Origin of the sequence: Pseudoselenomonas ruminantium (assembly GCF_900142515.1) — a bacterium.
Classification (GTDB): Bacteria; Bacillota; Negativicutes; order Selenomonadales; family Selenomonadaceae; genus Selenomonas_A; species Selenomonas_A ruminantium_D.
Window position 1 is genome coordinate 1 of the sequence record NZ_FRBC01000012.1, and the last position, 90,122, is coordinate 90,122.

The window sequence follows — 90,122 nt, forward strand, 5'->3', positions numbered from 1 at the left end:
ACGCGCCGCTGGCCTGCCCGGCGCAATCCAGCTAAACAACTCTAACCTTACAGGGAGGGTCGTTTAGCGGAAACAGAAAAAGCACTCCCCCGTGATCCCCGACAGCGTATGAACGAGATACCTTCAGCACGAACTCGTCAACAAACTGCAATAGTCAAAAGGCCGCTTTTAAGAGCGGCCTTCTGTATCAGGAAATATTCTACATCCCCAGCTCACCTATTTTCCCTTGGCTTATATTCCTGTATTTGCGGATTGCCGGCAGCTGACACATAATCCAGCTCATCTGCAGACAATGTTTTCTGCCAAAGGGATTTTTTCCCCCGACGGTATTGGGCCAGCATTTCCTGTCGCAAGGACTGTTTCAATGGGCTCAGCTCCGAGAAATCAAACTGCCTGAGCCACTCCACCAGCTTTTCCTCATCCATCTCAGGCCCCCCCTTAATCTATCTTTTATCCTTATATATGCGCGACAGCCAAAACCCTGACATCACCGCAGGATTTCCAGCAGTTTCTTCCTGGCCCGGCTGAGATTCTTCCAGACAGCATCCGGCGTCATGGACAGGGCTTCGCCGATCTGGACTGCAGACATATCCAGCCAGTAAGTCATCTGCAGGATCTGCTGTTCCTTCATCGGTAGCTGCGTCAAAGCTGCCTTCAACTCGGCCTGCTTTTCCCGGCGCAAGGCACAGTTTTCCGGTTCCTCCTCCGCCGGAGCGGGGGGCTGAAAATCTTCCGGCCAATCTTCTGCCCGCGCATAGCTTTTTCCCCGGTAGAGCATTTTCATTTCATTATCGGCAATACAGACCAGCCAGGTTGCAAAGGAGGCCTTGCCCGCATCAAATGCCCCCAGATGCTCATACATCTTCACAAAAGCACGACTCACCGCCTCTTCCGTCAGCTCGATGTTGCAGGACTTCGCCAGCAGCCGCCGATAGATTACGGGAAAGAACGCATCATAGAGCTGGGCAAAGGCCTTTTCCTGCGTTACCGCAGCCTCCGCCACCCGATTCCAATACAAAGTGTCCCTCACTGAAACGCACTCTGCCATAAGCCCCTCCTGTAATCGATCAAGCTACCTGCCGTTTTACCAAATCAGCAAAAATCCCCTGTCTGGCCAACAGTTCATCAAACGTCCCCTGCTCTGCGACCCGGCCTTCATCTATGACAATGATCCGGTCACAGCCGCGGATAGTGGACAGACGATGGGCCACGACAATACGGGTAGCCTTGAGTTTCTCCAGACTTTCCGTCACGATTGCTTGCGAACGATTATCCAAGGCACTGGTCGCCTCGTCAAAGATCACCAGCGACGGTTTAGCGACCAAGGCCCGGGCAATCAGGATCCGCTGGCGCTGGCCGCCGGAAATATTGCTGCTGCCTTCGCTGATGACGGTCTGCATGCCCATGGGCATGGCGGCAATATCTTCATCAATGCCTGCAGCAGCAGCAGCCTCCCAGGCAGCCTGCTGTGGCAACAGCCGCGTACCCACGATATTGGTATAGATATCACCGGTCATCAGCTGACCGTTCTGCAGCACGACCCCCATCTGGCTGCGCACCGAAGGCAGATTCAACCCGGCCAGGTCCTGACCGTCAAAATAGATGCCCCCACTCTTCGGCTGCTCAAAACCCAGCAGCAGACGCACCAATGTGCTCTTGCCACTGCCGGATTTCCCCACAATGGCCACATTCTCTCCCGCTGCAATGGAAAAGTTCACATCACGGAGCACCTCCGTGCCCCATTCCCCGGTCTGTGGATCAGGATAGGCAAAGGAAAGATGACTCACTTCCAGCTGGCCGGTAATACGGCCAGCTTCCTGTTTATCTCCGGTGTTTTCTGGTTCAGCCTGCAGGATCGGGCGCAAATTTTCCAACTGGGGCTGAATGCCGAAATACTGCCCCACCAGCTTGATGCAACCGCCCATTACAGCATTGAAGCTGCTGTAGGCAGCATTGAACGCAATGAACTGGGCATAGCTGAGACCCGTTTCCACCTGCCCGTTCGGTCCCAGGATTTCCATGCCATAGACAGCGACACAGTAAAGCACCATGGTGAGAATAAAGGGCTGGACACTGCCGATGATGCTGGTATAATTGTTCTGCCAGCGCAGGCGCAGGTTCCAGTTCCAACTCTCCCCGAAATCCCTGGCCCAAAGACTGTAGGCCTGTTCCTCAGCCCCTTGTACCCGGAATTTAGCCAAACCGGCAAAGATCTGCTGCACCGTACCGGCATTCTTGTTCCCGGCAGCAATGATCTTTCGCTGGAAAAACAGCACTCTCCGATAGACAAAGGCAATGAACAAGCCGTAGATCAACCAGATAGCTACCGCTGTGCTCGTCAATTCCCAGCTGTAGTAACTCATGAGAAAGATACTCCAAAAGGAAAAGAGGAAAGACAGGATACCCTCCACGAATTCCCCAGAAGCCAGATTCTTGGCAATGCCGATACCGCCCATGCGGCTGGCCAGCTCCCCGGCTGTGAACCTGCGGAAAAATCCCGCCGGCATCGATAATAGCCGCCCCCACATAGCCGCTTCGGCGCTCATTTCAATCCGATTGCTGATGCGCATGACGGCAATGGAACGCACCACCGACAGCGCCGCCGTGGTGAAACTGGTCACCATCAAAGCCTGCGTGACCGTGGCCAGCCCCTGCCGGTCCAGAATGGGAATGATATCTTCAAACACAGTTTCCGTGATGATTGGCGTAACCAGCGGAATCAATCCGGCAAACAGGCTGCAGAGCAGGATTGCCTGATAATCACTGCGCCAGCACTGCCGGAACATAAAGCGGATCAGATCCCAGAGTTTCAAGGCCCGGGCTGGGAAACCGGCATAACATTGAAACGCTTCCGTCTGAACCTGCCCAATATTGTCCGCCGTCAGCAAAATTCCCTGCGGATCCTGTCCGGTAATGACTTTATAGGACTCCGGTGTCTGCGGAACAAAGGCCGCCGGAATCCGCTCCTTGCCCCAAAAGCCCAGTATGGTGCCGGTATCCTTGGCCTGCCAGCCAGTGGTGAGCTTCACCTGCCGCATCTGCATGTTGGCTTTTTGCAAGAGCCGCCGCCAAAGGGCGATATCATCCAGCGACTCCATGGTCTCAGCATTCAGTTCCATATCCTCGGCAAACATCCCCAAAGCTTTAGCTGCCTGTTTCGCCACAAAGACATAATCCATGCGGTCTTCGCTCTTCTGACCAGGAAGGCGTGCCGCATAAAGTTTTTCCTCTCCCAGCAGACTGCGCACACCATTTTCCAGCAGCAGCTGCTTGCTGTGCTCACGGATTTTCGTGCGGCGGGCCAGCCGCTTGTCCTCCGAACCAAAGCGCACGCCCAGCAGCATGGCAAAGATGCTCTCATTCTGGCCAAAGGCCGAAAGCAGTTCCGGCCCGGCACAGCTATTCATCACCGTCCCCCGCTGCCAGCTTCCTATGGTGTCATCCCCCTGTTCAGCCAGCTGTCGCAGCCAGGGAAGCTTCGCCAGATTGCGGAACCAGAGTTTCATCAGCGGCCTCAATTTCTCGTCCCAGTCTGCCTGCAGGGACAGGGGCCGGATTACGCTGTCTTCCACCGCATAAAGCTGCACCTCGATCTGTTCAAAATCATCCAGTGCCGGGAATGCCGCCTGTCCTGGTGCCAGCGTCAGCAGATAACACTGCCGGAAGGATTTCTCTCCCTTTGTAACGGCATAGGCTTCCACCCGGCCTGTCACCACTTCATAAGCCATATCATCTGCGGCGAGCAGGAATCTGTCCCCGCCATATAGTTTTGTTTCTGCATGCTCAGGCAGGTGCATATCCAGTCCCCCCTTCCCCTTGCCGGGCAGTATTATCCCGTTCGGCAATCAGCCGTTTATAGGGGCCATCCTGCCCGATGAGCTGGCGATGGCGGCCCCGTTCCACCACTTTCCCATGGTCAAGGACGATGATCTCATCACAGTCCCGGATCGTGGACAGACGATGCGCCACCACCAGACAGGTGCAGCCCCGATGACGGATATTTTCCAGCACCTGTTTTTCCGTGATGGGGTCCAGTGCCGAAGTTGCCTCATCCAGCACCAGCAAGGCCGGATTGACCGCCAAGGCCCGGGCGATTTCCAACCGCTGCCGCTGCCCGCCAGAAAAGTTCAAACCGCCTTCGGCCACCCGTGCTTCGTAACCGCCTTCCAGCCGCAGGATATCCTCATGAATGCAGGCATCCTTAGCCGCCTGTATGATATCCCTCTTGGCCACGGTGCAGTCAAAGAGCGCAATATTTTCCGCAATGGTTCCGGATATCAGGAATATATCCTGATCCACGGCTGCCACCGAATTGATGATGACCTGCCGCGGCAGGTCGCGGCGGGGAATTCCATCGAAAGCCACCGTTCCCCGCCATTCCTCATAAAGTCCCGTAACGATTTTGGCCAGCGTGGATTTGCCGCTGCCAGAAGCTCCCACCACGGCAATCCAGGCCCCCGGCGCCGCGTGCAGGGAAAAATTTTCCAAGAGCGGCGCTTCGAGCGGACTATAGCCAAAGCAGACGTCCGTGAGCGTCAACTCTCCCGACAGGCGCGCACGGGAGAAACTCTGCCGCTCCTGCTGGGCCGGAGTTGGAAAATTCAAATCATCCACCTCATAGCAGCGCACATCGTTGAGCCGCTGCATCTGCATCTCCGTGACCTGCAAGGTAGAACCCAATCCCACCAACGCATTGACCGGCGCCTGAAAACTTCCCATCAGCTGCTGGAAAGCGATGAACATACCCGCGGTCATCGTGCCCTCCATGATGGAAAAACCACCAAACGTCATGATGAGCGCACTATTGACACCAGCCAGCAACGTGGGCAGCAAACGCACAGACAGCGACCACAGAGTCGTTTTCTGAGAGGCGACCAGCACCTTGGTCTGGTAACCTGCCCATTTGGCAAAAAAATCCCCCTCATCCCCATTGGCCTTGATGATCTCAATCATGCGCAGCCCATTCATGGCCACGCCATAAGCCTTGGCCGCATCCTGCTGCATCCGCATGTTCAGATCCGTCAGATGACGCCGCATCGCAAAAAACAGGATGATTTCCACGGAACTGAACGCAATGCCGATGAGAGTCAGCGTAACGCTGTATTGTAATAACAGCAGCAGATAGAACAGGGCAACCAAAAGATCCAGCAATGCCGTTGCCGCCGGTCCCGACAGCACCTCGGCTATGGACTGGTTGAAGCCCACGCGCCCGGCCACCTCTGCCGCATAGCGCTGCTGGAAGAACTGCATGGGCAGCCGCAGCAGATGCCAGAAATACCCGGAGGAATCCGCCAGCGTCAGCTTCCGCTGCCAGGTGGTCAGCACCACGGCCCGCAGCCAGGCCATCAGCCCCGACAGGATAAAGGCCAGCGTCATGGCCAGGCAGAACTTGAACATCCAGTCCGGATGCTTCTTCGTCAGGATATCGTCCATGAATATCTGGTTCATCACCGGCGTGGCCAGCCCCGGTACAATGGCACAAAGTTCCAGGATCAGCACGAACAGGGCAGCCCATTTATCCCGGAACAGTTTCCGGAAGATATCGGCAAAGACATTATAGCGTTTCCCTTCCGGACAGAATCCCTCCCCGGGTTCAATATAGAGAGCTATCCCCGTATAGGAGGTGCGGAATTCTTCCAGCGGCACCCGCCGGCGTCCCATGGCTGGGTCGTTCAGATACGCCATCCCCTCCTTGATGCCCTCCAGCACCACAAAATGATTGAACTCCCAATGGATGATCAAGGGAAATGGCTTTTCTGGAATCAGCTCCAAAATCTCCTGCAGCGTCCAGCGATAACCATCCGCCTCACAGTGCCGTGCCTTGGCCGCTTTCAATATGCAGCTGGCCTTTGAGCCATCGCGGTTCACCCCGCATTCAGCCCGCAGCTTTTCCAGCGGCACCCACTGTCCATAGTAGGCCAGCACCATTGCCAGGCATGCCGCGCCGCATTCCGTGGCCTCCATCTGCAGTACAGTCGGCACCTTGCAGCGGCAGCTTTCCTTTCCCTTCCATGTTATCAGCTTTTCCCATAATCCCATAGACTCACCTCGTCCGCAGCCATTGGCTCAATTTGTAGAATACCCGTTCAATGGGCGGCCGCCGCTCGATGATAATCGACCCCTTGACAAAACTGCCCGCCGTTATCGGTTTGTGCTCTCCCACCGAAGACGTCCATAAATAGCCGGAAGCATCGCTGTCATCCCGCACCAGGTCGAACTTGATTTCCATCACAGAACTCTGCTGTGCCTGCACGATCCAGCCGGCCATCTGCTCATTGCCCAGATTCTTCTGGATTTCCTGCAGGGAAACAGGATACTGGGAAACCGTACGCACGGTTCCCATCAGGCTGCCGGACTGTGACACATCCACACCATTGGGTGCAAGCTGGATGGTCTGACCGACCTCCACCCGCTTGCCCTTGTCCACAGGGATATAGAGCACACCGGTAAGCCCCTCGGTGGCATCGCTGATACGCAGCCTGCACACAGGCGTTCCACTGCCCACGATACTGCCTGGCTCTACCAATACCTCATCCACGATGCCATCCACAGCCGTCCGGACATACTCGGTGACATCCCGCTGATAACGATAGGAATCAAACTCATGCGCACGGCTGGCAGCTTCCCGCTGGCTGGCAGCCAGACCTGGCCCGTATTTGGCCATACGGGTGCTGGCCTCTTCCTTAGCCTGCACCACATGGGCAATGCGCGCACCCTTGCTGACCCATTCTCCGCTATGCACATAGACTTCATCGATAAGTCCGCTGCCCTGGCTGGCTACCTTGGTCACGCCGTTGGCATCCATGATCATCCCCATGCCATCGGCCTTCACGGTAAAAGAACCGAATACCGACCACAGAATCACGGCAAAAATCATCACCGCTACGGCAATCAGGCCCATCCAGCCCACAGGATTCGTAATCGGCAGGATGGAATCCAGCTCATCCGGCGAGCGCATCTTCAGCAGGGCTTCTTCACTGAAAATCGAGCTATGTGCCTGCTGCTTTTCCTGTCCATTCACCCTACTCATCTCCTACGCTCACATCTACCCGCATGCCATCTTTCAGCCCTTCCAGATTTCCCGTAAGGACCACTTCACCTTCCTGAAGCCCGTCCAAAATTTCGACGAAGCCTTCATCACTGATACCAGCAGCAACGCTGCGCAGATGGATGATGCCTTCGCCATCCACCACCATTACCTGGCTGAAATCCGCATCCACCATCGCCTTGCGTGGCACCGTCAGACAGTCATGGCTTTTTTCAGAACTCAGGATAAGGCCCATATAGGTCATCGGCTCCAACAGGCGGCTGCAATTATCCACTTCCCAAACTGCCCGGCGGATATCAGCGGGTTCCGACAAAGGCGGCGTGATTTCCACCAATTTTGCCCGGATCTCCTGCCGGCGCCCACGATTTCCCGCAGCATAACCTGTATCATATATCTTCTGCCAAGCCCCGTTATCCGCAAACCGAAGCAGCCCCTGACTGCCCAGCTCCATGTACCTGGCATCCACGTCCCCCAATGTCATGTTGAAGCGCAAGTGATTGAAATCGCCAATCAAAGCCACCGGTGTGCCGCTCTCCACATGAGCACCTTCACGCTGATAGATGATGAGCACATCCCCATCCACCGGCGAAGTCACCTGCAGCCAGCTGGCCTGCACGCCGTATAGTTCCTCTTCCGCCCTGGCAGACTTCACTTCTTCCTGCGCCGCCAGATACAGTGCTTTTGCCTCCTCATAACGCTCCATAGAAGTTGCATGATAGCCCAGCAGCTGCTCCTGCCGCTGGAAACTTCCCTGCGCCCTGGCCAGATTGGCCTCTGCCCGCCGTACCTTGGTAGCTGCCTGTTGCATCTTGATGGGAATCTGCTCACTGTCCATGCTCAGGATCACATCGCCCTTATGCACGGGGCTGTTCTTCTCCACATGCCATTTCGTGAGCCGTCCAGAGGCCAGCGCTACGGCATCCGTCATATTTTGGCTATAGAACTGCACCGTATCCATCTCCAGGCGCGGCCGGATTGGACGCACCTGCACTCTGGCGCCGGTGATGCTGACCACCCGGCTCTCCATGCGGCTGGCAATCTGTTTCTCATCATTATAGTTAAGATAAGCGCCATAGACTACAATCATGCCAGCAATCATCAGGATGATCATGATAGCCAGATAAAAATATCTTTTCAACTGCAATGGCCCCCTTATTTTTCTTTGATTTAAATATTCGCAAAAAATAGACAAAGTCCTGCTTTTACCAAAATCCCATCCCATATCCTAATCGATAAAAAATGCATTTTTCCTGTCAGGAATCGGTAACACCTGCATATATAGAGACAGAAAGAAAAACTTCTATGGAAAGGATGATTACCATGGCAAAATTTGACAAAGGCACGACCCTCGACACGAAGGATTTGGAAAACGTAGCAGGCGGTACTTATATCGACAGCATGCAGGTCTGCCACTTCCTCAACCAGGCAGGATATGATAATGTACTCAAAGGAGGCGTTCTGCCTAATCTGGATGGCATGCGCTCTGCTCTGAACGACATGGGAATCACCTCCAATGACCATGGTGGCTTCAGCAAAGGAAACACCTACACCATGGGCGACAAAACACTGACTCAGGATGAACTAATGAAAGTATTGCAGGATAAATTCCCCAATGCAAAAGGTTAAAATGACACAAAACGGCCCACTGGCAAAAATGCCAGTGGGCCGTTTTGTGCATAGATCATTTGAATAGTAGCCAGCATCACTCGCCGCATACAACGCGGGCAGCTGCTGCCCGTTTATATTCAATATAGGCAAGGATTGTATCTGCTGCCACTGATAATGGTATACTGCTGGTATTGATCATCAGATCATAATTTGTGGGTTCTCCCCAAATCTGACCAGTGTAGAACTCGTAATACTGTTTACGGCGGTTTTCTTCCCGGTTGAGGTCTCTGAGCGTCATTCCCTGATACTTCGTCTTGCAGCGTGCGGATCGAAAATCATCATCTGCATAGATGAAGAAAGAAAATACATCTTTACGGTTGCGCAGGATATAATCTGCGCAACGCCCCAAAAAGATCGCACTTTCCGGCCGTTCTGCCAAATTCAGGATGATCTTGGCCTGCTCAATATACATCCGGTTGTTCTCGACAATGCGTTCACGCCCCTCATATTTGTCCAGATTCCCCTGCGCCTCCTCCGGGGCATGATAGGAACGCGCAATGGCCTCTTCAATGTGGATGCCGTTATGCAGGTTCTGCGCAGCCATTTCCACCAGCTTGCTATTATAATGGTGGCAGTGAAGTTTTTTCGTCAAAATCTCAGCAATCTCCCGGCCACCACTGCCAAATTGGCGGGAAATCGTTATCAATGTCTTTTCCATCCGCGGAAATCCTCCCTTTCATTGGTTCAAGCTTATCGCTGCGCCTGCGGATCATAACAGGGAATTGCCTGAATGATTTCCGGTGTTTCTTCCTGCTGTGCCAAAATCTGCCGGCGCAGATTGAGTTCCGCCTTCATATCCGTACGGATCGCATCCAGCTTATAGAAATAAATCAGCGACGCAATCACAACGCACAAGAGCAGCGGCAGCCAAATAAAGCAGGTCTCGATTGCCGAAAGAGACGAAGCGCTCTGCACAGCATTAGGAACATAACCTCCCATATTCAGGAAAATCCCCACGACAAAACTGGTCAGCCCCATGCCACCTTTGACAAAAAAACCTTGAAAAGCTGCAATCAGGCCAGCAACGCTCTTATTCTTCTTATACTCCGAATAGTCAATGACATCTGGCTGCATGGCAAAGGTGATGCCGAAAATACCATACATCCCCAATCCTGTAATGACCAGGCCAGCCAACAGGCACACCAGGGAATCCTGCCCAAAGTAGATCAACAAGTCTCCCGCAATGTATAAAGCAGCACTAAAGAACATCAGGCTGCGCTTGGGGAAATGCTTCTCCAACGCGGGCAGTGCCAGCAACATCGGCAGCCCGGAAAGAATACCTAGAACGCCAACCAATGCCAGTAAATCCGCATGATTCAGATTATACCGAAAATAGTAGATAATCGTCGTATTGCGAACCACATAGAGGGAAAAATAAAAGAGATTCAGGAAGAACAAAATCCAAGCCTGCCCTGTAAGCCCTTGGAGACTATCTTTCAAGCTGGCATGCTCATTCGTGACTGTGGTCGGCACCACTTCCTTGGTGCTGGAAAAGGTAAAGAAAAAAATGCACATGGCCACAATGCCGTACAACGTCATCGTAACCAAATATCCTTGAGCCGGGTCATTCCCGCCAAAAAAATCAACCAACGGTGCCGTAATCGACATAACGACAGCAGTACCAATCATGGCACAGATCATACGGGTTGATACGAGAATATCACGTTCATGAACATCCGAGGTAAGGCGCGGCACAATCGTATTGAGCGGAATATTGACTACCGTGTAAGCGGTGCACAACAGGCAATAAGTCACATAAGCCCAAATCAGTTTGCCCGTTGCGTCAAAATCAGGAATATAAAAGGTCAGGAATGTAAAGATTGCAAAGGGAACAGCACCAATCAGGAAATAAGGACGCCCCTGCCCCCAACGGCTTTTCGTATGGTCTACTACGATTCCCATAACCGTATCCGTTATCGCATCGATAAACTTCGTTACCAGCATCATCGTCCCTGCAGCCACAGCAGCAATACCAAAAACATCGGTATAGAACACCATCAGATATGAAGCCATCGTACTGAACACCAGATTACAGCCCAGATCACCCATACCGTATCCAATGCGGATGCGCCATTTACTCATCATCTCTGCTCCCTCCTCTTACCAGTCCAATGCGGCAATTGCAGCCTTTTCCACACATAAACCAGCACGATAATGCTGCATGAATTTATTGAATCCATTTATCTCATCCTGCGATGCTTCCACGCTATCGCCGTCCAATTCCGCAAAGATACGGTGATTGAGATAATCCCCCAGACTTTCCCCGGGCTGCCGGTCAAGCCGATAAGCCGCCAGCAGTGCAATGCCCCAGGCACCGCCCTCACTGGCTGTATTCATAACGATTACGGGTGCTTCGCAAGCCGCAGAGAGATAACGCTGTCCTACACCCTTCGTCTTGAAAAAACCGCCATGCCCCATGATGCGGTCGACCTCTACGCCTTCTTCTTTCAGGATATCCAGCCCCATCTTCACGGCCCCCAAGGAAGTGTAAAGATTCGCCTTCATGAAATTGGCCAGATTGAACCTGCTGTCCACGGTACGCAAAAAGATGGGCCGTCCTTCGTTGATCATGGTGATATTCTCCCCGGAATAATATCCATAAGGAAGCAAACCGCCACAATCTGCATCGCCATTCAAAGAATTCGTATACAATTGGGTGAACAAATCTCCCTTGCTGACCTCATATCCCATCAATTGGGCAAATTCGCCAAATATATTGACCCAGGCATTGAGATCTGTAGTCCCATTATTCGCGTGAGACATCGCACAAGGTGCCCCCGTGGGCGTTGCCACCATGTCGATTTCCCGATGCAGGTTCGCCAGCGGGCGTTCCAGAACAATCATCGCAAAGGTACTAGTCCCAGCTGAGACATTGCCTGTACGAGGAGCGACGGCATTCGTAGCCGTCATGCCAGTTCCGGCATCGCCTTCCGGCGGACAAAACGGAATGCCCGCTTGCAGATCGCCATCTGCATCCAACAATCCCACGCCATGTTGCGTAAGCCTGCCGGCATCTTCTCCCGCTACCAAAACCCGCGGCAATACATGGCGAAGCTGCCAGGAATATCCATATGGCTGCAGAAGCTCATCAAACTGCTGCACCATGGCATCCACATAGTCATTCTTTACCGGATCTACGGGAAACATTCCTGAAGCATCCCCGATACCGATCACTCGCTCTCCTGTCAGCTGCCAGTGGATGAAGCCAGCCAACGTTGATACATAATCCAGCTCCTGCACATGTTTTTCCTGATCCAGAATGCGCTGATAGAGATGCGCCACCGTCCACCGAAGGGGAATATTGAACTGAAACAACTCAGTCAGACGGTTGGCTGCCTCCTGTGTATTCGTATTGCGCCAGGTCTGAAAAGGCGCCAGCAATTCACCGGCTGCATCAAACGCCATGTAGCCATGCATCATCGCACTGACTCCCATCGCGCCAAAACCTGTCAGCGTGATACCATATTGCCGCCTGACTTCCTGTTTCAACGACTGATAACAGCTGCGGAGGCCCGCATAGATGTCCTGCAGATGAAAGGTCCATATTCCATTCTCAAAGGAATTCTCCCAGTCATGGATACCAACGGCCAGTACCTCCCCGGAAAGATTAACCAGAACCGCCTTGATGCGTGTTGACCCGAATTCAATACCAAGTGCCGTGCGTTTATTGCAAATATCCGCTTTCGCCGTCATAACGTTTCTTCCTTTCCCCCAGCCAGCATAAAGACTGCTGGCCGGGTTATCTTGTTTTACTCAGAAACAAGTAAATGCACCATCTACGATCACATCAGTACCTGTGGTGAATGTGCTGGCATCACCGGCGAGATAAACACAGATTGCTTCCAATTCTTCCGGTTTCCCCATACGCCCCATCGGTGCCATCGCATTCCATTGCTCAATCAACGGAATCAATGTCGGCGAATTCATCGTAAGTTCCGTTGCGATATATCCAGGGCTGATGCTATTGACCCGCACTTTCTTCTTGGCCCATTCGATGGCCAAGGACTTCGTCAGCTGGATAACAGCGGCCTTCGATGCATTATAGGCACATTGCGGCTGCGGCACATTGACGATATGAGCTGACATCGATGCCGTATTGATGATAGAACCACCGCCATGAGCCAGCATATATTTCCCCGCAGCGATATCCGTCAGGAAGATTCCGTTCAAATTGATATTGATGACCTTGAGCCACTGTTCATAGCTCATTTCCTCTGCCGGAGCATTGATGCATATCCCTGCATTATTATGGCAGAAATCCAGGCCTCCGAGCTTTTCGACCACTTCCTGCACCATTGCCTCGACCTGCTCCTTGTCCGTGCAATCTGTCTGGATGGCAATGACTTTACGTCCCGTCTTTTCCGCAATTTCTGCGGCAGTGCGCTTAGCAGTCTCAATATCGAGATCTACAATCGCCACATCGGCACCAGCTTCAGCAAACGCTGTTGCCGTACATTTTCCGATACCTCTTGCAGCCCCCGTAACGAACCCCTTTTTACCCGTCAATTTCATTTTTTCGATGATCCCCATGATGACAACTCCTTTTCTGTTTACACATTTTGTAAAACTATTTTTCAAATCTGCTTACATAATAATCGCATTCAGTAGTTTTGTCAAGCGATTTTACAAAAAAACTAAACAAATCGATAAAGACTATGAAAGAAGGCGTCGAATATAACTACTTTGTATGGATTTCTTTTGTATTTTTTGTTATAATGAGTATAGTAATTCATAAAGTACTTTTACAAAATAAATGAGGAATCTATATGAAGAACAGTATCACCCCTTATGAGATTCGCCAAACCAACCGTCAACGCATCTTTCAATACATTTATCAGAAACAAAATGTCTCCCAGCAGGATATCGCCTATGACTTGCATCTAAGCCGTCCAACCATTACCACTAACCTGACAGATTTAAAAGGGGAAGGACTTGTCAATGAAGCAGGACAAATCGACAGCGAATTAGTCGGTCGCAAACCCAGTGCCTATGCTATCAACCCCCAACACCGGGTAAGTCTCGGTGTTGAATTGCTAAGCCATCAGGTCAAGATCATTGCCATTGACCTTTACGGACGCAAGATCAGTTACGACACCTTCCAGCTGGATTTCCAACATAACGATGCATATTTCCAAAATGTCTGTGCACACATCTTACAATTCAAAGACACCTGCCAATTGACCGATACGCAGATTCTTGGCATCGGTTTTGCCATGCAGGGGCTGATCGCACCAGATGGAAAAAAAGTCATCTATGGTAAGATTCAGGACTGCACTGGTCTCGAAATTTCCTCCATAACGAAACATCTGCCCTATCCCTGTCGTTTCATCCACGATGCCAGCAGCGCAGCTATCGCAGAACTTTGGGCTTCGCCCTCCCTTCAGGATGCCTTTTATCTCTCCCTAAGCCGTCATCTGGGTGCCACGATGATCCTGAACCGCAAAATTGTCTCCGGCATCCATGGACATAATGCCACGATCGAACACATCCAAATGGACCCCCAAGGGGAGCTCTGCTACTGCGGGAATCGCGGCTGTCTGGAAACCCTCTGTTCCCTGCGCGCCCTTCACCATGACCTGGAACAGATCGATTCCTTCTTCACACAGGTGCGCAATGCCGACCTGAAGGCACAGGAAATCTGGATTTCCTATCTGAAGAACCTGGCACGTGCCATCAACATACTCCATCTGATTTACGACAAGGAAATCATTCTTGGAGGCTATCTGGCACCGTATTTGCAACAGGCAGACCTCAACTATCTGTATAAAGAAATCGCTACCCAGACACCTTTTGCCGAAGAATGGGATTTCCTGCAGATCAGCAAAATGCCCGAACACAATATCACCATTGGCGCGGCTCTTCCCTATATCCAAAAATATCTGGAACATATTTAAACAACAATGACTATAAAAAAAGCTTCAGCTATCCCATTCTGGGAACAGCTGAAGCTTTTTCGCAGTCATCATTTGCCTGCGAAAATTCCATTGGCACGTCATGCCAACCAAAAATTTCCAATTCATCGCCATAAACCGACCAGCATTATGGCTGCCCTCATCACCGCACAGGTCGAGGGACTTTAGATAGTTTTCAGGAATGCGGCTGTGCGATCTTTACGGATGCTGCCGTCGAATTGCCATAAATTTTCAGCGCCGTGGCAATCAGAAGATTCAGCACAAAGCAGGCCGCGAAGAAATAGAGTGTATCCGCATAGCTATGGGTGTGCTCCCAGAACCACGAAACGATGGTCGGCCCCACGACACCAGCCACGCCCCAGGCCGTAAGCACCCGGCCATGGATGGCGCTGAGCTCTCGAGTACCAAAGATATCGGAAAGATAAGCCGGCATACAGGAAAAACCGCCGCCATAGCAGCTGATGATCAGGAACACCAACATCTGGAAGAGCATGGCATCGCGGGTGCCTGCCAACAGCCAGAAAGCCCCGACCTCCAAGGCAAAGAACGCCATATATGTAAGACCGCGCCCCAGGTAATCGGAAAGGGTGGACCAGAGAATGCGGCCGCCTCCGTTCAATAGTCCGATAATGCCCACCATGGAGGCCGCCTGTGCGGCATCCATCCCCGTAACCTGCTGGGCCATGGGCGAAGCAACCGCCAACAGGCCAATGCCGCAGGTGATATTGACGAAGAACACCCACCAGAGCGCACCGAACTGCCAGGTCTTGATGGCCTCAGCCGCCGTTGCCCCATGCTGGAGTTTTTTCACGGCCATACTGCCCTGCGGCATGACTGGCGGCTTCAAATACATAGCCGATGCACCAATCAACACCATGTAGACCGCGCCGAGAAGCAGGAAATTTTCCACCAGACCAAACTGTGCCGTCAGATACTGCATGACCGGGCCGGCAATCAGTGCCGCAAAGCCGAACCCCATGATGGCCAGCCCCGTGGCAAAGCCGCGGTGATTGGGAAAATACTTGACCAGTGTGGACACCGGCGTGATATAGCCGACACCCAGGCCGATACCGCCAATCACGCCATAGAAGAGATACAAAAGCGGCAGACTGTGCAGATGAAGCGCCAGCGCCGTGCCGAACATCCCCGTGCCGAAGAACAGCATGGACAGCAGGCCGCTTTTCTTCGGGCCATGCTTTTCCACAAACCGGCCCAAAAAGCCCGCTGACATGCCGAGGAACAAAATCGCCAAAGAAAAAGTCCAGGTCGTCTCTGCCAGGGTAAAGCCCATCTCCGCCATGATCGGCCGCGTCAGTACACTCCAGGCATAGACACTGCCAATGGAAATATGGATTCCCACTGCAGCCAAAGCAATCAGCCAACGATTCCGCATGAAAACCATCCTTTCTGCTGTTTCCCACAGCAACCGAAACGAGATTTACACCAGACGGGCAAAAAAACAAAGACCGCCTGGACAAAAACCTCTGCCCAGACGGTCGGCTATCAAAACCATGCAGTACATGTGGTCAATTCCACTAATCCGTCAGTCCCGCACAGCCTATTCAACTATCTTTAGTCTAACAGTTTCCCAATATTTTGTCAATACAGTCAGAGCATGCACAATGTTTACCGATCTCATCCGCCTATGCTCTCCTGGATGATTGTCCTGGGTGTCGTATGGAGATAACGCCGAAACACCTGACAGAAATTCTTATAGTCACCAAAACCAGTCTGTTCAGCGACTTCATAAACGCGCAGGGTTCCTGTCCGCAGCAGCTGCACAGCCTGCTGGAGCCGATATTTGGCCAAAAGTGTGCCAAACGTATCGCCAGCTTCTTCCTTAAGCTTGCGTGAAAGGTAACTGACCGATACCAGCTGTTCTTCAGCAACCTGTTCAAGACTGATATGATGCTGGTATTTCTCCGTGATGGCCTGCCAAGCAGCCCGCACATAGGGGTTCTTGCTGGCTGCTGCCCGAGAAAGTTCTGCCGCGAAAGGCAAATCCTCCTGCTGCTCTGCCCCCAGTTTGCGGATAAGCTTTGCCAAAGCTTCATCATCCACAGGCTTGAGCAGGTAATCCGCAGCCTGCAGCCGCAAAGCCTCACGTACATATTCAAAATCCGTATAACTCGTCAAAAAGACCAGTTTGGGCCGGATGTTTTCAGCCCGCAGCCTTCTGGCCAGCTCCAAACCATCCATGTTGGTCATGCGAATATCCGTAATCAACACGTCAGGCCGTAGCTCCCGTATCAGTGGCAGTGCCTCCTCACCATCAGCAGCCTCGCCTGCGATTTCTGCGCCCATGGCTGCCCAATCCACAGTCTCCACCAGCCCACGCCGGATGATATCCTCATCCTCTACCAATACAATCCTCAGCATCTATGCCAATCCCTCCTCTTCCGCCCGCCGTGGCAGGCACAATCTCACACAGTTTCTCCCTGCTCCTGACCGGATTTCTACACCAAACTGCCGGCCATAAAGCAGCTGGATACGACGATGGATATTGAACAGCCCTGTATGGGCCGTATCATTCTCTTCATTTTCCTGCAACAACACCCAAGCCTGCAAGGCCTCAGTTGAAAAGCCCTTTCCCTGATCCACGACATCCACCTGTAAGCCATCAGCCAGACACGTAATTTCCAAATATACGCTTCTCACTCCGCCTTTGCCAGCGCCGTATTTAATGGCATTCTCCAGCAATGGTTGGAACACCAGCTTGGGAATCTCACAGACCAGTGCTTTCTCATCTATCTTTTCGGTAAATTCCAACCGTCTGCCAAAACGGTATTGCTGGATTTCCATATAACGATGCACATAATCCAGATCATCGGCCAGCGTTACCTGCTGCAGGGAATTGTTGATGCTGTAGCGCAAAAGCGTCGACAAGGCAATCAGCATCCGTATTGCAGCGGCAGGATCGAGCTTGACCATGTACTTGATATTTTCCAGAGTATTGAACAGGAAATGCGGATTGAACTGGGATTCCAGCTGACGCATCTCAGCCTTTGCGGTCAGCCGTTCTACGGCTTGTGCCCGCAACTGGCTTTCCCGCTGCACACCTCTGAAGATCAACGGCATCAACAACAGGAAAAATACCAATGACAACGCACTGCCCATAAGATAACGGTCCAGCAAGCTGCGTACCGGTGTGAGTGCCACCACCTGCAGCCCTTGCGGCAACCTGCTCTGTGTCACATAATAAATCTCCCGTCCCGCTTCCGCTAAACCTCCGTCAGTCGCGCAGAGTATTGGCAGCAGTTTCCCCTGATCGTCTACAGGCACAGCCTCTGCCGCTGCCGTTATATTATCGAATGCATCCGTCACCGCCAGCAGGACTTCCGGATTTTCCCTGCCCGCAAAGATTTTCTCACCAGAAAGAATAATGACCAGGAATCCCTTTTCTCCGTTCTTCATAGACACTGCCTTTCCCAGTGCCAAATCCTGTCTGACTGTATCCTTGCGGATAAACTCCCAACACGGCAAGCTGGTTCGGCGCAAACGCCGCAGGACACCCCAATCTGTATCCTGCAGGCCTGGTGGCAAAACCGGTTGACTTCCCAAAAGCAGATTTCCCTGCTCATCCAGAAGATAAAAAGTCAACGGAACCACACTTTTATTCGCCACCGTATAAAGATCGCCATAGAGTTCTGCTTTATCGCTTTGCTGTGCCAGTGCTCCTGATTCATTCTTCAGCCGGCGCTCCATCTGGTTCAGAACAGCCGCGCCATCCTGCAACCCGCCCTCCAGCCGTTGTACCAGACAGGTCCGCACAGCCAGATTATTCCCCACTACATAATGATTCCAGCCATAGATGGTAAAGATCAAGCTGATGCCGCCAAACAACATTGCTGGCAGCAGGGCATATTTGAGCAGCGCCCGGCGAAAGATACGCTGAAAATCATACATACTAATCCTCCTGCCTGCAGAACTGCTTGAACTTCACCAAAAGTTCCGCCTGAGACACCGTATCCTGACCCAATTTTCCACTGTCCACCCCCAACAATGGCGGCAGCAGCGGTCTGCCGTCTGGTGGCGGAACATCCTGGCGCACACTGCGGCGATGCAGCTTGCGTACGATATACAGCTGCGTCTCCCTGCTCACCAGGAATTCCACGAAAGCCTGTGCCGCCTCCTGATGCGCAGTATTCTTGACAATGTATACGCCATCGGGAACACTGTGGACACCTTCTTCCATATAGATTATCTTCACGGGGCTTCCCTTGGCAACTTCAAGGATTGCAGCCTCTTCAAAGGTACAGCCGACTGCATACTTTCCCTGCGCTACACCTGCACATACGGCCTGCGAGTCAGGCAGTAATTGTCCCGCCAGATTATCCCCGAAAGACTGGATATAATTCCAACCAGCCGCTGCATCCCCCTCTCCCATCACATCAATCATATTGAGCAGATGCGCATAAGCTGATGAAGAAACCGCTGGATCCGTAAAAGCAATCCTCCCTTTGAGCCAAGGTGCCAATAGATCTTTGTAACCTGTGACTTCCCGGTTTCCCAGCAGATTCACATTCACCAGCAGGACTCCAGGAACATCGGTAAACCGCGTCATGACACCATCCATGTTCCGAAACTGTGGGCACATGTTACTATCCTGCGATGACACATACGGCGCAAACAACCTCCCCTGCTCCTCCACTTTGGATATGGCACCACCCCAAAACACATCCGCTCTTACTGGCCGTTCCTGCGCCACACGATCCACCAGATCTCCTGTGCTTCCATGCACCACCCGGACCGTGATTCCCGTTTGACGTTCAAATTCATCCACCAGCGGCTGCACAAAACGCTGCGGATGTGAACTATATACAATCAAGGCCTCGTTTTTCTGCTCCTGTGCCATAGTGCCACATCCCCCACAAGCCAGCACAGCCATCCATAGCCACACCCCCTTACAAATCATTTGCCAAAAGCTCTTCATGTATTCACCCCCAGCCTTATCCTACCATAAAGGCCGGCACAGCGATATAGCAATTCACGTATTGTTCAAAATCAACGACAATTATCCGTTTTTGACGGTTGTTTCTCTGCTTTACTGTTCCTATAATTAATAAGTGTTTGAATCCCCCGATAACTCCCCATTATCAGGCTTCCCCAAACTTGGATTCATATATGACAAAAGCCCCCGCACTGCGGGAGCTTTTTTATTTTGTGTTAGAATACCTTCCCGACCATGAACCAGATGCGGCCGCGGCTTTCGGCGTCGCGGGAGAGGTTGTCCGCAAAGCCGATACGCCGTGCGTAGTCTATTCTGGCAAACCAGTCGTTGGGCTGGGCGTAGGTCAGGCCAATACCCCAGCCTTTCAGGGTGGTGGCATTGCTGCCGGATTTCTCTGCCTTTACCCAGCCGGCATCAAAGTAGGTGGAAAGTGTCAGGCCCTTGACTGGCGTATGTGGTGTAATCATCGGCCTTAAAGGTGACCGGGGCGGCGGTGATACTGCCGGTATTGAGGCTTCCTGCTGGGGCAACGGTGTAGTTCTTGGCCTTGTCCCCGGTGAGGGCGAGGCCGCTGTAAGTGACGGTCTTGCCGGTGCCTACGTTCTTATTGTCGTAGGCAGCCGTGGCGGTACGGCTTCTTTATTCCAATCCGCAAAAGTTGCGGCCTGCTTCCACTCGGCCAGCGTTTTTCCCCCCTCGCCCATATTAGCATTTATGGAGACACGATTTTCATCCGTGATGGCATAAAAGGCATTGGTTAGCTGACCTTCTTCACTAGCTCCCTCAATGCGCCGATAGTGCAATCTGTGTCATCAGTACCACTGACAGAACCTGTGTTATAGGCATTTTCTACATGGCCATCTCCATTTCTATTATAGCCCACAATACCGCCAACATAAGATTGACAAGATAAATGGAAAAATCCCGCCAGGTAATCAGATTATTTTCTGCACCAGTGATATTCATGACTTTGCCGGTCACGGCAATAGTTGCCGTGGCACTTTCCCCGCCCACCGGCAGGGCCTGAGCCGCGGGGGCGATGCTGAATAAACGCAATTTACTGAAAAATCAAGCGAAGATTTGACGCTAATCTCCCGATTTGCATAATAGAAGCATAGATTCCAATGTCATCAGACATCCCTCCCTATGCATATTAGCATAGGAATGGTCAGCAGCCTCGTAGCCGCGTGGCTCTACGACACGATCCGTAACAGCGGCAAACACGATTGCCTGTCAGCCGGACTAACCAACCGGTGGAAAGGCGCAAAGAAGCGCTCGGTTTTCGACCTGAGCGCTTCTTTGTATACAGACAAAATAAAAAATGCAACGATCTTTTTGCTGTATAAGGCGTCTTTGTGCCCTTCTAAGCCAATCTCTACACTTTAACATAATAATCCCCCCTATCGTGAAAAAATAATTCTACCTAAATTTTATCACAATAGGGGGCATCAATTACTTGAAGGCTATCTCAGTGCGAAATCTATTCATTCTGCACCGCTGTCTGCCAGCTGCAAAATGGAGGCGACGTTATCAATTCACTTCTTGTATCCAGATATCTCTTGTTCCAGTTTCTTAAAGTCGCAACATGCCTTTACATAAAAATCATTATAATTGTTGACACGTTTTTCATAGACCTTACTGGCTTTGCCGATAATTTCCTCATGATTCTTACGGATATAACGGATTTCATTGATTTCATATGAGTCTTTCTCCACATCTATGTTAAGAGGTGTCACTACCGAATCAAACACAGGAATCATATTATTGTGTAATATGTTCGCAATTTCCGTTCCATTACTTTCCTTGACAAAAGTAGTCAATACTGCTGCACGTTTTTTCTTGCCCCTTTTCTTACGTTCATTGGTGGTCTGCGAGGTGAGTGGCAACACATATTTGACTCCATTTATCATTCAAACGGTCTATTATTGAATTTCACACTGACACGCGAATCAATACCATGCAAAAATCTCAAATAATCGGCATCAACTTTATATAACCCTAAATCCATTCTCCAAGCATTTCCGTACAATTTAAGAAGGGATTACCGCCAATACGATAATCCCTTTATTTTGAATCGTCCACTAAAGCAGGACCTCTCTTATTATTCTCATTATAGCATAAACATATTATAGTATCAACCAATATTTTCCATTCGCCCGCCTTACTTGTTCCACAAATCAGCCTGCAGTTCCTGGAGCAAACTTTCCTGATACAGCACCTTTTGTTCTTGCCGCATGGCTGCCACCAAGGGCGTCAGCTGCGGGTGATTGCTTGTGGGCAGTTTTTTCAGCCGGTTTTCCGGCAGGAGCAGATTGGCCTGGGCGTACTCGTTCACAGACATATGCCAGAGGGCGGCTCCTTCGTAGCGATTCAGGATATGGCTGGCAATGCTCAGTCCTTCCGGGTCGAAATCCCCGGCATATAGCAGGCGGATACCACTTGCGGCCAGACGATCCAGCAATGCCCAGGAAGCAGCCTTCAGCTGTCCATGGAGGGCCACCAACGGCACAGACTTCTGCCGAGCCTGCAATCCGTCCAGCAAGGTGGAGAACACGCCGGAATTCTCTACGATATAGACCGTATCGGCATTTCCCTCCACCGGCAGGATTCGCTCAGCGGCTGCAATTTCCCGCAGAGGCACATTCAAAGGAGCATAGCTATTGGCCGCCTCCCGCCAATAGGCTATTTCTCCGCCATCTTCGCCGTAGGCCTTCAGGCCGTAAACCGTGGCAAAGTTCAGGATATCGTCACGGATCAGGCGGTATTTATACAGCAGCTCTGTGCGTGCGTCAGCAGCAGATGGAACGTTCTCCCCCTGCAAAAAGGCCAGAGCCTGCAAGAAAAGCCGTCCCTCGGTACGGTCAAAATCCAATGCATGGGGATTTTGCGCCACCCGGTTGGCAAACAGGGGCAACCGCTCATATTTGGCGGGCAGCATTGCTAAAGCGCAGGCCACCGTAGCCAGAACATCTTCCTGCTGATATAATTCTTTGGCAAACAGATGAAGATTTCCCTGGGCCAAAGCCTGCAACCAGCGCCTGGCAGGTCCAGCCGGGTATTTTGCCAGCAGCCTGTCCATGATTTCCTGCCGTTTCGCCTGTTCCTGCTGCCGTTCTTCCCGCTTGGTGATGAAATTCCCGGGCATCAGGGAAAGCAGGAAATCCGGCAAGGGAATGCTCCCGAAACGGGTTTTCTCCCAGGCTGCGGAAAATTCCTTATAAGACACGGAATCTGCTTCACCAAACTTGCGGCGCAGGAAGGCCGCTAAAGACCGCTGTTCCTCCACCGTAAGCGAAGTCAGGGACACCCGCCCGCCGAAATGGCCCAGACTGCGATACTTGCGGCAAAACTCTTTCGCCAACGCCAGCAATATTGCATGACCTTTAAAATACGCCGCCGCTTCCGCTGCCAGCTTATCCTTCACGGCTATCCTCCAACATCACATCACGGCTATGGCCATTCCAATGATAGCCCAGCACCGATACATAATTGGCATTCAGAGGACGCAGCAGCTCATAGATATTGAGGCTGGGCACCACATCATAATCGCCCCAGATGGCCTGGGAGTTCATGATGTAGTTGAAGCCCATCTGCTCCACCAGCCGGAACATATCCCGCATATTCTGCTCGTCCACCCCGGCAAAAGCCTCATCCAACGTAATCAGACGGGGCGCATCCTTGCCGGCATCCAGATAGCGGGAATAAGCCGCCGAAAACAAGGGCACATACATGGCCATGGCCTTTTCGCCGCCACTGAAGCGGAAGAATGCCTTGTCCGTAAGTTCCCGCCGCTGAATCTGCTCACCCTTGTCATAATAGAGACGGAAGCGGAACCACTGCCGGTAATCCAGCTGTTCCCGCACCGAAGCCTGAAAGGCATCTGCATCCTTTTCCTGCAGCTGAGCCTCTTCCCTGGCCCGCCGTATCCGGGAGGAAAAATGTTTCTCCAGCCGCTTCATGTCTGCTTCCTTCATCAATTCCGGATCGCTGTGCAAAAGTTCCACCAGTTCGGCCGTGTCCAGCTCGTTATCATCCTCGCCCGTAAGAGGCTTCCATTCCAGCCGGAACCGCAGGGCACTGGAGGTTTCGCTTTTACCCATGAGCTTGTTCATCTTCTTAATCCAATCCTCTGCACCGTAGATCTTTTCGCTGATGGTGCGACCGATGCTGTTGAGGATGATCTCCTGATAGATCCGCTTGTCCTGCTCGGACAGCAGGCTTTCCTGTTCCAGCAGATGGTCCTTGAGCTGCTGGAGCTGCTCATAGGGGCTCAACGGCTTGCCGCCGGCCTCAGTCAAAGCCAGCTGCCGCACCGCATAATCCCGCAGGGTATCCAGACGGGGCAGGAAAATCTCCTCATCTTCCGGGGAAATTTCCGGCAAATCGCCCAGTTCGTCCACATTTTCCCGCAGGGATAAGCGGTACTCAGCAATTTCATCCCGCTGTCTGGCATACTGGCTTTCCACATCCTGGGCCAGAGAATGCAGGGTCTTGTTGTCACGGCTCTTTTGCCGGGCCTGCATAAGCTCCCGCAGATTCTTCTTGTCCAAATCCACAAAGCCCCGCTTCTGCTCAGCCTGCAGAAGTTTCTGCCATAAAACCAGCAGCTTTCCATAGACCTGCTGCCGGCGCCGGCTTTGCTCCAGCTGACTAGCCAATGTCTGCCGGCTGCTTTCATTCTGTCCCAGCAGCTGGGATACCTGCCGGATTTCCTGGGGGATATGCCTGAGGCGTTCCACCACTTCGGCAATGCGGGCTTCAATGGCCGCCGCATCCATCCGGGCCAGCTGCTCCTGCAGGGCAGAGATATTCTTCTCCAACCGGGCGATATTCATATCCTTGTCCAGAAGTTCCCCCTTGAGGGCATCCACTTCCTCTCGGACATATTCCGCCTCCTGGCTCTGCTGCCGGAACAGCTCCGCACTATGGGCATAGTTAGCCTGCATAAGGGTGAGCTTGTGCCAGACTTCGCCATAATCGTGGAGGGCGGCCAAAGCTTCCTCATAGGCAATGGCGGAAAACGCCAGCCCCGTATCGCCACGCTCAGCAATGATTCCGGCCCGTTCGTCCCGCATTTCCAGGGTCAGCTTCTTCTGCCTGTCCGCCAATTCACCCAGCCTGTGCTGCTGTCGTTCAATATCCCGTTCCCGGCTGCGCAGTTCATCATAAACCGACTGTACCTCCTGCTGATCCGGGAAATCCTCCCGAGCCTTCAGCAGGCAGTCATTTTCAGCCAGCAGGCTGCTTTCCTGCTTCTGCACATGGGCAAACTCTGCCTGCAAGCCGGCAATTTCCGCTTCCTTAGCGGCAATCTGCTGACGGCGGTAATTTTCCCGGGCCTGCTTGCCGATAAAGAGCTCTGCCGGGCGCTGGGCTGCCCGTCCTGCCAGTGTACCGAGCCGATAAGCTCCATCCACCACATTCAGGGCAATGCCATTGCCCTTGCCGTATACTTCACTGCTGATGGCAATGCTGCCCAAAACGTCAGCAATGCGTTCCCTGGCGATACCGCTCTCTCCGGGCACAGGTTCCAGATAATCCAGCAGGGATTCAGCCAGCATCACTGGCTCGCCGCTGAAGAGCACCGTGCCCCGCATGGATTCCGGCAGTTTTTGCGCCGCCTCATTGGAAGCCAGCAGCAAAGAGTTCAGTAAGCCAGCTTCCAGCAATGCCGATTCCAGCCGTTCCCGCATGTCTGAGGAAACCGTGCTTCTGTACTCCGTGGCTTCGTATAAGGGCACATAGGCGAGGCCCTGGGCTGTCAGTTCCTGACGGGCAGCTGCCCAGGCTTCCTGCAGTTCTGGTTCAGCCTCCTTTGTCTGACGCAGGCTTGCCAGTTCTGCCTGCGCTTCGGCCAGCTGACCGGTCAGTTCCTGCTTATTCAGCTCCACCTTGCCGATAGCTGCATTCAGGCTGCGTTGCTTTTCGCTGACAATGGTTCCCAGCTGATTCTGGATATCCAGCCAGGAGGTTGTGCTAAAAAGTTCCCGCAAACTGCCAGCCAGGCGGATTTCTGCGTCTTTGTCCATTGGCAGCAGGGCCTGCCAGCGGGCTTTCCATTCATAGAAGGCCTCGACCAGCTGTTCCCGTTCCTGGACCAGCATTTCTGTCAGCCGTTCTTCTTCATGGCGGTACTGATCCAGCCGGCGGTTTTCCTCGCCCAGTTCCTGCTCCCATTGCTGCAGCTTTTCCAACGACTGCTCGTACTGCAGCATCTGCTTATGAAGTTTCTGCAGGCTCTGCAGCTGATTCTGCCGTTCCCGGCGCCAGAGGTGGAAATGCTCCTCACAATCCGGCGAGGACAGCTGGAAGCCCTCCTGAAAAGCGGCGTGGCTGTCAAAGTCCGCCTGCTCCGCCAGATCCGTCAAATCCTCCAGAATATCAGCCACCTGTTTTTCCAATTGGGCCAGATCAGCCTCTTCCTGCCGCATCTGCTCCTGCAGGGACAGTTCCCGCCGGCGTTTTTCCAGCAGGCTGTCATCCTTACGCTGTTTCTCTGCCTGCTCTTTAGCCAGCTGCAATTCTGCTTCCTTTTTCCTTTCGGCAGCCTTATAGGCTTCATGCTCCTGCAGGCTGGCCTGTTCCTGCCGCAGGGCTTCTTCTTCCACCGTCAGGCTCTGCAACCGCTCACTGGCCTCTGCCGCCTGTTTTTCTGCCGCCAGCAGTTCCTCCTGCTGGGCCCCCGCCTGCTTGTTCAGACGGTTGAGGGCCTTCTGGCAATCGGCCTCAGCCAAAGCCCGCTCTGCCAGCACCGCCGTATTATAGGCGGTATACGCTCGGCAGATATTCTGAAAGGCCCCCCGCTCCCGCTTGAGCTGTTCGATTGCCAGCCTGGTCTTTTCCATATTTTCCAGCGTCTCCGCCAAAGGCCGCAAATCCTCATCCGAAAGGGTGGGCAGAGAGGCATTCAAAATCTCATAGATGACACTGGGCTTGAAATCCCGGGATAATTTCGGACTGCGAAGCTGAATGAGCAGCTTCATCAATTCCTCGTATTTGCAGATATCCTCATAGCCAAAGACATACTGATTCACCATGGCCATGTATTCCCGCTGCTCCGTGGTCACCCGGCCGTCCTGGCCGATGGCATTTTCCAATTCCCGGCGGGTCAAAGGAATCTTCTGTTCTTCTCCCGTTTCCGGGTTCTTCGTCAGATGATAGAGAGACAGATCCTCGCCGATACGGCGGCCATTCTGCAGTACAAAGCCCCAAAAGTCCACCTTGGAATTGCCCCGGCGGGCATGAAGGCCAATGCCTGTGGTGATGTACTGCTCACTGTTTGCCCGCTTGTATTCCAGATAAAGATAGCCAGTACGTTCCTCGTATTCGCTGATTTCCTTTTCCCCCAACAGATAATCATCCATGGTACGGGATTTGGAACCAAAGCTGTCCAGACGATCCGCCCGCTTCACGCCATCCAGCAGCACCGTAATCAGGCTCTGCATGGTAACGGACTTGCCAGAACCGTTGCTGCCCCGCAAAAGCAGCCTGCCATCGGCAAAGTAAAACTCCGCCTCATCATAATACCAATAATTCAAAATGCCTGCCCGATAGGCCTGCCAACGATTGTCGCTCATTCCTTGTCCTCCGTTTTGCCCCGCTCGGCACTCTTGCCTGGCTGATAATCCGTGGGATAGCTGCCATCATAGCGCAGCAGGGCCGGCAATAATGTAATCAGGCCATCCTCTGCCACTTTGGCCATCCCCCAGGCCGTCATTTCCGCCAGCACATTCTCCGCCAGCCGTTTAACGCTCATTTCCCGGTATTCCTTGGTCCAACCGTGGCCCACAGCCGCCTGTAATTTCTCCATATGCACCTGCCATTCCGTTTTGCTCAGGGAAGTCACCTGTGGCGAAACCTCTCGCCAATAATGGGCAAAATGCAACAACACATCATGAAGCCCCCGGAACCGGACCGGGAAACTGTCCTTGACCCAGGATGACTGCTCATGAGAAACCGCCATCACGGCATCCTGATAAAGTTCCACATGGAGGCCGAACCATTCCAGCATCGCCTCTTCCAGCCGGCCATGACGCTTGCGCAGATAGAGGAAATCCCCTTCCGACTCTGTATCCCGATAGTACACAGGACTTAAGAGCACTTCCCGATATAGCCTGTGCCGCCGCTGCCGCAGAGCCGTGGCCTCCTCATCAATCTCCGGCATGAAATCCGCCGCCCCCAGTTCTGCCAGGCTGTCATAGGCCCCCAATTCCTGGGGAAAATTCCGCAGGAAATACCGGGCCAATACCGTCACCTCATAGAGTGCCTCGCCGGCAATATTGCCATCGCTGCCATAGCCCTGACTCAAAAAGGCCACGCTTTCATCATCCACAATCTGCAGGATTCCCTCATCGGCCAGATATTTCAGCACCCGAATCAGGGACTTGCGCCAGTTGTAGGATTCCCAATTCAACTTAGGAGTATAAGCACCCTCCGGATAATAGGAAAGCAATGCCTCAGCCAAATCCCCCAGCAGGAACTGCCCGCCGGCCTCATATTCTTCCAAAAAGGCCATGACGCAGGCCAGCAGCACATAATCCTCCACGCTCTGCATGGCCTCTATGCCCATAAAAGGCCGGGGATTGGCGGGGATTTTCTCCAATTTGTAAAACTGCGGCGTTACCAGCAGAGGCCAGCCGCATTTGTCACGGAAAAATTGCCGCAACGCTTTTTCGTTACGGCGTACCAATAAGTATTCATCGGGCATGTCCTTGCGGGTTACCCAGCGGTTTTCCACAAGCAGCTGGGCGGCCTGCCGGAGTTCATCCTGTCCGTCTGTAATTGCCATCTGTTATCCGTTTCCTTTCTGCATCCGAAACTTCATGGGAGGCAGTGAGAAGTCACCATCCTCGCAGTGCAGGGTAATGCGCCCTTTCGCCTGCCGGTCATAGATAAGTTCCACCGTGCTACCCAGTTCCGTGCGCACAGGATTGCGCTGCAAAGCACGGGCCACCCAGCTCAGCAGCATCTGCCGCGCCTCGCGGCTGATAACAGGCAGCGAGGCAAAATCGATTACGCCATCAGCGGTCAGGCCATTCATCACCACTGCCAGCTTTTCCTGCTGGGCCAGATGCTGCTGACGGGCTTCTTCCTTAGCCGCAGCATACTGGCGGATGGGTACCTGCCGCTGGCGTTCCCGATAGGTGCTCACCCGTGGCTTCAGCATAATCCTCGTCGGCACTTCATCCTGAATATGACTGTTCATATCCTCCATTTCCCGGCTTTCCCCATAGAAATGCCGCCCGCCGGCGGGACCAAAGGCCACAGCACTGAGGCAATCCGCCTCCTCCTTGCTGGAAAGATGGGAGAACCAACGCGCCAACTGGATATACTCAGCCTTGCGGCTGCGGAAGGTCTGATGCTGTTCCGCCAACCGCTGGGCAAATTTCGTAATGCGGCGGATGGTGTCCACCGTTTCCTTGGACAGGGCCGACAACTCACTTTCCCGATAACTGTTGCCCATAAACCATTCCCGCATGACCAGAAAACTCTCCTGATAATCTTCCATGTAGGTTTCCCGGCTCTTCTCCTCCCCCAGCCGGGGAATGGACAGCTGATAATCCGTCAGCCGGGAAAATAAGGCTGCCTCCTGCTCAGGTGTGCTGCCCTGAAAGAGATTTTCCATCCGCTTGGCCGACCGCTGCAGGCCAATGACAAAAGTCTGCAGATATTTGGTAAAACGATCCTTATACGCTACAAAGGCTGTGGTCTGCATCCGTTCTTCCACCTTGGCGCTCTTCAGATGGGCCAGATAATCGGAAGAATTCTGCACCAGTGTATGGAAATAATGCTCCAGATCCACCCAGGTCTGATTCAGTTCCTTCGATGTAAGTTCCTGCCCGGACACTAAAAAATCCCGTAAGGCGCGCAGAATGCGGTCAAACTGCGTAGTTTCCAGTGAACCGCTAAACTCCGTGCCCAGGGATTGCAATTTCTCCACCATGCGCTCAATCTCCACCGTATAAGGCGTGCATTGATAGCGATAGCGTTTCTTCTTAAAGTCCGCAATGCTCTTGGAGCGTCCTGTTTCCTGATGGGGAATAAGGTTTTTCCAGCCCACCAGCGTAGCAAGATCCTGCTCCAACTGCTCGAAAGTATACGCCTGAAAATGAGGATCCTTTTTCAGCTCGTGAAAAATATCCTCAGGATAAACATAGGTCTGCATATGTTCATGGCGCTTAAAGCAAAAATGCAAAATAGAGCGATAGCGCCAGGTATTGTCCGTATTCAAATAACTGACTTCCGCAATACGACGAAAATCCTGCTCCTCCATAAACAGCCCCCTCTCTTCATAATGCCACCATAAGACAGTATAGCAAAAGCCCCCGCCCAGCACAAGATGCAAAGACAGGGGGGCTTTTCTATTTTTGATTTAGAAGATTTTCCCAACCATGAACCAGATGCGGCCGCGGCTTTCGGCGTCGCGGGAGAGGTTGTCCGCAAAGCCGATACGCCGTGCGTAGTCTATTCTGGCAAACCAGTCGTTGGGCTGGGCGTAGGTCAGGCCAAGGCCCCAGCCTTTCAGGGTGGTAGCATTGCTGCCGGATTTTTCGGCTTTTACCCGTCCGGCATCAAAATAGGTGGACAGCGTCAAGCCCTTGACGGGGGTATGGTAGCGCAGTTCCAGATTGCCCAGGATGCCCTCATCACCGGAGGCTTCGCCCTGCGGGTAAGCCCGGATCCCCTTGGCACCACCTAAGTAGATATGCTCGCTGCTGTCCAGGTTGCTGGCGGCTTTCTGGCCGGAGAGTTTCAGCATCACATCGAAGGGGCCGCCCAGTTTCTGCAGGGCCGTGGTGTCAAAAGTGCCCTTGAAGAAATGACCTTTGTAGGCACCGGCATCGGCCAGGACAGCTGCCACCTGGGAGCCGGGCACCAAGTTGCCGTTATGCAATGTCACATTGTACTGCAAGGCACTTTGGGCTGTGCGGGCACGTCCATCAAGGCCAAGGCTCACGCTATGGGAATGGCGGTCACCGAAATCCACATGGTTGAATTCGTCCGTCAACTGACGGTAGTTATAGGCATAGACAAGGTTCAGGCCATTCGTGGCTGTATTCTGCAGCGGGGTTCTGCCATAGAGGCTGATGGTGTTGGACTTACCTTTCACTCCCAGCTGACTCCAGATGCTGCCCAGTTCATAGTTGGAATGGCTGAAACCTACGCCCATGACTGTGGCGCTATGTCCCACCGGTGTTTCCAGACCGATATTATAGCCCCGCTGATGACTGTTGGAAATCAAGCCACCGGCATTGATCCTGGCCCCGGAGCCCTCCAGATTCCGCCAGTCAGCCTGCAAACCGTAGCGGTAACGGCCCGAAGCCCGACTGCCATAGTTTTCGGCATAGAGCACATAGGCGTCCACATCGCCTTTATCCACTTTGACCGTCAGATTGCTGGTACCCTGTTCTGCACCCGGCGACAGGCTAGCCCGGACATTGATGCCCGGCAGGTCCCGCAAGTTGCGCAGGGCTTTTTCCAACTTTTTGGTACGGACGATATCTCCGGTCTTCAGCCCTGCCAGATAACCCTTGGGCAGACGCTCCTGCAGGACGCCATCATTGACAATGGTGATCTTATCGAAGCGTCCCGGCTCGATATTGAGCTGCAGATTTCCCTTTTTGGCCGTCTGTTCGGGAATATAAGCAATGGCAGCCGGATAACCTGCCTTGCGGGCATAGGCGGTGATTTCCGCCACAGCCGCATTGAGTTCCTGAGCCGTTATTTCCCTGCCGACAATCTTTTGGGTGATGGCCTGCAATCTTGCCTCTTTCAGCTTCATGCCATCATGGTTTACCTTGATGCTTTGCAGCTTGAACTTCGTACCTGTGGGGACAGCCGCAGGAGTGGTATTATCATTTTCCACTACAACCTTGTTATCCGTCACCTGTGGCTTTTCCAGGCTTTCCCCAGGGCTCGGCACGGCAGGTGCCGCCCCGGCGGTAAAAGGAACCATCATGCAAGTGGCCGCTAACAGCGAAACCAGCCCCTTAGTGCTGCTCACGAAGCGTTCTTGTCTGCGTTGATTTCTGATGCGTCTTGCTCTTGTCTGTCTCAAATCCATCTACCTCGATTTCTATGCTTTATTCACTTTCCTGAGTTGCTACCTTTTCGGCATTCATGGAATCCGGCGGGTTGACACCATCGTTTTCCACGGTAAGAATGCCATCGCCATCCAAAACATTATGCACTACCTGTTTTTCGCCAACGGACTGTGCCGTTTCTTCCTGCTTGTCGCTGTCACCATGAGTGGTCGCCGTGGTGGAGGCAGTCTCTACACTCTCCTCCTGTTTGTTGTCCTCCTGGGTTGCAGCAGGTTCCGAACTTGCCGCCTGTGGTTCTGCCACAGAAGCAGGTGCAGGTGCGGGTTCCGGTGCGGCTGGCGCAACCGTTTCGACACTGGGTACAACCGCTGCCGGAGCCGGAGCAGCTACGGCCACCACCTCTTCCACCTTTTCAATGGAGGAGCCCATATCTTTCAACGTGTCCTCCATCACATCCACCACAACTGACGGTGCATTGGCCGTAATGGAACTGTTGGTGCTGGGCACATAGGTCAGGGTGTAGTTCTGGCCGGCGTTGCCATCATTGACGGTCACATCGGACAATGTCAAAGTCTTGCCCGTACCGACTTCCTTATTGTCAAAGGCAAATATTCCGCCGCTTAACGCATCTTCACCAAGCAGCTGACCGAAAGTCAGGCTATATTCTGCTCCGGGAGCCGTGACCGTACCGTCATATTCCTTGGTATAATCTTTTACCGTCAATGTCAGCGGGGCGGCGGTGATGGTGCTATTCGTGCTGTTTACTATGGTCAAATCGTAGTTCTTGCCCTCGTTGCCGTCATTGACCGTCACTCCCGTCAGGCTGACTGTCTTGCCCGTGCCGGCATTTTTATCCGCATAGTCATAAGTGCCACCACTCAGGCTGTCTGTGCCATAGAGGGTACCACGCATTGCGTACTGGCCATCGGTCACTTCCGTGGTGCCATCATACTGCTTGCTGGTATCGACAACTGCCAGTGACAGCGGTGCGGCGGTGATGGTGCTGTTCGTGCTGTTCACGATGGTCAAATCGTAGTTCCTGCCCTCGTTGCCATCATTGACCGTCACCCCCGTCAAGCTAACTGTCTTGCCCGTGCCGGCATTTTTATCCGCATAGGCATAAGTGCCACCACTCAGGCTGTCTGTGCCATAGAGGGTACCGCGCATTGCGTACTGGCCATCGGTCACTTCCGTGGTGCCATCATACTGCTTACTGGTATCGACAACTGTCAAAGTCAGTGGGGCGGCGGTGATGATTCCTGCCCCTGTTGCCGTCTTATCAATCGAATAGTTGTCTGCCTTAGTCCCCGTCAGGGAAACTTCAGTATAGCTGACCGTGCGGCTACCGGCATTCTTCGCATCATAGGCAGCGTCAGCATTGACGCTTACAGCATTCTTGTCTGCATCCAGCACTCCTGCCAGTGTACCTGCTCCTGCAGTTCCCGCAGTCGTGCCGTCATAAGTCTTGCTGATGTTCGCAAAGGTTACTGTAAGGGGTTTCGGCGTAATGGTTCCTGTGCTCTGATAGGATTTTGTCAAATCATAATTGCCTGCATCTGTGCCATGAATATCAATGGCCGTGTAGGTAACAGGCTGATTCTTCCCGGCATCAACCGCACCATTGTCAAACGTTCCCACAACCTTGGCGCCGAAATCATCTCCCTCAACAACACCCACAATGCTGGCTTCGCCAGTGGCATCATTCGTGCCATCATAGACCTTGGTGAAACTTTCCGCCGTCATGCTGAGAGCTTTCTTGGTAATGGTGTTCCCCGTGCTAGTGGTGGTTACCTGATAATTCTTCCCCAGCCCGGTAACGATCATGGCTTTATCCGTGCCTGCATTCTTATCGCTATAGGCTGCTGCCAATGAACCTACACCGCCCAGGATATTGCCCTTGGTTGCCACCACTGTACCGCCGGTGGCCGTGGTGGTACCATCATAGGTCTTGCTGTAACCACTGGCTGTCAGTTCGAGGGCGATGGGAGAAATGGTCAAAGTGGCAGTGTCGCTGGCCGCCTTGATATTGTAGCCCTGCTGATCCGAATACAGGCTGGTAATGCCGCTGTAGCTATGGGTGCCGACTTCCGTATAGGACGGCAACTCACCGCCCAAAATCTTCGTGGTATCCAGCTTGGCAACATTGCCCAGGGTATGGGCCTGTCCGTCATAGGTAACGGTGGTATTTTCTAGTATCAGCGGCGTCAGGAAGGCCGTCAACAGCGGCATGGTCTTGCCTTCGTAGATGCGCCAGGGGGCAGTGGTGTCGGTACCGTCTTTATCGATAGCGAATCCAGCAAAGGTAGCCGCCTGTTTCATTGCAGACGCATCGCTGATTGCCTTTGCATTTTCGTAGTCTGCGTGGGAATCATTATTTCTTCTGCCTATTACTTTATCTTCCCAATAAGGGATTTCAGATGTTTGGTCAGATGATACTGTACCAGAACTATATACGTTTGCTATTTTCCCTCGTAAGGGAGCACCAACTATGCCAGCAATATAATCTCTTCCACCAGTCGTTTTTATGTTACCTGTATTGTAAGCGTTCGTAATTTCCCCGCCATAGGTATGATTTATACCTTGATTAGCCGATATTTCTCCCATACAACCTACGATACCGCCAACGCTGGAACTTCCGCCGACAACATCGCCTGTATTGTAGACATTGCGAATTATAGCCATACCATCAATTGCTGCGCCATTTTCTCCAGCTATGCCTCCTACATAATATGCAGAGCCAGTTACATTACCTGTATTATAAGCATTTTGAATAATGCCCTCGTTTTGGCCTGTAATACCACCTATCGCTTTTCCCGTACTGGTAATATCCCCAGTATTATAGGTATTGCTTATGTTTTGGGTATTTTTTCCTGCAATGCCGCCAACATATTGCTGGCCTGATACAACTCCCGTGTTTACCGCATTTTTTATGTCTTTTTGGTTCAGGCCTACAATACCGCCCACCCTTGTTTTGCCAGTTATCGTTCCGCTGTTGCTGACGTTCTCAACCAAATCACTGCGGTTACTGCCGGCAATACCGCCAACACCCTCGTTTATATTCTCAGTAGTATTTGTCACATTGCCAGTATTCGTGGCATTTTTCAGAGTCTTGTCGTTTGTCCCCACGATGCCTCCCGAAGCATAGGATGCTATTGCGGTGACTGTAGCATTATTTTTTGCCCCGTCAATCAAGCCAAGGTTGTATCCGGTAATGCCGCCACTTGAGTAATTGCTACCTGTCACCTCCACATTGTCATTGACAACATTTCGCAGTGTGCCGTAGTTAATACCTGCAACACTGCCGTTATAGCCATTACCGGTTAAAGTCAAGGTTGATTTCCCTGTTCCTAATTTCAGATTTTCAACCACTCCCGATGCTCCGATGGTTGCGAACAAGCCCGCACTAACAGAACCCTCATTCGTGTTGACATTTATGTATAAATTGTCGATGGTATAGTTTAACCCATCAAATCTGCCAGTAAACTTCTCCGCATCTACATTCCAGTGTGACACTCCCGTACTCCCTATGGGGGTGAAGTTCGAACCGCTCGCCGTATTCGCAGGAGCAGTCAGCGTAATATCATTTGCCAGCATATAATTGCCGGACAGGTTATTCTTGATATTCTGTAGTTCCTCCGCTGTGCTGACCAGCTTGTAATAGGTAGGGTCTGTACTGCCGCTGGCCAGTGCCAGGGCCGTATCATCCGTGCGTCCCACATGGAAGGCATCGGTGTTTTTCGCCTTGACTGCAAAGGAATTGGGTGCCGTCACATTGGCCACATTCTTGAAGGTGACATTATCGCCGTCCACCGTGATATCTTGGGCCGCAGTCAGAATTCCCTTGTTGACCACATCCCCTTTGAAATCCACTGCACTGTTAAGGGCAATCTGGGCAGTGGTGAAATCCGTTACACTGCCGCTGATGTCAGCGGTAGATAGATGCAGACTTCCCACATTGATGGTGGCCCCATCCCCAACCAAAATGCCGTTAGGATTCACCAGATACACATTAGCCTCACTGCCGGTAATGGCACCATAGATTTCCGAACGGTTAGCGCCCAGCACCACATTCAGATAACTGTTGGCTCCGGCAAAGTTTACGGTTTCATCTTTGGCAATGGAAAAATCCTGCCAGGTCAGCAAGTTGCTGGCAACACTGCTGGCAATATCCATTTGGGAACCGCTTTGCGTAATGGTGGCTGTCCCCGATGCTCCGCCTGTGGGCAAGGCCTGCGCTGCCGGCATAATGCTGAAGGCCCCGGCCATAATTGCCGCCAATATCCCATAACGGGCTTTCCGTGAAAGATTGTCATTCCTTTTCATCCTGCCTCATTCCTTTCCCATCAACAAACGAAAAAGCCTTCCCTCAGCAGGCAGACGGGCAGAAAACACCCGCCGTCCCGCTAAAGGAAGGCTCAAATCCACCGTTATTGACTTGTTGATAACCAGCTATGATCAAACGACAGTTGTCCCCCCCCGAAAGGACAGATTTAGGCACACAAAAAACGCCACAAATTTCCCCGCCCTGTAACGCCAATGTCTTCATACCTATCCCGCCTTTCGCAACGATAACAACTTCAGCAATCATAGTTTTTAATCTTCGCCCCTTAACAGCAAAATCCTGCCAAGGACGAAATTTTTTCCATCCTGTTATGTATATCGTGCAAAATCAGCCAAAACTTAAGCCCCCATCCTGCAATCTGCAAAATGAGAGCCCCTCTACTACTACAATTTTAATCTGTCCCTTGAGAAAGTATTCCACTTAACTGTTCTTTCAATACAGGAAAATCATCCACTACCACCTGGTACACATCTTCCATACGCAAAGTCTGATATTTATGTGCTGTGATATCACGAAATCCAGCCACTTGTTTCCATGGAATATCAGGATACCCTGTCCTCAGTTCATCCGTTACATTCTTTATCAATTCGCCGATATTGATGACAGTCATGCCAATAGCTCTTTTAAGCATTTCATTTTGCAAAAAATTTTCCAAGTTGCTGTTACCAAGCATTTCTGTGCCAACATTTATCTCTGAAATAATTTTCTGCAAAATAATCTTATCTCTATGCTGCATACAGGACAACCTCCTGCCCGACTTCAATCATATCCGACGCCCTAATCGGCCCATGTATCAAATCAACCTTGTTCTTGAGCAGTTCCTCCAAGTCACATTTCATACTAGAAAGCGTCAGCAAGGACACTGGCTGGGAAAATTCCACAATTAAATCTACATCACTGTCTTCTTTCGAGGTTCCCGCAGCCTGAGAGCCAAAAAGCGTAACACGGCTGACCGGATAACGTAATACCACCTGCAAGACTGCCTCTTTTATCAATGCAATTTGCATAGGAAATCCCCCCTTTAGCATCATTTTATCATAGAGAAAAGATTTTTTCCATATTTCACTAAGATGCTGCCTTTCCACGCTGACTATGTACAAATCACCCTACCCATGAATATTGATAGCACCTTCATTCTCTGCTATACTTATTAGTTGGGACTTATAATAAAAAACTATATCCAATAAAGGGGTTTGTAATTAAATGATTCTGAATCGTAAATCCGTAGAACTGCTGGCTCCAGCTGGTACCTGGGATGCTTTGGTGGCCGGTGTGGAATCCGGCGCTGATGCCTGCTACTTAGGCGGCAAGCATTTCAACATGCGCATGCATGAAGGTGACTTCAACTTTGATGATGAGATGCTCAAAAAAGCCATCGCCTACACCCATGAACATGGCGTGAAACTCTACATCACGCTGAACAACCTGATAAGTGACGAGGAAATCCCGGCGCTGCGGGAATATCTGACCTATCTCAATGAAATCCGTCCTGATGCCATTCTGGTGCAGGATTTTGCCGTGCTGGAACTCATCCATGAAATGGGCATCAAGATTCCCGTGCACACTTCTGTTATGATGAACACCCACAACGAGCACGCCATCGAAAAGCTCAAGGAATACGGCATCACCCGCGTGGTTGTTGGCCGTGAAATGACGCTCTCCGAGCTGTCCTTGTTCCGTGAGCGCACGGGCATCGAGGTGGAATACTTCATGCATGGCGATATGTGCATGAGCGAAAGCGGCCAATGCATCCACTCCGGCGTGCTCTTCGGCCAGAGCGGCAACCGTGGCCGCTGCCTGAAGCCCTGCCGCTGGGCTTATCAGCTTATTGACGAAAAGACTGGGGAAGTTCTGGACAAGGACAGCGAAGGTGCCTACAAGCTGGCCCTCAAGGATATGTGCATGTACCGCCATATCCCCCAGCTGATTCAGGCTGGCGTTTTCTCCTTCAAGATTGAAGGCCGCATGCGTCCGGCGCCCTTTATCCGCCGCATTGTCAGCACCTACCGCAAGGCCATCGACGAATACATCGCCGACCCTGCCGGCTGGCAGCCTGACGAAGAAGGCTGGAAGAGCCTCTATGAGAACCGCGCCCGTGACTTCACGACCACCTTTGCCTTCGGAGCTACGGACAAGAAGGATATCGGCTTTGACGGCCAGCGTGAGCCCCGCTTCTTCAGTGATGCAATCAAGGAAGCCGGTTTCCAGGACGAAATCCTCAAGCAGGAACGGGATATTGACAAGTCAAATCCTGACCACCGCACACTGAGCGTCCGTGTGGGCACCGTAGCTGCCGCCAAGGCGGTCATCGACAACGGCGCTGATGTGGTTTATGTCGGCGGCGAAGCCTTCCGCCCCAATAAGCCTTGCTCTTTGAACGATTATGCGGAAGTTATCGCTTATGCCAAGGGCAAGGCAAAAGTCGTCATCAATACGCCGCGCACCACCATGCGCCGGGAATGCGGCGAACTGGAGCAGTTCTTCACGGCCTTGAAGCAGCGTCCCGAACTCAAGGCTGACGGCCTTATGGTCAGCAACCTTGGCTCCCTGAAGCTGGCGAAACGCCTGACGAACCTGCCCATTCAGGCGGATTTGTCCTTCAACCTCTTCAACCATCTGGCCGCCAAGTTCCTCAAGGAAAACGGCCTGGTCATGGGTACGGCTTCCTATGAACTCTCCTTTGAACAGCTACGCGAAATCGTGGAAAGCTCCGAACTGCCCATCGAAGTTGTGGTACACGGCTCCTACGAGTCCATGATCTGCGACCACAATATCCCGGGCATGAGCCTGCCTTTCTTCAACGAACTGAACAATCCGGAAGTCCTCGACCGCCGCTATGCCCTGCTCGACAAGGCCGGTGAAAAGCACTCCCTGCGCATTGACCAGTTCGGCCGCAACCATATCTACTTTGCCAAGGACCTCTGCCTCTATCCGTACCTCAAGAAGTTCAACGGTTTGGGCGCATACCGCATCGAGGCACAGGATTACACGCCGGAATTTGCCGGCATGGTAACCCGCATTTACCGCAGCGCATTGGATAACCTCGCCGCTGGCAAGGAAGCCTTCCACGAAGACGACCTCGCCACACTCAAAAAAGGCCCCCGGGAGCTGGGCTTAGGCACTTACCGCTTCCGTCAGAGCCGCAATTCCATTTAACATATTTTAAGGGGACTTTGTTATGGAAAGCAAAAAATTCATTGGCCCTGAGGCCATTATCGAAAAGAAAAAAAAGTACATCATGCCCTGCCTTGGGCATTTCTATAAAGAGCCGGCCCAGATGGTCAAAGGCTCCATGCAGTACCTTTGGGACAGCACGGGCAAGAAGTATCTGGATATGTATGCCGGCGTGTCCGTCATGAACTGCGGCCACTGCAATCCGGAAATCCTGGAGAAGATGAAAGCTCAGATTGATGAATTGCAGCATGTCTGCAATATCTACCTGACGGAAAACTTCGTGAACCTGGCCGAAAAATTGGCGCAGGTCACGCCCGGCGATCTGCAGAAGTCCTTCTTCTGCTCCACGGGTTCCGAAGCCACCGAAGGGGCCTTCCTGCTGGCTTCCGTCTACACGGGCAACAGCGAAATCATCGCCCTGCGCCACGGCCTCCACGGCCGCACGAAGCTGGGCATGAGCGTCACAGGCCTCACCATGTGGCGCACGGACCCCAATCCCGTTGGCGGCATCCACTTTGCCCCCAACCCCAACTGCTATCGCTGCCCCATGAACAAAAAGTTCCCGGAATGCGATTACGCCTGTGCCAATGCCATCGAAGACCTCATCAAAACGTCCACTTCCGGCAAGCCCGGCGCTTTCATCGCCGAAACCATCCAAGGCAATGCGGGCTGCGTGGTACCGCCGAAAGGCTACTTCAAGCGCGTCAAGGAAATCCTCGACCAGTACAACACCCTGCTGATCATCGATGAGGTACAGACGGGCTTTGCCCGCAGTGGCAAGATGTTTGCCATCGAGAATTATGACGTGGTGCCCGATATCATGTGCATGGCCAAGGCTCTGGGCAATGGCGCGCCGATTTCGGCCTTCATCTCCACGGCCAAGATTGCCGACACCTACACCCGTCCCGGCGCTTCCACTCTCGGCGGCAACCCGGTGTCCTCCACTACAGCTATGGCAGTCCTCGATTATATCGAAGAACACAAGCTTATGGAAAACGCCGCCGCCCGCGGTGAGCAGCTCAGAAACGGTCTGTGGGAGCTGCAGAAGAAGCATCCCGTTATTGGGGATGTGCGCGGCCTTGGTTTGATGGACGGCGCGGAATTCATCCATGCCGACGGCAGCCCTGCACCGGAAGTCCTCGATGATGTATTGGAAACCCTCAAAGACCGCGGTTTCATCATTGGCAAGAACGGCGTAGACCGCAATGTCATGGCCTTCCAGCCGCCACTCGTCATCACTGAGGAAAATGTCAATGATGTGCTGAATGCCCTGGATTTGGTACTGACCGAAAAGAAACTGTAAAATCGCAATAAAAAAGAGGCAAATGCCTCTTTTTTTATTGCGATTTCATTTACTTGAGCATGGCCAGCATAGTACCAGCAGCAACAGCCGTACCGATAACGCCTGCCACATTCGGGCCCATAGCATGCATCAGCAGGTAGTTGCCCGGTTTTGCCTTCATGCCTACAACCTGGCTGACGCGGGCAGCCATAGGCACAGCGGATACACCAGCGGAACCAATCAGCGGATTGATTTTCCAGCCGGACAGACGGCACATGATCTTGCCGAAGAGGACGCCGCCAGCCGTACCAGCGATGAAGGCCACAAGGCCCAGACCGATGATCAGCAGGGTTTCCGTGCGCAGGAAGTCATCAGCATTCATAGTCATACCGGTACCGGTAGCCAGGAAAATCGTGACGATGTTGCACAGGGAGTTCTGGGCCGTATCGGACAGACGATCCATAACGCCGGACTCACGGAAAAGGTTACCCAGCATCAAGCAGCCCAGCAGCGATGCGATAGGCGGCAGGAGCAGGCTGATGATGATAGCAGCCACTATTGGGAAGCAGACGCGTTCGAACTTCGTCACAGGACGGAGCTGTTCCATGGCGACCTCGCGCTCTTTCTGCGTGGTCAGAAGCTTCATGACTGGCGGCTGGATCAGCGGCACCAGAGACATGTAGGAATAAGCGGCTACGGCGATAGCACCTAAAAGATGCGGCGCCATCTGGATGGACAGGTAGATAGCCGTCGGGCCGTCAGCACCACCAATGATACCGATAGCGCCGGCTTCCTGCACCGTGAAGCCCAAGAGCATTGCCCCCACGAGAGCTACGAACACGCCAATCTGAGCAGCTGCACCTAAAAGCAAGGTAATCGGACGAGCCAGCAGCGGACCGAAGTCCGTCATGGCACCAATTCCCAAGAAGATAAGCGGCGGGAAAATCTCATTTTCGATACCATAGTGGATGGCCTGCATCAGACCAGGGTCTGTGAAGAATCCCGTGCGCGGGAAGTTGGCCAGCACACAGCCAAAGGCGATAGGCCCTAAGAGCAATGGCTCGAATTCCTTGACGATAGCCATATAAAGAAGTAAAAGACCGACGAGAATCATGACGCCGTTGCCCATAGTGAACGCAGAAAAACCACTGTCAGCCCAGACAGCCTGCAGGGAAACGACAAATGCATTCAATAATTCCATAATAATTCCTCCTTCCCTGCTTTAACCCCGGCTCTGCAACGCATTGCGCCCGGAATTTTTCCAATTGTTCCGTTCAAGAGGACGAATGGCCCGGACACTGCCCGCACCGTACCCCATACTGGCCACTGCGGCAGCAATCACAGCTACCACCTCTGGAGAAATCCCCTCTTCCACAGGCGCCGCCGCCACTACCGGCTCAGGATCGGCTACAGGTTCTGCCACGGCTGGCGCAGCCTCTTCCTGCGGTGCTGCTTTAGGTTTCGTGGGGTCAATATAATGAATCAGATTGATGACCACACCTAAGGCGATAAGCACCAAGAACACCACGGTCATGTTAATCAGCATGATGATCAACGGATTGGTTGTTACTGGATGTGACATATACTCACCTCATTCGATTTTTAGGCATCCCTTGCCCATTTGGATAGATTTACACTAGGTTATTATAACCCATATTTATAAAAAAAGAAATAGATTTTATGTGAATTTTATCTATAGACGCAAGTTATCAATCCCATTCCCACTCCTGCAAGCGTTTCACATAAAGATCCTGGAATACCGGATACTCGCCCATCCCTTTGAGACGGGTACGCACCGTAATGCCCGCAGCCTGCAGACGGCAAAGCCAGGATTCAGGCTCATCTCCTGCAATATCCTCACTTACATGGCTGCCACCAGAAAGGAGCAAAGGCGCTAACAGCACCTTTCGCACCCCCTTGCCTTCCAGACGGGCCAAAACATCGGCAAATGACGGGGTATCCGTCGGCTCAATCACGCCGACATGCAAAGGAAAGCCTGTCTTGTCAGCCAGATCCTGCAGATTCTCATAGGCCGGATTATGCTGATGGGGCGAACCATGCCCCACCAACACCAGTTCCTCATCATGAGACAACGAGAACATTTCCTGCACCGCCGCCAGCACATCGGCACCATCAGCATTCTTTTCCATGATGGGACGGGAAACGCCCAACTGGACAAACCTCTGCTGAAAACCTGTGGCCACCTGGATGACTTTTTTCTCATACTCCTCACCAGCCGTCAAATACCCCGGCTGTATCACCACATGAGTAAAGCCATCGGCCAGCAGGCGTTCCAGAGCCTCAGGCAGGGAATCCACATGGATGCCCTGCGCCGCCAGTTTCTTCTTGATGAATACCGACGTATAGGCCTGCCGGACTTCAACGTCCGGATAAGCGGCCTGCAGCCGCTGAGCGGCTGCATCAATGCAGCTATGGCGGGCCTGTTCATTAGCTACGCCAAAGCTCGCAAATAAAATCGCCTTCTTCATATCAACCCTGCTCTTTTTTCACAACCTCTGCAATCTCATTGCAGATACGGTCCAGCTGTGCCTGATCCGGGCCTTCTGCCATGACACGGATAAGGGGTTCCGTGCCGGAGGGACGCACGAGGATGCGGCCTTCATTGCCCAGCTCTGCTTCCCCCTGAGCGATAGCAGCAGAGATTGCCTCATTCTTCTCCCAGCCTTCTTTGGTAGCCACGCGGACATTGACCAAAAGCTGCGGATAAGTCGTCATGAGCGCCGTGAGTTCGGATGCCTTGCGGCCGCTGCGCTTCAAGGAAGACAGAACCTGCAGGGCCGTAATCGGGCCGTCACCTGTAGTGCTGTAATCCGTGAAGATGATATGGCCGGACTGCTCACCGCCAATCTTGTAGCCGCTCTTGAGCATGTTCTCCAGCACATAGCGGTCACCAACCTGCGTTACTTCCACGCGGCCGCCCGCTTCCTTTATGGCCTTGTGGAAACCAATGTTGGCCATGACCGTGGATACAACAGTCTTATGCGGCAGGGTGCCCTTCTTGATCATATCCTGCGCACACATCACGAGGATATGGTCGCCATCGATGATCTGGCCTTTTTCGTCCACGCAGAGGCAGCGGTCAGCGTCACCATCATGCGCGATACCGAAGTCAGCATTGTTTTCCACGACAGCCTTCTGCAGGGATTCCATATGCGTGGAACCGCAGTTGTCGTTGATGTTGACGCCATTGGGCAGGGCATGGATGACCTTTACCTTGGCACCGAGCTCACGCAGGACCTTGGGCATAACCTCGTAAGCAGCACCATTGGAGCAGTCCAGCACGACCTTCATGCCATCAAAGCGTTCCTGACAGGTGCTGATGACAAATTCAATATACTGGTTGAGCAAATCCGTACGGTACTCGATGTGGCCAATGTTTTCTCCCGTGGGACGGGCCAGATTGTCATCATTTTCCAGCTGATGCACGATAGCTTCGAGTTCATCTTCCACTGCATCCGGCAGTTTGTAGCCGTCACCGCCGAAGAATTTGATGCCGTTGTCATGGAACGGATTGTGGGAAGCAGAAATCACGATACCAGCCTTGGCTTTATGACGGCGGGCCAGATAAGCGATTGCCGGCGTTGGAATCACGCCAGCCAGCATGGCACGGCCGCCAGCAGAGCAGATACCAGCCGTCAGCGCTGCTTCAAACATCTCACCGGACAGACGCGTATCACGGCCGATGAGGATCAACGGCTGCTCGCCATTGTCCCCGCCGAAGTAAATCGTTGCTGCCCGGCCCAGACGATAAGCCAGTTCCGGTGTCAGATCCACATTTGCCTCACCGCGTACACCATCGGTACCAAATAATCTTGCCATAATAAAATAAGTCCCCCTGTTTTAAAAATCATGAGTGCTTTGCATATTAAACGCACAAACACTAATATCTTATCATATTTTACCTAAATAAACTACTTTTTGAGTCTTATTGTTCACCTAAAAATTGCCCTGATCAGTCGATTTGACTGGTCAAGGCAACCGCTTATTCTTTTATTTCACGCAGCATAACATTTTCCGTGGCATCTGTGGCCTCCAGCTGCACGCTGATGACTTCCTTGGAAGATGTCGGCACATTCTTGCCTACGAAATCAGCGCGGATGGGCAGTTCCCGATGGCCCCGGTCAATCAGTACGGCCAGTTGGATGGTCTTGGGACGGCCATTGTCGATGACCGCATCCATAGCGGCCCGGATGGTACGACCTGTATAGAGCACATCATCTACCAGTACCACAGTCTTGCCCGTGATATCCACAGGCAATTCCGTAGGCCGCACGATCGGCTGATATCCCAAAGTGGACAGGTCGTCACGGTAAAGAGTGATATCCAGCACCCCAACAGGAGGCTTCTTCCCTTCAATCTTTTCGATAATGCTGGCCAACCGTTCGGCAATGGGTACCCCTCTGGTACGGATGCCTACCAGCACGATATTCTCCACGCCTTTGTTCTTCTCCACAATCTCATGAGAAATACGCGTCAAAGCGCGGCGAATCCCTTCGCTATCCATCAGGACGGTCTTGTCGGTAAACTCTGGCATAATAACGCCTCCTCTTTATTGTGCGGCCTTGGCGCGCTTATTGCGCAGACCGGTCAGAATCTTCTCCATATCAGCAGGCAAAGGTGCCGTAAACGTCATTTCTTCTCTGGTGACAGGATGTGTCAATGTCAGCTGCAAAGAATGCAGGGCCTGTCCCTGAATCGCAAAGGGAGAGGATTTCTTCGGCCCGTATTTGGGATCATTGACCAAAGGATGGCCAATGCTGGTCATATGGACGCGGATCTGGTGGGTACGGCCTGTTTCCAGCTTACATTCCACCAGCGTGTACTCCCCGAAACGCTCCAGCACCTTGAAATGGGTTACAGCAGGCTTGCCATTTTCCCGGACAATGGCCATCTTCTTGCGGTCAGTGGGATGACGGCCGATATCGCCCTTGATGATGCCCGCTTCTTCCTTGATGTTGCCATAGACAATGGCCCAATAAGTGCGATGAGCAGCTTTCGTGCGAATCTGTTCGGCCAGATCCAGATGGGCCGTATCATTTTTCGCACAGACCATCACGCCGCTGGTATCCTTGTCCAGACGGTGCACGATACCGGGACGGATCTCCCCATTGATACCCGACAGATCCTGACAATGATATAACAGCGCGTTGACCAGAGTGCCGCTATACACGCCTGACGCCGGATGTACCACCATGCCCCGTGCCTTGTTGACCACAATGATATCCTTGTCCTCAAACAGGATGTCCAGAGAGATATCCTCCGGCTCTACGCTGATGGGTTCAGCTTCGGGCAAGGTTACCTGCACAGCTTCGCCGCCCCGCAGCTTGAAATTTGCTTTGCGCTGCGCACCATCCACCAGCACATGAGCCTGCTCAATGAGTTTCTGCACATGGGAACGGGATAGCTCCGGGCACTTTTCCACGACGAACACGTCCAGACGCTGCCCCTTTTCTTCTGCGGTAAATACAACGGGTTCCATATTATTCATCCATTTCCTTTTCCTTGTAGAGTATGGCATACATCATACTGATAACCCCCAGCACGATGGCGATATCCGCGATATTGAACACCGGCCAGATGCGAAAATCAAAAAAATCCACCACGAGGCCGCTACGGATGCGGTCAATCAAGTTGCCTACCGCACCTGCCAGCAGAGATACACAACCATAATGGAAAAATCCACATTGCTGTTTCAGCCGGGGATAATAAAAGCAAAACGCAGCAATCATTGCTGCGCCAGCCAGAATAAAGAACCAGCTTTGATGAGGCAGCATGCCAAAGGCTGCCCCCGGATTCAATACATAGGTGATGTGAAAGATGCCCTTGATAACCGGAACACTTTCCCCCGGTGTCATGGTGGTCATAACCAGTAACTTAACCAGCTGGTCCAAGGCCAGCAGTACAAAAAACAATCCTCCAGCCATCTATATACGCTTATCCTTCCTGCTTGTCCGCGGCATCGTCTTCCTTCGCTAATTCCTGCGCTTCATAGGGAACAGCCTGATGCCCGCTCAGAGCCTTCTGCAAGGCTTCTGCCTGCGTGCCCATGGCCTTCTTCTCCCGTTCTTCCTTCTCCGGGTCCGGCAGCTGGGACATGGTATCATCAATCACAGCCAGTTCCGACTCCAAGGTCACCTTGATTTTCCGCAGGAAATTGTTCTTCTCCCGCACCAGACGGTCATATTCCTCTACAATCACCTGTGCTTTTTTCTTGGCATCCTCGATGATCTTGTCAGCCTTCATCTCAGCTTCCTGCACCTTGTTGGCACATTCCTTGGCCGTGTTCTCCCGGGTTTCCTCCGCATTCTTGCGGGCGTTGCTGGTCACTTCCTCCGCCGTCCTCTGGGCCACCAATAAGGTGTCCTTGAGGTTCTGCTCCAACTGCTGATACTGCTCGTTGTCCTTCTGCGCACGGGCCAGATCTTCCTTCAGACGGTCATTTTCCCGGAAAAGCTTTTCATAGTCATTGACTACCTTGTCAAGGAAATCATCGATCTCATCCTCGTTATAACCGCGGAAGCTGCGTTTGAAATCCTTGTTGTGTATGTCCATTGGTGTAAGCAAAATCATTATCCCCTATCTGTATAGCAGAATCATATCCACCAGTTTTCTTTTACTACTTAGACTATACTAACATATTTTTTACAAAAATGCTACTTTGTAAAAAAAGACAGGCTGCCATAAGAAGGATATCGCTACCATTTCAGCGAAATATCCGTTAGGATTTAGTCTATAGTCAATCACGGAAGGAGATTCATATATGTTCCACGTTGCAATCTACGGCTCGGAAACATTCAGCACCATCATCAGACATACCATCGAAAATCAGTATAACAAGGCTACGATCAATGCAGGTGGTGCCCCCTTAAAAGTGCTTGCCTTCTGGAATCTAGCTGCGTCTCAGGAATCAATAAAGGAAGACTTGCCTGTTTTGGATTTTCTGCAAATGAGAGCCTTATATACGCAAGGAATTATTAACGGCATTATTATCCCCAGGGAACTCCTTTCATCCCAAACCAATTTAGTATCGCTTATCGTCCGCAATGGCATCAACGTGGAAGATATCTATCTAACCGGACGGCTTAACGAAAAAGCTCTGCTAGAAAAACAGATTCTCTCCTTCCTTAGTCCATGGCTCAATGCCAGTTATCTACCTTACTTGGAATTCCATATCGCAGATCAATGCAATTTGAATTGCAAAGCTTGCGAGCATTATTCTGGTCTAGTAAAAACTCCCCACTATCCTGATTTCAAACAATTTACCCAAGATTTTCACAAACTCCATCAATTCATCAGTGATATTGGTATCATCCGCATTCTAGGCGGAGAACCATTGCTCAATCCTAAAATTGATGATTATATCCAACTAAGCCGCCAGTTATACCCAGCCGCCAACCTCTTCGTAGTCACCAATGCCATACTCCTTATGAAAATGCCCGCACATTTCTATGATACTCTGAAAGAAACCGACACGAACATCCATATCTCCTTTTATCCCCCCTTGGAAAAGAAAATGTCAGAAATTGAAGCTTTTTTGCAAAAAAAAGGGATTTCCTACTATATTTCACCACTCATACACAAATTCGAAATGAAACAAACACTGCGCAAGACTGCTTCTCCCGATTATTTTTACCGCTGTTCCCAATCCCGCTGCCATAACCTGTATGATGGCAAAATTGCCGCCTGCTTTCTCCCTTTTACCACAAAATATTTCAACGAATATTTCCATCAACATCTGCCTGAAGATGGCGCCATAGATTTATACACGCCCGGCCTGACTACGGAAATTCTGAAAACAAAACTAATGCAGCCATTTGAACGCTGCTATTATTGTCAAGATTCCATATCCGTTGACTGGGAACAAATAAAAAATCCCAGTACACTTGCAGACTGGCTGGCAGAGGAAAATCAATCCCTATAAATCATAAAACCATAACACAAAAAACTCCTGCTCGGATCATTCCCGAGCAGGAGCTTTCTCTCACATTACAAATATCGCTTCAATACAACCACAGTGCGTCCTTTTTTCGTGGTTCCCCGGACCTCGGCTACCTCCAGCCGGCCTCTGCCACGCATGGAGAGGATGTCGCCTTCCTTGACATTCTGGGAAGCGCTCTTGACTGGCTGCCAGTTGATCTTGAGCTTGTCGGCAGCGATGTCAGAGGCCGCCTTGCTGCGGGAGGAGCCAAAGCCGGCAGCAGCGATGGAGTCTACACGCAGTGATGCCACCGTAGCGCGGATTTCCTTGCATCGCTCTTCCTTGGGTGCGATGGAACTGAGGTCAGCGCGCTGGCATTCCACGCCCACAGCGCCAATCTTATCGAGGTTCGCCAGCAGGAAATCAGCCATCTTCTCATCACAGATGATCTTCACGGAATCATTGGTTACCAACAGGTCCCCGATGGTATCCCGTTCAATGCCCTGCCCCATGAGTGCCCCGAGCACGTCACGATGGCTGAGCCGGGCAAACTGCCCATTCCATTTAGCTTCGATGCAATCAATGCCGAAGCTGGTTGGCGTACCAGCAAAGTCCTCATGGATGAAGACAGCCCTAGCCCGCTCGGCCCCCTGATAGCCGCCGGCAAAGTCCACGCGGATATTGCCATAGTTGGCCGCCACAGTTTCAGCGATTTCCTGTCCAAAGGGATCGAGAAAACCGGAAATGCGGAACTTCTGAGTGCGCAGGATATTTTCGGCCAAATCCACCAGTTTGACCACAATCTCTTCACCTTCGGTGCCTTTATAGAACCGAATCAGTTTTTCTTTCTGTTCACTTGCCATAGTTAAATCTGTCCCTTATTTCTTCAGCCAGGGCATCTCTGCCGAAACTTTCTTCTCTTCTTCCGTATAGCTCACGTTGACATTGCTCGGTGCACACAGGAAGACGTTGTGCCCCACTTTCTTGATTTCACCGTTCAATGCGTAGGTAGTGCCGCTGATGAAGTCAATGATGCGCTTGGCATCATCCGCCTCAGTCTTTTCAAAGTTGATGACCACCGGCTTCTTCTCCCGCAAATTGTTGGCTACCTGCTGGGCATCGTCGAAGGTCTTGGGCTCGATTACGATAACCTTCATCTTCATATTGGTCACCGTGTTGTTCTCCCTGGCCGAAGCTGCGGATTGGAAGTCCACTACATTCCGGGCACTCTCATTGCGTTCATGGCTCATGTCAAAACTCTCTTCCTCTTCTTCCGGTTCTTCATAATCCCGGCTTTCTTTCAATCGTTCTTCAATGGCATCCAGTTTTTCATCTGGCGGATCCATCAGTCCCATCTTTCCGCAAACTTTATCGATTATACTCATGACTATTCCCCTTCGTTAATACTGGCGCGGCCCAAAGATGGCTGTGCCTACCCGCACCATATTGGCGCCTTCTTCTACGGCTATTTCGTAATCGTGAGTCATACCCATCGATAACGTATCAATATTCGACGTCGGCAAGTCTAAATCCTGTACATCCTGAAAAATTTTATACATTTCCCGGAAAAGCGGCCGACACAGTTCCACGTCCTCGTAGTTCGGTGCCATGCACATCAGGCCACGCAGACGCAGGTTCGGCAGGGCATTTATCGCTTGCAGGCTGGCAAACAGGTCCTCTTTATAGATACCAGACTTGCTTTCTTCTTTGGCCAGGTTTACCTGCACCAGGATATCCTGAACTTTATCAATCCTGGCAGCCTCACTGTTGATTGCCTCAGCCAGATGCAGGCTGTCCACCGAGTGAATCAGGTCGGAAAACTTCACCGCCTGCCGGACCTTGTTGGTCTGCAGATGACCAATGAGATGCCAGGTCACGCAATTGCCAATCTCGACGAATTTCGTCTTGGCCTCCTGTACGCGGTTCTCACCCACATCCGCGGCTCCGGCAGCAATGGCCTCCCGCATGGCGGTGGTATCGTGATTCTTCGTCACCGCCACCAAGGTGACCGCTGCCTCCTTTGGCACGGTGGTGCGCCGCTGTTTGGCTGCTTCAATCTTTGCTACAACATTTTGATAACGCTCTGCTATTTCCTGCCCCAAAACACTCACCCCTGATACAAATCCATTAGTACTGATTCAGTGCAATTATGGCGGCCATACGCCCTGTCTGCCCGCCTTCGGCCCGATAGGAATAGAACCACTGATGCTGGCAGTCGGTACAGGTGTCAGCCATTTCGATATTTTCCTCGGAAATCCCCGTCTCCAACAGCTGCAGGCGGTTAGCCTCCCAAAGGTTGACATAAAGCTGGCCTTCCCGCGTGGTGATCAGCGTATCGGTATGCCGGGGAAACGCCTCGCGGAACTTCTCCGCCACTTCCTCACCTACCGCAAAACAACAGGGGCCAATGGATGGACCGATTCCCGCCAGGATATCTGCCGGATCGGAGCCAAATTCTTCCTGCATGCGCCAGACGGTCTCCCGTGCGATTTTTGCCACGGTCCCTTTCCAGCCTGCGTGAGCGATTCCCACAGCCTTTTTCTCCGGATCAAGGAAAATCACCGGCACACAGTCAGCGAAGCACAGCAGCAATGGCACCCCTGGCTCATTGGTGATCAGGGCATCGGTGTCCGCAATGGCATCGGCATAATCCTTTGCCCCCCGGCCAGCATCTGCCATAGTCACGCGTTGGATGTTCGCTCCGTGCACCTGCTGCGGCGTCACCAGTTTCTCAGCCTTCAGCTCCAGTGCCTGCAAGAATCTTTGACGGTTCTCCCAGACGATATCGGCTTCGTCACCCACATGCAGTGCCATATTCAAGCCCTTGTAGGGTTTGACACTTTCACCGCCCAGCCGCGCAGAAAACGCGTGCTGACAGATATTTTCCGCAAAGGAAGTGAACTTCCCCCGCCATAGATTATTGCCCAGATGTTCGATTGCAAAACTCATCTGCTCACCCCATTGCCATTATTATCCACAAACACCGCAGCGATGACAACCGTCAAAACACTGGATGGTGGGTTTCAATTCTTCGGCCTTCTTCATTTCCTGATAGATGTATTCCCGGCTGAAGCCCATATCGAGAGCCTCCCAGGGGAACAACTCATCGGCTCCCCGCTGCCGGTAAAGATAATCGTCCATGGACAGGCCGCAGTCCTTCATGGCCCGCTTGAATGCCTTGCTGCCGCCGTTTTCACAGGCCAACAGCAACGCCTCGCCCACCTGCCGGTCCCCTCGGGCCAGCACACCCTGAACGAATGCTTCTTTGGGTGATTCCACCCCCACAATAATATTCTTGCGCTTGCGCAGGCCCTGTGTCAAGGTCTTCGCCGCTTTTTCCACATATTTCTTATCCGCCATAGGCAGCCATTGGAAAGGCGTGAACGGTTTGGGAATGAAAGGATTGACGCTGAGTGTCAGCGTTCCCTTGCTGCCATGCTCCTCCATATAGTCCTTGAGACGCCCCGCCAGATCCACGATGGCCTCCACATCTTCCTCCTGCTCAAAAGGCAGGCCAATCATGATATAGAGACGGAAATGGCGGATGCCAGCCTGCAGGCCCATATCCATGGCACGGAAGAGATGTTCCTCCTCAATGCCCTTGTTGATAACAGCCCGCATGCGGCTGCTGCCCGCTTCAGGAGCCATGGTCAATGTCTTGAGGCCGCTCTCCGCTAGCGAATCCACCAGCTCCTGCGTCACGGAATCCGCCCGGAAGGAAGCCACCGACATGGACAAGCCTTCGCCCAATATATCCTTACAGAGTTCGTTGATTTCCGGATAGTCGGAAATCGCCGCCCCCATCAGGCCGATGCGTTTCTTGTATTGCAGAGCTTCTTTCACCTCCCGTGTCACCACTCCCAAAGAGCGGTTGCGGGGGCGGCGGAAGCAGTAGCCTGCCATGCAGAAACGGCAATGGCGCCCACAGCCCCGGGCGGTCTCAATCAGATAGAAATTGAATTCCGTATTATCCGTGCGCACCACAGTATGAGCCGGATAAGCATCCAAATCCTGCACCCACTGACGACTGATGGTCGCGGGTGTGTCCGCCTGCGGGACAATGGCCTGCAAGCGGCCCTCTTCGGTATAACGATGTTCATACAAAGAAGGCACATAGACACCGGGAACCTGAGCCAGACGCTGCAGCATTTCCTGACGGGAAACACCCTCACTCCGTGCCTGATAGAACACATCCATCATAGCCGGCATGATGACTTCGCCTTCACCGATGACAAAAGCGTCAATCACAGCTGACAGCGGCTCAGGATTGAAGGTCGCACAAGGGCCGCCCGCGATGACCAGCGGGTCCATATCACCCCGTTCTGCCGCACGCACTCTGACCTTGCCCAGTTCCAGCATCCTGACCACATTGAAGTAATCCATCTCAAAGGAGAGCACAAAGGCAATCATGGCAAACTGCTGCAAAGGCAGTTGATTTTCCACACTCATCAGCGGCGTACGGGTATTCTCATAGCGCTCGATGCTCTTGCGCTCGGGCAGGAACACGCGTTCACAAGCCGTATCATTGCGCTTGTTCAAGAGCTCGTAGATGATATGCAGCCCCAGATTGGACATGCCCACGAAATAGGAATTGGGATAAGCCAGTGCCACGGGCAGTCGTGTGCCCAAGGGATAGCGGTAATAGCCTTCTTCCGCTGCCAATTGTTCCTTTAACTCCTGTTTTAGCTCCCAAGCCAAATGCCTTACTCCTTTAACTCACTTCAAAACTTACTCTTTTTCCACAGCCTGCTTATGGGCCTGCAATTCCCGCAGTTCTTCCATGAAGCTGCTGATGTCTGCAAACTTCCGATAAACCGAAGCAAAGCGGATATAAGCCACTTCGTCGAAATTCTTGAGTTTGCTCATGACCAGCTTGCCGATCTCGGCTGTGCTGACTTCCTGTTCCATGCTGTTGCGGATATCCCGCTCAATCTCATTGGCGAGATTGGTAATGCTCTCTAGTGAGATATCCCGCTTGTCACAGGCCCGGATGATTCCGTTCAATATCTTGTCCCGCTTGAACACCTCCCGACGGCCATCATTCTTGATGACCATCAAAGGCTGCTTTTCTACCACTTCATAGGTGGTGAAACGGCGGCCACAGGACGTGCACTCCCGGCGGCGGCGGATGGTTGCCCCATCATCTGCTGATCTTGAATCTATTACTCGACTGTCGTTTTCTTTACAATATGGGCATTTCATCGCCGCACCTTCTTTGTTCGTTTATTTTTCGGCCCGTTTGACGGTTGACGCGTCAACTTTGACCTGTCAGCACCAGACCTGTTTGACCGGTCATGCTTTGACTTGTCCGCTTTATCACTGGCAGGCCGTACCAGACATTTCTTATCATAGCCGATCAGATCTGTCCGTCCGGCTTTCGTCAGCGCCTTGCGCACAATGGCCTGATTCTTGGGCAGCCAATACTGCATAAGCGCCCGCTGCATCAATTTGTCTTCCGGGGACTTTGCCGAATACACAGCCTCTCCCGTCAAGGGATCGATGCCCGTATACCACATGCAGGTGGAAAGGGTTCCCGGTGTAGGGATGAAATCCTGCACCTGCTGGGGATGATAGCCCTTGTCCCGGATGAAATCCGCCAGTTCAATGGCATCTTCCAGCTGGGAACCAGGATGGCTCGACATGAAATAAGGTACAAGATACTGTTTCTTGCCCAATTTCTTGTTCATCGCCGTGAACTTATCCACAAAACGCTCATAGACCTTGCGATTGCTCTTGCCCATCATGCGTGTCACCCGGTCGGTGATATGCTCCGGGGCAATCTTGAGCTGGCCGCTGATATGATGTTCGCAAAGTTCCTTCAAGAACTCATCTTTCGCCAGCAGCAGATAGTCAAACCGCACGCCGGAGCGCACAAAGACTTTCTTGACTCCCGGTATCGCCCGCAGTTCCCGCAGCAGCTTGATATAGTCGCTGTGGTCAGCCACGAGATTCTGGCACGGAATCGGTGACAAGCAGGGCTTGCCCCGGCAGGTGCCACGCGTAAGCTGTCCGTCACAGCTCGTGCGGCGGAAGTTGGCTGTTGGGCCGCCTACATCATGGATATACCCCTTGAACCCCGGCTGCTGGGTGAGGATCTTCGCCTCACGCAGCAAGGACTCATGGCTGCGCCGCTGGATGATCCGTCCCTCATGGGAGATGATAGCACAGAAATTACAGCCGCCAAAACAGCCCCGCTGGCTCAGGAGGCTGAACTGCACTTCGGCAATAGCCGGCACGCCGCCATCCTTGTCGTAGATGGGATGCCAGGTACGCATATAAGGCAGATCGTAAATCTCGTCCATCTGCTCTTCCGAAAGCGGTTTTGCCGGCGGATTCTGTACCACGCACCACTCATCATTCTGCTGGGCCAGTTTGCGCCCGCGGAAGGCATCCTGTTCCAGATATTCCACCTTGAACGATTCGGCAAACTTGCGCTTATCCGTGGATACCTCCTGATAAGAAGGCAGCGGCAGATAATCCCAGACATAATCCATATTGGGCACCTTGTAGCAGGTACCCTGCACATCCTGGATATTGCCGATTTCCACGCCCTGCTGGAGGTCAGCAGCCACCTGCAAAAGCGCCCGCTCTCCCATGCCAAAGACCAGCAGGTCAGCACCGCTGTCCACCAATATGGAGCGGCGTACCGCATTCGACCAGTAATCATAATGGGCCATGCGCCGCAGGCTGGCCTCAATGCCACCGATGATGATGGGCACATCGGGATATAGCTCCCGCAGGCGGTTGCAATAGACAATCGTGGCCCGTTCCGGACGGAAACCAGCTTTGCCACCCGGCGAGTACGCATCCTGATGGCGCATCTTCTTGGCGGCAGTGAACTTGTTGAGCAGGGAGTCCATATTCCCCGCAGAGACAAGAAACCCCAGCCGTGGTTTTCCCAGGCGGTCAAAATCCCTGGTAGAATGCCAGTCCGGCTGGGGAATGATTCCTACTTTATAGCCATGCTTCTCGAGCAAACGGCAAAGAATGGCCGGGCCGAAGCTGGGATGATCCACATAGGCATCCCCGGACACAAACACAAAATCCAGCTGCTCCCAGCCCCGCTCTTCCATATCCTTTTTGCTGATTGGCAAAAATTCCTTCATTATTACTTGCTATCCTTCTTATCGGCAGTTGCAGCGTCAGCGGGCTGTCCGGCCTTATCGGCAGTGAAAGTCTTTTCCACAACCTGTCCGGCATTGCCTGCCTTACCCATATCCTTGCCGTTAACCTTCATTTCTACAGCACCGGCGTTACCAGCGGTGATGACCACTTTCTCCTTGCCCTTCCAGGTTTCCGTCTTGCCGGATTCCATCGTGCCTTCATAAACAGTCTTGCCATCGGCTACAACCTGTGTCCAGCATTTGTCCGTGAACTTAGCCACCAATTCAACACCGTCAACCTTGGCGGGCTGAACTTCCTTGCCTGCCTCAGGTTTCGCAGTTTCAGCCTTGGTTCCAGCCGGCGCTTTTGCCGTCTGGGTCACAGCCTTAGCCGGCTGCTTCGGAGCACTGCTGTCATCCATGGCAAAGAGGTAATAGGCACCGCCTGCTACCAGCAGGACAATCAGTGCGATCAGCAGATTGTTGGAACGATTGCTGGACGATGAGACATGCTCCCGATACTCGCTGCCTGTCGCCAGTTTCTGCTTCACTTCTTCCCGATTCGCCTCCTCGGCCTCAGCCAGCTGCTGTTTGGCTTCTTCTGCCGCAGCTGCCTCTTCCGGATGGTTTTCTTCCATAAACTGACGCACCACTGCATCCGCGTCAATCTTCAGGAAGTTAGCATAGTTGCGAATAAATCCCTTGGCATACACCGTACCTGGTAATTGGTCATAATCACCATTTTCAATGGCCTCTATATAAAGAGCACGAATACTGGTGCCCTTAGCGATATCCTGAATTGTCAGATTCTGGCGTTCCCGTTCGGAACGCAACGTGTCCCCTATCATGCTGTAAATTCCTCCCTTATATCAAAGTGTCTCGAAAACACTGCCAAACATCATTATACATAAATATACAACGTAATACAAATTTTTTTTGACCGCAACCAACAGCGCTCTCTACTAACTGGCACACCATCAGCTGATGGAACACCCTATATTTTCTTTGCTGCAGGCTTTGTCCAATAAGGTCTGTAATGTAATGCCCTCCAGCACCTGACTGATGCTATCACAAACCTGTCCCCACACACCTCTGGTCACACAGCCACTGGCCTTGGCACATTTCTGGTCAGCAGCCCCAGCCTCCGCCAAAAGACAATCCACGACAGCGATAGGCCCTTCCACGGTGGTGATAATGGCACCAATGGTGATCTCTGCCGGGCATTTTGCCAACATGTACCCCCCTTGAGCCCCTCGGATGCTTTGTACTAAGCCTCCTCTCCGCAAAGGAACCATCAGTTGTTCCAGATAATTCTCTGACAACCCCTGACTTTGGGCTACACTCTTCAAAGACACCGGACCTTCACCATAGTGGCGGGCCAATTCATAAAGCGCTGTCACACTATATCTACCCTTAGTTGAGATTTTCATAAAGCACCTCTCCGTATCTATGCGTACAATGTGTTAAATATAGCAAAAAAAATAACTACTGTCAAAAAGGCCGGCAGATGAATCTGCCAGCCCCAAAATCTTATATTTTCATTTCCCTGTAAGCAATTCCATTCATTTATACTTTGAATTTCTTTACCTCTGCACTCAACGACTTCGCCATTTCTGCCAGCTGATTATTCGCCTCGGAAATATCATGCATGGTAGCAGCCTGTTGCTCCGTTGCCGCCGATACATTCTGTGCTTCATCGGTAGCAATACGGCTGGCATCCATCACATCATCCATGCTATGGGCAATATCATGCGTAACCGAATTCAAGGTTTCAATGGCTGCAATGGCATTTTCTACAGTATTGTTCAGCTTGTCAATCTGCGCCTCGATCATCTGGAAAGCATCCCCGGCAGCAGTTGCACTGGCTGCCCCTTCATTGACACTCTCATTTCCTTCATTGATGGAGGCTACCGCCCTATCGGTATCCTGCTGGATCGCTTTGACCAATTCCGTGATGTTCCGCGCAGCATTGCTGGATTGCTCGGCCAGCTTCCGGACTTCCTCTGCCACCACCGCAAAGCCACGGCCAGCATCACCAGCTCGTGCAGCTTCGATTGCCGCATTCAGTGCCAAAAGGTTCGTCTGATCCGCAATATTGGAAATGGTCTCCACGATCGTGCCGATTTCCGAGGAACGCTTCCCCAGTGTTCCTACCACTTCAGCCGAAGCATTGACCTGATGGGCAATATTCTGGATCTGGTCTACAGCCTGCCCTACGGTCTTGCGGCCATCCACAGCTTTTTCCTGACTATGCTGGGCAGCTTCGGCCATCACCCGCGCATCTGCATGCAACTCATGCATATGCTGGCGCATACGAGCACAATTATCCTGCAATTCTGTAACAATCCGTACCTGCTTATTCGTACCATCCGCCAAATGCACCGCGCTATCTGCGACCTGCTGAATGGAAAGCCGTGTCTGTTCAGCCTGTTCCTTGAGCATCTCCGCCGATTCCGTGACGCTGTCCGTGGATTCCGTGACGCCCATCAGCAAATGACGCAATTTCTCCCGCATCCGATTGGCACTAGAAGCCAACTCGCCGATTTCATCAGCCGTTTCCTTCAGCGAATCCCCTCGCATATCACCTTCAGCAATTTCCTGCATGGAAGCTACTACCTGATGCAGAGGACTCAATGTCCGGCCAATCAGCCACCAGCCAATACCGCCCATCAGTACCTCAATGATCAGCATAGCAATGATGGTGGATACAATGAATTTATTTTGAATATCATCCAGTTCATGAACCGACAGCCCCACAAAGACCATACCAATTATTTCGCCGCTGAAATTTCTCAGCGGACGGTAAGCACTTTCATAATTTTCCCCCAAAACATTAGCACTGCCCGTATAATTCTTTCCCTGCTTCAGCACCACTTCCTGAACTTGTTCCGAAGCCTGCGTACCAATCGAGCGCTTTCCTTCTTTCTGTACTGTGGTGGCCACCCGGGTATTCCCGCGGAAGAAGGTTACATGTCCTCCCATCATAGAGCCCAGAACGTCTACAACTTCTGTAGAATCTTCAATCTTCAGTCTTCCTTTATACAACGCACCATCTTTCAACTGCCAGTCCCCAGGATAACGGTCTTCCATGATTTCCTGGATGGATTTGACATTTGAATCGGCCTTCATCTGCAGAGATTTGGCAAAGCCTTCCGCTGCACTGCGATAGCCCAGGATCCCCATACACAGACAAGCAAAGATAATGAACAGATTTATTCCCAAAACCGCCTTTGTCTGCAGCTTCATAAAGCTAACCTCCTCATTTTTTCAATTTTATTATTATTCTCTGTATTTATTCGCGCATAAAAAAATAATCCCTGCCTGAAACAGGGATTATTTTCTCTATTTATTTTGCATTACTTTGCACAAATTTCAAAATATCTTCATACGCATGTGTCAGACAAGGATATTCCAGCTGTGGCCGGTCAATCAGCACAATGGGCAGCCCCAACTCAGCAGCTGCAGCAAACTTCGTATCAGTACCCCCGATGGTGCCACTGTTCTTGGTGATGATAACTTCTGCACCATATTTCCGGAACAATTCCAGATTGAGTTCCTTCGAGAACGGCCCCTGAAAAGCTACAATATGGCCGGCATCAAAGCCCAGCTGCTCACACAGACCGATAACCTCTGCGGTAGGCAATACCCGAGCGATCAGTTCACATTCCCGCAGAGCCGGACTACGAGTAAATTTGTCCAGATTGCGGCTGCCCGTGGTCAGAAAGATCCTTCTTCCCAGTCCGGCTGCCGCCTCTGCTGCCTCCTCATAGCTATGCACCACCGTAAGCTTGCCATAGTCCAGGTTTGACCAATCACGCTCATAACGGATATAGGGAATATCCAGCGCCTTGCAAGCTCTGATGGCGTTGATGCTGACATTGGCCGCATAGGGATGGCTGGCATCCACCAGCAGGGAAATTTCATGCTCCTGCATATAAGCCTGCAAAGCCGCTTCATCCAGCGGCTTATCGTTGATCAGGCATTCCTGCCCGCAATCATGCGCCAGCAGTTCCCCACCGTAGCGGCTGACCACAGAGGCCGCCACATCATACCCCTTTTCCAGCAGGAGTTTGGCGATTTCCCGGCCATCCTGCGTGCCCGCCACAACAAAAATCATAAACCCGGCTCCTTGTTGCCATAGCCGCGCGGCGTAATCATATAGCCATCTTTGATATAGGTCATGGAGTTGCCGATAATGACCAGCGAGAACATATTGATTTCTTCTTTGGTGAAATCTTCCAGATTGGAAAGGATCTTGCCCTCACCATCGCGGCTGGCCGCCGTCACAATGCCCACAGGTGTATCTGCCTTGCGGTGCTTGAGCATGATCTCCCGTACCCGCTCGATGTTCTCAACACGCTTCTTGCTCTTGGGATTGTAGAGCGCCGTGACGAAATCTCCCTGTGCCGCCATCTCGATACGCTTCTCGATGGTCTCCCAGGGCGTCAGCAGATCCGAGAGACTGATGACTGCAAAGTCATGCATCAAAGGCGCGCCGAGCACCGAGGCAGCCGCATTGACGGCCGATACCCCGGCAATCACGCCGCCGAATTCCGGGCGCTTGTCTTCCGACTGCTGCAGCACGAGTTCCAATACCAGTCCGGCCATGCCGTAGACACCAGCATCGCCGCTGGATACCACCACTGTATCATGACCGTCAGCTGCTTCTGCCACCGCCATCCGGCAGCGGTCAATCTCCTGCATCATCGCCGTGCCGATAACCTTGCGGTCACCTAAGAGTTCTTCTATCAATTTGATATAGGTATTATAACCGGCAATCACCTCAGCAGTTTCAATCGCCTGCCGCGCCCGGGGAGTCATATCCAGGAGACTTCCGGGGCCAATGCCTACAACCGTTATTTTTCCCATAATAATGCCACCGTTACCTTTTCAAATTTCGTTTTCCTGAGCGCCAGTCTGCCCCCCCGCTCACCCGCAGAACAATAGGCTGCCGCTTCGCATACATTGCCGATGCCGATATGTTTCCGGACAAAGGCCGATTCTTCCAGCTGATGCGCCTCTATCATATGAGACATCTTGTCATTCTCATAGAACTTCACCGGGCGCACAAGACTGTCGCCAGCATAGATGATGCCCGCTTCATGCCTCTTCACAATGGTACTGGCCAGCTCATCAATAAAGGAGCGGTCCCGGCCAATCATGCGGCAGGCCATATCCAACGCCGACATCACCAGTGCCGCCGGTGTTCCCTTCCGGCAGCCGACGCCGGCAATCAGCTTGCGCGGCGTCAAACAGAGAATGTTTGCAGGCAGATTGGACAGTTCCGGCAGATTGACCTCACTCATAATGACCACTTCCAGCTGCTCCCTTTCCTCAGGAATCACAGCCAGCAGTTGACTGGTCACACATAAATCAGCCGCTTGCCCATACTGTTCCAATTTGCGCTTGTAGAACACACTATGCGGCAAGGTGCGATCAATGCGCCAGTGTATTTTCTTGCCTGCCAACAAGCCGGCATTCAAAGTCTTGATGCGTACCTTCGGCCAGGGACGCAATCCCAGCCTTGTAGCCAGCACGTCCGGGGCCAGCAGCTCATTGACGTCCGTGGCCGTGGTAATCACCGGTCCGGCACCAATGGCCTGACAAAGCTGCCGCGTCAATTCATTGGCTCCGCCCACATGACCGGACAGAAGGCTGATGCCATGCTTGCCCTGTTCATCAAATACCACCACGGCGGGGTCCGTCAATTTGTCCTTCAGCAAAGGAGCCAAAGTCCGTACCACGATACCCGTGGCCATGACAAAAATCAAGCCTTCGTACGCAGTGAAATTGCTCTCCACCGCCTCGCTGAGTTTATGGAAGGTATGTACCTGCAGTTTTTTCCTGCTAGCTTCATCTGGTGCCAATTTCTCACTGACATAGATATCCACATATTGGTCCAGACACTGCCGAATGGCCTGCGCCAGCTGCAATCCCTGCTCTGTAAGTGCCATACAAGCCAAGCGCATTACTTCACAGCCTTTCGGAACATATGAGAGAACTCCGGCGCATATAGACGGGACAGGTCATAATCTGCCCCGAGGCAATGACTGACCACGATCATGGCCGTGCGGTCGATATCCTTGCCTTCGATGTCCTTGACAATCGTCTGAAGCGTGCCCCGCACAATCTTCTGTTCCGGCCAGGAAGCCCGCTGCACGATAGCGATGGGCGTATCGGCAGGATACCCACCCGCCATCAGTTCTTCGACCACCTTATCCAGCATAGTGATGGACAGATAAATGCACATCGTGGACTGATGCTGGGCCAGACTGCGAAGCTTTTCCGCTTCCGGCACCGGCGTACGGCCTTCATTGCGCGTGATGATCACGGTCTGGCTGATGCCCGGCAGGGTATATTCCTGCTGCAGAGCTGCTGCCGTAGCAAAACAGGAGCTGACGCCTGGTACGATATCAAATTCGATGTCTTTCTTGCGGAAGGCATCCATCTGTTCCTGGATAGCACCATAGACAGACGGATCACCTGTATGCAGGCGCACCGTCATCTTGCCTTCTTTTTCAGCCGCTTCAATCACAGCGACCACTTCATCCAGTGTCATGGAAGCCGAATTATGGATCTGCGCATCCTCGCGGCAAAGATCCAACAACGCCGGATTCACCAGCGAACCCGCATAGATAACGACATCCGCTTCCTTCAAATACTTAGCTCCCTTGACTGTAATCAGCTCCGGGTCTCCCGGGCCTGCACCCACAATGTGTACCATCCTAAAATCCCTCTCCTCTTATTTTTTCCAGCAGGTCACGATATAGATTGGATTATTCGCCTTAGCCATATCGTAGGTTCCTACTTGCTGCAGACGCGTAACCTGTACCTGAATCGCTTCATAGATATAGGTATCGGAATGCGTCCGCATATATTCAATGCACTGCATCAGCGTCTGCACCGTAATACAGTTGAGTACCAGCCGCCCCTTGTCCTTGAGCTTCGGCGTCACCGCCTCCAGGATTTCCGGCAACCGGCTGCCGCTACCACCAATCAAGATGGCATCCGCTTCAGGCAGATTGGCGATCCCATCCGGAGCTTCTGCCTGAATCACCCGCACATTCGGCACGGCAAAATTGGCCACATTCGCACGGATCAGATTGATCCCTGCCGTTTCCCGCTCAATGGCGAAGACCTCCCCCTGCGGCGCCAGTCTTGCCGCCTCAATCGAAATAGAACCGGTGCCTGCGCCGATATCATAAACCACCGCATCCGGAGCGATCTGCGCCTTGACCAGACTCAAAATCCGGATTTCCTGCTTGGTCATCGGCACATCCTGACGGATAAACTCCTCATCGGCAATACCAAGAAAATCCATCGCAATTCCCCCTTATTTTCCAAAGAACAGCTGCAGCACAAGCCATACAGCCACGCCCACACCCAGCATCACGATAATCACAGGCAGGGCCACAAAGAACAGGAACGCCAGCACCGCCACAATCCCGGCTGCCATCAACACCCGTTGGAGCACACTCTTCCGACCGAACAGCAGATCCTTCCAGCCAAAAGTATGGATCTGGAACCCCTGCCCAAAATCCCGGCCACCATAACGCTGCCGGGAACGGGGCTCCTGACTGTCGCCGCCCTCTTCAATGGTTATCCCATCATAGGCATTACGTTCATCCGGGGACATGACACGCACCTTGTTTTCTTCCTGTTCCATGGTTCTCACCTCGTTTGCTTCAATAATAAAGACTCTTGATAAAAGCTTCCTCCGTCAGATAACGGGGATCAAAGAGTTCACAGTCCAACGTCTCACAAATCTTTCGCATATCTGCCTTCACCCGGGCACTATCAATGCCCAGCAATTCATAAATCTCTGTCTGATTCGCCAGCTGCACGCCGTTCAACTGCGCAAACTGCAGGATCAGCGCCGTAATCATGATATCGTCAGTTTTCTCAACAGCAGCCACCGACACATAATCCGTAAAAAACTTCAGCAGCAACTTGATTTCAAACCGACTGAAACCGACATGCTTGGCCACCCGTTTCAACATATCGATATCTGCCGCAAACTGCTCCTGCACCTCCGGATTATCTTCCACCAACGGCATGATGTTACGGCTCTTCAGCACATTCAACTGGGCATAACTGACCAATATCTGCAAAGTATGACGCACAGCACCAGCATGGCGCACAAAGAAATCCTTGAGTTCCGCCTGCGGGTCCTGACATTTGAACAAGTCAAACTGACGCAGGATCACATCCCGCATCCGCTTCTGCAGCTTCGGGCTGGCCTGCAAGGAAGTGATGTAATTGAGCAGCATCACCCCATGAGAATGGATATGCCCATAGAGCAGGCAGGTATTGTAATTGCCAATGGCCAGTTCCGGCACCGGCAATTCAAAATTCTCACCCGTGAAGAAATCCCGGCAGGCGACAAAATCTTCTCCCACCGACTCAATCCGGAACACGGTGAATTTTGAACGCAACAAATCCCGCAAAATATCCTGTTCTGAGGTGGAAAGCATTTCCCGCTCATGCTCATAATAATAACGCAGCGGAATATCGTCGGAACCAATCAGATGATAGTCAAACAGGAAAAAATCCCAAAAGCCGAACCAGAAGTTATGCCGTTCATCTGCCGTCATGCCATCGCCACCATCATAATCCGGCCCGGCATACATGGTCATGGCCCGGTCCATATCCCGACGAAAAGGCTGCTGCTTGTAATAATCATCCACTTTATGCAACAAGGAATCCAGCATCATATTCAAACGCTGCATGGTTTCGGCAGGAACTTCCTCCATATGTTCCAGCGAGCTGTAAAACTCATCCCCATCCCGACGATCTGGCAAAAAGAAATAGCCCCCTTCATACAGTGCCTCCTTGGCCGCCGTCAGGCCTGGACGATAATCCTCCGTTTTCTGCGTACGCTGCAGATAAGCATAGAACGCATCGGTCATGGCAAAGAATTTATTCACATCCGCCTCTGCCAGCATAAAATCTGCCTGCACACTAGCATAACGATAGATGATTTCCTGATAATCATAGACCGTCAATGACGCCAACGAATATAAATTCAACTGATCCACATATTCAATAAGCAAAGAGATAATGCCCCAAATGCGTTTTAGATCCTCATCCTCTGCTCCATGCCAGGCATTGCGCCGCAAATAAGCCTCCACTGTCCCTTGCGGGATAATCTGCTGGGCAGCGCTGTTTTCCTCATAAAATTGTTCGACCAGTGAATATACATTAATCATACGTCTGGAACCTCTGCTGCATTCATAATTAACAGAAACATTATAGCATATTCGTTGCTATTGTTCAAAAGGAAATCCCCCTGTGAACGATAGCAAAAAATCGCTGGCCTGGACAGCCAGCGATTTTCTGTGTGATGTCAATCGTTGAAGAGTTCCGTGGAAAGATAACGGTCACCCGTATCCGGCAGCAACGCCACGATATTCTTGCCCGCAAATTCCGGACGTTTAGCCAGCTGCACGGCGGCAGCCAGCGCAGCGCCGGCAGAAATACCAACCAGCACGCCCTCGCTATGCGCGAACTGGCGGCCAAACTTGAAGGCATCCTCATTGCTGATGGGAAGCACCTCATCATAGACCTTGGTGTCCAAGGTCTCCGGCACAAAGCCTGCGCCAATGCCCTGGATCTTATGCGGGCCAGCCGAGCCCTGACTGAGCACCGGCGAGCTTTCCGGCTCTACGGCCACTATATGGACAGCAGCCTTCTGCTTCTTGAGATAACGCCCCACGCCCGTAAGGGTGCCACCTGTGCCGACACCAGCGATGAACGCATCCACCTGTCCGTCTGCATCCTGCCAGATTTCCGGACCGGTAGTCGCTTCATGGATGGCCGGGTTGGCCTGATTGGTGAACTGGGAGGGAATGAACGCATTCGGCGTTTCCTTGGCCAGTTCCTCGGCCTTGGCAATGGCGCCCTTCATGCCCTTGGCCCCATCGGTCAGCACGATCTGTGCACCATAAGCCTTCAGCAAGTTGCGGCGCTCCACGCTCATGGTTTCCGGCATGGTCAGGATAGCCTTGTAGCCACGGGCAGCAGCGAAGCTGGCCAGGCCAATGCCCGTGTTGCCGCTTGTCGGCTCGATGATGACCGTATCTTTATTGATCTTGCCTTCCTTTTCGGCCTGCTCGATCATGGCCTTGGCAATGCGGTCTTTGACACTGCCCGCCGGATTCAGGTATTCCAGCTTGACCAGGATATTGGCCTGCAATCCATTGTCCTTGATGAAATTATTTGCTTTCAATAACGGCGTATTGCCGATAAGTTCCGTAACACTGTTGTAAATCTTTGCCATTAGTATGCACCTCCTTGCCGTTATTTGGCAGCGGCAAAACCTTTTTCCAGATCTGCGATGATATCATCGATATGTTCCGTACCAATGGACAGGCGGATCGTGCTCTGGGAAATCCCCTGATCGGCCAGTTCCTCATCCGTCAGCTGCGAGTGCGTAGTGGATGCCGGATGGATAACGAGGCTCTTCACGTCAGCTACATTGGCCAGCAAGGAGAAGATTTCGAGGTTATCGATAAACTTCCAGGCCGCTTCTTTGCCCCCCTTGATTTCAAAGGTGAAGATGGAAGCCCCACCATTTGGGAAGTACTTCTCATAAAGCGCATGATCCGGATGATCCGGCAGGGACGGATGATTGACCTTCGCCACCTGCGGATGCTTGCTGAGGAATTCCACGACCTTCTTGGTATTCTCTGCATGACGTTCCAAACGCAGGGAAAGGGTTTCCACGCCCTGCAACAGCAGAAAGGCATTGAACGGAGAAATCGCACCGCCCAAGTCACGCAGCAGGATAGCTCTGACATAGGTCACGAAAGCCGCCGGGCCAGCTACATCAGCAAAGGATACACCATGATAGCTCGGATTCGGCTCCGCAATTCCCGGATACTTGCCGCTGGCCTTCCAGTCAAAGCTGCCACCATCCACAATCACGCCGCCCAGCGTCGTGCCGTGACCGCCGATGAACTTCGTAGCCGAATGAACCACGATATCGGCACCGTGTTCAATCGGACGAATCAGATACGGCGTACCAAAGGTGTTGTCGATGACCAGCGGCAGCCCATGCTTATGAGCGATTTCCGCAATCGCATCGATATCGGGAATATCGCTGTTGGGATTGCCCAAGGTTTCCAAATAGATGGCCCGGGTATTTTCCTTGATAGCCCCTTCCACTTCTGCTAAGTCATGTGCATCCACGAAAGTCGCTTCCACGCCGAATTCCGTCAAGGTATGAGCCAGCAGGTTGTAAGTGCCGCCGTAGATGGTCTTCTGGGCAACGATATGTCCACCGTTGGCAGCCAGTGCCTGAATCGTATAAGTGATGGCTGCCGCACCAGATGCTACCGCCAAGGCTGCCGTGCCGCCTTCCAGAGCAGCGATGCGCTTCTCCAGCACATCCTGCGTGGAATTGGTCAGGCGGCCGTAGATATTGCCGGCATCCGTCAAATTAAAACGATCAGCTGCGTGCTGGCTATTGCGGAATACATAGGAAGTGGTCTGGTAAATAGGTACGGCACGGGCATCCGATGCCGGATCCGGCTGTTCCTGTCCTACATGTAGCTGCAAGGTCTCAAATTTGTACTGGCTCATAATAAAATCCCCCTTCATCAAGCAAAAAGAGGTTCCAAAAGCTCCACCCCGCGAAGGTGTCTTGCTCCCGGAACCTCCAATTTTTTTGGTCAGTTCTTTTCTCTTTTAGGTTATCTGCCATCTGTTCTTTGGCATGTCTATATGTTACAGTATTACACCTAGCATGTCAATAGTATTTTAGAAAAAAATTCCATCAACGCACTTTCAAATACTTCGCTTCAAGCTTTGCCAGCGTCCCATCCATGCGCAATTCGGCCAGCACGAAATTGATATAGTTCAGGAATTCCTGATCCCCCTTGGCCATCAGGATACCGCAGGAATGACGAGTGAAGGGCTCATGGATAAGCGGCGCGGCCAGCCGTGCATCCTTTTCCACATAGCGAGCCGCCTCCACGGTTTCAGTGATCATGATGTCGGCTTTCCCCTCAGCAATCAACCGGGGGATAGCTGCGTTTTCCTGATGCACGATAAGCTGTGCCTGCTTCAGATTCGCATGGGCAAACTTCTCATTGGTACCGCCGGGATTGATCATCACCCGGACGGAAGGCTTATCGATATCCGCAAGGCTTTGAAATTTACCAGCATCTGCCTTCCGACAGAGAATGGTCTTACCAAACACACCTTCCCCATAAGCATCGGACATGGCCATCAGCTTCGCCCGAGCGAAATTGCGCGAAATCCCGCAAAGGGCAATATCAAATTTTCCAGCCAGTGTGTCTGCTGTAAGCGTCGGCCAGGACGTCGGCACATATTCGATCTTCACACCCAAAGAATCTGCGATGATACGGGAAAGTTCTGCATCAATCCCCTCATATTCCCCGGTTTTCGGATTGTGATACGACATCGGGATATAATCCCCCGTTGTGCCAATCCGGATAGTCCCGCGCGCCGCAATATCCTCCAGATGCCCTGCCTCAGCAGATAGCCCCGGCAGGATCAGCATAGCGAAGGCCACGATACATACAATCAGTTTATCTGCTATATTTTTTCTCCCCATTATTCTCCCTCAACTTCATTTCATGCAGAATCATTTTGCTGGCTCAGCCAGGACAATATCACACTCAAACATCCGCAGCCACGGATTTTTGACCTTGAATCCCTGCAGGAAGTCAAAATTCGGCAGATTCTTAGCAGCAAAGGCCTGCATGCGTTCATTGTTCTGCTGTTCCGCAAAGGAAAGCTTATCCTGCAGTTTTATATAATAAGACGGATTACCGAATCGTTTCACCAGTTCATTGCCAACTTCCGTACGGACATTAGCCTGATAAGCCCAGTCATCCAGATAGCGTACGGCTAGCAGTCTGTTCTTGCCAGCCTCCGTCATTTTCGGCGCCAGCATTCCTGTCCCTATGGCAAACCCCGTGGAATTAGTCGCGGTATTCCAGCCGGAATACGCACGCAGCTTGAACAACAAGCCTTTCTGCCGCAACTGCTCCAGCAACGCATTATCCGCACCATTGGAATATTTGATATCCGCTACGCCGACCGGGTAGCCCTTCGCCACATAAGCTTCCACCAACTCAGCAAAGTGTTTCGTACTTTTGTCAGGAGTCAGCTTTGGCTGAAAATCCCCGCCATCCGGAAAGCGATTATGCGTGTTGATCGTCTTGCCACGCTTATCCGTATTCACCAAAAGGACAAAATCCGCCCGGGCAGGATGGGGCACTTTTATCCCCCCCGCAATTGCCAAAGCAGCATCTACGGAGGCCATGATCTTTTCATCCGAGAAAGCTGGTACCGTATCGCCTCCCTTGCCTTCATTGTAGGCTACATAAACGAAAGGAATCTCGTAGTTCATATCATTGACAGCCCGGTTCAGCAGAAGTACATTGAATTCATCAATCCCCGGCATGGACTGGAACTTCGTCCGCGGCAGCTTGTTTTCTGCAGCATAAGCGAGGATTTCCCGATTCTCACGATGCGTCTGGCAAAGCGGCGCATTGTCATCACGTCCGAGAATCAAATAATCAATAATACCATCACGGGCATAGTCCATCAGCTTTTTCGTCGCCGCCAGATTCTTATTACGACGCGCCATCCAGTCTTGCAGATACTCGGCCGGGATTGCATCTTTCCGTTCCATCAGCATCTTTTTCTCCTGCTTGGACAGCCCTTCTGTTTCCTGTTTATCCAACAAACGCGAGTAGTGGAAAAAATCCGCACCATATCGAGCATAATATGCAGGTTCTTCGATATCGCCCTCCTGCCCGCCAGCAGGCGTTCGCATCAACGAGTCGAAAACATAGAGATGCAGCTGCGGATTAGCCTGACGCAGCTGCGCAAAACCGGCAAGACGCTCTGCCAGTTTCTCCTCGGGAATCTCATGCTTGCGCGATGGAATCAGACCGCCATACAACATGGAATCAGAAGCAATCACAGCCGAATCAGCTGCCGGGGCATTCTCCCGCAACCACTGCCAAAGCTCATCAGGATGGCCCATATTCGTAGCATTGCTCAAAAGTTCCTGCGGTGGCAAAACCATCTCATACCCAGCCTGCCGCAGGACATCCACCGTCTGATGATAAGAAATCGGCCTGTCATCATGGGGAATGAACAGTATCTTCCCAGCTGCTTCTCCAACATTCACCGACAACGCCAACCCCCATAAAATCACGCCTAAAAAGATTTGCTTCCATCTCTGCTTCACACAAACATCCTCCTCTCTGTCTCTCATTCGACGCCTATTCCGCCTTCTTCCAATTGTCACCAACGCTTCCCGTTTCGCGCATTTCTGTCACCGCCGCATCCATCCGTAAAAAAGACTGTCTCACACCACTGCTGTTATGGTCATAATCAATCGCGTGATCTGCACCGATACCAATCGATTGCGCTTCTGATACAGAATCAATATTCGCTCCCATGAAAATAAAATTCCAGTTATACTCCTTGGCAGCTGTCTCGATCATGGATTTGATGTCTGCTTTGCTGTACTCCTTACTGTCGTTTTCCTTTCCATCCGTCATAATCAGGAATAACACCCGCCGCCTTGCCGGGCAAACACCATCCTTATCCATCCTGTTCACCGTATCCATCACGGTCCTGCCCACGGCATCCAAAAGTGCCGTCATACCTCTGGCATAGTATTCTTTTGCGGTTAATTCTGGCACAGTCTTTATATCCGCAGCTTCAACTATTTTATCATATTTATCGTCAAAGAGAACTGTCGTGACCTCAGCGGCCCCCTTTTCCTGCCTTTGCTTAGCCAGGAAAGAGTTATAACCGCCAATAGTATCTTCTGCCAAATGCCGCATGGAGCCCGAACGGTCGAGAATGCAGATTATCTGCACCGGCTCAGCTTTGGTCAAACGGCACTGCTCTGTATGCTGATGAGGCAGCACGATTGGTTTTCTCACCCCGGGTACCGGCTGATCCTCCGCCACAGCTGGAGGCAGGACCTTTGCCCAGCACATACTGCTGCTTACAGTAAATAACATCAGCAAAATCAGTAATATCCTATGCATCTCTACCATCTCCTACGCCAATAAACAAAAGATCCACATCATTATAATTTATAGATTCGCCTTCTGGCAGGAAAAACCTGCCATTCCCTTCCTCCCTGTCTATAAAATCCCAGACATATCCAAATCTAATGGCAAACATCCCCAGACAGCAAATCCAGCAGGATCCTGACATTCTCGGTACTATACTCGATCTGCTCAGACCAGCGGCGAATAGACTCGCCAAGCTGACCAGTCAACTGATAAGCCAAATAGATGAAATCCGTATTCAACTGCACATAGGAAAGCACTGTGCCCAAACCATATTGCGGCACATGCTCAAGTGCACGATAAAGGATGTATTGATAGATGCGGTCAAAAACCTGCGGTACCACAGCTTCCGCCGCCATTCCTTCCACACGTAGCTGCGCCAGCTGTGCCGTCCACGCCTCATCAATGGGTTCTGTCTTTTGCATGCAGGCAAGCACAAAATCAGCATCCTCCGAAGCAAGCCCCGTCTGGTAACATAAATCCTCGTCACACACCGGCAAGGACAGGCGCTGCAACAGTTCCTTCAGCGACAGCTTCTCACCGGTTTCCGTCCGCAAGCTTAGCATTCCCACGTCTTCCAATAGCAATTCACAGCTTTTTTCACAGCTAAGCCCCACACCGGCCAATTCATAATCACCCAAAGTCACGAAAAAACGCGGATGATTCGTGCAAATGTCACAAAGTATGGACTCATCAGCCCTGCGGATGAGCTCACAAAGACCATCTTCCTGCAGGAACGGGCAGCGTTCACCCGCTCCCAAACGAAACTGCCAGGTACCATCAGCTACGACGATATTTTGGCGGATAGCCTCGCCTAGCGGCCCTATGAGCTGCTGATATCTTGCCGCCGTTGCGGCATCAATATCAATCTCCCAACCAGCACAACAGGTATGCTGACATCGGTTAGCTTTGCAGCAGAAATTCTGATAAAAATCAGGATATATTGTCATAAAACTCAAATCATAACTCCTCCGATACTATAATAAACCGGCTACGACAATGCACTCGGCAGTTGGCAATAGCCTGTCAACTTCACCCATAGGATCACCTAATAAATTTTATTACTGTTATTATATCATTCTCCATAAGCATTTTTAATAGTATAAACCTATATATCTATCAAAAAATAATATTATACACCCATACACCTTTATGTCATAATGTAAATAAATAAAATATACATCGTTATATATATAAAAATTATGAACATTTTGAACAAGGGAGCGATTTACCATGATGAATATGTTTTTGAACTTTGTTAAGAATTACAACCGCATGATTATGGAGGAAAACTCCGACAACCTCAATATGTATGAAATTCGCACTGGTATCTACTCCAATGTTGATCCGGCCCAGCTTATAGACTGCCGTGTAGCCGATTTTGACCTGATTCGCTGATCTTCCCCATTCCATATAGCAACATAGCAACGAAGCCCACCACAAGCAACTAGCATTTGTGGTGGGCTTCTTCGTGCTGGTCTTTCAGCGTTCTTATTTATCTTTTCGTGTCAGCGGACAGACGCTTTCGACATGAGTCGGTTGTGGGAGGTTGCACTCTTATATCATCGTGGGTCTCCTCAATTTCTTCCACGGGTCTGGGACACCATCCTCTCCCATTTCACCAATGATTACTTTATCGACTATTGTTTTGAATACAGCATCATCAAAGCTGTCAAGCTTGTCTTTATCATCCAATATCTCTTGGAATCTTTCCAGCCTCAACTGTTTTGATTGAGCTTTAGAACTGAAAATCTGATTGTGTTCTCTTTCTTCCTTCAGCTCATTAAGCTGCTTATACAGCTCTGAGTACTTGATTTCATACGCAGAATCATCTACTTTGCCATCAAGCTTTAGATTCAGCAAGTCACTGATTCTTTTTTCCACATTGGATATCTTGCGTGACAATGCCCGCTGATTAACGGTTATTGTTTCATCATTCAGTTCCTTCGCTATACAATCCAGAAGTTCATCTACCATTTCCTTATTGCGACCAAGGCATAAGTTGAAGCTGTCCACAAAAGCCTTTTTAATCGCATCCTCTGGAATTGCTTTGCAATATGGACATGTCGCTCTGCCGTTCTTATAAGCCTTTACACAATACCATCCTACTTTCTTCGGCTTGCCGTAAGCTCCCGGCCACATTTTTCTTGCTAAGGTACCACCACAAAAGCCACACAATCCCAAATTCAAGAAAAGCATCGTTCTTTTCTTTTATGTGGTCGTATAAATTTTTCGCACCAAAAGAGCTATTAAGTGTATCAACCCATTTTGTAGTTGTCAACAATTTACTCTTATTTCTATTTAAGCAGTCTTTTAATCCGTCCCTGAATTTTCTGCCCTTCCAGATTTCTTAATAAAGAAGGACTCTCCATAGGGTGAACCATAATCTGTAAATCACATATCCCATGCCTGCCCGCCTTGGTTTCGATATATATTTTTTCTATACGATAATAGGGCAAGTCTTCGACCTTTAGCTGCCCCAGTGTAACCTGTTCCATTTATCCGCCTGTCATATTGTCAACACTTGTGTTCTATTTTTTTCTTATCCACTATGCTACACAACCTGCAAATACAAAAGTACCTAATGTGAATAAGCATTTCAGCGTGTTGATGATCTCAATAACTTTCGTTTATATTATCTAGTCTCTATAAAATTTGCAAATATCTAAATTATATTTTTCTTTTTCCTTATGGATATATATTTCCCATTCCCCTCTTTTAAACGCAATACCATTTCCGCCTTTATCTTTAATTTGAATCCATCCTTTTTTACTTAAATTTTCAATATAAAACTCTCCCACTTGAGCACTATTTAACTCTGTACTATAATCGATTACCAATGAAATACAATATCTTTTTCTTATTATCTTTTTCTTTCCTATTTCACTTGCAAATTCAGGAACAGGCTATTCATCATATATTTCATATAAAGTTCTAGTATCTTCTTTGGTTTTATCACCATCAACAAAATAATCCACAGTGATATTATACAAAAACAATATCATTCCTAAGACTATAATATTAGAAACCTTATTTCTCATTACATATCATCCCCACATTATTATCAAACGCCCTTCATTGATCTGAACCCACGCGGCCTCAAATCTCCAGCGGCTAAGAGGTATACCATAGGGCTTGACGATGTACCGGTTTGCCCGTTAGGGCTCCCCATGAAACCAAATGGTACAGATTGTAAGCGGTACAGGGCCAAATATATTTGTCCGAAAAACAAAATATGCGGAAAGGCTCTGTATGTGCCTTACCCCCTGTACAAAATCCACTTATGGACGCGTCGTAAATATAAGCCGACGGATTTTCTAATTCACATATTAAATAAACTTTTAAAATCCGTTCCATTATTGTCCGTCGCTGAATCCCATATGTCCTTATATTATCAGCCAAATAAAACTTATTCCTGTGAACTTGTATATAACAACACAAATCATCGCCATAATAGCAACAATAAAAAACATCCTTTTAAAATCTCGCTCCACCTCTTTAGGTGGACATATTTCATTATTGTCTTTTTTACTTATCCATTTTGCTATTTTTTCAGCAAACAAAAAAGGGTATAACTTTAAAGGGAACAATCCTTCTATTGAATACCATCCAAAATAAAACATCCCAAAACATACTGTAACAATATATACTAATACATACCAAAAACCAAAGACTCTCACTTTATCTTTTAAAAACGCATCCATTTCAATCACCGATTTCATTAATAATATGTATGAAATTATTATATCATTATTTATAGTTCTTCAAATATATCATAATAATAATTTGTTTTTAGAGTCATTTTTCTTATAAAATCATCAATAGAGTCAGCTATTGGAGTATACCCTTTTCCCCATTCGTTAGGATCTACAACTGGGCTACGACCATCCTTATCCTTTCGCGTTAAATCCAAACAAAAATATATTTGATCTATGGTATAAAAGAAAGGGAACATTCGTTTTCTATCCCATTGTTCTATATTATCATCCTGCCAACCTTCATAATAGCCTTCTTTTATAATTATATCTGTAAGTTGTTCTGGATCGATAATCTCATTTAGTGCTTCTTTATCTTTGAAGCATAACATTCCCCAACCTATTTGTAGATAGAATTCTCTCAATTCTGGAGGAAACGCACACCCTAGTCTTTTTTCTTGCTTTACAATATCATCAATGCTTAAACTGTGAAAACTATGAACATATTCATCTTCATGTACTCTGTTACAATCATCGATGCATGAACACTCTTTCACCCATGAAAAATCAAACATTTAACTCTCTCCTCTTTCATGTTATATTCTTTCTTGAGCCACAATTTTCAATCTTATCATTTCAGCTTGAATTTATTCAACTTTTATTGACTCAATGGATTTTTCTATCATCTTCTGCCCGAGCTTGTCATCTTCGTATGCAAAGTATGAAATAGCCCAGAATTCACCTTCGCCACCGAAAAAGCCAAGGTTCAACAGTCTGGCTGGACGCTGGCTGCCATTCTCCTCATCCAGCAACTGCACATCCAGATAAGTCATTTTTAGTCCATTGACCGCCCTTGTTCCCCTGTCCTTCACCGTGACCTTAAGTCCTTCTGGATCAACAAAACTTACTTTGAGGAACCCTTCCATATCAAATACACGCCCCGGCCTCCAGCCGCTAACATGAACCATTTCTATAGATAAGAATCTATCATAATCATAATGGCTGTAAGAATCCTCTCTCCAGCCACTAACGCCTTCCTCAGTGTTATCTTTTTCCAATTCAAAGGGCAGTTCTACCTTCATCTTTTTCCCATCTGTTTGGGCGTACTCCACAGTACGCAACTCATATCCGTCTCCTGACTCTGCCTTTTTGCCTAGGAGATGACTTTCATCTGCATCTGAGTGTATGCCACAACCGGCCATCCCCATAATTCCAGTTATCAATAGTACAACAGATAATAACCTTCCCACACTCTCAAATTTACCTTTCAATGCTCCGTCCTCCCAACTGATTCATGCACGCAAAAAAGCACCATACCATGGTTAAATCCCCATGGCATGGTGCCCCCATCGGCAAATAAACATGTTGTTGCTTTATTCTCGACACAACATGTTAAATAATAAACCATCTCAATTAGAATTTCATTATAATTCTATTAGCTTTTTATTAAAAGCCACTGCTAAATCGATTAATCAACTTCTTTCCGAGCTTAATATACCCAGAATTCCCGCACTTCATACGGCCAGCCTAACCGGTTCATGCTCATCCATTTCCGTTTCCATCATTTGCTTGATGGTGCCGCCCAGCAAGTCTTTCAGGGCGTCTTGGATATCAGTAGCGCTCTCGATGTTGTACTCTTGGAACAACTGCTGGATGATGGCACGCTTGCCATCGGTCATTTCTACTTTGTGAATCTCTTTTTTCTGTCTTGCCATGATAAAAGGCCTCCTATGATTTGATTATAGTTTATCATAGAAGACCTTATGTTTTCGAGGAAAATTCATTTACAGAGATTTTTTCATACTCTCTAAATCCACATAAGTAGTCCCAAATGACAATTTAAATCTATAACAACTGCAAGGAAGATGATTATCCCCAAGGCAATGAACACATTCATCATTCTATTTTTCATATACTCTTTATCGTATTTATGAACTGAACCATATAATGTTAACCCTATAACATATGCCAAAACAAAGTTTAACAATCTAAGCGGATCAAACGCATACCAAGATGTATCTCCCCGCCTAAACACCATTGTAAAAACCTGTACTATATATGAAAACATAAATCCAAAACAGTAGCCTCTCCACTTTTTCTCTCCAAGCCAATTTACAGCTTTATTCCATGCATCTTCCATAAAATCATTAGCCTTCTCTCATAATAATATTAACCTACAAGCATCCGTTCCTATTATGCAAGATTCTTCTCCGTATCCCTTACTTTCTCCGTGAGCTCTGTATCCTTTATCCAAAAAGAGCAATTTCCTTTAATCTTTATTGTCAAATATTGAAATCAAACGCTTTAATAACTGAATCATTATACTCTCTTGCCAATAATATAACAGAGAAAAGGCCTCTAATCTACATCCACCCACAGATGATATTTCCCACAATGCATGCACTTAAACAAATAGCCGCGCACATCCCAATCCCGATGCAGGTATTTCCGCACAAAGTCAAGAGGATGCGAATCTTTACGCTGTGCATATTCCTGTAGCAACTCCTCTTGGCAGCCTAATTCATCTAGGTCATTGATATCATCCACATAGCGCAAAAACTGACAATAATCATCACAACAAGCCAGCCAGTACACATCCTGAATGGATATGTAGCCCGGCGTTCTATGAAAGAGCTCTTCTCTCTTTGCCGAATCGCTGACCCAATCTGCTGCAGCAATAAACTCCCCTTGAAATTTTACGGCTGCACTGCCATCACTTTTCCCCTCTAATAGAACTTTCTTAAAATATGATGTAAATGTTTTAACATCAAGTTCTTCAATATCATATAAAACATTCCATGAAGCAACATACTCAAACCAATGAGCTAACACACCTTCAAAATTTACTTCTTTAACCCCTTCTTCCGTATCAGGCTTCAGGTACATAGCAAAGGTTTCATTTTCCAAATCAGCACTATACCTCACCACCATACTGTCATGAACATTCATTTTCAACGCCCCCATTGTTCTGCAGGGATAAATTTCTGATGACAGACAGGACATTCAATGCTATTCAACATATAATAATACCTTTTTGCCTGCCCGTTATATCCTGCATACATCAACATAGTTCCCATTACAATAAACACTACACCGGCTTCTGATTCACTTATTTCCTCGAACTGTTTTAATGTATGCAGGCCTTTATCAACAAGTACTTTGTTAATCACGTCCAACAATTCTTGGATATTTGACTTATCCTCTTTTGGACTTAATTCCATCACATTACTAGCCGATCTGTTAGTTGCTGGCTGCTCACCAAGACAACAGATGCCGTCATCATTAACATACAGGACAATATCATGTAAATTAGGGCAACAACAATCCAATTCTATCTCACTTTCATAGGGAAACAAATTCCCATATAGTATAGAAGCGCCCCATTTTTGATTATAAAATGTCATGATTGCGGCTACCAGATAGTATTCATCTGTCAATTCAAAGGAATTTGCTAAATAATATTCCAGAATCTTATTTCTATACTTACTGTCTCTTTTAAACAACACATTAAATTATCCGGGATTTTATCCTCGATTTCATAGCTGTATGCGTAAATCATTGCAGACTCTACGAATAAATGTAGCTTATTTTCCTCTGAAACATCTTCGCTTAAGCGTAACATAAAGGGGAGGACCGCAAATGCCAGTTCCTTACATGCTCCTTCTTGGCATACAGCATCACTTAAAGCCAGCAAATCATTTACATCAAATTCATCTTCCAACCTTGTAACCCATTTTACGATATCCTCATCGAAAGAATATGAGTCCAAAGTTTCTATTAGTTTCCTATCTAAGTATTTCATATAACATCAAATAGGTATAATACAATCTATCAACACAACTATTATAGATTTACTCATTTCACAATATGTGATCTGATAATCATACCACCATCAGGATTAATATCGTACCCCACGCCTATAAAAGTAGATACTGTTAAAATGCCATCATGATAAAACATATTTTCATACGGCATTTTCCTATCATGAGGATATTTCTCCCTCAAATCCTCCACCTGCCAAATTATATTATTGTCAGCATCTAAACAAAACACGTTATCAACTGGCACTTGCATAGAAATCGGTTTTAATAAGATTATCTTATTCCCTTTATACTTTACAGTACTCCGTACATCGTAATTGCTAATTAAATGTTTATATTCATTATTCGCCATAATTGTTACCTGCATAATCATTTTGTTTTAGGATGCTTCATAACGTATTTATCATATAATTTCTCAACATCCCACATTTTACCTAGCAACGGATTATCCCAGTCACTATACGAATCCAAATATGCACGACCTCCACCACTTATATAAATTATCGAATCATCTTCCTTATGTTGTTTTATTATTTCATAGGCCTTTTTGTATCTCACATATATTAGATTAAGAATACCGCCTTCCAATTCTATAAATGAATACCTGTTTTCCATATCTTTTATAACGGCTTCAATTCCTTGGAGGATCATTTCACGCTTTTCTAGGTCTAGCACTGTCTATCCTCCCTTGACTGTCCCCATATTTGCAGGCCTTTTGAATCAAAAATCTGCTCAGGCGGATTAAGACGACTTATTTCTACCCAATCATTTACCTTTATGCTGTTTTTACCAGGTTTTATAACATCTATAACCTTAAACAAACAGGCATGATATTCTTCATACCCGCTTTCACCATCATCCAGCCCATTATCTGACTCATATATCGTATCCAGTTTACCATTCCATACAGCTCCATTTCGGTCATAAATAACCATTATCTCACCATTTGGGTACTTGTTTATCTGATATACCACAGAACAATCTTTTAAAACCTCATCTATCTTGTCGGCAAACACTTCTTTATCTTCATGGAGGATATCCGCTAATAAGGATATATTCCGGTCTCTTTCCCGCCAAGGAAGCCTGTTTATCACTTCCGGATATTTTATTCTATCCGCATCAGAGTTAAGTATCCTATAGAGCAGTATCTTACACCACTCTTTATTTCTCCACATTCTCTCTAGCCCCATAGCTGTCCAATACAGGCCATCATCTCCTCCTAGCTCCTCCACGGCATGGACGAGACCAAACATGACCTCTTCATCTTCCGTATCGTCATCAAAGCCTGAACATAAATTAAGTACATACTCTGCTCTTTGTGTGGAACAAATCTCCTCAATGGCTTTTTCAAACAACTCTACTTCATACTCATTTCTTAATTTGCATGTATTCTTTAATATTTCCTCGTTCTTTTCGATATTCATATTCAATTCCCTTTTTAGTAAAGTGGTCAATTTCTGTTTTTCCTCTCCTGCAGCATCTAAACATGGTATAAATATTACTCTCTTGTACTCGGGCCATTCCTCTGGTAAAATCTCACAAGAAATATCTCCTACGAACAGTCCTACAAGAAAATCAGTGAAGGAAAGATTGTATTCGTAATATACAGTTGATCTGCTTTCATATATAATCAGCTTCCACAAATTTGGATTATCATCTGTATTCTGCCAGTATAACTCATCACCATTATCTGTCAAACCAAATGGAAGGAGTCCATCTGCAGCAGGATAGAGCTCAAATGGATAATCTTCTGGTGACTCTTCATGTAAATATTGATAAGCCCACATGGACTTTTTCATATTAATAAAGAAATTTAAATTATCATTATCTGTCCACGGACTAAGAATCCAAAGAAAGTTATCTATCGCACCGATGCCATATGAATCAACGAACTCAATATAATCACTGGGGAATTTAACATTGTGTTGTCTTTGAACGTCAAGCCATTCTTCTCGGCTGTGCTTTTCAGCCACACGCCTGTTGATTATATACTTCTGTAATTTGCTCTCTTTTCTCATAATCCACAGCCCTATTTACCAGGTCTTTTTTAGTTCCATTTCAAACGACACCGCTTTATAAGGAGAATCCAAGGAGTTCCTTAGTTGTTCAAAGGCTGCCTCGCTGGCTCTCAGCCTTTCGGAGTTGCCTTCAAAGGTTTTCAGATAACGAAGATAGGCCATTCCCATGTTTTCCCAGCTGCTGGTACATTTCTGTATACGCTTACCTGCAGTAACCGAAACATTCAACGCTTCCCGCAAAGTCAGGTAGCCCGCTAAATATCCGATGGTTGCCAGTTCGATGGCCTTTGACATGTCCCAAACTGAGTTAGGAGACAAACTTCCCAAGCTCATAATCTGATCTATCAACTGAGGCCGTGAGCCTGCCTCATGCTTTTCCAACAGATAACGTCTCCCCTTTCTCTGCTTCTGTACATCATCTTTATGGCATTCCCATCCATTGACGACCCTGACTATAGCTTGTTCTGCCTCTATCCACCTTAGCAGCTTAGAATCCACATCCGCAAAAGTAAGACTATCCGGTGGCGGACAGATTTCCTGCTGTATTTGCACTTCCATAATTTCTACTCCATCAGCATTATGTTTTTAAATTTAATCAATCTTTACATATAAACTTAATCAAATTAGAATTCAATTCATCTGTATGCTCAATATTTTGAGGAAATTCTCCTTCATGAAATAGTGCATATACTACTTCCGCTAAACTATTAGGGGATTCATAATACTCACAACAATATTCAATATAAGTATCAGAATCCCACGAATTGCCCGTAAGACGATTCAATTCATCAACGATTTCTTTTGGTATTTCATCAAATTCATCTGCCACCATATTGACTAATTCTGTTACGCTAACAATAGCATTTATTACATCCCAATCATACATTAGAAACATCACTATCCTTCTTAAAATAATATACTCCATTCACTGCCACGATACATATCTTCCTTTTCTTTTATGGCCGGTTCATAGCCTGCTTTGATTAGGGCATCCATATCCTGGCCATACTGATAGATTCTGCCATGCGCTTTATAGTAATGGGCCAGTTCCAGCCAGCCGGGGAAGTATTTGGCGTATTTGGTTTCCGCCAGCAAGCTTTCTACCCGGTCGGCATTTTTCCCAGGATTCTGGGCCATAAATACTTGTGCCAGTAAGAGACGTGCCTCATTTTGCCAATCGTTTTCCTCGGATACTACCTTTCGCAAACAGGATATTGCTTTCGGTATATCCTGCCACGTTCCACCTTCGCTCCGGCAGCTGCATGCCATCACATACAAAGCCTCATAGTCCCCAAGGTCTGCACCTTTTTGGTAACAGGTCATGGCCTTTTCGCTGTCCATGGGAGTCCCCATCCCCTGACTATAACAGTTCCCCAGCTTTGCCCAAGCAGAAGCAGCTCCCATCTCAGCGGCTTTTTTCAAATACTGCACAGCCAACGGGCCATCTTCCAAGCAGCCCAGATAATAACAGGCATCTTTTACATCATCATGCGCTTCCGTTTTTATGGCCTGCAAAAACCACTGTTTGGCAGCATCCTTTTCTCTTTTTTCCTGATGATAACACCCCAAGCGAACCATAGCCTTTCCACAGTCCATATTAGCAGCCTGTTTAAGTGCCGTTACCATTTCTTCTATGTCATCACGATTTTTGCAAACTTCCGCGTTATCCAGATACCGTTGCCACTTTACGTACTGCACTGCCTGGTCATCATTCTGCCAATCCTCTGATGAAAGGTCTGTCTTCCCCTTATGCCACGACTGCAGGAGGCATAAAACCTGTTCACTTGACTCTTCCCTGCGCAAGGCAGCTTGGCCGTTCAACATAGCATGGAGTTCATAATTATCTTCTGTCTGCCGAACAGAGAGGTAATCCTTATCATGATATAGCTCTATGACTTTATAGGTGTCTTCCATTATTTCCAATGCTGTCTGGAATTCTTCTGTATCATAGCGGTCAAAGGTAATAACCAAGCCATTCTGCAGCCAAAGCTTTAACCTCCAGTCAGCATCCGAATCGTCGGGCTTTGACATCTCCTCCGGATTGCAATTCAACCTTATACCCTGAGTCCGGGCATGTTCCAGGAAAGGCTTCGCCAGCTGCTGCCGCTCTCTTTTCTCCAGTCTTTTGCCCGTCAGTATATCAATACCGCCCCGCAGATAAGCCATCCCCAAAAGATATGCTGCCAGGCCTTCTCCATTTCCATCGCCCTCAGTATATTCTTCCATTTCTACAACTGCTGTCTCTTTTTCATCGGCCCAATAATCCCAAAAATCAAATTCCTCCGTAGGGTAAAGGCCACGTCTTGCAAGAATCGCCAGCAAACCTACAGGACTGCCTTCTGACAGGCTCTTTTTCAAACAGTGTTCGGCTTCTGCTATATCCTTCTCGAAATTGCTGTTCTCCCCTACCCAAGGCGCTCCCAAATAGGTCAAGGACAGCAATGCCCATGCTTCTGCATCTCCGTCTTCCGCTGCCCTGCGCAGCATAGCCTGCCCCTTTTCACGGCTTTTAGCATCATTATGCTTCCAAATTAAATCTACAGCTTCCTGCACTATCGGCTGAAATTTATCGTCCATTCTTTCCCTTTCTTACCTTAACAATCACACTTGTTGAATAGTACATATTTCTTTATGAATTCATAAGTTTTATCATCTGCTTTTTTCATGGACTTATGAGAAACTGTCCCTAGAATGCTTGGACACTTTTTTGATTTATCCAATAAGTCCTTTGAAGATATTTGTAGGCCCAATATGTTTTTTATGAGCACCAATGTAGATAAACTGACTTTATTGTATAGTATAGCTGTGTAGGTTGTTGCAGTATCTTCGTATTCAGGAAGTATCTTAACTCTTCGGAGATGGCATATCCCCCATTAATATTATGCTTATTTTTTCGTACGTTTAGTTTTGTCATGTATTGTTCTAATGTCATATTTATATTAAGCTCACTTCCCCTCAATCAGATTCTGAATTATTCGAGCATCTATTCCTAGATTTTTTCTCTCCGATTGTCCATGATACTATGCAAAAATTAAGATTCTCTTAAAATGTATCACGCAATTGTATATATACCTATCCCAACTCAAATCCGTCGATTATTTACAAATCCTCGCCAGCAGCCAATGCGGCAATATAGATGCCACTATACGATGCACCGTGCTTACAGGATCCGGCGTACAGACGACCTTGCCAGCCTTTGCTTCCCTTAGGGATACTTTAGCAACATGCTTCACATTAGTTGCCCCGGGCATTTCCCTGAATGCATGGTGCCTATCCGTTTCCAGTGCTTTCTCTGTAAACTCTGTATCCCTTATCCAGAAGGGACACACTGCCGTTACCTTTATTCCAGAATCCTGAAGTTCAACACTTAGAGCCCGACTGTATGACAGCAAGAATGCCTTACTGGCAGCATAAACGGCCAGATTAGCAATCAGTATCTGCTTCTGCATCCATGAGTTCCTTACCCGGAGCACAGGCCGGGCAATCACAATATTTGCTGCCCTGTGCCTTGACTTCCTTGGCATGTTCAGCCATGCTGGCGGCTCCCTCCTTGCCAAACAGTTCTTCCCCCTTAGCCGATGTAAATAAGCCGATTACCTCGTCAATCGTACATAACCTGTAAGCAGATAAACACACAAACAGGGCTGATGCAGTGACAAAATCATGCATCAGCCCATTTCTTTTTGATTATAGTTTACCGTAATCGAAAGTCTCATGTGAACCATCAAAATGTTTACAGACTCCGGGCTCACCGCATAATTACTTCAGATGTATATATCGGGTAGACCGTCCTGTTCCTTCCCTGCCCAGATATCCTTCTTTAACCAGTTTACGGAGTGCCCCTTCCACAGAACTCAGGCTGAGGGACGGGCACAGTTCTCTTATATCCTGTTTTGAAAAACGTCCCAGCTTTTTCATGGATGCTCTCCGTACCATCTCCAAGGCAGGAAGCTTCGTCTCCACGAGGGAGAAACGATCCTCAAAGTCTCTATAGGCAGCAATAATAGTGCTCAAGAGATATTTTATAAAGGGAACAACATTTTCCTCCCCTTCATGCCAACCATGCTGCGACTGTCTCAATGCATCATAATAATCTTCTTTATGCTTGGCTATTTTTGCTTCCAACGATACATATTTCCCAACGTAAAAACCGCTGCGATATAACAGAAGCGTAGTCAGCAACCTGCTCATACGCCCATTGCCATCGTTAAAAGGGTATATGCAAAGAAAGTCATGAATGAAGATAGGGATGGCAATAAGCGGCTCTACCTCTGCATTACCGATTACGAGATTGTACTCTGCGCAGATTTTATCCAACGCCTCTGGCGTTTCAAATGGAGGCAGCGGGGTGAACAGTATTTCCGTATGCCCATCTAGATATGTAGCACTTATAAAATTTTGCACATTCTTGGTTCGTCCCCCCATGGAATTTCCCATATGACTGTACATGATTTTATGTAGCTGTAAGATGAAATTCTGCGTGATGGGGATGGCATCGAAACTCTCATGTATAATGTTCAGTACATCACGATAGCCGGCTATGTCCTGCTCATCACGGTTTCTCGGAGTTGTTTTATCTTCTACCAGCTGCCGGATGCGAGTGCTGGTAGTCACAATGCCCTCAATAGCATTAGATGCCTCCGTACTCTGAATCTTAGCTATCTCCACTAGTTTTTCTAAATCCTCCGGCCGCTGCTTCAGGTAAAGTTCCTGCTTCCCAGCCTCTTTGTAGATAGCAGCAATATAGCCAAGTATCTCGGAATCCCATGTCATTTCCTTTATTTTTTTATAATTAAACTGACGCATTCCCTTACACCTCCATGTTTTCCCTTATATTATATATACATTTAAGGGGAAAGTAAATCTTTAAGGGAATAATATGCAAAAATAGGGAACCACTTGCAATACTGCCAGCAGCTCCCCACTCATCACCGTTTTACCTTCACCCAGTAATTGATGCGCAAAATAGCACCTGTTCTTTTGCCTCAAGATATTCCTGAATATAGGTCTTTACGGCAGCCTCATCTGTGCAAAAATTCAATACGTTCCCTTAGGGAATCGCTAAAACCTTCCAAATCATCCAACGTTATGACCTTTTCATCCAACAGCACCATAATATTAGCAAACATTTGCGAACGGCTCATTTCTGTAACGCACACGCCGGATTTCTTCTTGTCGTTCCTTATGCGTTTTTCCAATTTCCAGAACTTGTCAAAGGCATCAGCAGCGCTGACCAAAATAGCTTCATAATCATTAATCAGCGTCTCCATGTATCTTTCCTGCCAAGTCGGCAGCATCTTGCGAAATAGTTTCCAATCCTTCTCTGTAATAATCTTCTCGGGCACAGCCTTCCCTCCTGCCACATTTATTCTTTATGCTCAAACCGATATTTCTGCCTGACTTTTGGGTATTTCTCATGATCCACTTCACTCATGAACATATCCAGCGGCCGGCAGTATACACCATAGGATCCATACAGCGCCTGATAAACGCAATAGATTTCCCTCGTCTCCGTATGAATAACCGGGCAGGCAATGATTTTGTACTCGTTATCCTTAAAATGATGCCAAATCTCTTCTGCCATCGGTATCGCCCTGCGATATTTGGCGCTCAGCAGCTCTCGCTGCTCCTGTACTTCCTTTGTTTCTTTCAATTTCTGGGTACTCCTTCAAATTCTCTTTTTAATCGCTTCCCATGTGTCCGTAGCAAAGAAGCAGCCGTCTGCTTCCTGCTCCATTTCCACGAACCGGCTATAGGGGATACTGAAGGACATCAGCTCTTTGCTGATAACCTTACGGGAAGATGGATCTGTCAATCCTATGTAGCATGTCTTCTCTCCTTTTTCTTCTGCCGCCAAGGGATACAGCACAGCCTGTCCACAGCCGGAAGCAAAGTTGACCTGTACATTATTCTGGCTAATCCTATCGTAATTGGCTAAGGTGGTCAGGCCGGACAACTGGTCTGCATTAACCAAAAAGATGATGCACTCCGGCTTTTCATCTTCCCCCACCATATCCAAGGGCTTGAATACAAGACAGGCAGGAGACTCTACTTTTGGGATGGTTTCCGTAAATATTTTGGCCAGCTCTGGCGTCTTCTTATAAAATTCGCTGTGCGGAATCTTATCATTTCCCGTAGACAGGAAGTATTCAATCCAGCCATGTTCATAGCCCTGGAATCCAAGGCCTGCACGTCCGCCCATACATACCGTTGTGTCTTTTGCTGCAGCTGCAATCTTCCCTTGGGAGGCTGCTTTTATAAGTGCCACGACACAGCCCCACTTGCCTTCCTTGAAAGCTATGGACTGCTCCGGCATACTATCTGCGCTAAGTACTGCAACAGGGTGATTCTTCAGGCAGATATGCTTTGCTATTTTGCTCTCCATTTTTTGCTCTCCTAATCGTCACAGCACCGTTTATGGTTACAGATTTTCTTCAGTGCACCATGATTATGCTCCTTATCCTGGGATTCCTCATCCAATATTTCACAGCATAGCTCAACGCATTCATCGCAAATATATACGCCCGGCAATGAGCTTTTTTACCTCATGCTGGGTTTTATTGCAAAACGAACACTTCAGTGGCTCCTTAAATACGTCATCATAAACTTCTTCCCACTTGTCCAGCAGTTTATTTAATTCTCCATCATCTTTGCCTTCTGTCTGTTGAATTTTCGCCAGTACCTTAATGACTTTCTTCCAGTCAACATTTTTCATAGCCTTGCCCCTAAGTTATAGCCATCTTTATGGAATTGTATCATGCACCAACAGCAAAATCAAGCTGACTACCACATCGACAGCTGACTGCATTAGAGATTAATATTTAACGCTGGATTTGAATGCCAGGCTTTCGCTTGCAGCAATGTCAATTACTTCGCCGGTCTGCGGATTACGCCCCTTGCGAGCAGCACGCTGGTTTTTCTTAAAGGTACCAAAACCGATAAGACGAATTTCTGCATCATTCTTTACTTCTTCCGTAACGGTGCTGATAAGATTTTGATAAACTCAATCCAGCCAGACAGTCTGCTTCCCCATACGCTCTCCATAAGCCACAAACAGATCCCTGAAGGACTCTATATCCTGGCTCATGCCCACAGGCCCCAGATGAATGATGGGCTTGCCATAGGATTTGCCCCCAGAATAGGTCATCATTCCCTGCACCATCATAAAGGTCAGCATCTCCCGAATCGCATTTTCCCCACCACCATGGACATACTGCTCCGTTGCAAAAGCTCCGCCGAGCTTGTTTGACAATTCAAGTCTGGACATTTTCTCCTCAAGCCAGATTTTCATTTTAGCAGTAACAGAAGCCATATAAGTTGGTGAGCCAAGAATAATCAAATCTGCACCTTCTATGTATTCAAGGTCTGCTTCGTCAATATTGAAACAGGCAGGCTGTAATCCAGCCTTCTGTACTCCTTCAGCAATAAAGGCAGCTGCTCTTTCCGTATTATGAGTTCGAGAATCATAGATAATGGCCGCCATAAGTGGCACACCATCACACCGTTCCATCATTATCGATGAGCCACCGGCAATGGTATCAAGATGCATCGGCCACACTCCTGAAGTATGGCACTTATCGACTGAGCAATGACACAGATTGAATGATTCAACCCCGAGCTTCCTAAGTTCCTTAAAGGTTTTGCTCACACGTTCATCACTGGCACCCACAAGATGAATACCTCCCACAACGCGAAGAACCGTCATTCCTGTCCGCTTTTTTACTGCCGATACCATATTTACAATACCCCGGTGCGAACAGCCTACTACCATGGCAAGTCCATTCCCCTCTTTTAGCAGCAGACAGATTTCATCATCAAAGGAATCAGGCGCTTTATCTTTCCCCCGCACGAATTTTTCCGGGATAGTTTCAAAATCATTTTGCATTTCAAAGCCAGTAAACAAAGATGCATAATTGTCCAGTTTTATCATATCCCGGCATTCCCGTTGCTCTATTCTCCAATCTACCAAATCAGCATCTGTAAATCCACAGCCTTTATACACATATTCATCCTTCTCACAATCATGGGAATATTTTTCCTGCCAGAAATCAGGGCCGGTATAAAGTACCTTTGGTTTTACACGCTTCACTAAAGATGGAAAGCCGCCAGCATGGTCATAATGCGAATGGCTTAGTGCTACAAAATCCACCAACGACAAATCCACACCCATTTTCTCAGCATTATCCCATGCTGCCCCGGTATGTCCGCAATCAAAAATGAATTTACTCTCCGGGGTTTCGACATAAAAGGAAAGACCATGTTCTCCGTCCAAATCCCATGATCCCATTCTTACCAAATCATTAATCAGTACTCGAAGATTATATTGAGATTCATATGCCATAGAAAACTACCTCCGTGAAAAAACACTATATGCTGTATTCGCCCTAGGAAATCCTTTCTGCGTATGTCCAGACAATACCACAGTCTTTAAGCAGACTGTTTTCCGTAAACTCCTGATAGTTAACCCTCCACTCGCCACCAAACTTTGCATGAATATCGGCCAGAATACCAGCATTTGTCTTAATTATCCAGTCTTCCCGCCAGGAAGCGACTCGTGCAACCGGCCATGTATTTCCATGCCCGCCATGAAGGATTACAGTTACTAAATCCTTCATCATTGCATCTTCCGCGAATTCCATGCTATATGTTCCAGCGTAATAATCATCCCCCATGCATACGCTTTCTCTGGAAAAATCTATATGTATCATCTATTCACTTCACCGTCCAAAATCAATTTTCATTCAAGCTGTTATGACATTGTGCCGGTCTGACGCTTTATCCTTAGCAAAAAGCAATCTTATACAAAGCAATAAATATATCTTAGCATCCACTAAGTCCAATAGTTCTGCAACGACAGCCGCGCCTAACATCATTTCTACAGTCAGACTTTTCATTTGCGTTTTATTTCCACGCTGAATTATCGCAGCAAACATAATACCTTTCAGTACTATTAAAAATGGAAAGATCATCAAGAATAATTCTGCATTACCAATTTTCAATGCACTAAGCAAACATATAAAAAACGGCAGCACTCTAAAAATAAAACTTTGCCTATCAAGTTTATTATCCAAACATAACAAAGGCCAATGTCTCCGGTTTCCCAAACTAATTAAGATAACAATAGCAACAATCTCTATTGCTGTTATTAAAAACTCAACAACATCCTGTATATCCATTGTTTTCATTCCAATCACTTCTCATATTCAAATACACCAAGATAACTTAATCCAGAAGGGCTTTCACATACAGGCCCTGTATATTCATAGTCATAGAAAAGGACAAAGCAGTTATACGTTTTGTTTCTATCTTGAAATTTTCCTACTTCATCTTTCAAACTATCGTAATATGAGCATCCTTCCAAGAGCTCAACAGGAGATAACTTCTCTCTTTTCCAGTACACCTCTATAAAATCTTCATCAATGTCATCTTGATCAATCTGAAAATCCTTGGCAAACGCGCATACATAATTATCATCATCATCAAATTCTATTCTTGTATAAGCATAAAAAGAATCCTCATCTTCTACATTCCCAGCCCATATCGACACAAAAGACTTCTCCATAAACTGCCTCCTTATTCATACATTAGCACCGCTTGTATAACTTTGTAAAGAATCCATCAAGCGTATAACCCAATATTTCTTTATCACTCTCATCTATTGACATATTATTTCTCCTCTAATTATACGACAGCATTCTCAAAATTAGTATAATCTTTATGCTTGGATAGTTTTTTCTTTATTACCCGGCAGAAAATATAAGCCAACATATATTATCCATAAGACCATTTCATATAGTGGAGGAACAACCAATAACAACAGCACTGTGATTGCTTGGATTAATTCTCCATGCTTAAGTACTAAGGTTCGCCTGGATATTGTAGCCAGCATCAATGCTATATAGATAATTAGAAATGGCGATACTCCCCAAACGACACTATACATTAAATTATAGAATTTATGGAGTTAGAATATAAATAGTACAAGTCAAAATGAGAAATCCTAAATGAGCCCATAACATGGTACAATGTACGTACCTAATCTTGAGGAGGATTT

The 90,122-nt window shown here is 49.6% G+C and carries 90 protein-coding genes, 3 pseudogenes and 1 riboswitch; of the genes and pseudogenes, 6 read left to right on the plus strand and 87 right to left on the minus strand.

All coding sequences use genetic code 11. The annotated features are described in order from the left end of the window. Positions 1-212: 212 nt before the first annotated feature. The 6 genes from BUB68_RS07280 to BUB68_RS07305 all read right to left on the minus strand — a co-directional run bounded on the left by BUB68_RS07280 (position 213) and on the right by BUB68_RS07305 (position 8,186). Complete coding sequence (locus tag BUB68_RS07280; RefSeq protein ID WP_073089589.1) at positions 213-425, minus strand: hypothetical protein; 213 nt, start codon at positions 423-425, stop codon at positions 213-215. Positions 426-487: 62 nt separating this feature from the next. After that, on the minus strand, positions 488-1,048 hold the full coding sequence (locus BUB68_RS07285) for an RNA polymerase sigma factor (RefSeq protein WP_073089591.1): 561 nt from the start codon (positions 1,046-1,048) through the stop codon (positions 488-490). Positions 1,049-1,067: 19 nt separating this feature from the next. Further along, complete coding sequence (locus tag BUB68_RS07290) at positions 1,068-3,797, minus strand: NHLP bacteriocin export ABC transporter permease/ATPase subunit (protein ID WP_073089593.1); 2,730 nt, start codon at positions 3,795-3,797, stop codon at positions 1,068-1,070. Beyond that, positions 3,784-6,039 carry an NHLP family bacteriocin export ABC transporter peptidase/permease/ATPase subunit gene (locus BUB68_RS07295; protein WP_073089595.1) on the minus strand — a complete coding sequence of 752 codons (2,256 nt, stop codon included), beginning with the start codon at positions 6,037-6,039 and terminating at the stop codon, positions 3,784-3,786. Before BUB68_RS07295 ends, BUB68_RS07290 begins: the two co-directional genes overlap by 14 nt. A 4-nt stretch (positions 6,040-6,043) precedes the next feature. Continuing rightward, entirely contained in the window at positions 6,044-7,021 is a 978-nt protein-coding gene (locus BUB68_RS07300; protein WP_073089597.1) for an HlyD family efflux transporter periplasmic adaptor subunit, read from the minus strand. A gap of 1 nt (position 7,022) precedes the next feature. Continuing rightward, complete coding sequence (locus tag BUB68_RS07305) at positions 7,023-8,186, minus strand: efflux RND transporter periplasmic adaptor subunit (RefSeq protein WP_073089600.1); 1,164 nt, start codon at positions 8,184-8,186, stop codon at positions 7,023-7,025. Between the two features lie 182 nt (positions 8,187-8,368). Between BUB68_RS07305 and BUB68_RS07310 the strand changes: the two genes are divergently transcribed. After that, positions 8,369-8,674 (plus strand): hypothetical protein, encoded by a 306-nt coding sequence (locus tag BUB68_RS07310; RefSeq protein ID WP_073089602.1) that lies wholly within the window; start codon positions 8,369-8,371, stop codon positions 8,672-8,674. Positions 8,675-8,750: 76 nt separating this feature from the next. Here the strand turns inward: BUB68_RS07310 and BUB68_RS07315 are convergent, their stop codons facing one another. The 4 genes from BUB68_RS07315 to BUB68_RS07330 are packed head-to-tail and all read right to left on the minus strand — an operon-like array spanning position 8,751 to position 13,246. Further along, entirely contained in the window at positions 8,751-9,374 is a 624-nt protein-coding gene (locus BUB68_RS07315) for a cytidylate kinase-like family protein (RefSeq protein ID WP_073089604.1), read from the minus strand. A gap of 32 nt (positions 9,375-9,406) precedes the next feature. Beyond that, positions 9,407-10,801, minus strand: coding sequence for a glycoside-pentoside-hexuronide (GPH):cation symporter (locus tag BUB68_RS07320; RefSeq protein ID WP_081371900.1), 1,395 nt, complete (start codon positions 10,799-10,801; stop codon positions 9,407-9,409). 15 nt (positions 10,802-10,816) lie between these two features. Then, complete coding sequence (locus BUB68_RS07325; RefSeq protein WP_073089606.1) at positions 10,817-12,409, minus strand: xylulokinase; 1,593 nt, start codon at positions 12,407-12,409, stop codon at positions 10,817-10,819. Positions 12,410-12,469: 60 nt separating this feature from the next. Beyond that, positions 12,470-13,246: an SDR family oxidoreductase gene (locus BUB68_RS07330; protein ID WP_073089608.1), complete on the minus strand. Its 777-nt coding sequence runs from the start codon at positions 13,244-13,246 to the stop codon at positions 12,470-12,472. Positions 13,247-13,482: 236 nt separating this feature from the next. Between BUB68_RS07330 and BUB68_RS07335 the strand changes: the two genes are divergently transcribed. After that, positions 13,483-14,610 carry an ROK family transcriptional regulator gene (locus BUB68_RS07335; RefSeq protein WP_073089610.1) on the plus strand — a complete coding sequence of 376 codons (1,128 nt, stop codon included), beginning with the start codon at positions 13,483-13,485 and terminating at the stop codon, positions 14,608-14,610. Positions 14,611-14,803: 193 nt separating this feature from the next. Here the strand turns inward: BUB68_RS07335 and BUB68_RS07340 are convergent, their stop codons facing one another. From BUB68_RS07340 to BUB68_RS07410, 17 genes and pseudogenes are all read right to left on the minus strand, one after another. Continuing rightward, a complete protein-coding gene (locus BUB68_RS07340) occupies positions 14,804-16,021 on the minus strand; it encodes an L-lactate MFS transporter (RefSeq protein WP_073089612.1) in 1,218 nt (405 codons plus the stop codon). Positions 16,022-16,107: 86 nt separating this feature from the next. Then, positions 16,108-16,189: riboswitch (ZMP/ZTP riboswitch) on the minus strand. 74 nt (positions 16,190-16,263) lie between these two features. Further along, positions 16,264-17,007 carry a response regulator transcription factor gene (locus BUB68_RS07345; protein ID WP_073089614.1) on the minus strand — a complete coding sequence of 248 codons (744 nt, stop codon included), beginning with the start codon at positions 17,005-17,007 and terminating at the stop codon, positions 16,264-16,266. Continuing rightward, positions 17,008-18,534, minus strand: coding sequence for a sensor histidine kinase (locus BUB68_RS07350; RefSeq protein WP_073089617.1), 1,527 nt, complete (start codon positions 18,532-18,534; stop codon positions 17,008-17,010). Between the two features lies 1 nt (position 18,535). Then, positions 18,536-19,483 (minus strand): extracellular solute-binding protein, encoded by a 948-nt coding sequence (locus BUB68_RS07355; protein ID WP_178139482.1) that lies wholly within the window; start codon positions 19,481-19,483, stop codon positions 18,536-18,538. A gap of 311 nt (positions 19,484-19,794) precedes the next feature. Then, positions 19,795-20,046: a hypothetical protein gene (locus tag BUB68_RS07360; RefSeq protein ID WP_073089622.1), complete on the minus strand. Its 252-nt coding sequence runs from the start codon at positions 20,044-20,046 to the stop codon at positions 19,795-19,797. Next, positions 19,994-20,158: pseudogene (locus BUB68_RS15795) on the minus strand (hypothetical protein); the annotation flags it as partial. The gene BUB68_RS07360 and the pseudogene BUB68_RS15795, both read right to left, overlap by 53 nt. A gap of 178 nt (positions 20,159-20,336) precedes the next feature. Further along, positions 20,337-20,462, minus strand: coding sequence for a hypothetical protein (locus tag BUB68_RS15800; protein WP_178139483.1), 126 nt, complete (start codon positions 20,460-20,462; stop codon positions 20,337-20,339). After that, positions 20,429-20,635: a hypothetical protein gene (locus BUB68_RS14865; RefSeq protein ID WP_081371903.1), complete on the minus strand. Its 207-nt coding sequence runs from the start codon at positions 20,633-20,635 to the stop codon at positions 20,429-20,431. The genes BUB68_RS15800 and BUB68_RS14865 overlap by 34 nt, the downstream gene beginning before the upstream one ends. 479 nt (positions 20,636-21,114) lie before the next feature. Beyond that, positions 21,115-21,489 (minus strand): type III toxin-antitoxin system ToxN/AbiQ family toxin, encoded by a 375-nt coding sequence (locus BUB68_RS07370; protein ID WP_073089624.1) that lies wholly within the window; start codon positions 21,487-21,489, stop codon positions 21,115-21,117. Positions 21,490-21,740: 251 nt separating this feature from the next. Further along, positions 21,741-23,003, minus strand: a complete 1,263-nt coding sequence (locus BUB68_RS07375; RefSeq protein WP_178139485.1) for a TIGR02679 family protein — start codon at positions 23,001-23,003, stop codon at positions 21,741-21,743. After that, the gene (locus tag BUB68_RS07380; RefSeq protein ID WP_073089629.1) at positions 22,993-27,156 is read right to left on the minus strand and encodes a TIGR02680 family protein; all 4,164 of its coding nucleotides are present in this window, start codon (positions 27,154-27,156) and stop codon (positions 22,993-22,995) included. The genes BUB68_RS07375 and BUB68_RS07380 overlap by 11 nt, the downstream gene beginning before the upstream one ends. Continuing rightward, positions 27,153-28,367: a TIGR02678 family protein gene (locus BUB68_RS07385; RefSeq protein ID WP_073089631.1), complete on the minus strand. Its 1,215-nt coding sequence runs from the start codon at positions 28,365-28,367 to the stop codon at positions 27,153-27,155. The genes BUB68_RS07380 and BUB68_RS07385 overlap by 4 nt, the downstream gene beginning before the upstream one ends. A 3-nt stretch (positions 28,368-28,370) precedes the next feature. Beyond that, complete coding sequence (locus tag BUB68_RS07390) at positions 28,371-29,852, minus strand: TIGR02677 family protein (protein ID WP_073089634.1); 1,482 nt, start codon at positions 29,850-29,852, stop codon at positions 28,371-28,373. A 99-nt stretch (positions 29,853-29,951) separates the two neighbouring features. Beyond that, entirely contained in the window at positions 29,952-31,583 is a 1,632-nt protein-coding gene (locus tag BUB68_RS07395; RefSeq protein WP_178139486.1) for a ShlB/FhaC/HecB family hemolysin secretion/activation protein, read from the minus strand. 79 nt (positions 31,584-31,662) lie between these two features. Beyond that, positions 31,663-35,946 carry a beta strand repeat-containing protein gene (locus BUB68_RS07400; protein WP_073089639.1) on the minus strand — a complete coding sequence of 1,428 codons (4,284 nt, stop codon included), beginning with the start codon at positions 35,944-35,946 and terminating at the stop codon, positions 31,663-31,665. A gap of 410 nt (positions 35,947-36,356) precedes the next feature. Then, a complete protein-coding gene (locus tag BUB68_RS07405) occupies positions 36,357-36,701 on the minus strand; it encodes a HepT-like ribonuclease domain-containing protein (RefSeq protein ID WP_014424048.1) in 345 nt (114 codons plus the stop codon). Continuing rightward, positions 36,691-36,972, minus strand: coding sequence for a nucleotidyltransferase family protein (locus BUB68_RS07410; protein WP_014424047.1), 282 nt, complete (start codon positions 36,970-36,972; stop codon positions 36,691-36,693). Before BUB68_RS07410 ends, BUB68_RS07405 begins: the two co-directional genes overlap by 11 nt. Before the next feature lie 196 nt (positions 36,973-37,168). Between BUB68_RS07410 and BUB68_RS07415 the strand changes: the two genes are divergently transcribed. Together BUB68_RS07415 and BUB68_RS07420 are read left to right on the plus strand one after the other, a co-directional pair. Next, positions 37,169-39,121 (plus strand): peptidase U32 family protein, encoded by a 1,953-nt coding sequence (locus tag BUB68_RS07415; RefSeq protein WP_073089642.1) that lies wholly within the window; start codon positions 37,169-37,171, stop codon positions 39,119-39,121. A 22-nt stretch (positions 39,122-39,143) separates the two neighbouring features. Beyond that, positions 39,144-40,442, plus strand: coding sequence for an aspartate aminotransferase family protein (locus BUB68_RS07420; protein WP_073089645.1), 1,299 nt, complete (start codon positions 39,144-39,146; stop codon positions 40,440-40,442). A gap of 49 nt (positions 40,443-40,491) precedes the next feature. On the opposite strand, the gene BUB68_RS07425 is transcribed toward BUB68_RS07420, so the two are convergent. From BUB68_RS07425 to BUB68_RS07460, 8 genes are all read right to left on the minus strand, one after another. Then, positions 40,492-41,622, minus strand: a complete 1,131-nt coding sequence (locus tag BUB68_RS07425) for a sodium ion-translocating decarboxylase subunit beta (protein WP_073089647.1) — start codon at positions 41,620-41,622, stop codon at positions 40,492-40,494. 21 nt (positions 41,623-41,643) lie between these two features. Further along, positions 41,644-42,003: an OadG family protein gene (locus BUB68_RS07430; RefSeq protein WP_073089650.1), complete on the minus strand. Its 360-nt coding sequence runs from the start codon at positions 42,001-42,003 to the stop codon at positions 41,644-41,646. Between the two features lie 127 nt (positions 42,004-42,130). Further along, the gene (locus tag BUB68_RS07435) at positions 42,131-42,910 is read right to left on the minus strand and encodes a sirohydrochlorin cobaltochelatase (protein ID WP_073089652.1); all 780 of its coding nucleotides are present in this window, start codon (positions 42,908-42,910) and stop codon (positions 42,131-42,133) included. A gap of 1 nt (position 42,911) precedes the next feature. Continuing rightward, on the minus strand, positions 42,912-44,261 hold the full coding sequence (glmM, locus tag BUB68_RS07440; protein ID WP_073089654.1) for a phosphoglucosamine mutase: 1,350 nt from the start codon (positions 44,259-44,261) through the stop codon (positions 42,912-42,914). 163 nt (positions 44,262-44,424) lie between these two features. Then, positions 44,425-44,976, minus strand: coding sequence for a bifunctional pyr operon transcriptional regulator/uracil phosphoribosyltransferase PyrR (pyrR, locus tag BUB68_RS07445; protein ID WP_073089657.1), 552 nt, complete (start codon positions 44,974-44,976; stop codon positions 44,425-44,427). A 15-nt stretch (positions 44,977-44,991) separates the two neighbouring features. Then, on the minus strand, positions 44,992-45,930 hold the full coding sequence (locus BUB68_RS07450) for an RluA family pseudouridine synthase (RefSeq protein ID WP_073089659.1): 939 nt from the start codon (positions 45,928-45,930) through the stop codon (positions 44,992-44,994). Further along, entirely contained in the window at positions 45,923-46,366 is a 444-nt protein-coding gene (gene lspA / locus BUB68_RS07455) for a signal peptidase II (protein WP_073089661.1), read from the minus strand. The genes BUB68_RS07450 and lspA overlap by 8 nt, the downstream gene beginning before the upstream one ends. Positions 46,367-46,376: 10 nt before the next feature. Then, complete coding sequence (locus tag BUB68_RS07460) at positions 46,377-47,012, minus strand: DivIVA domain-containing protein (protein ID WP_256625818.1); 636 nt, start codon at positions 47,010-47,012, stop codon at positions 46,377-46,379. 190 nt (positions 47,013-47,202) lie between these two features. On the opposite strand from BUB68_RS07460, the gene BUB68_RS07465 reads away from it, so the two are divergent. Further along, a complete protein-coding gene (locus BUB68_RS07465; RefSeq protein WP_073089663.1) occupies positions 47,203-48,363 on the plus strand; it encodes a radical SAM family protein in 1,161 nt (386 codons plus the stop codon). A 65-nt stretch (positions 48,364-48,428) separates the two neighbouring features. Here BUB68_RS07465 and BUB68_RS07470 read toward each other — a convergent pair whose 3' ends face one another. The 23 genes from BUB68_RS07470 to fliB form a co-directional block, all read right to left on the minus strand. Next, positions 48,429-49,223, minus strand: coding sequence for a YlmH family RNA-binding protein (locus BUB68_RS07470; protein WP_073089665.1), 795 nt, complete (start codon positions 49,221-49,223; stop codon positions 48,429-48,431). Between the two features lie 15 nt (positions 49,224-49,238). Next, positions 49,239-49,745 carry a cell division protein SepF gene (locus BUB68_RS07475; protein ID WP_073089667.1) on the minus strand — a complete coding sequence of 169 codons (507 nt, stop codon included), beginning with the start codon at positions 49,743-49,745 and terminating at the stop codon, positions 49,239-49,241. 15 nt (positions 49,746-49,760) lie between these two features. Continuing rightward, the gene (locus BUB68_RS07480) at positions 49,761-50,462 is read right to left on the minus strand and encodes a YggS family pyridoxal phosphate-dependent enzyme (protein WP_081371904.1); all 702 of its coding nucleotides are present in this window, start codon (positions 50,460-50,462) and stop codon (positions 49,761-49,763) included. Positions 50,463-50,487: 25 nt separating this feature from the next. Next, positions 50,488-51,309, minus strand: a complete 822-nt coding sequence (gene pgeF, locus BUB68_RS07485; RefSeq protein ID WP_073089669.1) for a peptidoglycan editing factor PgeF — start codon at positions 51,307-51,309, stop codon at positions 50,488-50,490. Positions 51,310-51,330: 21 nt separating this feature from the next. Then, entirely contained in the window at positions 51,331-53,058 is a 1,728-nt protein-coding gene (locus tag BUB68_RS07490) for a TIGR03960 family B12-binding radical SAM protein (protein WP_073089671.1), read from the minus strand. A gap of 30 nt (positions 53,059-53,088) precedes the next feature. After that, positions 53,089-53,562 carry a transcriptional regulator NrdR gene (nrdR, locus tag BUB68_RS07495; RefSeq protein ID WP_073089673.1) on the minus strand — a complete coding sequence of 158 codons (474 nt, stop codon included), beginning with the start codon at positions 53,560-53,562 and terminating at the stop codon, positions 53,089-53,091. Continuing rightward, positions 53,559-55,466: a YgiQ family radical SAM protein gene (locus BUB68_RS07500; RefSeq protein WP_073089675.1), complete on the minus strand. Its 1,908-nt coding sequence runs from the start codon at positions 55,464-55,466 to the stop codon at positions 53,559-53,561. Before BUB68_RS07500 ends, nrdR begins: the two co-directional genes overlap by 4 nt. 2 nt (positions 55,467-55,468) lie before the next feature. Next, positions 55,469-56,311 (minus strand): helix-turn-helix domain-containing protein, encoded by an 843-nt coding sequence (locus BUB68_RS07505; protein ID WP_073089677.1) that lies wholly within the window; start codon positions 56,309-56,311, stop codon positions 55,469-55,471. A gap of 129 nt (positions 56,312-56,440) precedes the next feature. Further along, positions 56,441-56,893: an RrF2 family transcriptional regulator gene (locus tag BUB68_RS07510; RefSeq protein WP_073089679.1), complete on the minus strand. Its 453-nt coding sequence runs from the start codon at positions 56,891-56,893 to the stop codon at positions 56,441-56,443. A 136-nt stretch (positions 56,894-57,029) separates the two neighbouring features. After that, positions 57,030-58,709 (minus strand): methyl-accepting chemotaxis protein, encoded by a 1,680-nt coding sequence (locus BUB68_RS07515; RefSeq protein WP_073089681.1) that lies wholly within the window; start codon positions 58,707-58,709, stop codon positions 57,030-57,032. A gap of 100 nt (positions 58,710-58,809) precedes the next feature. Beyond that, complete coding sequence (gene cobK, locus BUB68_RS07520) at positions 58,810-59,580, minus strand: precorrin-6A reductase (protein ID WP_073089683.1); 771 nt, start codon at positions 59,578-59,580, stop codon at positions 58,810-58,812. After that, on the minus strand, positions 59,577-60,332 hold the full coding sequence (gene cobJ, locus BUB68_RS07525; protein ID WP_073089685.1) for a precorrin-3B C(17)-methyltransferase: 756 nt from the start codon (positions 60,330-60,332) through the stop codon (positions 59,577-59,579). Before cobJ ends, cobK begins: the two co-directional genes overlap by 4 nt. Further along, positions 60,320-61,417, minus strand: coding sequence for a cobalt-precorrin 5A hydrolase (locus tag BUB68_RS07530; RefSeq protein WP_256625820.1), 1,098 nt, complete (start codon positions 61,415-61,417; stop codon positions 60,320-60,322). The genes cobJ and BUB68_RS07530 overlap by 13 nt, the downstream gene beginning before the upstream one ends. Positions 61,418-61,431: 14 nt before the next feature. After that, complete coding sequence (gene cobM, locus BUB68_RS07535) at positions 61,432-62,187, minus strand: precorrin-4 C(11)-methyltransferase (protein WP_073089689.1); 756 nt, start codon at positions 62,185-62,187, stop codon at positions 61,432-61,434. 18 nt (positions 62,188-62,205) lie between these two features. Then, positions 62,206-62,784 (minus strand): precorrin-6Y C5,15-methyltransferase (decarboxylating) subunit CbiT, encoded by a 579-nt coding sequence (cbiT, locus tag BUB68_RS07540; RefSeq protein ID WP_073089691.1) that lies wholly within the window; start codon positions 62,782-62,784, stop codon positions 62,206-62,208. A 12-nt stretch (positions 62,785-62,796) separates the two neighbouring features. After that, the gene (locus BUB68_RS07545) at positions 62,797-63,129 is read right to left on the minus strand and encodes a hypothetical protein (protein WP_073089693.1); all 333 of its coding nucleotides are present in this window, start codon (positions 63,127-63,129) and stop codon (positions 62,797-62,799) included. A 19-nt stretch (positions 63,130-63,148) separates the two neighbouring features. Then, positions 63,149-64,672: a hypothetical protein gene (locus BUB68_RS07550; RefSeq protein WP_073089695.1), complete on the minus strand. Its 1,524-nt coding sequence runs from the start codon at positions 64,670-64,672 to the stop codon at positions 63,149-63,151. A 137-nt stretch (positions 64,673-64,809) separates the two neighbouring features. After that, the gene (gene cysK, locus BUB68_RS07555; RefSeq protein WP_073089697.1) at positions 64,810-65,742 is read right to left on the minus strand and encodes a cysteine synthase A; all 933 of its coding nucleotides are present in this window, start codon (positions 65,740-65,742) and stop codon (positions 64,810-64,812) included. Between the two features lie 20 nt (positions 65,743-65,762). Then, the gene (locus BUB68_RS07560) at positions 65,763-67,046 is read right to left on the minus strand and encodes an O-acetylhomoserine aminocarboxypropyltransferase/cysteine synthase family protein (RefSeq protein ID WP_073089699.1); all 1,284 of its coding nucleotides are present in this window, start codon (positions 67,044-67,046) and stop codon (positions 65,763-65,765) included. A 193-nt stretch (positions 67,047-67,239) separates the two neighbouring features. Continuing rightward, a complete protein-coding gene (locus tag BUB68_RS07565) occupies positions 67,240-68,043 on the minus strand; it encodes a transporter substrate-binding domain-containing protein (protein WP_073089701.1) in 804 nt (267 codons plus the stop codon). Between the two features lie 30 nt (positions 68,044-68,073). Next, positions 68,074-69,693 carry a DUF4127 family protein gene (locus BUB68_RS07570; RefSeq protein ID WP_256625822.1) on the minus strand — a complete coding sequence of 540 codons (1,620 nt, stop codon included), beginning with the start codon at positions 69,691-69,693 and terminating at the stop codon, positions 68,074-68,076. 34 nt (positions 69,694-69,727) lie between these two features. After that, on the minus strand, positions 69,728-70,507 hold the full coding sequence (locus tag BUB68_RS07575) for a vWA domain-containing protein (RefSeq protein ID WP_073089705.1): 780 nt from the start codon (positions 70,505-70,507) through the stop codon (positions 69,728-69,730). A 125-nt stretch (positions 70,508-70,632) separates the two neighbouring features. Next, positions 70,633-71,484, minus strand: a complete 852-nt coding sequence (gene fliB / locus BUB68_RS07580) for a flagellin lysine-N-methylase (RefSeq protein ID WP_073089707.1) — start codon at positions 71,482-71,484, stop codon at positions 70,633-70,635. 283 nt (positions 71,485-71,767) lie between these two features. On the opposite strand from fliB, the gene BUB68_RS15235 reads away from it, so the two are divergent. Then, positions 71,768-71,932 (plus strand): hypothetical protein, encoded by a 165-nt coding sequence (locus tag BUB68_RS15235; RefSeq protein ID WP_178139488.1) that lies wholly within the window; start codon positions 71,768-71,770, stop codon positions 71,930-71,932. A gap of 159 nt (positions 71,933-72,091) precedes the next feature. Here the strand turns inward: BUB68_RS15235 and BUB68_RS07585 are convergent, their stop codons facing one another. The 29 genes and pseudogenes from BUB68_RS07585 to BUB68_RS07730 all read right to left on the minus strand — a co-directional run bounded on the left by BUB68_RS07585 (position 72,092) and on the right by BUB68_RS07730 (position 89,630). Next, positions 72,092-72,733 (minus strand): recombinase zinc ribbon domain-containing protein, encoded by a 642-nt coding sequence (locus BUB68_RS07585; protein WP_073089709.1) that lies wholly within the window; start codon positions 72,731-72,733, stop codon positions 72,092-72,094. A gap of 98 nt (positions 72,734-72,831) precedes the next feature. Then, a complete protein-coding gene (locus BUB68_RS07590) occupies positions 72,832-73,032 on the minus strand; it encodes a hypothetical protein (protein WP_073089711.1) in 201 nt (66 codons plus the stop codon). A gap of 141 nt (positions 73,033-73,173) precedes the next feature. Beyond that, the gene (locus BUB68_RS07595; RefSeq protein WP_073089713.1) at positions 73,174-73,374 is read right to left on the minus strand and encodes a hypothetical protein; all 201 of its coding nucleotides are present in this window, start codon (positions 73,372-73,374) and stop codon (positions 73,174-73,176) included. 546 nt (positions 73,375-73,920) lie between these two features. After that, positions 73,921-74,238: a hypothetical protein gene (locus tag BUB68_RS07600; RefSeq protein ID WP_073089715.1), complete on the minus strand. Its 318-nt coding sequence runs from the start codon at positions 74,236-74,238 to the stop codon at positions 73,921-73,923. Positions 74,239-74,288: 50 nt separating this feature from the next. Further along, a complete protein-coding gene (locus BUB68_RS07605) occupies positions 74,289-74,804 on the minus strand; it encodes an SMI1/KNR4 family protein (protein ID WP_072305346.1) in 516 nt (171 codons plus the stop codon). A gap of 72 nt (positions 74,805-74,876) precedes the next feature. Then, positions 74,877-75,500 (minus strand): hypothetical protein, encoded by a 624-nt coding sequence (locus tag BUB68_RS07610; RefSeq protein WP_073089717.1) that lies wholly within the window; start codon positions 75,498-75,500, stop codon positions 74,877-74,879. Between the two features lie 267 nt (positions 75,501-75,767). Continuing rightward, positions 75,768-75,944: pseudogene (locus BUB68_RS07615) on the minus strand (IS256 family transposase); the annotation flags it as partial. 92 nt (positions 75,945-76,036) lie between these two features. Then, the gene (locus BUB68_RS07620; protein WP_073089721.1) at positions 76,037-76,369 is read right to left on the minus strand and encodes a hypothetical protein; all 333 of its coding nucleotides are present in this window, start codon (positions 76,367-76,369) and stop codon (positions 76,037-76,039) included. Between the two features lie 218 nt (positions 76,370-76,587). Beyond that, entirely contained in the window at positions 76,588-77,178 is a 591-nt protein-coding gene (locus BUB68_RS15580; protein WP_256625824.1) for a CbrC family protein, read from the minus strand. Positions 77,179-77,180: 2 nt separating this feature from the next. Continuing rightward, positions 77,181-77,633 (minus strand): hypothetical protein, encoded by a 453-nt coding sequence (locus BUB68_RS07630; protein WP_143188111.1) that lies wholly within the window; start codon positions 77,631-77,633, stop codon positions 77,181-77,183. A 47-nt stretch (positions 77,634-77,680) separates the two neighbouring features. Next, complete coding sequence (locus BUB68_RS07635) at positions 77,681-77,950, minus strand: hypothetical protein (RefSeq protein ID WP_143188112.1); 270 nt, start codon at positions 77,948-77,950, stop codon at positions 77,681-77,683. A 134-nt stretch (positions 77,951-78,084) separates the two neighbouring features. Further along, positions 78,085-78,402 carry a DUF7957 family protein gene (locus BUB68_RS07640; RefSeq protein WP_143188113.1) on the minus strand — a complete coding sequence of 106 codons (318 nt, stop codon included), beginning with the start codon at positions 78,400-78,402 and terminating at the stop codon, positions 78,085-78,087. A 17-nt stretch (positions 78,403-78,419) separates the two neighbouring features. Then, on the minus strand, positions 78,420-78,725 hold the full coding sequence (locus BUB68_RS07645) for a hypothetical protein (protein WP_081371905.1): 306 nt from the start codon (positions 78,723-78,725) through the stop codon (positions 78,420-78,422). After that, entirely contained in the window at positions 78,719-80,068 is a 1,350-nt protein-coding gene (locus BUB68_RS07650; protein ID WP_073089729.1) for an Imm30 family immunity protein, read from the minus strand. Before BUB68_RS07650 ends, BUB68_RS07645 begins: the two co-directional genes overlap by 7 nt. Before the next feature lie 15 nt (positions 80,069-80,083). Next, the gene (locus tag BUB68_RS07655; protein WP_073089731.1) at positions 80,084-80,626 is read right to left on the minus strand and encodes a DUF1266 domain-containing protein; all 543 of its coding nucleotides are present in this window, start codon (positions 80,624-80,626) and stop codon (positions 80,084-80,086) included. Positions 80,627-80,663: 37 nt separating this feature from the next. Continuing rightward, positions 80,664-80,954 carry a hypothetical protein gene (locus tag BUB68_RS07660; protein ID WP_143188114.1) on the minus strand — a complete coding sequence of 97 codons (291 nt, stop codon included), beginning with the start codon at positions 80,952-80,954 and terminating at the stop codon, positions 80,664-80,666. Between the two features lie 20 nt (positions 80,955-80,974). Further along, complete coding sequence (locus BUB68_RS07665; RefSeq protein WP_073089735.1) at positions 80,975-82,645, minus strand: tetratricopeptide repeat protein; 1,671 nt, start codon at positions 82,643-82,645, stop codon at positions 80,975-80,977. 518 nt (positions 82,646-83,163) lie between these two features. Further along, positions 83,164-83,517 carry an SDR family oxidoreductase gene (locus tag BUB68_RS07670; RefSeq protein WP_256625825.1) on the minus strand — a complete coding sequence of 118 codons (354 nt, stop codon included), beginning with the start codon at positions 83,515-83,517 and terminating at the stop codon, positions 83,164-83,166. After that, positions 83,492-83,737 (minus strand): hypothetical protein, encoded by a 246-nt coding sequence (locus tag BUB68_RS07675; protein WP_178139489.1) that lies wholly within the window; start codon positions 83,735-83,737, stop codon positions 83,492-83,494. Before BUB68_RS07675 ends, BUB68_RS07670 begins: the two co-directional genes overlap by 26 nt. Positions 83,738-83,827: 90 nt before the next feature. Continuing rightward, positions 83,828-84,874 (minus strand): Fic family protein, encoded by a 1,047-nt coding sequence (locus BUB68_RS07680; protein ID WP_073089737.1) that lies wholly within the window; start codon positions 84,872-84,874, stop codon positions 83,828-83,830. Between the two features lie 215 nt (positions 84,875-85,089). Beyond that, entirely contained in the window at positions 85,090-85,413 is a 324-nt protein-coding gene (locus tag BUB68_RS07685; protein WP_081371906.1) for a multidrug transporter, read from the minus strand. 20 nt (positions 85,414-85,433) lie between these two features. Beyond that, positions 85,434-85,721 carry a DUF1653 domain-containing protein gene (locus BUB68_RS07690; RefSeq protein ID WP_073089739.1) on the minus strand — a complete coding sequence of 96 codons (288 nt, stop codon included), beginning with the start codon at positions 85,719-85,721 and terminating at the stop codon, positions 85,434-85,436. A gap of 15 nt (positions 85,722-85,736) precedes the next feature. Continuing rightward, positions 85,737-86,453: a DUF169 domain-containing protein gene (locus BUB68_RS07695; protein WP_073089741.1), complete on the minus strand. Its 717-nt coding sequence runs from the start codon at positions 86,451-86,453 to the stop codon at positions 85,737-85,739. A gap of 11 nt (positions 86,454-86,464) precedes the next feature. Next, positions 86,465-86,783, minus strand: a pseudogene (locus tag BUB68_RS15890) (ClpX C4-type zinc finger protein). A 99-nt stretch (positions 86,784-86,882) separates the two neighbouring features. Continuing rightward, entirely contained in the window at positions 86,883-87,056 is a 174-nt protein-coding gene (locus BUB68_RS14870; RefSeq protein ID WP_371914852.1) for an HU family DNA-binding protein, read from the minus strand. A 15-nt stretch (positions 87,057-87,071) separates the two neighbouring features. After that, complete coding sequence (locus tag BUB68_RS15590; protein ID WP_256625826.1) at positions 87,072-88,409, minus strand: MBL fold metallo-hydrolase; 1,338 nt, start codon at positions 88,407-88,409, stop codon at positions 87,072-87,074. A 43-nt stretch (positions 88,410-88,452) separates the two neighbouring features. After that, a complete protein-coding gene (locus BUB68_RS07720) occupies positions 88,453-88,740 on the minus strand; it encodes a hypothetical protein (protein ID WP_073089743.1) in 288 nt (95 codons plus the stop codon). A gap of 69 nt (positions 88,741-88,809) precedes the next feature. Further along, positions 88,810-89,253 (minus strand): hypothetical protein, encoded by a 444-nt coding sequence (locus BUB68_RS07725; RefSeq protein WP_073089744.1) that lies wholly within the window; start codon positions 89,251-89,253, stop codon positions 88,810-88,812. A 5-nt stretch (positions 89,254-89,258) separates the two neighbouring features. Continuing rightward, positions 89,259-89,630, minus strand: coding sequence for an immunity 22 family protein (locus tag BUB68_RS07730; RefSeq protein WP_073089745.1), 372 nt, complete (start codon positions 89,628-89,630; stop codon positions 89,259-89,261). Between the last annotated feature and the right edge of the window lie 492 nt (positions 89,631-90,122).

Coding starts and splice junctions, on each gene's coding strand:
- BUB68_RS07285 (WP_073089591.1), bottom strand. CDS start 1,048: ATGGCAGAGTGCGTTTCAGTGAGGGACACTTTGTATTGGAATCGGGTG.
- BUB68_RS07545 (WP_073089693.1), bottom strand. CDS start 63,129: ATGGAACAGGAAGAAAACAAGGTGCGTGTCATGTCCCCGGATGAACGT.
- BUB68_RS07695 (WP_073089741.1), bottom strand. CDS start 86,453: ATGGAGAGCAAAATAGCAAAGCATATCTGCCTGAAGAATCACCCTGTT.
- BUB68_RS07650 (WP_073089729.1), bottom strand. CDS start 80,068: ATGAGAAAAGAGAGCAAATTACAGAAGTATATAATCAACAGGCGTGTG.
- BUB68_RS07675 (WP_178139489.1), bottom strand. CDS start 83,737: ATGCATGATTTTGTCACTGCATCAGCCCTGTTTGTGTGTTTATCTGCT.
- BUB68_RS15235 (WP_178139488.1), top strand. CDS start 71,768: ATGATGAATATGTTTTTGAACTTTGTTAAGAATTACAACCGCATGATT.
- BUB68_RS07415 (WP_073089642.1), top strand. CDS start 37,169: ATGATTCTGAATCGTAAATCCGTAGAACTGCTGGCTCCAGCTGGTACC.
- BUB68_RS07335 (WP_073089610.1), top strand. CDS start 13,483: ATGAAGAACAGTATCACCCCTTATGAGATTCGCCAAACCAACCGTCAA.
- BUB68_RS07665 (WP_073089735.1), bottom strand. CDS start 82,645: ATGGACGATAAATTTCAGCCGATAGTGCAGGAAGCTGTAGATTTAATT.
- BUB68_RS07290 (WP_073089593.1), bottom strand. CDS start 3,797: ATGCACCTGCCTGAGCATGCAGAAACAAAACTATATGGCGGGGACAGA.
- BUB68_RS07330 (WP_073089608.1), bottom strand. CDS start 13,246: ATGGGGATCATCGAAAAAATGAAATTGACGGGTAAAAAGGGGTTCGTT.
- BUB68_RS07360 (WP_073089622.1), bottom strand. CDS start 20,046: ATGATTACACCACATACGCCAGTCAAGGGCCTGACACTTTCCACCTAC.
- glmM (WP_073089654.1), bottom strand. CDS start 44,261: ATGGCAAGATTATTTGGTACCGATGGTGTACGCGGTGAGGCAAATGTG.
- BUB68_RS07670 (WP_256625825.1), bottom strand. CDS start 83,517: ATGCAGAAGCAGATACTGATTGCTAATCTGGCCGTTTATGCTGCCAGT.
- BUB68_RS07280 (WP_073089589.1), bottom strand. CDS start 425: ATGGATGAGGAAAAGCTGGTGGAGTGGCTCAGGCAGTTTGATTTCTCG.
- fliB (WP_073089707.1), bottom strand. CDS start 71,484: ATGACAATATATCCTGATTTTTATCAGAATTTCTGCTGCAAAGCTAAC.
- BUB68_RS07585 (WP_073089709.1), bottom strand. CDS start 72,733: ATGCTTTTCTTGAATTTGGGATTGTGTGGCTTTTGTGGTGGTACCTTA.
- BUB68_RS07630 (WP_143188111.1), bottom strand. CDS start 77,633: ATGACATTTTATAATCAAAAATGGGGCGCTTCTATACTATATGGGAAT.
- BUB68_RS07530 (WP_256625820.1), bottom strand. CDS start 61,417: ATGGCACTTACAGAGCAGGGATTGCAGCTGGCGCAGGCCATTCGGCAG.
- BUB68_RS07475 (WP_073089667.1), bottom strand. CDS start 49,745: ATGAGTATAATCGATAAAGTTTGCGGAAAGATGGGACTGATGGATCCG.
- BUB68_RS07345 (WP_073089614.1), bottom strand. CDS start 17,007: ATGCTGAGGATTGTATTGGTAGAGGATGAGGATATCATCCGGCGTGGG.
- cobM (WP_073089689.1), bottom strand. CDS start 62,187: ATGGTACACATTGTGGGTGCAGGCCCGGGAGACCCGGAGCTGATTACA.
- BUB68_RS07380 (WP_073089629.1), bottom strand. CDS start 27,156: ATGAGCGACAATCGTTGGCAGGCCTATCGGGCAGGCATTTTGAATTAT.
- BUB68_RS07470 (WP_073089665.1), bottom strand. CDS start 49,223: ATGGCAAGTGAACAGAAAGAAAAACTGATTCGGTTCTATAAAGGCACC.
- BUB68_RS07410 (WP_014424047.1), bottom strand. CDS start 36,972: ATGCAAATTGCATTGATAAAAGAGGCAGTCTTGCAGGTGGTATTACGT.
- BUB68_RS07510 (WP_073089679.1), bottom strand. CDS start 56,893: ATGAAAATCTCAACTAAGGGTAGATATAGTGTGACAGCGCTTTATGAA.
- BUB68_RS07465 (WP_073089663.1), top strand. CDS start 47,203: ATGTTCCACGTTGCAATCTACGGCTCGGAAACATTCAGCACCATCATC.
- BUB68_RS07605 (WP_072305346.1), bottom strand. CDS start 74,804: ATGTTTGATTTTTCATGGGTGAAAGAGTGTTCATGCATCGATGATTGT.
- BUB68_RS07350 (WP_073089617.1), bottom strand. CDS start 18,534: ATGTATGATTTTCAGCGTATCTTTCGCCGGGCGCTGCTCAAATATGCC.
- BUB68_RS07505 (WP_073089677.1), bottom strand. CDS start 56,311: ATGATAGGGGACACGTTGCGTTCCGAACGGGAACGCCAGAATCTGACA.
- BUB68_RS07565 (WP_073089701.1), bottom strand. CDS start 68,043: ATGGGGAGAAAAAATATAGCAGATAAACTGATTGTATGTATCGTGGCC.
- BUB68_RS07320 (WP_081371900.1), bottom strand. CDS start 10,801: ATGATGAGTAAATGGCGCATCCGCATTGGATACGGTATGGGTGATCTG.
- BUB68_RS07500 (WP_073089675.1), bottom strand. CDS start 55,466: ATGAAGGAATTTTTGCCAATCAGCAAAAAGGATATGGAAGAGCGGGGC.
- BUB68_RS07730 (WP_073089745.1), bottom strand. CDS start 89,630: ATGGAGAAGTCTTTTGTGTCGATATGGGCTGGGAATGTAGAAGATGAG.
- BUB68_RS15590 (WP_256625826.1), bottom strand. CDS start 88,409: ATGGCATATGAATCTCAATATAATCTTCGAGTACTGATTAATGATTTG.
- BUB68_RS07325 (WP_073089606.1), bottom strand. CDS start 12,409: ATGACGGCGAAAGCGGATATTTGCAATAAACGCACGGCACTTGGTATT.
- BUB68_RS07355 (WP_178139482.1), bottom strand. CDS start 19,483: ATGGCACAGGAGCAGAAAAACGAGGCCTTGATTGTATATAGTTCACAT.
- BUB68_RS07590 (WP_073089711.1), bottom strand. CDS start 73,032: ATGGAACAGGTTACACTGGGGCAGCTAAAGGTCGAAGACTTGCCCTAT.
- nrdR (WP_073089673.1), bottom strand. CDS start 53,562: ATGAAATGCCCATATTGTAAAGAAAACGACAGTCGAGTAATAGATTCA.
- BUB68_RS07460 (WP_256625818.1), bottom strand. CDS start 47,012: ATGATTTTGCTTACACCAATGGACATACACAACAAGGATTTCAAACGC.
- pyrR (WP_073089657.1), bottom strand. CDS start 44,976: ATGCCAGAGTTTACCGACAAGACCGTCCTGATGGATAGCGAAGGGATT.
- BUB68_RS07515 (WP_073089681.1), bottom strand. CDS start 58,709: ATGAAGCTGCAGACAAAGGCGGTTTTGGGAATAAATCTGTTCATTATC.
- BUB68_RS07620 (WP_073089721.1), bottom strand. CDS start 76,369: ATGGAAGATGCATGGAATAAAGCTGTAAATTGGCTTGGAGAGAAAAAG.
- BUB68_RS07385 (WP_073089631.1), bottom strand. CDS start 28,367: ATGGCAATTACAGACGGACAGGATGAACTCCGGCAGGCCGCCCAGCTG.
- BUB68_RS07420 (WP_073089645.1), top strand. CDS start 39,144: ATGGAAAGCAAAAAATTCATTGGCCCTGAGGCCATTATCGAAAAGAAA.
- BUB68_RS07430 (WP_073089650.1), bottom strand. CDS start 42,003: ATGTCACATCCAGTAACAACCAATCCGTTGATCATCATGCTGATTAAC.
- BUB68_RS07435 (WP_073089652.1), bottom strand. CDS start 42,910: ATGAAGAAGGCGATTTTATTTGCGAGCTTTGGCGTAGCTAATGAACAG.
- BUB68_RS07660 (WP_143188114.1), bottom strand. CDS start 80,954: ATGTATGATTGGGATGTAATAAATGCTATTGTTAGCGTAACAGAATTA.
- BUB68_RS07550 (WP_073089695.1), bottom strand. CDS start 64,672: ATGATTAATGTATATTCACTGGTCGAACAATTTTATGAGGAAAACAGC.
- BUB68_RS07425 (WP_073089647.1), bottom strand. CDS start 41,622: ATGGAATTATTGAATGCATTTGTCGTTTCCCTGCAGGCTGTCTGGGCT.
- BUB68_RS07575 (WP_073089705.1), bottom strand. CDS start 70,507: ATGCATAGGATATTACTGATTTTGCTGATGTTATTTACTGTAAGCAGC.
- BUB68_RS07390 (WP_073089634.1), bottom strand. CDS start 29,852: ATGGAGGAGCAGGATTTTCGTCGTATTGCGGAAGTCAGTTATTTGAAT.
- BUB68_RS07315 (WP_073089604.1), bottom strand. CDS start 9,374: ATGGAAAAGACATTGATAACGATTTCCCGCCAATTTGGCAGTGGTGGC.
- BUB68_RS15580 (WP_256625824.1), bottom strand. CDS start 77,178: ATGAATGTTCATGACAGTATGGTGGTGAGGTATAGTGCTGATTTGGAA.
- BUB68_RS07295 (WP_073089595.1), bottom strand. CDS start 6,039: ATGGGATTATGGGAAAAGCTGATAACATGGAAGGGAAAGGAAAGCTGC.
- BUB68_RS07340 (WP_073089612.1), bottom strand. CDS start 16,021: ATGCGGAATCGTTGGCTGATTGCTTTGGCTGCAGTGGGAATCCATATT.
- pgeF (WP_073089669.1), bottom strand. CDS start 51,309: ATGAGTTTTGCAATCGAACATCTGGGCAATAATCTATGGCGGGGGAAG.
- BUB68_RS07450 (WP_073089659.1), bottom strand. CDS start 45,930: ATGAATAATATGGAACCCGTTGTATTTACCGCAGAAGAAAAGGGGCAG.
- BUB68_RS07640 (WP_143188113.1), bottom strand. CDS start 78,402: ATGGCGAATAATGAATATAAACATTTAATTAGCAATTACGATGTACGG.
- BUB68_RS07600 (WP_073089715.1), bottom strand. CDS start 74,238: ATGGATGCGTTTTTAAAAGATAAAGTGAGAGTCTTTGGTTTTTGGTAT.
- BUB68_RS07400 (WP_073089639.1), bottom strand. CDS start 35,946: ATGAAAAGGAATGACAATCTTTCACGGAAAGCCCGTTATGGGATATTG.
- BUB68_RS07405 (WP_014424048.1), bottom strand. CDS start 36,701: ATGCAGCATAGAGATAAGATTATTTTGCAGAAAATTATTTCAGAGATA.
- BUB68_RS07725 (WP_073089744.1), bottom strand. CDS start 89,253: ATGAAAACAATGGATATACAGGATGTTGTTGAGTTTTTAATAACAGCA.
- BUB68_RS07655 (WP_073089731.1), bottom strand. CDS start 80,626: ATGGAAGTGCAAATACAGCAGGAAATCTGTCCGCCACCGGATAGTCTT.
- lspA (WP_073089661.1), bottom strand. CDS start 46,366: ATGGCTGGAGGATTGTTTTTTGTACTGCTGGCCTTGGACCAGCTGGTT.
- cysK (WP_073089697.1), bottom strand. CDS start 65,742: ATGGCAAAGATTTACAACAGTGTTACGGAACTTATCGGCAATACGCCG.
- BUB68_RS07560 (WP_073089699.1), bottom strand. CDS start 67,046: ATGAGCCAGTACAAATTTGAGACCTTGCAGCTACATGTAGGACAGGAA.
- cobJ (WP_073089685.1), bottom strand. CDS start 60,332: ATGGGAAAAATAACGGTTGTAGGCATTGGCCCCGGAAGTCTCCTGGAT.
- BUB68_RS07720 (WP_073089743.1), bottom strand. CDS start 88,740: ATGGGGGATGATTATTACGCTGGAACATATAGCATGGAATTCGCGGAA.
- BUB68_RS07310 (WP_073089602.1), top strand. CDS start 8,369: ATGGCAAAATTTGACAAAGGCACGACCCTCGACACGAAGGATTTGGAA.
- BUB68_RS07370 (WP_073089624.1), bottom strand. CDS start 21,489: ATGATAAATGGAGTCAAATATGTGTTGCCACTCACCTCGCAGACCACC.
- cbiT (WP_073089691.1), bottom strand. CDS start 62,784: ATGGATTTTCTTGGTATTGCCGATGAGGAGTTTATCCGTCAGGATGTG.
- cobK (WP_073089683.1), bottom strand. CDS start 59,580: ATGATTTTTGTTGTGGCGGGCACGCAGGATGGCCGGGAAATCGCCAAA.
- BUB68_RS07680 (WP_073089737.1), bottom strand. CDS start 84,874: ATGCGTCAGTTTAATTATAAAAAAATAAAGGAAATGACATGGGATTCC.